This is a genomic window from Brevibacterium sp. BDJS002, assembly GCF_028201555.1.
Classification (GTDB): Bacteria; Actinomycetota; Actinomycetes; order Actinomycetales; family Brevibacteriaceae; genus Brevibacterium; species Brevibacterium aurantiacum.
On the sequence record NZ_CP116392.1, the window covers coordinates 4079955 to 4195297 of the forward strand.

Annotated in this window: 99 protein-coding genes, 1 tRNA gene and 1 pseudogene (2 of these 101 cut by a window edge); 53 read left to right on the forward strand and 48 right to left on the reverse strand. The window is 63.2% G+C overall.

Going from position 1 to position 115343, the window contains the following annotated elements; translation table 11 throughout:
• On the reverse strand, window positions 1-1816 hold the 5' portion of the coding sequence (locus tag PGC08_RS18800; RefSeq protein WP_271709157.1) for a SpaA isopeptide-forming pilin-related protein. 299 nt of this gene lie to the left of the window's left edge; 1816 of the gene's 2115 nt are visible here — the first part of the coding sequence; its start codon is at window positions 1814-1816; its stop codon lies beyond the left edge, outside the window.
• A 70-nt stretch (window positions 1817-1886) separates the two neighbouring features.
• Here PGC08_RS18800 and PGC08_RS18805 point away from each other — a divergent pair, with 70 nt between their 5' ends.
• From PGC08_RS18805 to PGC08_RS18845, 9 genes are all read left to right on the forward strand, one after another.
• Complete coding sequence (locus PGC08_RS18805) at window positions 1887-2261, forward strand: hypothetical protein (protein ID WP_271709158.1); 375 nt, start codon at window positions 1887-1889, stop codon at window positions 2259-2261.
• Between the two features lie 253 nt (window positions 2262-2514).
• Window positions 2515-3402 carry an ABC transporter ATP-binding protein gene (locus PGC08_RS18810; RefSeq protein WP_271709159.1) on the forward strand — a complete coding sequence of 296 codons (888 nt, stop codon included), beginning with the start codon at window positions 2515-2517 and terminating at the stop codon, window positions 3400-3402.
• Window positions 3399-4568 (forward strand): ABC transporter permease, encoded by a 1170-nt coding sequence (locus tag PGC08_RS18815; RefSeq protein ID WP_096178246.1) that lies wholly within the window; start codon window positions 3399-3401, stop codon window positions 4566-4568. Before PGC08_RS18810 ends, PGC08_RS18815 begins: the two co-directional genes overlap by 4 nt.
• Window positions 4569-4852: 284 nt before the next feature.
• Entirely contained in the window at window positions 4853-5497 is a 645-nt protein-coding gene (locus PGC08_RS18820) for a signal peptidase I (protein WP_180959231.1), read from the forward strand.
• A 146-nt stretch (window positions 5498-5643) separates the two neighbouring features.
• A complete protein-coding gene (locus PGC08_RS18825) occupies window positions 5644-6231 on the forward strand; it encodes an alternate-type signal peptide domain-containing protein (RefSeq protein WP_180959232.1) in 588 nt (195 codons plus the stop codon).
• 109 nt (window positions 6232-6340) lie between these two features.
• On the forward strand, window positions 6341-6973 hold the full coding sequence (locus PGC08_RS18830; protein ID WP_271709160.1) for a SipW-dependent-type signal peptide-containing protein: 633 nt from the start codon (window positions 6341-6343) through the stop codon (window positions 6971-6973).
• Window positions 6970-7947: a hypothetical protein gene (locus tag PGC08_RS18835; RefSeq protein WP_271709161.1), complete on the forward strand. Its 978-nt coding sequence runs from the start codon at window positions 6970-6972 to the stop codon at window positions 7945-7947. The genes PGC08_RS18830 and PGC08_RS18835 overlap by 4 nt, the downstream gene beginning before the upstream one ends.
• Window positions 7948-8339: 392 nt before the next feature.
• A complete protein-coding gene (locus PGC08_RS18840) occupies window positions 8340-8852 on the forward strand; it encodes a hypothetical protein (protein WP_271709162.1) in 513 nt (170 codons plus the stop codon).
• A 45-nt stretch (window positions 8853-8897) separates the two neighbouring features.
• Window positions 8898-9479: a GNAT family N-acetyltransferase gene (locus PGC08_RS18845; RefSeq protein WP_271709163.1), complete on the forward strand. Its 582-nt coding sequence runs from the start codon at window positions 8898-8900 to the stop codon at window positions 9477-9479.
• 3 nt (window positions 9480-9482) lie between these two features.
• Here the strand turns inward: PGC08_RS18845 and PGC08_RS18850 are convergent, their stop codons facing one another.
• Together PGC08_RS18850 and PGC08_RS18855 are read right to left on the reverse strand one after the other, a co-directional pair.
• Entirely contained in the window at window positions 9483-10217 is a 735-nt protein-coding gene (locus PGC08_RS18850) for an ABC transporter permease (protein ID WP_096146121.1), read from the reverse strand.
• On the reverse strand, window positions 10214-11011 hold the full coding sequence (locus PGC08_RS18855; RefSeq protein ID WP_096146122.1) for an ABC transporter ATP-binding protein: 798 nt from the start codon (window positions 11009-11011) through the stop codon (window positions 10214-10216). Before PGC08_RS18855 ends, PGC08_RS18850 begins: the two co-directional genes overlap by 4 nt.
• 174 nt (window positions 11012-11185) lie before the next feature.
• Between PGC08_RS18855 and PGC08_RS18860 the strand changes: the two genes are divergently transcribed.
• From PGC08_RS18860 to PGC08_RS18895, 8 genes are all read left to right on the forward strand, one after another.
• The gene (locus PGC08_RS18860; protein WP_096161147.1) at window positions 11186-12454 is read left to right on the forward strand and encodes a pyridoxal phosphate-dependent aminotransferase; all 1269 of its coding nucleotides are present in this window, start codon (window positions 11186-11188) and stop codon (window positions 12452-12454) included.
• Between the two features lie 23 nt (window positions 12455-12477).
• A complete protein-coding gene (locus tag PGC08_RS18865) occupies window positions 12478-14376 on the forward strand; it encodes a helix-turn-helix domain-containing protein (RefSeq protein WP_096161146.1) in 1899 nt (632 codons plus the stop codon).
• A gap of 216 nt (window positions 14377-14592) precedes the next feature.
• Window positions 14593-15867, forward strand: coding sequence for a hydroxymethylglutaryl-CoA reductase, degradative (locus PGC08_RS18870; protein ID WP_096157787.1), 1275 nt, complete (start codon window positions 14593-14595; stop codon window positions 15865-15867).
• A complete protein-coding gene (locus PGC08_RS18875) occupies window positions 15864-16799 on the forward strand; it encodes a hydroxymethylglutaryl-CoA lyase (protein WP_271709164.1) in 936 nt (311 codons plus the stop codon). The genes PGC08_RS18870 and PGC08_RS18875 overlap by 4 nt, the downstream gene beginning before the upstream one ends.
• A gap of 46 nt (window positions 16800-16845) precedes the next feature.
• Window positions 16846-17259 carry a hypothetical protein gene (locus PGC08_RS18880; protein WP_096157789.1) on the forward strand — a complete coding sequence of 138 codons (414 nt, stop codon included), beginning with the start codon at window positions 16846-16848 and terminating at the stop codon, window positions 17257-17259.
• Window positions 17256-18641: a tripartite tricarboxylate transporter permease gene (locus PGC08_RS18885; RefSeq protein WP_096157790.1), complete on the forward strand. Its 1386-nt coding sequence runs from the start codon at window positions 17256-17258 to the stop codon at window positions 18639-18641. The genes PGC08_RS18880 and PGC08_RS18885 overlap by 4 nt, the downstream gene beginning before the upstream one ends.
• Before the next feature lie 227 nt (window positions 18642-18868).
• On the forward strand, window positions 18869-19777 hold the full coding sequence (locus PGC08_RS18890; protein WP_069601129.1) for a sulfite exporter TauE/SafE family protein: 909 nt from the start codon (window positions 18869-18871) through the stop codon (window positions 19775-19777).
• Window positions 19778-19860: 83 nt separating this feature from the next.
• Complete coding sequence (locus tag PGC08_RS18895; protein ID WP_069601130.1) at window positions 19861-20319, forward strand: RrF2 family transcriptional regulator; 459 nt, start codon at window positions 19861-19863, stop codon at window positions 20317-20319.
• Window positions 20320-20360: 41 nt separating this feature from the next.
• On the opposite strand, the gene PGC08_RS18900 is transcribed toward PGC08_RS18895, so the two are convergent.
• A complete protein-coding gene (locus PGC08_RS18900; RefSeq protein ID WP_096146124.1) occupies window positions 20361-21380 on the reverse strand; it encodes a LysR family transcriptional regulator in 1020 nt (339 codons plus the stop codon).
• A 91-nt stretch (window positions 21381-21471) separates the two neighbouring features.
• On the opposite strand from PGC08_RS18900, the gene PGC08_RS18905 reads away from it, so the two are divergent.
• The 3 genes from PGC08_RS18905 to PGC08_RS18915 all read left to right on the forward strand — a co-directional run bounded on the left by PGC08_RS18905 (window position 21472) and on the right by PGC08_RS18915 (window position 26974).
• Window positions 21472-23019, forward strand: coding sequence for an aminotransferase class I/II-fold pyridoxal phosphate-dependent enzyme (locus PGC08_RS18905; protein WP_226829854.1), 1548 nt, complete (start codon window positions 21472-21474; stop codon window positions 23017-23019).
• A gap of 238 nt (window positions 23020-23257) precedes the next feature.
• Window positions 23258-25048: a sigma factor-like helix-turn-helix DNA-binding protein gene (locus tag PGC08_RS18910; RefSeq protein WP_271709165.1), complete on the forward strand. Its 1791-nt coding sequence runs from the start codon at window positions 23258-23260 to the stop codon at window positions 25046-25048.
• Window positions 25049-25453: 405 nt separating this feature from the next.
• Window positions 25454-26974 carry an MFS transporter gene (locus PGC08_RS18915; protein WP_271709166.1) on the forward strand — a complete coding sequence of 507 codons (1521 nt, stop codon included), beginning with the start codon at window positions 25454-25456 and terminating at the stop codon, window positions 26972-26974.
• A gap of 126 nt (window positions 26975-27100) precedes the next feature.
• Here the strand turns inward: PGC08_RS18915 and PGC08_RS18920 are convergent, their stop codons facing one another.
• Window positions 27101-27853 carry a GntR family transcriptional regulator gene (locus PGC08_RS18920; protein WP_226824089.1) on the reverse strand — a complete coding sequence of 251 codons (753 nt, stop codon included), beginning with the start codon at window positions 27851-27853 and terminating at the stop codon, window positions 27101-27103.
• 167 nt (window positions 27854-28020) lie between these two features.
• Here PGC08_RS18920 and PGC08_RS18925 point away from each other — a divergent pair, with 167 nt between their 5' ends.
• Window positions 28021-30087: an oxidoreductase gene (locus PGC08_RS18925; protein WP_271709167.1), complete on the forward strand. Its 2067-nt coding sequence runs from the start codon at window positions 28021-28023 to the stop codon at window positions 30085-30087.
• Window positions 30088-30105: 18 nt separating this feature from the next.
• On the opposite strand, the gene PGC08_RS18930 is transcribed toward PGC08_RS18925, so the two are convergent.
• On the reverse strand, window positions 30106-31065 hold the full coding sequence (locus PGC08_RS18930) for a quinone oxidoreductase family protein (protein WP_069601134.1): 960 nt from the start codon (window positions 31063-31065) through the stop codon (window positions 30106-30108).
• A gap of 72 nt (window positions 31066-31137) precedes the next feature.
• Here PGC08_RS18930 and PGC08_RS18935 point away from each other — a divergent pair, with 72 nt between their 5' ends.
• Window positions 31138-31767 carry a TetR/AcrR family transcriptional regulator gene (locus tag PGC08_RS18935; protein ID WP_271709168.1) on the forward strand — a complete coding sequence of 210 codons (630 nt, stop codon included), beginning with the start codon at window positions 31138-31140 and terminating at the stop codon, window positions 31765-31767.
• Here PGC08_RS18935 and PGC08_RS18940 read toward each other — a convergent pair whose 3' ends face one another.
• Both PGC08_RS18940 and PGC08_RS18945 read right to left on the reverse strand, forming a co-directional pair.
• Window positions 31768-32988, reverse strand: a complete 1221-nt coding sequence (locus tag PGC08_RS18940; RefSeq protein WP_271709169.1) for a hybrid-cluster NAD(P)-dependent oxidoreductase — start codon at window positions 32986-32988, stop codon at window positions 31768-31770. It abuts the gene before it with no gap.
• Complete coding sequence (locus tag PGC08_RS18945) at window positions 32988-34301, reverse strand: aromatic ring-hydroxylating oxygenase subunit alpha (protein ID WP_271709170.1); 1314 nt, start codon at window positions 34299-34301, stop codon at window positions 32988-32990. The genes PGC08_RS18940 and PGC08_RS18945 overlap by 1 nt, the downstream gene beginning before the upstream one ends.
• Before the next feature lie 136 nt (window positions 34302-34437).
• Here PGC08_RS18945 and PGC08_RS18950 point away from each other — a divergent pair, with 136 nt between their 5' ends.
• A complete protein-coding gene (locus PGC08_RS18950) occupies window positions 34438-35364 on the forward strand; it encodes a LysR family transcriptional regulator (protein ID WP_271709171.1) in 927 nt (308 codons plus the stop codon).
• Between the two features lie 3 nt (window positions 35365-35367).
• On the opposite strand, the gene PGC08_RS18955 is transcribed toward PGC08_RS18950, so the two are convergent.
• Entirely contained in the window at window positions 35368-35754 is a 387-nt protein-coding gene (locus PGC08_RS18955; RefSeq protein ID WP_096162673.1) for a hypothetical protein, read from the reverse strand.
• A 235-nt stretch (window positions 35755-35989) separates the two neighbouring features.
• On the opposite strand from PGC08_RS18955, the gene PGC08_RS18960 reads away from it, so the two are divergent.
• Both PGC08_RS18960 and PGC08_RS18965 read left to right on the forward strand, forming a co-directional pair.
• On the forward strand, window positions 35990-36922 hold the full coding sequence (locus PGC08_RS18960; RefSeq protein WP_101598072.1) for an ornithine cyclodeaminase family protein: 933 nt from the start codon (window positions 35990-35992) through the stop codon (window positions 36920-36922).
• Window positions 36919-38292 (forward strand): APC family permease, encoded by a 1374-nt coding sequence (locus PGC08_RS18965; protein ID WP_096157799.1) that lies wholly within the window; start codon window positions 36919-36921, stop codon window positions 38290-38292. The genes PGC08_RS18960 and PGC08_RS18965 overlap by 4 nt, the downstream gene beginning before the upstream one ends.
• 19 nt (window positions 38293-38311) lie before the next feature.
• Here PGC08_RS18965 and PGC08_RS18970 read toward each other — a convergent pair whose 3' ends face one another.
• A complete protein-coding gene (locus tag PGC08_RS18970) occupies window positions 38312-38974 on the reverse strand; it encodes a hypothetical protein (RefSeq protein ID WP_240513655.1) in 663 nt (220 codons plus the stop codon).
• A gap of 555 nt (window positions 38975-39529) precedes the next feature.
• Here PGC08_RS18970 and PGC08_RS18975 point away from each other — a divergent pair.
• Complete coding sequence (locus tag PGC08_RS18975; protein WP_271709172.1) at window positions 39530-42796, forward strand: hypothetical protein; 3267 nt, start codon at window positions 39530-39532, stop codon at window positions 42794-42796.
• Here PGC08_RS18975 and PGC08_RS18980 read toward each other — a convergent pair whose 3' ends face one another.
• The gene (locus PGC08_RS18980) at window positions 42797-44221 is read right to left on the reverse strand and encodes a D-serine ammonia-lyase (protein WP_096146133.1); all 1425 of its coding nucleotides are present in this window, start codon (window positions 44219-44221) and stop codon (window positions 42797-42799) included.
• 280 nt (window positions 44222-44501) lie between these two features.
• Between PGC08_RS18980 and PGC08_RS18985 the strand changes: the two genes are divergently transcribed.
• Window positions 44502-45506 carry a siderophore-interacting protein gene (locus tag PGC08_RS18985; protein ID WP_069601152.1) on the forward strand — a complete coding sequence of 335 codons (1005 nt, stop codon included), beginning with the start codon at window positions 44502-44504 and terminating at the stop codon, window positions 45504-45506.
• A 211-nt stretch (window positions 45507-45717) separates the two neighbouring features.
• Here PGC08_RS18985 and PGC08_RS18990 read toward each other — a convergent pair whose 3' ends face one another.
• From PGC08_RS18990 to PGC08_RS19000, 3 genes are all read right to left on the reverse strand, one after another.
• On the reverse strand, window positions 45718-47457 hold the full coding sequence (locus PGC08_RS18990) for an HNH endonuclease signature motif containing protein (protein WP_271709173.1): 1740 nt from the start codon (window positions 47455-47457) through the stop codon (window positions 45718-45720).
• Window positions 47458-47831: 374 nt separating this feature from the next.
• The gene (locus tag PGC08_RS18995) at window positions 47832-49253 is read right to left on the reverse strand and encodes an FAD-binding oxidoreductase (protein WP_096168425.1); all 1422 of its coding nucleotides are present in this window, start codon (window positions 49251-49253) and stop codon (window positions 47832-47834) included.
• Window positions 49254-49335: 82 nt separating this feature from the next.
• A complete protein-coding gene (locus PGC08_RS19000; protein WP_226823915.1) occupies window positions 49336-50703 on the reverse strand; it encodes an MFS transporter in 1368 nt (455 codons plus the stop codon).
• 237 nt (window positions 50704-50940) lie between these two features.
• On the opposite strand from PGC08_RS19000, the gene PGC08_RS19005 reads away from it, so the two are divergent.
• Window positions 50941-51927: a DUF2332 domain-containing protein gene (locus PGC08_RS19005; protein WP_096157804.1), complete on the forward strand. Its 987-nt coding sequence runs from the start codon at window positions 50941-50943 to the stop codon at window positions 51925-51927.
• On the opposite strand, the gene PGC08_RS19010 is transcribed toward PGC08_RS19005, so the two are convergent.
• Window positions 51912-53435 (reverse strand): SulP family inorganic anion transporter, encoded by a 1524-nt coding sequence (locus tag PGC08_RS19010; protein ID WP_371860676.1) that lies wholly within the window; start codon window positions 53433-53435, stop codon window positions 51912-51914. The two genes, PGC08_RS19005 and PGC08_RS19010, sit on opposite strands and share 16 nt — an antisense overlap.
• A 303-nt stretch (window positions 53436-53738) precedes the next feature.
• Here PGC08_RS19010 and PGC08_RS19015 point away from each other — a divergent pair, with 303 nt between their 5' ends.
• The gene (locus tag PGC08_RS19015; RefSeq protein ID WP_271709174.1) at window positions 53739-54107 is read left to right on the forward strand and encodes a MerR family transcriptional regulator; all 369 of its coding nucleotides are present in this window, start codon (window positions 53739-53741) and stop codon (window positions 54105-54107) included.
• Between the two features lie 73 nt (window positions 54108-54180).
• Here the strand turns inward: PGC08_RS19015 and PGC08_RS19020 are convergent, their stop codons facing one another.
• A complete protein-coding gene (locus PGC08_RS19020; protein ID WP_271709175.1) occupies window positions 54181-55350 on the reverse strand; it encodes a PucR family transcriptional regulator in 1170 nt (389 codons plus the stop codon).
• 130 nt (window positions 55351-55480) lie between these two features.
• Here PGC08_RS19020 and PGC08_RS19025 point away from each other — a divergent pair, with 130 nt between their 5' ends.
• The 3 genes from PGC08_RS19025 (at window position 55481) to PGC08_RS19035 (ending at window position 59969) form a co-directional block, all read left to right on the forward strand.
• Window positions 55481-56812 (forward strand): MFS transporter, encoded by a 1332-nt coding sequence (locus PGC08_RS19025; protein WP_009882825.1) that lies wholly within the window; start codon window positions 55481-55483, stop codon window positions 56810-56812.
• Window positions 56813-56939: 127 nt separating this feature from the next.
• On the forward strand, window positions 56940-58595 hold the full coding sequence (locus PGC08_RS19030) for a thiamine pyrophosphate-dependent enzyme (protein ID WP_271709176.1): 1656 nt from the start codon (window positions 56940-56942) through the stop codon (window positions 58593-58595).
• 51 nt (window positions 58596-58646) lie between these two features.
• Window positions 58647-59969: a M20 family metallo-hydrolase gene (locus tag PGC08_RS19035; RefSeq protein WP_271709177.1), complete on the forward strand. Its 1323-nt coding sequence runs from the start codon at window positions 58647-58649 to the stop codon at window positions 59967-59969.
• Window positions 59970-59976: 7 nt separating this feature from the next.
• Here PGC08_RS19035 and PGC08_RS19040 read toward each other — a convergent pair whose 3' ends face one another.
• Window positions 59977-60576, reverse strand: a complete 600-nt coding sequence (locus tag PGC08_RS19040) for a cell wall-associated hydrolase (RefSeq protein ID WP_096146141.1) — start codon at window positions 60574-60576, stop codon at window positions 59977-59979.
• Between the two features lie 80 nt (window positions 60577-60656).
• The gene (locus tag PGC08_RS19045; protein ID WP_009882821.1) at window positions 60657-61247 is read right to left on the reverse strand and encodes a hypothetical protein; all 591 of its coding nucleotides are present in this window, start codon (window positions 61245-61247) and stop codon (window positions 60657-60659) included.
• 171 nt (window positions 61248-61418) lie between these two features.
• On the opposite strand from PGC08_RS19045, the gene PGC08_RS19050 reads away from it, so the two are divergent.
• Window positions 61419-62246, forward strand: coding sequence for a hypothetical protein (locus tag PGC08_RS19050; RefSeq protein WP_271709178.1), 828 nt, complete (start codon window positions 61419-61421; stop codon window positions 62244-62246).
• On the opposite strand, the gene PGC08_RS19055 is transcribed toward PGC08_RS19050, so the two are convergent.
• The 4 genes from PGC08_RS19055 to PGC08_RS19070 form a co-directional block, all read right to left on the reverse strand.
• Complete coding sequence (locus tag PGC08_RS19055) at window positions 62239-62847, reverse strand: hypothetical protein (protein ID WP_009882819.1); 609 nt, start codon at window positions 62845-62847, stop codon at window positions 62239-62241. The two genes, PGC08_RS19050 and PGC08_RS19055, sit on opposite strands and share 8 nt — an antisense overlap.
• Window positions 62848-63181: 334 nt before the next feature.
• A complete protein-coding gene (gene selB / locus PGC08_RS19060) occupies window positions 63182-64996 on the reverse strand; it encodes a selenocysteine-specific translation elongation factor (protein WP_164513863.1) in 1815 nt (604 codons plus the stop codon).
• A gap of 1 nt (window position 64997) precedes the next feature.
• Entirely contained in the window at window positions 64998-66356 is a 1359-nt protein-coding gene (gene selA, locus PGC08_RS19065) for an L-seryl-tRNA(Sec) selenium transferase (protein ID WP_096146142.1), read from the reverse strand.
• A 51-nt stretch (window positions 66357-66407) separates the two neighbouring features.
• Window positions 66408-66502 (reverse strand) — tRNA-Sec (locus PGC08_RS19070).
• 165 nt (window positions 66503-66667) lie between these two features.
• Between PGC08_RS19070 and PGC08_RS19075 the strand changes: the two genes are divergently transcribed.
• The 4 genes from PGC08_RS19075 (at window position 66668) to selD (ending at window position 73560) form a co-directional block, all read left to right on the forward strand.
• Complete coding sequence (locus PGC08_RS19075; protein ID WP_164513864.1) at window positions 66668-67771, forward strand: alpha/beta hydrolase; 1104 nt, start codon at window positions 66668-66670, stop codon at window positions 67769-67771.
• Window positions 67772-67799: 28 nt separating this feature from the next.
• Window positions 67800-68390 (forward strand): class I SAM-dependent methyltransferase, encoded by a 591-nt coding sequence (locus PGC08_RS19080; RefSeq protein WP_096158910.1) that lies wholly within the window; start codon window positions 67800-67802, stop codon window positions 68388-68390.
• 124 nt (window positions 68391-68514) lie between these two features.
• The gene (locus tag PGC08_RS19085) at window positions 68515-72477 is read left to right on the forward strand and encodes a phosphodiester glycosidase family protein (protein WP_271709179.1); all 3963 of its coding nucleotides are present in this window, start codon (window positions 68515-68517) and stop codon (window positions 72475-72477) included.
• A gap of 96 nt (window positions 72478-72573) precedes the next feature.
• Window positions 72574-73560, forward strand: a complete 987-nt coding sequence (selD, locus tag PGC08_RS19090; protein ID WP_069601165.1) for a selenide, water dikinase SelD — start codon at window positions 72574-72576, stop codon at window positions 73558-73560.
• 59 nt (window positions 73561-73619) lie between these two features.
• Here selD and PGC08_RS19095 read toward each other — a convergent pair whose 3' ends face one another.
• The 8 genes and pseudogenes from PGC08_RS19095 to PGC08_RS19130 form a co-directional block, all read right to left on the reverse strand.
• On the reverse strand, window positions 73620-74279 hold the full coding sequence (locus PGC08_RS19095) for a hypothetical protein (RefSeq protein ID WP_193084442.1): 660 nt from the start codon (window positions 74277-74279) through the stop codon (window positions 73620-73622).
• A gap of 190 nt (window positions 74280-74469) precedes the next feature.
• Window positions 74470-74625: a hypothetical protein gene (locus tag PGC08_RS19100; RefSeq protein WP_271709180.1), complete on the reverse strand. Its 156-nt coding sequence runs from the start codon at window positions 74623-74625 to the stop codon at window positions 74470-74472.
• A gap of 160 nt (window positions 74626-74785) precedes the next feature.
• Window positions 74786-75964, reverse strand: a complete 1179-nt coding sequence (nrfD, locus tag PGC08_RS19105) for an NrfD/PsrC family molybdoenzyme membrane anchor subunit (protein ID WP_231443913.1) — start codon at window positions 75962-75964, stop codon at window positions 74786-74788.
• Window positions 75961-77109 carry a 4Fe-4S dicluster domain-containing protein gene (locus PGC08_RS19110; protein ID WP_069601168.1) on the reverse strand — a complete coding sequence of 383 codons (1149 nt, stop codon included), beginning with the start codon at window positions 77107-77109 and terminating at the stop codon, window positions 75961-75963. The genes nrfD and PGC08_RS19110 overlap by 4 nt, the downstream gene beginning before the upstream one ends.
• 392 nt (window positions 77110-77501) lie before the next feature.
• A pseudogene (fdnG, locus tag PGC08_RS19115) lies at window positions 77502-80669 on the reverse strand (formate dehydrogenase-N subunit alpha); the annotation flags it as partial.
• A 109-nt stretch (window positions 80670-80778) separates the two neighbouring features.
• On the reverse strand, window positions 80779-81489 hold the full coding sequence (locus tag PGC08_RS19120) for a class I SAM-dependent methyltransferase (protein ID WP_069601171.1): 711 nt from the start codon (window positions 81487-81489) through the stop codon (window positions 80779-80781).
• Complete coding sequence (locus PGC08_RS19125; RefSeq protein ID WP_096161526.1) at window positions 81486-81944, reverse strand: thioredoxin family protein; 459 nt, start codon at window positions 81942-81944, stop codon at window positions 81486-81488. Before PGC08_RS19125 ends, PGC08_RS19120 begins: the two co-directional genes overlap by 4 nt.
• 146 nt (window positions 81945-82090) lie before the next feature.
• Window positions 82091-83125: an LCP family protein gene (locus tag PGC08_RS19130; RefSeq protein WP_271709181.1), complete on the reverse strand. Its 1035-nt coding sequence runs from the start codon at window positions 83123-83125 to the stop codon at window positions 82091-82093.
• A 539-nt stretch (window positions 83126-83664) separates the two neighbouring features.
• On the opposite strand from PGC08_RS19130, the gene PGC08_RS19135 reads away from it, so the two are divergent.
• On the forward strand, window positions 83665-83868 hold the full coding sequence (locus tag PGC08_RS19135) for a cold-shock protein (RefSeq protein WP_069601174.1): 204 nt from the start codon (window positions 83665-83667) through the stop codon (window positions 83866-83868).
• 264 nt (window positions 83869-84132) lie between these two features.
• Here the strand turns inward: PGC08_RS19135 and PGC08_RS19140 are convergent, their stop codons facing one another.
• Window positions 84133-84480 (reverse strand): MarR family transcriptional regulator, encoded by a 348-nt coding sequence (locus tag PGC08_RS19140; RefSeq protein ID WP_162619361.1) that lies wholly within the window; start codon window positions 84478-84480, stop codon window positions 84133-84135.
• 253 nt (window positions 84481-84733) lie between these two features.
• Between PGC08_RS19140 and PGC08_RS19145 the strand changes: the two genes are divergently transcribed.
• From PGC08_RS19145 to PGC08_RS19160, 4 genes are all read left to right on the forward strand, one after another.
• Window positions 84734-85219 (forward strand): hypothetical protein, encoded by a 486-nt coding sequence (locus tag PGC08_RS19145; RefSeq protein ID WP_271709182.1) that lies wholly within the window; start codon window positions 84734-84736, stop codon window positions 85217-85219.
• Window positions 85220-85324: 105 nt separating this feature from the next.
• On the forward strand, window positions 85325-85966 hold the full coding sequence (locus PGC08_RS19150) for a TetR/AcrR family transcriptional regulator (RefSeq protein ID WP_069601177.1): 642 nt from the start codon (window positions 85325-85327) through the stop codon (window positions 85964-85966).
• Between the two features lie 7 nt (window positions 85967-85973).
• On the forward strand, window positions 85974-86618 hold the full coding sequence (locus PGC08_RS19155) for an HAD family hydrolase (protein WP_271709183.1): 645 nt from the start codon (window positions 85974-85976) through the stop codon (window positions 86616-86618).
• 43 nt (window positions 86619-86661) lie between these two features.
• On the forward strand, window positions 86662-87885 hold the full coding sequence (locus PGC08_RS19160) for an amidohydrolase (RefSeq protein WP_271709184.1): 1224 nt from the start codon (window positions 86662-86664) through the stop codon (window positions 87883-87885).
• Window positions 87886-87916: 31 nt separating this feature from the next.
• Here PGC08_RS19160 and PGC08_RS19165 read toward each other — a convergent pair whose 3' ends face one another.
• The gene (locus tag PGC08_RS19165; protein ID WP_069601180.1) at window positions 87917-88486 is read right to left on the reverse strand and encodes a DapH/DapD/GlmU-related protein; all 570 of its coding nucleotides are present in this window, start codon (window positions 88484-88486) and stop codon (window positions 87917-87919) included.
• A gap of 61 nt (window positions 88487-88547) precedes the next feature.
• Entirely contained in the window at window positions 88548-89066 is a 519-nt protein-coding gene (locus PGC08_RS19170) for an SRPBCC family protein (RefSeq protein ID WP_009882793.1), read from the reverse strand.
• Between the two features lie 61 nt (window positions 89067-89127).
• Here PGC08_RS19170 and PGC08_RS19175 point away from each other — a divergent pair, with 61 nt between their 5' ends.
• Together PGC08_RS19175 and PGC08_RS19180 are read left to right on the forward strand one after the other, a co-directional pair.
• A complete protein-coding gene (locus tag PGC08_RS19175; protein ID WP_069601182.1) occupies window positions 89128-89625 on the forward strand; it encodes a GNAT family N-acetyltransferase in 498 nt (165 codons plus the stop codon).
• A gap of 53 nt (window positions 89626-89678) precedes the next feature.
• Complete coding sequence (locus PGC08_RS19180; RefSeq protein ID WP_125188596.1) at window positions 89679-90869, forward strand: winged helix DNA-binding domain-containing protein; 1191 nt, start codon at window positions 89679-89681, stop codon at window positions 90867-90869.
• Between the two features lie 38 nt (window positions 90870-90907).
• Here the strand turns inward: PGC08_RS19180 and PGC08_RS19185 are convergent, their stop codons facing one another.
• The 6 genes from PGC08_RS19185 to PGC08_RS19210 form a co-directional block, all read right to left on the reverse strand.
• On the reverse strand, window positions 90908-91825 hold the full coding sequence (locus PGC08_RS19185) for a LysR family transcriptional regulator (protein WP_009882790.1): 918 nt from the start codon (window positions 91823-91825) through the stop codon (window positions 90908-90910).
• A gap of 125 nt (window positions 91826-91950) precedes the next feature.
• Complete coding sequence (locus PGC08_RS19190; RefSeq protein WP_271709185.1) at window positions 91951-92514, reverse strand: dihydrofolate reductase family protein; 564 nt, start codon at window positions 92512-92514, stop codon at window positions 91951-91953.
• A 44-nt stretch (window positions 92515-92558) separates the two neighbouring features.
• Entirely contained in the window at window positions 92559-93869 is a 1311-nt protein-coding gene (gene dnaB, locus PGC08_RS19195; protein WP_050773361.1) for a replicative DNA helicase, read from the reverse strand.
• Between the two features lie 115 nt (window positions 93870-93984).
• Complete coding sequence (locus tag PGC08_RS19200) at window positions 93985-95379, reverse strand: FtsX-like permease family protein (RefSeq protein WP_009882783.1); 1395 nt, start codon at window positions 95377-95379, stop codon at window positions 93985-93987.
• Between the two features lie 13 nt (window positions 95380-95392).
• Window positions 95393-96763, reverse strand: coding sequence for an FtsX-like permease family protein (locus PGC08_RS19205; protein WP_096157824.1), 1371 nt, complete (start codon window positions 96761-96763; stop codon window positions 95393-95395).
• Entirely contained in the window at window positions 96763-97509 is a 747-nt protein-coding gene (locus PGC08_RS19210; RefSeq protein ID WP_009882780.1) for an ABC transporter ATP-binding protein, read from the reverse strand. The genes PGC08_RS19205 and PGC08_RS19210 overlap by 1 nt, the downstream gene beginning before the upstream one ends.
• Before the next feature lie 282 nt (window positions 97510-97791).
• Between PGC08_RS19210 and PGC08_RS19215 the strand changes: the two genes are divergently transcribed.
• Window positions 97792-98205 carry a VOC family protein gene (locus PGC08_RS19215; protein WP_271709186.1) on the forward strand — a complete coding sequence of 138 codons (414 nt, stop codon included), beginning with the start codon at window positions 97792-97794 and terminating at the stop codon, window positions 98203-98205.
• Window positions 98206-98280: 75 nt separating this feature from the next.
• Here the strand turns inward: PGC08_RS19215 and PGC08_RS19220 are convergent, their stop codons facing one another.
• Window positions 98281-99579, reverse strand: a complete 1299-nt coding sequence (locus PGC08_RS19220; protein WP_009882778.1) for a DUF445 domain-containing protein — start codon at window positions 99577-99579, stop codon at window positions 98281-98283.
• 173 nt (window positions 99580-99752) lie between these two features.
• Here PGC08_RS19220 and PGC08_RS19225 point away from each other — a divergent pair, with 173 nt between their 5' ends.
• The 5 genes from PGC08_RS19225 to PGC08_RS19245 all read left to right on the forward strand — a co-directional run bounded on the left by PGC08_RS19225 (window position 99753) and on the right by PGC08_RS19245 (window position 103262).
• On the forward strand, window positions 99753-99971 hold the full coding sequence (locus tag PGC08_RS19225) for a DUF2945 domain-containing protein (protein WP_271709187.1): 219 nt from the start codon (window positions 99753-99755) through the stop codon (window positions 99969-99971).
• Complete coding sequence (locus tag PGC08_RS19230; RefSeq protein ID WP_271709188.1) at window positions 99968-100540, forward strand: DUF488 domain-containing protein; 573 nt, start codon at window positions 99968-99970, stop codon at window positions 100538-100540. Before PGC08_RS19225 ends, PGC08_RS19230 begins: the two co-directional genes overlap by 4 nt.
• Window positions 100541-100756: 216 nt before the next feature.
• Window positions 100757-101956: an acetylornithine deacetylase gene (gene argE / locus PGC08_RS19235; protein WP_271709189.1), complete on the forward strand. Its 1200-nt coding sequence runs from the start codon at window positions 100757-100759 to the stop codon at window positions 101954-101956.
• Between the two features lie 5 nt (window positions 101957-101961).
• The gene (locus tag PGC08_RS19240; RefSeq protein WP_271709190.1) at window positions 101962-102903 is read left to right on the forward strand and encodes an MFS transporter; all 942 of its coding nucleotides are present in this window, start codon (window positions 101962-101964) and stop codon (window positions 102901-102903) included.
• Window positions 102900-103262: a hypothetical protein gene (locus PGC08_RS19245; RefSeq protein ID WP_271709191.1), complete on the forward strand. Its 363-nt coding sequence runs from the start codon at window positions 102900-102902 to the stop codon at window positions 103260-103262. Before PGC08_RS19240 ends, PGC08_RS19245 begins: the two co-directional genes overlap by 4 nt.
• A gap of 239 nt (window positions 103263-103501) precedes the next feature.
• On the opposite strand, the gene rplI is transcribed toward PGC08_RS19245, so the two are convergent.
• From rplI to PGC08_RS19285, 8 genes are all read right to left on the reverse strand, one after another.
• On the reverse strand, window positions 103502-103960 hold the full coding sequence (rplI, locus tag PGC08_RS19250) for a 50S ribosomal protein L9 (protein WP_009882769.1): 459 nt from the start codon (window positions 103958-103960) through the stop codon (window positions 103502-103504).
• Window positions 103961-103975: 15 nt separating this feature from the next.
• Window positions 103976-104215, reverse strand: a complete 240-nt coding sequence (rpsR, locus tag PGC08_RS19255) for a 30S ribosomal protein S18 (protein WP_009882767.1) — start codon at window positions 104213-104215, stop codon at window positions 103976-103978.
• A gap of 36 nt (window positions 104216-104251) precedes the next feature.
• A complete protein-coding gene (locus tag PGC08_RS19260; protein WP_069601190.1) occupies window positions 104252-104893 on the reverse strand; it encodes a single-stranded DNA-binding protein in 642 nt (213 codons plus the stop codon).
• A gap of 33 nt (window positions 104894-104926) precedes the next feature.
• The gene (rpsF, locus tag PGC08_RS19265; RefSeq protein ID WP_009882765.1) at window positions 104927-105217 is read right to left on the reverse strand and encodes a 30S ribosomal protein S6; all 291 of its coding nucleotides are present in this window, start codon (window positions 105215-105217) and stop codon (window positions 104927-104929) included.
• A gap of 137 nt (window positions 105218-105354) precedes the next feature.
• Window positions 105355-106680 carry a hypothetical protein gene (locus tag PGC08_RS19270; protein ID WP_271709192.1) on the reverse strand — a complete coding sequence of 442 codons (1326 nt, stop codon included), beginning with the start codon at window positions 106678-106680 and terminating at the stop codon, window positions 105355-105357.
• Window positions 106681-106717: 37 nt separating this feature from the next.
• Complete coding sequence (locus PGC08_RS19275; RefSeq protein WP_271709193.1) at window positions 106718-109090, reverse strand: transglycosylase domain-containing protein; 2373 nt, start codon at window positions 109088-109090, stop codon at window positions 106718-106720.
• Window positions 109091-109451: 361 nt separating this feature from the next.
• A complete protein-coding gene (locus PGC08_RS19280) occupies window positions 109452-111158 on the reverse strand; it encodes an AMP-binding protein (protein WP_271709194.1) in 1707 nt (568 codons plus the stop codon).
• Between the two features lie 111 nt (window positions 111159-111269).
• The gene (locus tag PGC08_RS19285) at window positions 111270-112757 is read right to left on the reverse strand and encodes a CCA tRNA nucleotidyltransferase (RefSeq protein ID WP_069601193.1); all 1488 of its coding nucleotides are present in this window, start codon (window positions 112755-112757) and stop codon (window positions 111270-111272) included.
• Window positions 112758-112876: 119 nt separating this feature from the next.
• On the opposite strand from PGC08_RS19285, the gene PGC08_RS19290 reads away from it, so the two are divergent.
• The 3 genes in view from PGC08_RS19290 to PGC08_RS19300 are tightly spaced (each overlapping or abutting the next) and all read left to right on the forward strand, a layout consistent with a single transcriptional unit that may run on beyond the window.
• A complete protein-coding gene (locus PGC08_RS19290) occupies window positions 112877-113365 on the forward strand; it encodes an NUDIX domain-containing protein (RefSeq protein ID WP_009882759.1) in 489 nt (162 codons plus the stop codon).
• Window positions 113362-115044 carry a DUF6049 family protein gene (locus PGC08_RS19295; protein ID WP_271709195.1) on the forward strand — a complete coding sequence of 561 codons (1683 nt, stop codon included), beginning with the start codon at window positions 113362-113364 and terminating at the stop codon, window positions 115042-115044. The genes PGC08_RS19290 and PGC08_RS19295 overlap by 4 nt, the downstream gene beginning before the upstream one ends.
• Window positions 114984-115343 carry the 5' portion of a DUF6049 family protein gene (locus PGC08_RS19300; RefSeq protein WP_271709196.1) on the forward strand. It continues 348 nt past the right edge of the window, so only the first 360 of its 708 coding nucleotides appear in the window; it begins with the start codon at window positions 114984-114986; its stop codon lies beyond the right edge, outside the window. Before PGC08_RS19295 ends, PGC08_RS19300 begins: the two co-directional genes overlap by 61 nt.

The window sequence follows — 115343 nt, forward strand, 5'->3', positions numbered from 1 at the left end:
CCTTGTCAGGACCGGTGCATCCGTCCGCCGAGGTGGCCGTACAGTCCTCGACCTCGACCGCGGTTCTGTCGGGGCCGGTCATCGTCCACACGGATCCCTTGAGTGCGTTGCCGCCCTCGTCGGTCTTATTCCAGGTCACGGTTCCGGTCTTCGCGGTGTTCGTGATCGTGCACGTCACCGTCTCGCCGGCCTTGATGGTGACCTTGTCCGCCGTGACCGTGTTCTTCGGTCCGCAGTCCCAGGCAGAAGCCTCGTAACCCTCGGGTCCGTCGAGTTCGGAGAGTGCGTATTCGCCGGCCTTGACCTTGACGTCGGTGATGTCGTTCGTGCCGGTCTTGCCGGAGATGGTCTTGTCGCCTGTGGCTTTGTCACCGATGGCCTTGAGCGTCCAGTCGGTGGCCTTGGCCGTACCGGCTGCGTCCTTGTTGTCGACCTTCTTCACGAGGGTGAGCGAGGTGTCGCTGACCTTGTTGAGGTAGCCGCACTTCACATCGTCACCGGGCTTGATGCCCGTGAGGTTGGTGCTCTTCTCGTTGTCGAGCTTCTTCGTGCCCTTAGTTCCGTCGAGATGCGTGATCTCGCAGGAGCCGGAGGAGAATTCGAAGCCGTCCTGCTGAGTCTCGGAGATTGCCAGGGTGGCTCGGCCCGTCGTCTTGTTGAACTTCAGTGCCCATTTGGCGTCGCCGTTGGCGTTGGTCTTCTGCGTGGCTGCAGTGGGTGTCGAAGTGACGGTGTCGGTTGTGGCAGTCGTCTTCGCTCCGACGGTCCAGTCCTTGCCCGGCTTGACGTTCTTGCCGTCTTCATCGGCGACATCTTTGTGGATCGACACGTTGGCAGTCAGCGGCGAGTTCGTGATCGTGCAGACGACCGCTTTGCCGGTGTTGGGGATGGTCACAGTGCCCGAGGTGCCGGTTCCGGAGGCGCCGCTGATCGGCTTTTCATCTACTGTGCACGAATATGCGCTGGCGTAGTCATCGAGGTCAGCTCCGTTGGCTCCGGTTTCGGAGAACTTGATCGTCGCTCCACGCTTTACAGGCTGAGGCCCGACGATTTCCTTCTGCACACCGGTTGTGCTGCCGGTCGTGGTGGCGGTTCCCAGAACAGTGCTGCCCTGCTTAAGCGACAGCGTGAACTGATCATCCGCTTGCGCACGTCCACCGATGACGTCCTTCTTGAGCGTGATAGTGGCCGGCGAGGAGCATGAGGCCAGGTCTGTACTCGACCAATTGCCGGAGGCGAAATCGCCGGAGTTCGACCAATCAGGCATGTCGTAGGCCTTGACCGTCGAACCGGTTCCCAGATAGGCCCGCCCACTGGCGTCAAATGAAACACCGTTGACATTGGAGTTGGTCTCATATGTTCCGGAAGGGGAAGCTGCTATTCCCCCTCCAGTGCCTGCGGCCAAGTCTGCTTTCGTGACCGAGAAGACGGTGGTGGTATTGCCTGAACCGCGGACAATGAAGAGATTGCCCTGCGAGTCAAACGCTATGTCGCCGTTAGAAGTTCTGCTTGCGTTCGTGTTCGTGTCGACCGAACCTTTGAACGAGGTGGTGTTCGAGTCTTTGTTGTAGACGTAGACGTTGAACTTCGAACCGGAGTCGGTGAACCCGCCGAAGTAGTAGAGGCCGCTGTCGAGGTCGACGGCTCCACCGATGAATTGGATAGCGTTGTCTGTCTGTTCGGCACTCGTGGCGGACCATGCGCCGCTCGACGGGTTGAGCTGATAGATCTCGACGGTCTTTGAGCTGTTCGTCCGTTCGTAGGCATAGATCGGGGAACCTTCCTGACCGATGCCAAGCCCATTGAATGATGTCACTGGCACGTCGCGATACCGCCATCCGAGAAGCGTCAAATAGCGCTCTACTTTGGTTGCCGAATCGCCGACAATGTCTCCACCGCTGTTCGTCACTTTCCGCATCTGCCCCGAACTCGACACCGAGTACACATTCCCCGGTTCGCAGGTCAGCGAGACAGGACTCGCGGCTGCACGTGCTGCTGCGGGGGCCTTCGTTTCCGGAGCGTCCGTCGCAGGGGCCTTCGTTGCGGGTGCCGACGTAGCGGGAGCCGACATGCCAGCGTGCGCGGGCACAGCCGGCATCAGCACGATGCCCATACCGGAAAGAACCATGACCAATGCGGTCAACGCAGCCCATACAGAGCGCACACGCAAACGTGTCAGCGGCATACTTTCCTCATTCCGGTACCAAACGATCTCGCCCGTGGCACCTCACGATCCCGTCCGCGCACACGACAGCGTGTGAGCTGCGGACAGGCAGGGAAACAGAGGGGCAGAGCTTGACGAACTTCTTCAGATTAGGAAGTTGAATGCGCAAAGACATTGCTGGGACCGGCCACTTCAGCAATAGATCAGTAGTTGCTGTGTGACATCACGCCCGCAGCAGGAACTACTCAGTAGTTCCCAATTCAACTACCACCGGCCTCCCCCGTACCGGTGAGGCCGAAATAGCCCGAACGACGGATTCGCATCGCCGAGGCACCGCATAGGTTTGAGTCATGATCACCTTGGACTCAATTTCTCGCAGTTTCGGCGACAAACAGGTTCTTCACGACCTGTCCTTCTCCATCGGCTCGGGGCGGATGACCGGGTTCGTCGGTTCCAACGGCTCCGGCAAGACGACGACCATGCGCATCATCCTCGGCGTGCTCGCCGCGGACTCCGGGAGCATCACCGTCGACGGCGAGACCATCACTCCCGCGCACCGCAGCGCGATAGGCTACATGCCCGAGGAGCGCGGCCTCTACCCGAAGATGCCGATCATCGATCAGCTCATCTACCTCGCCCGCTTCCACGGCCTCAGCCGCCATTCCGCCCGTCGACGTGGCCTCGAACTCCTCGAGCAGCTCGACCTCAACGGCAAACCCAGCGACAACCTCGAGGCCGTGAGCCTCGGCAACCAGCAGAAGGTGCAGATCGCTGCCGCGCTCATCCACCGCCCCCGTGCCCTGGTCCTCGACGAGCCCTTCTCCGGACTCGATCCCGTCGCCGTCGAACGCACCCTCGAGGTGCTCAAGGACTTCGCCGACACCGGTGCACCCGTCCTCTTCTCCAGTCACCAGCTCGACCTGGTCGAGCGTCTCGTCGACGACCTCGTCATCATCGACGGCGGCCGGCTCGTCGCCAACGGCACCGCCGATGAGCTGCGCAGTCAGCGCAGCACCCCTGAGTGGATACTGCAGACCGATACGGACATGGGCTGGGTGCGCGAGATCCCCGACATCACCGTCGTCGAGTTCGACGGCAACTGGGTGCGCTTCGCCGCACCGAATCCGGACATCGCCGAGGTGGTCCTGCACCAGGCCATCACCGTCTCCTCCGTGAAGTCCTTCACCCCGCATACCGTCGCCCTCAACCGTCTCTTCCAGGAGGTCACGCAGGCATGAGCATCCAACAGGATTCGAACTCCCTCGACACGAACGCCCCCAAGAAGTCGGGGTTGGCGACGACGGCTCAGACACCGCGCGCCAGCTTCACCACCGCCATCGGCCTCGTCATCGAACGCGAGATCATGGTCCGCATCAAGTCGAAGGCGTTCATGGTCTCGACCTTGCTGAGCATCGTCCTCTTCGGCGCACTCGTCGCGGTATCCGGGTCGCTGCCCTCACTGTTCTCCTCCACGGACAAAGTGGCGGTCACCTCGGCGGGGGCACAGGCTGTCGAAGGAATCGACGGGATCGAACTCGTCTCCGTGGACAGCGTCGATGAGGCGAAGGAACTTGTGAAGTCGGAAGACGTCACGGCTGCTGTCGTCGATGACCCGGCGTCCCCGGTCGGTGTCACCGTCATCGCCGAACGCTCCGCACCCGAGTCGCTGACCGGCGAGCTCAGCCAGGTCCCGACTGTCGAACTCCTCGACCCCGACGCCCCGGATCCGGGCCTGACCTACATGATCGGACTGGGCCTCGGCCTTGTGTTCTTCATGTCGGCGGTGACCTTCGGAACGACCATCGCCTCCTCTGTGGTGGAGGAGAAGCAGTCCCGGATCGTCGAGATCCTGCTGGCCTCCACCTCGGCGAAGGTGCTGATGTTCGGCAAGGTTCTTGCGTGTTCCCTCCTCGCCTTCGCACAGATCGGACTGACCGCGCTCTCCGTCCTCATCGGCGCCGCCATCAGCGGAAACGATCTGGTCCTCGGCAAGGTCACGGAGCCGATCGCCTGGTTCATTCCACTCTTCATCGTCGGCTTCGTCATGATTGCTTCCCTCTATGCAGCGGCCGCATCGATGGTCTCTCGGACGGAAGATCTGGGCTCGACGTCCAGCCCGATCATGATGCTCATCTTCCTGCCCTATATGGCGGTCATCCTCTTCTCGTCCAACGAGGCCGTGATGGCTGTGATGTCCTACATACCGTTCTCCGCAGCGGTCGCGGTCCCGATGCGCGTCTTCCTCGGCACGATCGAATGGTGGGAGCCGTTGGTATCGCTGCTCATCCTGGCAGTCACCACGATTCTGGCTCTGCTGTTGGCGACCCGGATCTTCGAACGCTCCATCCTGCAGTCGGGTCCGAAGGTGTCGTGGAAGCAGGCGCTGAGCAGGTCGAAAGGCTGAGCTTCTCCAGCAGTTGTGCGTGACTGCAGCCAACCGAAGTCGCAGACGATGCAGGCAGCGCCGGGACCCCGCCTCAGGTAGTGGATAAATACCGTTGGAGGCATTGTCACCTGCGCTGATCCGCTATTTTGATTACTCAACTTTGAGTTCATGACGTCAGATTAAGAAGATACAGGCGCACCTGATGACGCCATTTGTCACTACATTCGCGAACGATTCCTTTCGACACCTGGCAGACTAGATGGCAACTGTGGTGAAACATTTAACGTGGAGGGCTGACAGCAGTGGCGGAAGCACCATCCGAGCGCAGTCGCAAAGAGCACCCCCATGCCGAAGCGAAGGCATCGCGCAGCACGTGGCGAAGATCTCTGAGCGTCGGATTGCAGTCTCTCGCATGGATCGTCGCTGGCATCTTCGCTCTGATCATCGTTCTTACGGTTCTCGTCCCCAGAATCATCGGCGCGGAACCTTACACGGTCGTCTCCGGGTCGATGGAGCCCACCATCCCCACTGGCTCGGTCGTCGTCTCCAAAAAGGTCAGTCCTGGCACAGTTGCATTCCGCGATGTCGTCACGTATCAGCTGAAATCCGGGGAACCGCTGACCGTCACTCACCGAGTCGTCGGTGTCGACAACATCGACGGGCAGACAAGGTTCAAGACGCAGGGAGACGCGAACACCTCCCCCGACCCTGAGCCGGTGCGACCGGAGCAGATCCGGGGAGTGGTGTCCTATCACGTGCCTCTGGTCGGATACCTGGGACAGCTCGTTCCGATGGGGGCACGCGAGGGAATTGCCACCGTCCTGGGAATTGGACTCATCGCATATGCGTTAATTGTGCTGATCAGCAGTGCTTTAGGTCGAAAGAAGAACTCTGCTGACACAAGGGATTCTGACGAAACGGTCCAGTCGAAGCGCGGTCGACATTAATTCCAATGTGTTCAAAACTACATTGCTGGCCCGCTTGATATTAGTTACCATTTTAGTAGTAGCTGTGGACAACGCCTGTCCTTAGAAGTGTGGGCCGCTCACAGCGACTATCACTCCTTTTCGCACTCTCACCCTCAGGACTGACATTGAAGAAATCCACAAAGGCACTCATCGCAGGCGGCATCGGCGTCGCACTCCTCGTCGGCGGTGCAGGCACCGTCGCATTCTGGACCGACGAAGCGGACGGAGGCGACGGAGTGATCACTGCAGGCACCCTCGACCTCGGCACGCCGGCCGGCGGTGGCTGGGAGATCAGCCACGCTGGTGACGGCTCCGGCACTGCCACTGCCCCTGTCGCATTCAACCCCGAGTCCGACCAGATCGTCCCCGGCGACATCCTCACCTATGCCCAGAACATCCCCGTCACCCTCGAAGGTGAAAACATCGCGGCCCAGTTCGACGGCGCCATCGATGTCACCGCCAACGGAGCAGACGCCGACACCGCTCTCGCGGCGGCACTCGAAAAAGAGGATCTCGCCGCTACCGACATCTCGGGAGCGACGGGCGACCTTTCCTTCGACAACGGCAAGTTGACCGGCGAAGGAACCGGAAACGTCGAGGTCACCACGACGGTCAAGTTCCCGTGGGGCACCGAGGGCCAGTACAACCCGGCGAAGCTCGGATCGCTCAATTTCGCGGTCGACTACAAGCTCACTCAGGTTCCAGGCAACTGATCCTGCCGTCACCGAGGTGGGCGCGAGTACCAATACGCCCCACCTCGGTGATTTGTACCTTTTCATCATTTAGCTTTCGAGGAGATTGCGCATGTCCGCACGCCGTGCCGTGTTTGCTGCCGCTGCAGCCGCGACTGCGGGCGCTCTGCTCCTCGGCGGCAATGCGACATATGCAGCATGGTCGGACTCCGCGAAGTCTGAAAAGACAACAATCACTGCTGGGACATTAGCAGCAGAAATCACGCAGTCCGACCCAGCGTCTGTGGCGATGGGCGAGGGCGCAAGTGCGGGCATCTTCCCGGGTGATAACAGCAAGGGAATCATCCCGGGCGCACAAGGACAACGCTGGACGTACACAGTGACAAACTCTTCCAAGTCAGCAGTCACTGCGAACGTCGCGCTCAAAATCAACGGGTCAGTATCCAATGCCACCGACTACGCGGCGATCCGGCCGTATCTCAAGGCGACAACCAAGGTGGGCGCCACAACGACTGAAATCCCGAGCAGCGCATTCACGGCATCCGGCTTCCAGCACACCGTCAAACTCGGTGACAAATTGGCTCCAGGTAAGAAAGCGACCATCGAACTCACACTCTCGATGCCTGCAACCGTCACGAATTCGCAGGGTCAAAAGGTTGATGTCGCTGTCGAGCTGATCAAGCATCGCAGCGCGACTACTGATGCTCAGAAGATCTTCACCATGGAGAATTCCGCAAGCCTTTCGCAGGTTGGCCAACCGTGAAACATCAGAACTCCGCCGGTCGCACAAAGCGCATCTGGATAGTCGTCGCTGTACTCTCTGCACTCGTATTGTTGTTCCCGATCGGTTTCACGACTGCGTATCTCACGGACAAAGTCACTGCGAGCAAGACCTCCGGCGGTACGGGGCGATGGTGCTCGGTGCCTAACCCGAAACAGCATCCAAACGTCTACCGCCTCAAGGAATTCCCTCGCTATTCAGACGCCAAGGAGGGCACCGAGAACCCCTTCTCCGCCAACCCTGGATTCATCATCGTGCCTGTCGTCAACACGAATGGAGAGTTTGCACCCACCGATGGAAGCGGTGCAGGTACAGCCGGATCTCGCGACCTCAGTGTGCGGCTATGGTCATGCGACGCGACGAGTCAGTCAACGAATTCATCCATCAAAGTGACCGGATGGCGAGCAACAGGTAGTGCAACTCCGTACTGGCTGTCAGAGAAAAGTGCTGGATTCGCCGGACAACGGCTCGACCCCACACGTGGATTTGGCCTGGAATTGGCAAAACTCCACGTTCGTGGAACATCTCGGCTCACCGGCGGGCTCCAACATCTGACCGGTAGCGACCGACAACTCTATACATGGATTTTGTCGTCCAATCGCACCAAAACCGACCTCTCTGCCGACCCTGACTGCCTTACGAACTTATGCGTTATCAATATCAAAGAGGTTCCGAGCTTTCAACAGGCGTTCAAGAACGACACCGGTGGAGCAGGTGCTCCTTCGAATTCTGTCGAATACTCGGGTCAGAGTTATTGGAATGACTCCGGCGACTTGTCTCCGAACAATCCTCGCAATGTCCGGATGACGAGCTACTCAGGAGCCCGGCGGCCCCCATTCGCCCAAGGCCAACGACCGACGTCGACCGATGGCAGGCAAATCCAGTGGGTAGTCATGGAGTGGTGGGGCTCGACTGCCCCGAGCGATGACATGGTCGCCGAGGTTGTACTCCGATGAGGCCTCTCCCGACACGACCGGGCATCACCTCAGTCTTCGCGCTGATACTCGCCTTATTCGTCCTGGTTGCCGCTTCCCCCGTCTCAGCTTCTCCACAAGGCCAGCTCACCGTCACCCTCCCCGACGGCACTGCCCCTAAGAGCATGTTTGCCGAGACCACTCTCGTTCCAGGTGGCACGACTGAGGAGAAGCTCATCGTCTCCCAGAACACGGGCGAGCCTGTCAGGACAGGTATCCGTTTAGAACAGCTGTCCACAAACGATCCGCTCGTGGACGAGTCTGAACTCGTCCTGCATGGATTGGGTGAATCGGTCACAGCTCCACTGGGTCAAGTTCTCAAGTCAGGGGCCCCGGTTTGGCTTGGCAATCTGCCCTCAGATGACAAAGCCACGGTGACAATCGGCGTTCATCTTCCGGAATCTGCGACCAACGACACCCAACGCGAACGATCGCGCTTTCGCATCATTGTGACTGCACAGGAGGAGCCGGGCGCTTCCCCGCCCCCTACGTCATCTCCCACTCCCACAGCTTCTCCCACAGATCCCAGCGATGCTTCCAGCGACGAAGATGCTGGGACCGACGACTCCTCCACGGCCGACGCCACTTCGGGCGCTGACGACTCGGCAAACGACAATGCTGACACCTCAGCCGGTTCCGAGCAATCTGCAGAATCAGACAGCACCGACCGAGCAGATGGCTCCGGAAGCTCCAAAAACTCTGAAGGTTCCGAACAGGCCGACGGCTCCGCAAGTGCAGGAGACTCGGACGATCCGAGCGGAGATCTGCCGCGCACTGGCGCGAGCGTATTTGCCGCACTTCTCGTGGCAGCAGCGCTTCTGCTTGCCGGAGTCTTTGCCGTCCAGGCCAGCCGGAGACGTACCCGTTCCAACCGCGAATTCGACTGAGGCCTTCCCCTTGTGCCCGGCATCCAGTCGTGATTGCGTTGTCACATGACCCTTCCAGAGCTGTCTCTGCCGCTGACCACCGATCGACTCATCCTGCGTGCCTATCGAGAGTCCGACGCCGAGGCGCTGCTTCCGATCTACTCCCGTGAGGATGTGGCGCGGTTCCTCCTCTGCGATCCTTGGACCGCCGAGGAGTCACGGACGGAAATTTCCAAGCGCATTCCGAAGACCGGTTTGGATACCGAGTCACGTGCGCTCTCGCTAGTCATTGAGACCAAGGATGGACTTGACGATATCGAAGGATCAGTCATCATCGGCGACCTCGGCATCTGGCTCAACGGCGAATCAGCAGACAAGGCCGAGATCGGCTGGGTCCTCAATCCGGCTGCCGGTGGTCATGGCTTCGCATCGGAAGCGGCCACGGCCATGCTCAACGTCGCATTCGATCACTACGGTCTCCATCGGGTCATCGCTCAGATGGATGCCCGGAACACCGCCTCGGCGAAGTTGGCCACACGCATCGGCATGCAACAGGAAGCTCACCTGCGCCAGGATTGGTGGTCGAAGGGCGAATGGTCAGACACCCTCATCTTCGGGATGCTCGGCAGCGACCGTCAGGAGGCGTGAGGCCTACGGCGTCCGACGGCGCAGAGTCAGGGAACCGACGATGACGGCACCGACGATCCAACAGCCGATGAAGAGTATGCGCAACCAGATGTAGGCTGCGTCCTCGCTGCCTGTTGACACCGCAGTCAGAGCGTCGATCGCGTGCGACAGTGGCAGCCAGTCACCGATCACCTCGAGCACGTCCGGCAGCTGATCGCGGGGAAGGAAGATGCCGCCCAGCAGAATCTGCGGGAACACGAGCAGCGGCATGAACTGCACAACCTGGAACTCGGTGCGCGCGAATGCGCTGGCAAGCAGCCCGAGCGCCGTACCGAGCAGCGCATCGGCAATGGCGACGACGAAGAGCAGCACGATCGACTCTTCGATCTCCAGTCCGCACACCACCGTGGCGAAACCCACCGCGATCGCCGTCTGCACCACCGCCAGCAGACCGAAGGCCACGGTATATCCGAGGATGAAGTCACCCCGGCCCAAGGGCATCGACAGCAGACGTTCAAGAGTGCCGCTGCGCCGCTCTCTCAGTGTGCTGATGCTCGTGACGAGGAACATCACGATGAAGGGAAACAGCGCGAGCATCGCCGGGCCGATCCTGTCGAAGACATCCGTCTCGTCGAAGATCCAGGCCACAAGGCCGATGAGCAGGCTGGGCACGACGAGCAGCAGTGCGATCGTGCGCGGGTCGTTGCGGATCTGGAGCAGCACACGCCCTGCCGTGGCCAAGGTGCGCGAAGGAGTCATCTCTTCGTCCCCTTCGCGCCTCGCCCGCCCTGCGACGATGGGCTCGTCGCCAACAGTCTCTTCGAGACAGAATCCCTCTTAGCCGTGTCAGCTTCGATGATGCGCAGAAAAGCTTCCTCCGCCGAGGCGGCCCGCGTGTTCTCGAGCAGCTCGCTCGGAGTCGTATCGGCGATCACCGCGCCCTCACGCATCAGCAGCAGCCGGTCACACCGAGTGGCCTCATCCATGACGTGACTCGAGACGAGCAGCGTCGCCCCATCGTCTGCGATGCGGCGAAAGATGGCCCAGAGCTCGGAACGCAGGACCGGATCGAGCCCGACCGTGGGCTCATCGAGGACCAACAGCTCCGGCGACCCGAGCATCGCCGCCGCCAGCGACACACGATTGGCCTGCCCGCCGGAGAGCGTGCGGGCAAGCTGATCGGCCTGGCCTCTCAGATCGGTGCGCTCGATGACGCGCTCGACATCGGACTTCGCCACGCCTTGCACCCGGGCGAAGTAGGCCAGGTTCGCGCGCACCGAGAGGTCATCGTAGATGCTGGCCAACTGCGTCATATATCCGACTTTGTGGCGCAGAGGTGCCGAGCCTGCGGGCTCGCCGAGCACTTTGACGGTTCCGCCGCTGACGATCTGGACACCGACGATGGCGCGCATGAGCGTCGTCTTGCCGCTGCCGCTGGGCCCGAGCAGACCGACGATGGCACCGCGCGGCAGGGTCAGGTCGAGACTGTCGATCACGGTCGTTCGCCCGCGTCGAATCGTCAGCCCTCGAGCCTCGATCGCGTTGCTCGTCATATGAAGAATAAGACTCCCGATATTGGCCCACGTCAAGTGACCCGTGATACCAAAGGTCTGGGAAACAATCCGAAAACCGAGGCAAAGGTTCACGAAACGGGCCTCTGTTTGGTCAGAACCACCTCGGCGAGGGTCATAGCGTGGGAATAGCAAACGTCTCAGCGAAAGGTACACATGTACAGGCAGTCGTCGAAATTGGCCAATGTCCTCTATGACATTCGGGGACCCGTCCTCGAAGAGGCCGAGGCGATGGAGGCCAAGGGCCACACCATCCTCAAGCTCAACATCGGCAACCCTGCACCTTTCGGATTCGAAGCCCCCGAGGCGATCGTCCACGACATGGTCAAACAGCTGCCCGTGGCTCAGGGGTACTCGGACTCGCGTGGAATCCTCTCCGGTCGCCGCGCCGTCGTCCAGTACTACGAGACCAGAGGCATCCACAATCTGGACACCCCCGAGGTGTTCCTGGGCAACGGAGTCAGCGAACTCATCACCCTGTCCCTGCAGGCCCTGTGCAATCCCGGCGACGAGATCCTCGTCCCCAGCCCCGACTATCCCCTGTGGACGGCATCGGTCGCCCTGGCCGGCGGCACCCCCAAGCACTACCTGTGCGACGAAGCCACCGCCTGGCAGCCCGACCTCGAGGATCTCGAATCGAAGATCACCGAGAACACCCGCGGCATCGTCGTCATCAATCCGAACAACCCGACGGGTGCGGTCTACTCACGCGAGACTCTGAAGAAGATCGTCGACATCGCACGCCGCCACGACCTCATCATCTTCGCCGACGAGATCTACGAGAAGATCACCTACGACGACGTCGAGATGGTCAATATGGCTACCCTGACCGGCGACGATGTCCTGTGCCTGACCTACTCGGGACTGTCCAAGGCCTACCGGATCGCCGGCTACCGCGCCGGCTGGCTGGCCATCACCGGACCGCTGTCCGAGGCCAAGAGCTACCTCGAAGGCATCAAACTCCTGGCCAATATGCGCATGTGCGCCAACGTTCCCGCCCAGCACGCAATTCAGGCAGCACTAGGCGGCAAGCAGTCGATCGAGGACCTGGTCCTGCCGCAGGGCCGCCTCGGCGCGCAGATGAACCTCGCGCACGAGGGGCTGAACTCCATCGACGGTGTCTCCGCGCACCGAGCCAGCGGTGCCCTCTACATGTTCGCGAAACTCGACGTCGACAAATTCAACATCACCGATGACGAACAGTTCGCCCTCGACCTGCTGCGCGAACAGAAGATCCTCGTCTCCCACGGCACCGCCTTCAACTGGTCGAGCCCCGACCACTTCCGACTCGTCACCCTGCCCTCCGTCGAGGTCCTGGACGAATCGATCAACCGCCTCGGCGAGTTCCTCTCCGGCTACAAGCAGAACGCACCCAGCACCTGCGAGCTGCCGACCGTTCAGGAGATGTCGCCGGCGGCGGGGTGAGCTGAGGCTGAGATAATGGCCCCATGACGGAGCGCTCGACAGGACCAGAGACCGTAGCAGTGGACTCCGTCGCACGGGCTATCAGTCTGATCGCGCGCGGCAACCCCGTCGATCGCGGCTCGTTGGAGGCAGAACTCGGGCCGCAGTCGACCCTCATCGACTCGCTTCTCGACCTGTCCACCACCATGGTTCGCTGGCGCCAGAAGGACCATGAACGCGCAGCCCTGCTCGAAAGCGCCTCAGAGCTCATCCAGGTCAGAGACACGAAGCGCCTGTTGCAGAAGCTCGTCGACAGAGCCAAGTCGTTGATCGGCTGCGACATCGCCTATCTCTCGGAATACAACCCGGAAACCGACGAGCTCAACGTCAGAGCCAGCCGCGGGGCCATTTCGCTCCAACTCCCGGCGCTGCGAGTACCACCCGGAGTTGGGCTCGCAGGCCGTGTCGTCCGCGATCGGGCTGCCCACTGGACCTCGGACTACGACCTGACTCAACTGCCGCATGAGCGGCGTGTCGACTCAGCTGTCAAGGCAGAAGGCATGGAGTCACTCCTCGGAGTGCCCATGGTCGTCGACGGTGAAGTGCTCGGTGCCCTGTTCGCGGCGAATCGCTACCCCCATGACTTCGGGGCAGATGAGATCACCTTGCTCTCTGCTCTGGCAGACCACGCTTCGGTGATTCTCAAGACCGCCCGACTCATGGGCGAACTCGCCGAAGCGGCCGCACTGTCTGCTGCCTCAGAAGAACTGGCCGCGGCCAAGGCGAGCACCTTGCAGCGCCTCGTCGAGGTCGAAGAGCAGCTGACCCAGTTGGTGCTGCAGGGCCACGGTGCAGCAGCCGTCACGAAAGTCATTGCCGAGACCCTCCGTGCCGAGGTGCTCATCGTGGACAGTTGGAGCCTTGACTCCCCCGATTTCCCAGCAGACGAGGGATTCCTCGCCGAGGCCGACGTGAGTCGAGATGACATTCTTGCGGCGTTGGACACCAGTCACCGCACCGGACGAAGCGTCCAGATCGCCCACGCCAAGCGACTCATCGCTGCCTCGGTGGCGTCGAACAGACGTCAGCACAGCGGGCTGTTCGTGCTCTTCCACAACGACCCCAAAGACGGCGACCACAGCATCGTCGCGCAGGCCGCACAGTCTTTGGCACTCATTCAGATGAACGAGCAGTCACGTGCCGACGCGGAGAACCGTGTGCGCGGCGAACTGGCCGTCGATCTGATCGCCGACACCAGAAGTCTCGACGAGTTGCGAGCGCGAGCGCGTTCCAGCAACTTCACCCTCCTCGGCCCCTGGCAGCTCATCGTGGTTCAAGCCGGCCCCAACGACTTCGACCGCATCGGTTCGTATCTGGCTCGGATCGAGCCGCGGATTCTCATGACTCAACGTTCCCCGGGCCTGACCGTGCTGCTGCCCCGTTCGGCACATCGAAGCCGAACGCAGCTGAATGAGCTGCTCACCGCCTCAGACGTCCTGCGCGAGTGCCTGGTCGTTGTCTCCGACACTGAATTTCAGCGTTCGCAGCTGCGCACCGCAGAAGACGAACTCTGGTCGTGCGTGCGTGTGCTCAACTCGCTCTCGATCACCACAGGCGTCCGCCCCACTGAGGACTTCGCTCCTTACACGGCGATGTTCGGCTCAGCCCCCGAACACGTCGGACAGTTCATGGAGCGCATGCTCGGCCCGCTGCGACAATGGGATCGGCGGCAATCGGCCGATCTGATCACCACACTGCGCACCTACTTCGAACACAGCAGCAGCGTCAGCCGCACCGCCGCTGCTCTCTCGGTTCACATCAATACCGTCAAACTGCGGCTGGAGCGCATCGATACGGTACTCGACAACGACTGGCGAGCGCCCGAATACGCGTTCCGTCTCCACGTCGCACTCCGCCTGGATCAGCTCCGGCAGAAGGACTGAACCTACCCGGGTATGAGCCAGCAGCCCTGGCCGATACGGCCATGAGCGGACAATATTACTGGCTGCAACGGCCATAGGTGTTCGAGTCCTGAAGTGTTTGACTGAACTCTGCGCGGAATTACTCTGCGCAGACGCTCTGACCGGCTCAGCTCGGCCGCTTTCGGCAGCCGCGGTCGGCAGACACAGATTCGAAGAAGACTCGACAGGAGACACACCATGGCAGAGAACAGTCGTATCGCCGACTTCCGCAATAAGTCGGTCAACGATCGTCGCACGGCAGTAGCCGAGGCAACCGGGCTCGACACCGAGGTGTTCACCCAGATCGATGCGACTGCGTTCGGCCCCGAGCAGGCCGCCAACCTGAGCGAGAACGTCTTCGGTGTCTTCTCCCTGCCGTTGGGAGTCGCCACCAACTTCACGATCAACGGCACCGATGTCCTCGTACCCATGGCCACCGAAGAGGCATCGGTCATCGCCGCAGCCAGCAACGCCGCACGGATGGCACGGCCCACAGGCGGGTTCTTCACCAGCTCGACCCAGCCGATCATGCAGGCACAGATCCAGCTCATCAATGTGGCAGACCCTCATGCCGCACGGTCCCGTATCTTCGAACGCCAGGATGAGATCATCGACCTGGCCAATGCGCAGGATCCGAAGCTCGTCGAGGTCGGCGGAGGAGTCAAGGGCCTCGATGTTCGCCTCGTCGAGGCGAAGTCGGCAACCTATGTCGTTGTCCATCTCCACGTCGACGTCCGCGATGCCATGGGAGCCAATGCGGTCAACACCATGGCAGAGGCGGTGTCGAGCAGCCTTGCGGCGATCGCCGAGGGCGACGCACTGCTGCGCATCCTGACGAACAAGGCAGATCTTCGCCTGAGCCGAGCGCGCGCCGTCTTCGACAAAGAACTCCTGGGTGGAGCCGAAGTCGTCGACAACATCCTCCACGCCTACGAGCTGGCGGCAGCCGACCCGTACCGGGCCGCCACTCACAACAAGGGCATCATGAACGGCATCTCCGCTGTCGTCCTGGCCACCGGAAATGACACTCGCGCGGTGGAAGCCGGCGCCCATTCGCATGCCCTGGTCGACGGTCGGTACACCTCACTGTCCACGTTCGAAAAGGACGCCGAAGGCAACCTCGTCGGCAACCTCGAGATGCCGATGCCCGTCGGTCTCGTGGGTGGTGCCACGAAGGTCCACCCTGCGGCCCGCACCTCCCTCCAGGTCGCCGAAGTGAGCACCGCGAAGGACCTGGCCGAAATCATCGTCGCAGCCGGTCTGGCGCAGAACCTGGCGGCGCTGCGGGTTCTGGCCACCGAAGGTGTGCAGCGCGGTCACATGTCGCTGCATGCGAAGAATCTTGCCGTGTCCGCAGGCGCCACCGCCGAAGAGGCCAAGATCATCGTGGAGAAGCTGATCGAAGAGAAGGCCTTCCGCTTCGATCGGGTTCAGGCCATCCTCGCCGATCTTCGCTCAGGTGCACAGAAATGATGGACTCACTCCCACAGGTCTTCACCCATGACGATTTTCCGACTCAGGTCAGGGTCTACGAGGTCAGTGCTCGGGACGGGCTACAGGCTGAATCTCTCACCCTGCCCGCCGAGGTTCGGGCCCAGCTCATCTCCCGACTGGCCGATTCCGGTCTGAAGTCCATCGAAGCAGGCAGCTTCGTGTCCCCTCAGGCCGTTCCGCAGATGGCTGACACCCGCTCAGTTCTCGACGAGCTCGACCTCGACTCGGACATCTCCTACCCAGTCCTCGTGCCCAACCAGCGCGGACTCGCCGATGCCATGTCCGCGGGCGCCAAGGACATCGCTGTGTTCGTCAGTGTCACGGAAGCCTTCTCTCGGGCCAACCTCGGCGACAGCCTCGAAGTGACCACGGCACGCAACCTTGACGTGGCGGCCGCGGCCACCTCGGCGGGAATGCGCGTGCGCGGTTATCTGTCCATGGTCTTCGGCGATCCCTGGGAAGGCCCGGTGGACCCACAGCGTGTGGTCACGGCATCTCATCGACTGCTGGAATCCGGCTGCTCGTCGCTTTCGCTCGGCGATACCATCGGCACCGCCACACCTGGTCACGTCACCGCGGTTCTGCAGGCCCTGATCGACGACGGCATCCCGGTCGAGTCGATCGCGCTGCACACCCACAACACCTACGGTCAGGCGCTGGCGAACGTCTACGCCGCCCTCCAGCTGGGAGTGACCGAGTTCGACGCCTCGGCCGGTGGGGTAGGTGGCTGCCCGTTCGCAGGCTCAGCGACGGGAAACCTGGCAACTGAGGATCTCCTGTGGATGCTTGACGGTCTGGGAATCTCGACCGGAGTCAACATCCGCGCAGTCGCGGAGACGAGCCAATGGCTGAGTCAGCAACTCGGCAAGCCACTGGCGTCGGCCACCTCGGCAGCCATCGTCAATCAGTAGCACCACAGTTCACAACAGACCGTTCATCAACAGAAGGTAGGCGAAGATGCCACAGCTGCTCGAAGTCTGGAATGACACTGTCGACTCAAAACACCTTGTCGGCAGCATTGCCATCGGAATTGGGGTGGCGGTTCCCGCTTTCCTCATCTCCGACCATCTCTTCACGACCACCGGCGATCCGGAACTGGGGCATTCCTACGCTCTTCTCATCGGGATCGTCGGCTGCATCATCGGTGCCGTGATCGCCGGGATCCTGTTCAAGCCCAAGCGGGTGATCACGCAGTCAGAGGCCGATACACGGAACCGACAGGAGGTCATTGACGAAGTCGTCGAAGAGTACGGCGACCTGGGTGACCCCCGCGATCTCAAACCGGGGGTGCAGGAGGAGATCCGAGCACTCGGGCTCTTCGACGCTCTGGTCGAGAACCATGAGAACCGGGCGAAGGGTGCACAGCTGTGAGCGCGGATCTCATTGAGCCGATCCTGTGGGCGATCGGCATGGCCCTGCTGGCCGCGGTGCTCTTCACCGGAATCGGCCTCATCTCAGGCACCGACGAGACAGCGATCGTCGCACCCCTGGCACTGCTCGTCATCCTCATCGGAGTACCGCCGGCCGGCGTCATCGCCTTCTTCTTGGCAGCGATCATCGCCAAGCACATCTCTCACGCCGTGCCCACAACACTGTTGGGGATACCCGGCGACACCACTGCCGTGCCGATGCTGCGCGAAGCACAGCTGCTGCGTTCTCTCGGAGTGCCTCATATCGCCCTGCAGAAGGCCATCTCCGGCGGCGTGATCGCGGTGATCATCGCGATTCCTCTGTCGATCCTCTTCGCACTGGTCCTCACTCCGTTCGCCGAGGCCATCGGTGCCGCAGCCCCGTGGATCTTCATCGCGGCGGCCGTGCTCGTCGCGTACACGTCGAAGGGAAAGCTGGCGGCAGTCGTCGCACTGATCCCCTTCGTCCTCATCATCGTCGGGCTGCAGGCATTCATCCTCGAACAGAAGGACGCGACGTTCACAACCTCCTTCTTCCTGGGCATCGCGACCGGTCCTCTCATCTACGATCTGTTCTCTGCCCTGTCCCCCGCGGGCCGTCGGTCGATGACTCAGGCAGGCAAGCGGGAGTTCGACCTCGCGCCCGACGTCCGGCCTGCGGGTGGGGCAAAGTTACCGAACCCCTTCAAGGTCCTGGACCGAAAGCAGTTGGCCTACACGAGCGGTTCGGCCGTCATCACCAGCGCAACCTTCGTGTTCTCACCAGTCGCCATGGCGGTGCTCATGGGTGAGATCGCCGGCAGCCGAATCAAGAACGGTTTCCATCGACTGACTACGGTCGTGTCCGTCAGGAACGGAACCACCGAGTCGACCTATATCGCCGAGACACTGATCCCGCTGATCGCCATCGGCCTCCCTCTCTCGCCGATGGCCGCGGGCCCGGCAGCGCCGCTGTTCAACGCGCCGCCGGTCTACACCCTCGATGCGGAGACGGGCGAGACGAACAATCTGCACGACCTGCTGTCGACCGGTGAGTTCGCGCTCTTCTCGGTCATCGCCGCGGTCATCGCAGTTGCAGTCGCCTACCCCTTCGTGATGAGGAACGCCCACAGGGCTGCTACTTGGGTGATGAAATCGGTCTCACACGAGGCGATCATCGCCGGATTCGCCGCGCTCATCTGCGTCATCTGCCTCTACGAAGGTGGTCTGCTCGCACTCGGCGTGACCATCACTGTGGGACTGGTCGGTGGTCTGTTCAACAGAATGATCGGCATGCACGCAGGCGTCCAATTTATGGGCTACTACGTCGCCGTCCTCACGGTTCCGGCAGTTCTGGCCCTGTAAAAGGTCCCGACGGTCCGACATTGCTGGTCGCCTGGGCCAGACTCGAAGCACCGGGGTACGTCTACCTCGGTGCTTCGTTATGTCTCAAAGACCGCCCTGTCCCTGTGACGCGCAAGGTCTCGAAACGTCACAGAAATTCATAGTCTAGTAATCGGATCGACTTAGTGGGTATTGTTGGCAGCGAACGAATTGCTCAACAATCTTCAGCTTGCTGAAAGGTCACCACTATGCGCCAGCTCATCGTCCTCGGATTCGTCGGGCTTCTTGCCCAGCTCATCGACGGCTCCCTCGGCATGGCCTATGGAGTGACGTCGACGACCCTGCTGCTCGCGGCCGGGATCGCGCCGGCCACAGCATCGGCGGCGGTGCACTTCTCTGAGATCGGCACGTCTTTGGTCTCCGGCATCTCCCACCACAAGTTCGGCAACGTCGACTGGAAGACGGTCTCGATCCTCGCGATCCCCGGCTTCGTCGGTGCCTTCGCCGGCGCCACCTTCCTCACCAGCCTCAACGGTGATGCGGCCACACCGTGGATCTCGGGCATCCTGCTGGCCCTCGGAATCTATGTGATCTGGCGCTTCCTCGCCCTCGGCGGTCGACGCCCCGAGTTCAAGGGCCGGCCCGGAGTGAAGCTGCTCGTTCCCATGGGACTTGTCGGCGGTGCCCTGGACTCCATCGGCGGAGGCGGTTGGGGCCCGGTCGGGACCACCACTCTCCTGTCATCGGGGCGACTGGAACCACGCAAGGTCGTCGGGTCGATCGACACCAGCGAATTCGTCGTCGCGGTCGGCGGCTCGCTCGGGTTCCTCTTCGCGCTGGGCTCTTCAGGAATCGAATGGTCGATCGCCGGGGCGCTTCTGGTCGGCGGTGTCATCGCCGCACCCATCGCCGCCTGGCTGGTCAAGATCCTGCCCGCCCGGGTGCTGGCGATCGCCGCCGGCGGCATCATCATCCTCACCAACGCACGCACGATCGCCCTGGCCCTCGGAGCATCGTCGACCACGGTCACCATCACCCTCATCGCCCTCGCAGCAGCCTGGATCGCACTCATCGTGCATGCGGTTCGCCTTGAGCGCCGCACCCGTCAGACCGAATCCCTCGCCGAGGTGGGCGCCGAAGTCACCACCGGAAGCTGAGCACCGCAGACGGCCGGTTCCCCGGCTCAAGCCGGGGTGCCGGTTCGCAGGGGTGCCGGTGAGCCCGCTGTTACTATGACGGCATGCGGGTCACCACGAAATCCGACTATGCCCTGCGGGCCCTGATCGAGATCGCCAACGTCAGCGACGGCGGCCCCATCAGCGCCGATGAGCTCGGAAAGCGACAGAACATCCCCAAGGGATTTCTCCAGGCCATCCTCGCCGACCTGCGCCGAGTCGAGATCGTGGCCTCGGTCCGCGGCAAGTCCGGCGGCTGGACACTGACGAAGCCCGCGAGCGCCACCACCATCGCCGATGTCATCCGCGCCGTCGACGGACCGCTGGTCTCCATCTACGGCCAGCGACCTGAGGCCGTCGAGTACGACGATGCCGCCGAATCCCTCCAACAGGTGTGGATCGCGGCCCGCTTCGCCCTCCGCGATGTCCTCGAGCAGGTGACCATCGAGGCTCTGGCCTCGAAGACATTGCCCGCCGAGGTGACCGAGAAGGTCGCAATCGAAGACGCTTGGAACCCGCACTGAGCAGTCACCACCAGCGCATCACCGTCGTTGCATCCGTTGCGTCACCGCCATTGCGCGGTGACGGTTCCCACGTCAGCGACCACCTCGGCGACGGCGGCATGATGGGCGGCGATGATCGGGTCGTGCCGTGTGACCTTCGCGGTCGACTCCCCCGACCGTGCGCGGGATACGAGGAGGACGTCGCGGCGGCAGGCGTCCATCGGCATCGGGATGACTTCGACCGTCGGGTCCTCGGGGACCGAGGAATCAGGGATCACTGCGACCGCCAACCCGGCCGCGATCATCCGGATGATCGCGGCGTAGTCATCCATCCGCATGCCCACCCGCGGCTCAAAGCCGGCGGCCACACAGAACGACCGAACTACCTCGTCGATGGCATCTCCGGGATCGATGCTGAACGCCCAGGTCTGGGACACCAAGGCCGTGAGATCGGGCATCCCGTGAGCATCGAAGGAGACCGGACCGACGGACTTCGGCACGCAGAGGAAGAGCTGCTCCGAATACAGGTGCTTGGCCTTCAGGGTCGACGGGATCCACGTCTTGTCGATGTCGGTGGAGACGAGCAGCGCCAGGTCGAGGTCTCCGGATTCCAGCCTGGCGACGAGCTTCGCATGCTCATCCATGGTCACATCGAGTGCCGCGGCCGTCATATCAGCAGGTGCGGGAAGAACAGTGGCCATCTCGTCAGGGGTCTGCCAGCGCGCACGCTTCTGCAGCTGGTTGTGCAGCTTTGGGATCACTCGGGCACCGACCGTGGGAACGGCCCCGATGCGAACCGGAACCGCCTGATCTTCACGCCACAGAGCCACCTCGGCGCCGAGGCGGTCGCACAGTCCCAGGATCTCCACAGCACGGGAGACGACAAGGCCGCCGACCACTGTCGGCTGCGATCCCCGCGGGCTCTTCTCGATCAAGGTCGAGCCCAGTGCCCTCTCCAGATTGCGCAGGTGATGGTTGACGGTGGGTTGGCTCCACCCCAGCGTGGTCGCCGCGGCGGCAACCGAACCGGACTCGGCGATCGCGCGCAGGGCTGAGAGTCCACGGGTATCCAGAGTTTCCATGATCCTCCAACCACAAGCTCAATAGTGTGTATTCATCAGTTTAGGAAACTTGGTATTCTCCCGGCAAGGGGTCACTCCCTAACCTGGATTCATGACCGTGCATCAAGACTCCCCCATGACCTCCGCCTCAGATCATTCGGCATTCCCGGGAACTGCGAAGACCTACGCGCCCTATGCCGATGCGCTGCAGGCGGCGGCCAAGCGTGACTCGCTGTTCCTGTCCACCCCCGGACACGGCGGCACCACCACGGGAATCTCCGCAGGTCAGGCCGAGTTCTTCGGCGAGCACACCCTCTCCCTGGACATCCCCCCGCTCTTCGACGGCATCGACCTCGGCGTCGACACCCCGAAGGACGAAGCCCTGCAGCTGGCCGCCGAGGCCTGGGGCGCGCGGCGCACCTGGTTCCTCACCAACGGCTCCTCGCAGGGCAACCGCATGGCAGCGCTGGCGATCGGCACCCTGGGCACGGGCGTCGTCACCCAGCGCAGCGCCCATTCGAGCTTCATCGACGGCATCGTGTTGGCTGGCCTCAACCCCGGCTTCGTCTCCCCCAACGTCGACGAGGTCAACGGCATCGCCCATGGAGTCACCCCGGATTCGCTGCGCCATGCCATCGCCGCTCACCCTGAGAAGGTCTCTGCCGTCTACCTGGTGACCCCCAGCTACTTCGGTGCAGTCGCCGACGTCAGCGCTCTGGCCGAGGTCGCCCACGAAGCCGGTGCCGCCCTCATCATCGATGCCGCATGGGGCGCCCACTTCGGCTTCCACCCCGACCTGCCGGAGTCCCCCGTGACCCTGGGCGCCGATATCGTCATCATGAGTACACACAAGCTCGCCGGCTCATTCACCCAGTCGGCCCTGCTCCACCTCGGCGACACCGAATTCGCGAACAGGCTCGAACCGGCCCTGGCCCGTGCCTTCATGATGACGGCCTCGACCAGCGAGAACGCCCACCTCATGGCATCGATCGACATTGCCCGCCGCGACCTTGTGAACTCCCAGGATGCGATTGCCGATTCGCTGGACAACATCCGCCAGATCCGTGCCCGGATCGAGGGCTCCGAGCACTATCATCTGCTGTCCGGAGACTTCATGAACCATGCCGACGTCGTCGACATCGACCCCTTCCGCCTGCCCATCGACATCACCTCGACGGGACTCGACGGCCATGCTGTGCGCAAGCGCCTGACCGAGGAGTTCGACATCTTCGCCGAGATGGCGACGGCCACGACGATCGTCGCCCTCATCGGCATCGGCAAGTCCCCCGACCTCGGCCGACTCTTCGACGCACTCGACCAGATCCGTGCCGAGAACTCCGGGACGCCCGGTGCAGGTACGGCCGAGTCTGCGACGAGAGCCTCGGGCATCCCCGCGCTGCCGAACGCCGGAGAGTTGGTTGCCCTGCCGCGCGATGCCTACTTCGCAGAATCCGAACTCGTCCCCGCCGCCGAGGCGATCGGACGGACCAGCGTCAGCTCGCTGGCCGCGTACCCACCCGGAATCCCGAATGTCCTCCCCGGTGAGAGGATCACTGCAGAGACCGTCGAGTTCCTACAGGCCGTCGCTGCCAGCCCATCGGGACACGTCCGCGGCGGCGTCGATGCGACCCTGAGCACGTTCCGCGTCCTCAAGGACTGACTGCTGCCGTCGGGCCTGACGGCTGTCGCCGTGCCCGACGGGCTTCGACCGGGCCTGGCAGACTGGTTGATTGTTCAAATAACGATACTGAATGCACAAAGCCTTCTTGTCGGCTACAGTCGCCGCTGAGGATAGATCTCTCACAGAATGCCCTTCCCCTGTCCTCACTGCTGTGTCTGAGGCAGTCTGCAATGACGAGCCGCAGACCGACTGACGCTGCCGATTGATTCAGGACCGGATGGACGTGGACGTACACCAGCCAGGGGAAGAACTCGCCGATTTCACGGAGAACGAGCTCCTCTCACTCATCGACCTCGGAACCGCCGGCGCCTATTCCGAGATCTACCGACGCTACCGCGATGACGCCGTGGCCAGAGCAACATCGTCCCTGCCTCCTGCGCAGGCTCGACAGGTCGCCGATGATGCATTCCTCAATGTGCTCAGGTCCCTGCTCAACGGATCCGCCGACACAGCCGAGGGACTCCAGCCCATGGTGGATGTCGAGATCGATTCAGCAGTGGGCTCCCCTGTCGATTCGGAGGTCGACTCCGCAAGCGACGAAAACCTCGCGAGCTCGACGCCACCGCGTGGTCAGGAGTCACACGACGATGCTCCAGCTGAGGCTGAGGCTGAGACTGAGGCTGAGGCTGAGGCTCCAGTGCCTGCATTGCTCTCGCAGGCACTGTCGAACCTGCCCGACAACTGGCAGCGGATCCTGTGGCTGCACGAGGTCGAACGGCTCTCACCCGAGGCTGTGGCCGAACAACTGAATATCAGCGCACCCGCCGTCGAGCGGCTGTCCGCTCGTGCACGCCGAAAACTGCAGGACGAGTGGCAGAAAGTCCGCCCTGTGGACAGCGAGACAATCGCCGACCACCGTGGCGCGCTCATCCCCGCACTGCTGACCTCGCCTATCGTCATCGAGCGCCTCTCCGACACCCTGGCACAGACAGTTCCCGAACCGGCTCCCGCTGTTGCCGAAGCTGCTGACCCTACAACCGCAGTCCTCGAAACGTCTGCTGCCGAAGGACCTGGAACCGAGACAGCCGCAGCTGCAGACGAATCAGTCGCAGAGCCGGCTCCGGCCCTATTGGGGGCCGAGGCTGCCGACGCCGAAGACGAAAGTGCAGACTCTCAAGGCGCGGACACAACCGCGGCTGCCGCGCCTCGCCTTTCCGTCGCAGCAGGTGCAGGTGCCGCAGGTGCGACATCGGTGCCCGAAGCCGACGCAACGGCAGGAACAGATTCAGTCACGAAGGATGATCCAGAGACCAGCTCCGTCTCCGAAACAGCCGATGAGTCCGCCTCTCTCACCGCCTTCGGTGCGCCACCCGCGGCCGCTCACACCTCGCGCCAAAAGCCTGCACCAGCTGGCTTCAGCATGCCGAAACCTGTCCTGATCCCGGTGGTCGCCGCGTGCATAGGCCTCCTGGGAACGCTTGTTGGTGTAGCCATCGTGCCGCAATACGACGAGCAGACGGGGCTGCGTCCCGGCAACGCGAGCACTGCCGTCTCACCTGCAGACTCCTCCTCGAAGGAAGACTCCTCCTCGACGAAGGAGGACAAGAACAGCAACTCCCAATCTCCAGATGACACGAACTCGGACAAGCACGACCAAAAGTCGGGATCCGAGAAATCACAGGCTTCTGACTCCGACAGGGATGAGGATGAAAAGTCATCCCGGAACCCTGGAGACGATGACGGCCAGACGGACGATAGCCCATCGACTGAGGACAACCCCGGGGATAAGGGCGACAGCAGCGATCGCCCGTCAGCAGACGAACCAGACAAGCCGAGCCCGTCGGATTCCAACGAGCCAGACCCTGAGTCGCCTTCGGAACCGACACCGCCACCATCCGACGGCTCTGAAACACCTTCAGAGTCGCCGTCGGATGAGCCGACTGAGGAGCCAAGCGAGGAGCCGTCAGAAGAGCCGTCAGAAGAGCCGTCAGAAGAGCCAACCGAGGAACCGTCTGATGAGTCGCCCGAGTCGCCTGAGGAGCCGAGCTCCGATAGCCCCACCCCCTGATTCGACACAGAGTGGCGCCTCGAACTGAGCACAGGCTCTTCATCGAAATGAGCGCTTGGCGCGGGGACACTCCTCAGACTGACTGCACCTCCAATTGGGCTGACTGCGCCCCAAATTGACGCGTCTGCCGACGCGCATCGACCATTCGCACACCCAAAGCCCCGCCGGCTGAGGCTGTTCCTAATAACCACAGGTTCGCCTGAGGTAAATACTCCGGTCGCTTTCAGCAGTCCCACAGAATTCTTACCCGAACGACAATTCATCGTGATCTGCCTCACTAAATTTGTTGACATGGGTGTTTAATCGAGTGAAGATGTTCAGCATTGTCGAAAAGCGATCACCCCGTAACTCTCGAGTTCTTTGGGTGTCAGAAAATCGAATTGCATCTGAAACGAGGAACCACTGATGTCAGAAGGCCAAGCAAACCCGATTCCAGATGGGACGAAGCTGCCCCGCAGGGAGCGGAAGGCACTCAAGAAGAAGCGCTTGGAGGCCGACCACTGCATCGTGATCGAGAAGAAATCCATTCGCACGGCAATCGGCGGCACCACAGTCGGCAACTTCATGGAATGGTTCGACTTCGGTGTCTACGGTTACCTGGCAGTCACCATGACCACGGTCTTCACCGAAGGTATGGACCGGCAGATGGGTCTCCTCGTCACTCTGTTCGGCTTCGCGGTCTCCTTCCTCGTCCGTCCTCTCGGCGGCATGGTCCTCGGGCCGCTGGGTGACAAGATCGGTCGCCAGAAGGTCCTCTTCTTCACCATGGCCACGATGGCCACCGCTACCGCGCTCATCGGCGTCTTGCCCACCGCGGCTCAGATCGGCTTGTGGGTGATCATTCCTCTCTACCTGCTCAAGATGATCCAGGGATTCTCAACCGGCGGCGAGTACGCCGGTGCGACCACCTACGTCTCCGAATTCGCTCCTGACAAGTCACGTGGGTTCTGGGCTTCCTGGCTCGACGTCGGCTCCTACCTCGGCTTCGCAGCCGGTGCAGGCACCGTCGCCATCACCACCGTCATTTCTACGAGCGTCGCCGGAGAGAACGCTATGGTCGACGGCGGTTGGAGGATCCCGTTCCTCATCGCGATCCCCCTCGGTGCCGTCGCCATCTGGTTCCGACTCAAGATCCCCGAGACACCCAGCTTCGAAGCCAACGTGGCCGAGGGCCTCGATGTGAAGGTCAAGGACGACAAGTACGCTCGCCACGGCCTCATCGGCGTCGTCCGTCACTTCTGGAAAGAGATCCTCATCGGCATCGCCATCGTCGCCGGTTCACAGACGGTGGGCTACGCCCTCACCAGCTTCATGCCGACCTATCTCGAGGAGACAGTCAAGGTCTCGAACGTCCAAGCGGCCGTGGCGACAATTCCGGTGCTCATCGTGATGTCCCTGTGCCTGCCTCTGATCGGGCGCCTTTCCGACAAGATCGGCCGCAAGAAAGTCTTCCTCATTGCTGCGGGACTGACGATCGTTCTCATGGTCCCTGCCTTCGCAGTCATGCAGATCGGCGAGATGTGGGCCGTCGTCATCGCACTGTTCATGGTCGCCCTGCCAGCCGGCTTCTACATCGCCTGCCTCGCATCGACGCTGCCGGCGCTGTTCCCGACGGCTTCACGCTATGGCGCTATGGGCCTGACCTTCAACATCGGAGTCTCCCTGTTCGGCGGCACCACGCCGCTGTTCAGCCAGGCGCTCATCGACCTCACCGGCAACTCGTACATGCCCGCGTTCTACATCATGTTTTTCTCGGTCATCGCTTTCGTGGCGGTGCTCCTGATGAAGGAATCAGCGCACAGGCCGCTGCTCGGATCGTTCCCGACAGTCGCTACACACGAGGAAGCGGTCGAGCTCGTTCGCACCCAAGATGACAATCCGGACCTCGACCCGGACACCATGCCGATCCCGGTGGTGAAGGTGTGATCCGCAGTCGCAACAGGACCGCCGAACAGTCCTGACCATCGCCGAGGCGGTCGCTCCCATCCGTGGGGGCGACCGCTTCGTCGTGCACCTCCCAGTCCAGTTCGCTTCCCCGACCTCAGTGGGTAGCTAGAGGTTCTCGGTCCGCCTGAAGTAGAAGAGATTGTCGATGACCAGGGCCTGCGCCTCGGCCGACCGGCCGGCTTCGATGAGCCCGACGAGGTCGACGATCTGCTGTGCCGATTCAGCGTCGACGATGGCGGCGATCGAGTGGGCCGCGAAGACTCGCGACTGGTCACGCAACCGCAGACTGATGTCGGCTGCCCGGCGGCCAAGACCGTGCTCGAGCAGATGCTCGTGGAAGAGTCGATCGGCAGTCATGAAGCCGATCGTGTCGTCCTCGTGCGCCGCTGCCAAAGCGGCCTCGGCGTGCGTGCGAAGATCGCCGAGGGCGGCCTCACTCGCCGCCGGATCCTCACTGGCCCGTGCACACAGCGCGTCGACCGCAGGTCCGGCGAGCAGGGCGCGGATGCGGATGATCTCCTCCAGGTCCTCTCGCGTGACCGGCACCAGGCGGAATCCGCGGTTGGGCACGGCCTCGACTGTCCCCTCGGCGACGAGAGACATCATGGCCTCTCTGACTGGGCTCAGGGACATGCCCAGCTGCTTGGCCAGTCCTGCCGCCGAATAGATCGTGTCCTCGTCGAGGTCACCGGTCGTGATCGCATGGCGAATGACGATGAGCGCGTGCTCCCGCAGCGTCGGGGCCGTCTCAGGTCGAGCTGGGAGCGACGCGCGACTGCCCGACGCGTGGCCTCCCAATGCACGACTGCCCGAGGCCGGGCCCTTCGCTTCAGGTGCTGCTGATTCGCTGGTGACCAAAATTCTCCTTCGATGACTATTGACAGCATAACCACGACGACTCACGATTGAGTGAAGTAATCGGTTATCGACTACTCTCATTTCGATCAAGTCGAATTGAGCTCGTCGACACCACAGCGTGGTCGCCGCGAAGCGGCCACTGTCGTTCCTGCGAAGAAGGAGGAACCTTGTCCCTCGACCCCCTGCTCCAGCCGTTCACTCTGGGTCCGGTTCAGCTCAAGAACCGCATCGTCTCCACCGCGCATGAGCCGGCCTACACCGAGCTCGGAATGCCCAAAGACCGCTACCGCCTCTATCACCGGGAGAAGGCACGCGGCGGAGTCGGACTGACGATGACGGCCGGATCGGCCATCGTGTCCAAGGACTCCCCCGCCGCCTTCGGCAATGTCGACCTCTCCACCGACGAGGTGATTCCCTGGTTGGCCGCCATCGCCGATGACTGCCATGCCGAGGGCACGGCAGTGATGATCCAACTCACCCATCTGGGCCCGCGCAACTCCAACTTCACCGCCGACTGGCTGCCGCTGATCTCCGCCAGCCGCCACCGCGAACCCACCCACCGGTCCTTTACGAAGGCCATGGAAGAGTTCGACATCGAGCGGGTGGTCGACGATTTCGCCGCAGCGACAGCTCGAGTCAAGGCCGCGGGCTTCGACGGCCTCGAATTCCTGCACACCGGCCACCTCGTCGACTACTTCTTCGCCTCGCGATTCAATGAGCGCGAGGACGAGTACAACGGGGACCTGGCAGCCCGGATGCGCTTCCCGCTCCAGATCATCGATGCCATGCGCGGAGCCTCGGACGGGCTCGCCCTCGGCGTTCGCATGTCCGTGCTCGAACAGCTCGAAGACGGGATCACCGAGGAGGCCTCCATCGAGGTGCTCAAGGAGTATGCCGCCCACGGCGTCGACTTCCTCAACCTCAACGTCGGAAGCATCAGCTCCGACAAGGAACTCGCCGAGGCGATCCCAGGCATGGGCACCCCCTCGGCACCCTGGCTCGAGACCTGCCGTCGCGTCCGGCAAGCCATCGACATCCCCGTCCTCCACGCCGCACGGATTGCCGATGCACCCACAGCCCGCTTCGCGATCGAGGACGGCTGCCTCGACCTCGTGGGCATGACCCGGGCGCAGCTGGCCGACCCCTACCTGGTAAAGAAGATCGAGGAAAAGCGGGAGGACGATATCCGCCCCTGCGTGGGCGCGAACATGTGCCTCGACAGCATCTACACCTCAGGCGCCGCGACCTGCATCCACAATCCCGCGAGCGGACGCGAAGCCGATCTGCCCCAGGAAGTCACTCGCGACGTCGAGTCAGGTCCCAAACACGTCGTCATCGTCGGCGCCGGTCCCGCAGGTCTCGAGGCCGCACGAGTGGCGGCCGTGCGAGGGCATCGGGTGACCGTGCTCGAAGCCGACGAAGCGGTGGGTGGTCAGGTGAGAATCGCCGCCCGCTCGCAGCGCCGCCGTGACCTCATCGGCATCATCGACTGGCGAGCGCAGCAGTGCAAGAAGCACGGCGTCGACATCAGACTCGACACCTTCGCCGAGGAGGACGACATCCTCGCGCTGTCCCCCGACGTCGTCATCATCGCCGCCGGAGGCGTCCCCGACTCCAGCTACCCCTTCCGCGAGCAGGGTCCGTCGTTCGACGTCTGGGACGTCATGAACGACTGCCTGCGCAATAAGTCCCGGGTCCTCGTCTTCGACGATCACGGCTTCTACCCGGCACTCGACGCCGTCGAACACCTGGCTCGCAATGGCCAAGAAGTCACCTACGTCAGCCCCGAACGCACCATCGGCGTCGACGTCGGATCAATGAACTCCCCTGCCTACCTGCAGGTGTTCTCCGAATTCGGCGTCAAGGTACACCTCGGCGAAAGGCTCGCAGCGAAGCCGAAGATCAACGGCAAACTGGTCACCGCACGCCTGCGCAATGACTACTCGGGCATCGAGACCGAGCTTGAGACCGACGCTGTGGTCGTCGATTTCGGGACGACACCCAACGACGACGTCTACTTCGCGCTCAAGCCGCACTCGAGCAATCACGGTGAGATCGACATCGATTCCTGGATTCATGGTCAACCCCAGCCCGCCCATCGAATCGGCTCAAACCCGTCCACCACCGCCGAGGCGAGCGCTCCCTTCGCGCTCTATCGGATCGGAGATTCCGTCGCCTCCCGCAATGTCCACGCCGCCGTCCTCGAAGGACTGCGTGTGGGGATGGGGCTCTGAGCGGCCACACGCGAGAGCTCAGTGCTCGAGCACGATCTTTCCGGTCGTCGCACGGGATTCGAGTGCGGTGAACGCATCGACCACCTCGGCGATGGGATAGCGGGCGCCAATGCTCACCTTGAGGTCTCCGTTGCGTATCCAGGCGAAGATCTCCTCTGTCCTGCCGCGGATCTCATCTGCGGTGCGGACGTGGTCGGCGACGGTGGGGCGGGTGAGGAAGAGCGAGCCCGAGGTGTTGAGCGTGTTGACGTCGACCGGGTCGACCGGACCGCTGGCGTTGCCGACGACGACGATCGTGCCGCGGGTGCGCACGGCTTTGAGATCATCGTCGAAGGTGGTCTTGCCGACGCCGTCGTAGATGACGGAGGCGCCGATACCGTCCGTGACTTCCAGGGTCTTCTCCGCGAAGTCTCCGTAGCCGAAGACATGGCTCGCGCCGTTCGCCCGGGCGATTTCGGCCTTCTCCGCAGAGGAGGTCGTGCCGATCACTGTGGCTCCCTTGAGCACCGCCACCTGCGTGAGCAGCTGGCCGAGCCCGCCCGCCGCCGCGTGGATGAGCACGACATCACCGGATGTGACCGGATGGGTGTCCGTGGTCAGGTAGTGAGCGGTGATGCCCTGCATGAGAGCGGCAACCGCGGTCTCATCGTCGATGTCGTCGGGCAATGGAACTGCCTTGGCCGCCTGTACGAGAGCGAACTGGGAGAAGCTTCCCTGCCCACCAGCCATCCAACCGACGCGCGAACCGACCTCGAAACCTGAGATACCGTCGCCGGTGGACACGACCGTGCCGACGCCTTCGACTCCGGCACGAAAAGGCGTGGGCAGGGCCTTGCGACGCTGGACCACGTCGAGGAAGTTCACTCCCGAGACGCTCAGCTCGACGAGAATCTGCCCCTCAGCGGGTACCAGTTCCTCGTTGTCCACCTGCACGTAAGCCTCTGGACCGCCGTGTTGTTCAACCTTGATGAATGTCATCGTTGCCTCCTCGAAATCGATGTCTGCCCGCGGAGCTTTCGTCCGGATACCTATCCGGACTATAGTCCGTATATGAGCGAGCATACCGGAACGCAGTCCGCTTTCGGAAGAGCCCTTCTTCCCATTGCGGCTCCAGAACAGCCGCTGCGCGCCGACGCTCAGCGGAATCGGCGTCGCATCCTCGACTCTGCGGCACAGCTGCTCGCCGACGAGGGCATGGCTGGACTGACCATGGACGAGTTGGCCAGGCGAGCACAGGTCGGCAAGGGCACTCTCTACCGGAACTTCACCGACAAAGCTGGAATCGCCTCGGCGCTGCTCGACGATCGGGTGCGGGATATGCACGCGCGGATGCTGCAGGGACCGCCGCCGCTGGGTCCGGGTGCGCCCGGCAGCGAGCGACTGGCGGCCTTCGCCGAGGCATATATCAGGCATGTCTCGAGCAACCTCGATCTCGTCCTCCTCACCGAGGACTCAAGTCCGCGCGGACGATTCGACCGAGTGGGCTATCCCTTCTGGCGCCGCCACGTCGAGATCCTCATCGAAGAAGTCCGAGCAGACGATGCGCAGCTGCGCGCCGAGGCGGTCATGTCCGTGCTTTCGGCCGCTCAGTTGGAGCAGTGGCTTCGCATCGAAGGACACGATCTCGAGGATCTCATCCCCCGCGTACAGGGGATCGTCATCAGCATCGCAGACAGCTGATCACCGCTCCACGACGAGGTCGCTCAAGGGGGTCGAGCAGCAGGGCAGGAACTTCCCGGCCGCGATCTCCTTGGGCCGGATCCCGCCGGCGTGGTTCATCTCGACCTCGCCGCTGACCAGGACCGACTTGCAGGTTCCACACATTCCCTCTTCACAGGAGGAGGGGAAGACCATTCCGGCTTCGACGGCTGCGTCGAGCACTGTGGTCTCAGGATCGCAGTCGACGTGTTTGCCGCTGGTAGTGAACTCGATGCCGAAACTCGCCAGCGCCGAGCCGCTGCAGACGCCCTCAGCTGCTTGCGAAGCCGAACTGGCCCCTGACACTGGTGCACCCACTGCTTCGGCTACGCGTTCCTTCCGCGCCAGCCGCTCGGCCGGGGTCGTCGCGAACACGAAGGACTCCTCGTGGACCCGAGAGCCGAGCACGCCGAGCTCGTCGAGCATGATCCGGACCGCGGCCATGTAGTCGGCGGGACCACAGACGAAGGTCTCGCGATCTGCCAACTCGGGAACCACCTCGGCGAGGGTATCTCTGGTGATGCGGCCCCGACGACCAGCCCACACCTGGGCCTCTCTCACTTCGGAATCGGACTCTCCCACCTCAGCAGCGGAATCCCGGGAGCACATCGTCACCACACTCACTCCGGGAACCTCGGCAAGCTGCTCGAGTTCAGGTCGGAAGATGATGTCGGACGGAGTGGCCGCATTGTGGATGAGCACGATGTCGGTCGGCGTCCCGGCCTGCCTGGCCAGCAGGGACCGGACCATCGACATGATCGGGGAGATGCCCGAGCCGCCCGAGACGAACAGGTGCTTTTCGGCCGGGTGGAAACTGGTGCTGAACAGGCCGTAGGGTCCGTCGACGTGGATGCGGTCGCCGACCTTGAGCACATCGTGTAAGTAGGTCGAGACCGCGCCGCCGTCCACGCGCTTGATGGTCAGCGTGAATGTGTTCGTCCCGAACGGCGCCGAGGCGATCGAATAGCAGCGTTCACGCTCGAGTTCGGGAATGCGCACCGTCACGTACTGCCCCGGCTCGAAGTCGATCCTGGCCATCCAGGGCGCGAAGAGTTCGAAGCTCTTCACGTTATGCGTGACCTCGGTGATGGACACGCATTCGACCATCCCGGTCAGTTCCGCGTCGGCATCGGGAGCTGTCGCAGCATAGCCGGGAGCTGCCGCGTCAAAGTCGGCGTTCAGTGTCTCCTGGTAGATCGTCATCAGCTCTGTCCTCCCTGGCCAGCCTGCCGCACGTCGGTCTGCGCCCTGTGAGCCTGCAGCCGTTCGATGTACCAGGTGCAGAACTCCTCGAGGTCGCTCTCCGTGGGCGCATAGGGTCCCGGAACGTAGGCCGGCGACGAGATCCCACGGTGGGCCTTCGCGCACAGGGCCGCATCCTGCTCGTTCGTCTTCACCCACACAGTCGTGAGGTTCTCAACGTCATAGTCGACGCCTTCGACCGCATCCTCATGGACCAGCCAGGTCGAGCGCACCCGCGTGGTGTCCGGCCCCAGGGGGATGAGGGAGAAGGTGACCGCGTGGTCTCCCATGAAGTGGAACCAGGCGTTGGGTTGGGTGTGCATCGATAGTCGCCCCAGTTCAGGGGTATCGAGTTCACCGAGGAGTTTCGCCGAGGCGGCCGATCCGTCCATCGTGTACGACTCACCTTTGCCGTCGAGGGCGGCCCGTTCGATCCGGAAGCCGGTAGCTCGGCCGCTGAGCTCTGCGATGAGCTGCGTGGGCAGGTTGTTGCGTTCGCTGTTGACCCGCAGTCTCTCCTCGGCGTCGAGGTAGCGCTGGTAGGCAGGCTTGAGTCGCTTCGGAATCTCCTCTGGGGCGTAGCCATAGGTCGGGAAGAACGTGCAGGTCAGCTCCGGGTGCCCGGCCTCGCAGTGATAGCACTCGCGGTTGTTCTCCATCACGAGCTTCCAGTTGGAATGCTCGATGAGGTCGACCTGGGCTGCGACCTTGGTCTTGTCCAGGGCGTGCGGTTCGATGTAGGGCGCGATCCGCTCGGCCACCTCGGCGAAGTCCTCGGGTGGATTCTGGGCAAGGCAGATGAAGACAAGTCCCGCAACGACGCGGACGTTGACCGAGCGCAGGGAGAAGCAGGTGCGATCGAATCCTGGTGCTTGGACACCTGCTGACATGAGGTCGCCCTCGGGCGAGTAGGTCCACTGGTGGTAGCTGCACACGATGTTGCCCACGGACCCATTGGCCTCGGACAGGAGGCGAGCGCCGCGGTGCCGGCAGACGTTGTGGTGGGCGCGGATGTTCTCATCGTCATCGCGGATGATGATGACCGAATAGTCGCCGATGTCGATGGTGACGAAATCGCCGGACTCTGGCACCTCGGCGGCTGCTGCTGCGAAGATCCACGTCGAGGCGAACACGGCGTCGATGTCGCGGCGGAAGAACTCCTCGGAGAGGTAGAACGGGGCATCCAAACAGTACCCGGGCCGACGCTCGTCGATGAGCCGGTCGGGGTTGTCAGGGTTGTCTGTCCGGGGATCGACTTCAGGTGCCAAAGTCATCGGTGTCACCGCCTCGCTGCGATTGCTGTAGCTGATGCTGCTGTTGTTGCTGCTGTTATTGCTTAAGGCCAGTGTCCGCCGGAAGACCTGCGAAGAAAAGCGAATCTTTTTCCATTCGATCGTGCAATAATATTACATGATCGATCAGCGTCTCCAGGTGCTTCGAGTCCTCGCCGAAGTTGGGACTCTCACCGAGGCCGCGCGCCGCCTCGGCTATACCCCTTCCGCCGTGTCTCATCAGCTGCGATCCCTGTCCAAGGACCTCGGTCTGTCTATCCTCGAACAGCGAGGAAGAGGCCTCATCCTCACTCCCGTGGGCCAGCTCCTGCTCGAACGGACGCAGGAGCTCTTCACCCGGTGGGAGGAGATTCGCGGCGAACTCGCCGAGGCCGATGCGGGCAGCCCCCTGCGGCAGAGGCGCCTGCGCCTGTGCGGCTTCTCAACGGCTGCGGCGGCGCTGCTGCCACCGACTGCGGAGAGGGTGAACGAGCTTTTCCCCGATTCGCAGGTCACCATCATCGAGGCCGAACCAGAGGAGTGCTTCGAACTCCTCGTCACCGAGCAGGCCGATATCGCCGTCGTCGTGGCCACAGACCCACTGCCGCCGCGCAGCGACATCCGATTCGAGCAGAATGCGCTTGTCAGCGACCGGCTCGATCTACTCGTCCGCAGCGATCATCGGCTCGCGACTCGCTCCGCGGTGTCATTGAGTGAAGCGGCTGAGGAGAGTTGGATCCTCGACCGCCCTGGTTCGCCCTACTACCGGCTGGTGCGAACAGCGTGCGCGGCAGCCGGGTTCTTCCCCGAGAACGCCCATCAGTCGCGGGAGTGGGAGACCGGGGCAGCCCTGGTCTCGGCCGGACTGGGTGTGGCACTCATCCCCCGCCTGGCCAGATTGCCCGAGGGCTACGATGTGGCTCGCGTACCCTTGCGCGGCGATCCGGTTCCTTCCCGGAAGATCCTCACCGGGGTGCGAAGCGGATCTGCAGGCCAGCCGATCATCGCCGCCGCGCTCGAGATCCTCCACGAGGTCGCAGCCTCGGTGGCTCAGCGCGACGTCTGAACTTCACCGGTACATCGGCCAGCCCATGGCCGCATGCCTGATGCGACGACGCTTCTTCGCGGTGCGGACCGTGAGGACGATTCCGGTGGCCAGCGCCGCCAGGGACACGACGCCCACGATGACTGCGGTGATGACGAAACCGGAGGCGAAGTCATTGAAGGCGTCGACGTTGCCACCGCCACCGAACAGGAACAGCACGCCGGGAATCATGATGATTCCGATCGCCAGCAGCACACCGAGGGCTCCCGCCACAATGAGCAGGATCCCCGGAACCACCGAGGGCAGCCGCGGCATGGGGTACTGCGGAGCAGCGTTCGGCGACATCGGGTGCTGTGGCATCGGTTGCTGCGGCACCGGTTGCTGCGGCATTCCGAAATTCTGCTGAGCCATCGTCACATTCGCCCTTCGCCCCAGGAGCTGGTCTCTTGCAATTGTCCTTTGACCACTATGGCTCTCCATCCTATCCGCGCCTCGGCGCTGGGCAGCTGTGCTCATGTGACCAGACGGTGACGCGCTCACCCGGACTTTCGCATTCCGAAGAGCATTCACACGCCGACCGGAGGTGGCATAAGGTCGAAGACAAGAGGCCAGCTCCCAGGCCGAATCACGAAGGATGTGCACACTGATGGACGAAGTGAAGAACCTCGATGCCGAAGCTGTCTTCGCCGCACTCACCCCCAGCGAGGCTGTTGCTTCCCTGCGAGAGGCACTCGCGGGCGATTTCGATCCCGCCGACGACATCCCCCGCACGATCAGCGACATCTCCGCCGGGAACATGATCTTCATGCCCTCGGAGATCGGCGACTGGGTCGGGGTCAAACTCGCCGGCGTCTCCGTCGGCAACCCCGAACGTGGCCTCCCACGGATCATGGCCCAGTACCTCATGTACAACAGCGCCACCCTCGAACTACGGACCGTCATCGATGGTGCCGCTCTGACGACTCTGCGCACGCCTGCTGTGTCCTTGGCCGCGATCGAGCCCGCACTGAACAGGTTCACACAGCCGGTCAATGTCGTGATCTTCGGCGCCGGACCGCAGGGGACCGGGCATGCCGACACGATCGCCGATGTCCTCACCGTCGAGCTCGCAGATGTCACCTTCGTCGTCCGCTCTCCCGACCAGGTCACGGCCGATGTCCGTGACCGCGGCACGGTGCTGCAGGCACAGACCGCCGAGGTGGAGGCAGCACTGCGCGCCGCCGACATCATCGTCACCGCCACCACCGCCAGCGAGCCCCTGTTCTCAGCGGATCTCGTCAAGCCCGGTGCCGTGGTCATGGCCTGTGGCTCCCACGATCCCCATTCACGTGAGCTGCCAGCCGAACTCTTCACCTCGGCGCTGGTGATCGTTGAAGACCTCAGCACCGTTCTGCGGGAGTGCGGCGACGTCATCCTCGCGATCTCCGACGGCGCACTGAACGCGGATTCGCTCGTGACGATGAAGCAGTTCAGCAATGGCGAGGTCAGCACCGATGCGGACCAGACGGTGATCTTCAAGGGATCCGGCATGTCATGGGAGGACCTGGCTGTGGCCACGAAGCTGGTCGGCAAAGCATGAGCTCCTCCACCGAAGGAGCCACAGGAGCCAAGGGAGCCACGGGGAAGTCAGGTGAGCTTCACCGCAGCATCGGATTGACCGAACTGGTGTTCATCGGTCTGGTATTCATCGGGCCGGCGGCTGCTGTCGGTGTCTTCGGCACGCTCGACGCCAACTCGGGCGGGGCAGTTGCGCTCGTCTATGTCGTGGCCACGATCGTCATGTCGTTCACCGCGGTCAGCTATATGCGGATGTCGCGAGAGATTCCGCGGGCAGGGACCGTCTTCGCCTACGCCTCGGCGGGCATCGGGCCGCGTGCGGGATTCACAGCCGGATGGATGATCCTCCTCGACTATCTGTTCATCCCGTCCGTGGCGTACCTGTTCACGGGCATCGCTCTGAACTCGATCTTCCCGAGCATTCCCGTGTGGCTGTTCACCGGCATCGCCGTCATCCTCACCACCGGGCTCAACCTCGCGGGCGTGAAGATCGCCTCACGGGTGATCACGCTCGTGGTCGTCATCGAAGTGCTCGTTCTCGGGCTGGTCCTCGTGCTCGGCATCATCTTCCTGGCCGCCAATGGACCCAGCCGTGATTGGCTGTCCCCACTGACCGGCGTGGGCGCGTTCTCGATCACTGCTGTACTGGCTGCGGTGTCTGTGGCCGTCCTGTCCTATCTCGGCTTCGACTCTCTGGCGACCTTCGCCGAGGAGGCCAAAGGCGGGCCGAAGATCGTCGGACGCGCCACCCTGGTGTGCCTGATTCTCGCCGGGGTCTTCTTCGTGGCGCAGACCTGGGTCGGCAGCCTGCTCTCGCCGGTCTCCCCTGCCGAGCTGCAGGCCAATCCCGAGTTGGAGGGTGCCGCCTACTACGATGCCGTCGATGCCACCCTCGGGACATGGGTCCACTGGCTGCTGGCCCTGGCCAAGGCCGTCGGTGCGGCATTCTCGGCCATGATCGGACAGGCCGCCGGCTCCCGCATCCTCATGGACATGGGGCGCAAAGGCCAGGTGCCGAAGTTCCTGAGCCAAGTCTCGCCGCGCACCGGTGTTCCGTGGAAGGGAATCCTCGTCGCCGCTGTCGGCAACGTCATCGTTGCCGGTTGGGCCACGACCCGTGCGGACGGACTCGACCAGCTCACGTCCATCGTCAATGTCGGCGCGCTGAGCGCCTTCATCTTCGTCCAGGCCTCAGTGGTCGGCTATTTCCTCGTCAAGCGCAAGGGTTCTGAGACCCCGAGCTGGTTCACACACGGGGCGATTCCGATCATCGGCGCCATCCTGCTCGCCATCGTCTTAGTCAGCGCGAATCCTCTGGCACTGATCATCGGTGCGGTGTGGTTGGCCATCGGCCTCGTCGTGTATCTGGTGCGCAACCGCCGACGAGTGTGACTGGGTCAGACTGCTGACCTCAGTCCTGGAGCCGGGTTGTGCCGTCGATCCCACCCGAGGTGTTGAGCTGCTTGGCATAGCAGTAGTCGGCTCCCAGTCCGTGTGACGAACACCAGGACAGCGCCTCCTCGGGGTCGTCGTATCCGATTCCCACAACGGTGACCCAGAAGTTGTCTTCTTTGAAGCTGGCGAAGTCGCCAGACCACACCAGCTGCACGCGGGGATACTCTTCCCGCAGCTCTTGGTGTTCGGCGAGAATGTCCTTTTCCTTCCAGACTTTCCCCTCGGCCTCCAGGTCCAGCTTCTTCGAGCTCAGCTGCGGCACCCACTTCCCGTTGAGGTCGGCTTTGACGCTGGGTCTGTCACCTTCGATCAGCTGATCGAGAGCCTTCGCGGGGTCATTCGACAGTGATGGTGACTCCGAGGGTTCGGGACTCTCTGAGGGACCCTGACTCGACGAGGCCTCACCTCCCGGGGTCTTCGCATCCGATGAGGCCGGTGCCGCAACCGTGTCACCGTCGGAGTCATTGCCGAACAGAGTCGCTGCGCCCCACCCGATTCCGAGGGCGACGACCACGATGAGAACTACGCCCAGCGCGATGAGCCCCTTCCGACTGCGCGGCTTCCCTGTCTGTGCGGCGGCATAGGGCCCCTGGCCATACTGGGCATTGGGGTTCTGCACCGGCGCCTGCGGTTGCTGCGGGTACTGCTGTTGCTGCGGGGGCTGTTGATATTGGTCTTGCGGGGCCTGCGCCGAAACGGATTCACTCTGTGGGCGCTTCGGCCTGGGGTATGGGGTCGCGGGAGGAGGCACGGGAGTCGCGGCAGGGCCATTACCCCAACCATTTCCGGCATGCTCGTTCGGCTGACCCCAGCCGTTGTCTGACGGCTGTTCTGGCTGCCCCCAGCCGGTATTAGCCTGTTGGTTCCACCCTGAATCCGACTGCTGATTCCACCCTGTATTTGGCTGCTGCTGCGGAGGATTCGAGCCGTGTCCTTGGTGCCCGTTGCCGTTCCACTCAGGTCGCGGCCACTCCCGGGCGGAGGGGGATTCTCACTCATCAGCGACTCTCGATCTTTCTTTGCGAAATAAGTCAATTTAGACAACTTCGATGGTGCCACAATCCTAATATAGGATTGCCACTACAAAATGAATATAAAGTCGCACATTGACTTATATCCATCTACAGACCCCTCGCCTGCACCGCTGCAGACCCACCCGGATGAAGGACCTGACATGAGCGACTCATCTCACGACGCCAAAGACAACGGAGCCGCGGAAGAGTCGAGCAGCCCTCCCGCTACGGAGCCGAAGAGCACGGAGAATTCGCCCGTCCCGAAGAAGCCCGAATCCTCTCCCGCGGCCGGGTCAGACGCGGACGCTTCTGCCACTGGCTCCGAACCTACTGTTGCCTCCGGATCTACGGCCGGTTCGAAAAGTGACGACCTTGATTCCACAGCGCGATTCGCACCCGGATGGAACCAGAACAACCAGCAGCAGTCCCACCTCTATGGCTCAGAACCGCAGGCCGGATCACCACAGCCGAGGACGGGTTCGCCCCACCCGAACTCGTACTACTCTCACTCGGGCAGTCAGCCGAATGGGTATCAGGGAAACCAGCCAGGTGGATACCCCGGCAGCCAGCCAGGTGGATACCCGGGAAACCAGCCAGGTGGGCACATGGGCAGTCAGCCCGGCGGCCACCTCGGCGGTCGCCCTCAGGGAGTTCCCTATCCGCAGCCTCCCCAGTACCCGCAGTCCCAGATGTCTCCGTCTGCGGCGAAGTACCTGTCGGCATTCGGACAGGGGGCCACATGGCGCAGCGCCCTGATCCCGCCGGGGCTGGCGCTGCTCGCCGGAATCATTGTCTCGATCATCGTCTCGGCGCTGCTCACCTCGATGAGCGATTTCACCGCTCTCGCTGAAGAGATCGGCTTCAACACCGACGGAATCAGCTATGCGCTGCCCTTCGTCCTGCTGGCAATGTCCCTATTCGGTTCGGCTGTCTTCCGCTTCAGCGTGCAGGCAGGAGACATGGGGCAGGCGTCGGGCAGCTTCTTCGCCTCGGGAGCACCGCTGCTCATCACCATCATCGTCATCGGTGTGCTGTGGTGGTTCACGAAGCGCAGCGAGTTGAAGTCACCGTCACCCAATCGCGGAGTCACCTGGATCCGCATCGGGATCACGACCTTGTCCATGGCTCTCGTCCTGCTTCTTCTCCAACTGATCTTTGCGGCGCGCTTCTCCATCACGGAAAGCGGCGGCATGATCGATCTCGAATTCTCCGCCGTGACCGTCCGTTCCTTCTTCCTGCCGCTGCTCGCCGTCTTCATCACCAGCATCTGTGCAAGGATCGCCGGGCACTTCAAGGGCAGCGAGGCCATCGGCGCCCCCTTCCTACGGTGGCTCGTCCCGCCGATTCTCGTGACGTGGACCCACCTCATCGTGGCCACACTCGCCCTGTCAGTCGTCGCAATCTTCATCATTCCGCTGTCCTTCGACATGCCCTGGCAGACGATCCCAGCGCTCTTCATCAACGTGGGCCTGATCCTCACCCTGCTTGTCCACCTCGGCGGAGTCAGCGCCTCGGCCCAGGGCGACATGATGGGTTACGACTCCGGCGGGTTCTCGGAATCACTGACTATCTTCAGCCGTGAGGCACCCGGGCAGCTGTGGATCGGACTGCTTGCGGTCGTCGCAGCCATTCTCGTCGCAACTCTTGTCGCCACCGTGACTCGCCGTCCCTATTGGACGATCCCCGGCGAGGACAAGCAGCAATGGGCCACCGCGTGGAAGATTCCCTTGGCGTTCTGTGCCATCTGGGGACTGCTTTCCGTCCTGGCGGTCCCCCTCCGCATCCACCTCGAGGGATCTGCCGCAGCTGCCTCGATGTTCGATGGGTTCGGCACCGCCCGCGCTGGCGTCGGCCCTCTGGCCTGGTCGTTCCTCCTCTTCGCCCTCTGGGGCGTTGTCATCGAGGTTCTGTCGAGGACCCTCGGCCCGCGGCTTGTCCTGACCATTCCAGCCATCGCGAAATTCTTCGCTGGACGGGCCGTCCACCCGCACTGGGGCCAGGCTCTGGGCATGAGCGAACCGCGCCATCCCCTCATCCATCCAGATGCCGTCGCTGGACGTGGCCCCGGAGTCGGTATGACAGCTGCCGGCGCTGGCGCTGCTGCTGGTGCAGCTGGTGCCGGTGCAGCAGGTGCGGCGTTTGGCGCTCAGCCAGGACCGTCTGCCCCAACCCCGGGTTCAGCCGCGACTCCCGGAACAGATTCTGCGGGCTATGCAAATGTCCCGCAATCTGGCGCCCCGACTCATGCAGATCCCGGCTCTTACCCGAGCTCAGGCGCCACCTATCCGATGCCTGCTCACCCAGGCGGCTCCCCGAACGGCGCCTATGCCGTGGCTGGCTCGCCCCCACCTCCCGGAACAGCACCGGCCCAACCCTTCAACAAGAAGAAGGCCACTCTGGTCGGCGTAATCAGCGGCTCGGCGGTTCTCGCGATCATCGCGGCACTCATCGTCGTCACGCAAGTCAACGGGAACACGTTCAGCCCCGAAGCCGCCGTTGAGAAGTACTTCTCCGAACTCTCCGATGGCGACGCCGAGGGAGCCTTGAAGATGGCCGACGTCGACGTACCCTCCGAGCAGAGGCAGCTGCTGACGAATGACGTCCTGAGTGCCGCAAAGGCCCTGCCGAAGGACGTCACCGTCGAAGATGCCGAAATCAACGGAAACTCGGCGACAGTGACCGCGACCTACGACGTAGGAGGAAGTAAGGGCACGACGAACTTCTCGCTGCACAAGGCGGGCAAGAAGGCTCTGTTCTTCGACGACTGGAGGCTGCAGGCGCCCGAGCTCTTCTACCTCTCCGTCGAGACTCCCGGACTGAACAAGGTCAAGATCAACGGCATCGATATCGAGACCAGCCAATCTGGCCTCGCGCTTCCGGCTTTCCCGGGAATGTACACCATCGGACTGTCGGAAGAGACCGACCTGGTTTCTGCAGACGAGATCGAGACACGAGCGTTCTTCGCCGAGGAAGGCGACTCGGAAGGGTACGAGCCGGCGCTGCTCGCGGCCCAGCCCACCGACGCATTCCGCACTGAAGTGAACAAGCAGGTCAAGACCCTCATCGACAGCTGTGCCAAGAAGACCGTCGCCCAACCCGACGGCTGCCCGTTCGGCTCCTACAGCGCCGAAAGCTACGACGCGACGAACCTCAAATGGTCAATCTCCTCGTATCCGACGGCCACCGTGGGCGATCCATCGGGCGAAGGCTATTTCGACCCTGAAGAATCCACTGGCCCCAACGGCGGCCCAGCCTGGCCGATCTCGACAGAGTCGACCGGCGAAGCGTTCCTCACCGGAAAATATGACTCGTACTTCGACGAATCGGAGACCTTCGATGACACCGTGACATTCTCGGTCGACGGCACCGCGGAGATCGTCGACGGCAAGGTCGTCATCAACATCGAAGGCGACCCGTACGGGTTCTGATCAGGCGCTGTGCCTGTGCAATAGGTCAAGGCCCTCTGCAACGTACCGTTCGCGATCAGCAGTGGGCACCATGGCACCGCCCGTCACCCACACCAGATGAGTGGCATTGTCCTGCCCATCAGCACTCCACCCTTCACCTTGACCATCACCGAGGTGGTCCATCGTTCGCCACGGAACGGTCAGTCCTGCGGTCGCCGAAGGCTCGACATCGAGTCCTTCGGACTGGTGGAGCACACCGACGCCGGCCTTGATGACCTCGTCGCTGACCGTGGCGAATCCGGTGATCAGGGGGCTGATCACCGGACCGATGAAGCGGGAAGGCCGCGCCACGGCTAGACCATCGGCTGCGGTGCTTCCGCTCAGCCCGATGTCCTGGACCGAGATCTCGCTGTGCAGGCCGGTCCTCACTCCGAGGAACATTGCGGGTGCTTGGCTGGGCTCCACGAAGATGCAGTGCACATCGTCGCCGAAGACCCGCTTCAGGCCATAGGTCACTCCGCCTGGTCCGCCGCCGATCCCGCAGGGCAGGTAGACGACGAGAGGGTGATCGGCGTCGACGATCACTTGCGCATTCTCAAGTTGGTCTTTGAGACGCAGAGCCGCCACCGCGTACCCGGCGAAGAGACTACGCGAGTCTTCGTCATCGACGAAGTGAGTGCGTGGAGCGCCGGCGGCGGATGCTCGACCGGCTGACACTGCTGCCACAAAGTCCCCGGCATGTTCGATAACGTCGACACCGTGGCTGCGCAGAAGTTCCTTCTTCCACTCGCGGGCGTCGGCCGACATGTGCACCGAGGCCGCGAAGCCGAAGGCGGCGCTGAGAATGCCGATGGACAGTCCCAGATTCCCGGTGGATCCGACGACGATCCGGTGAGTTGCGGCGTGCGCACGAAATTCTTCGGAGCTGTAGGTGGAGGGTTGGTTCGGGTCCAGTCCACGCTCGGCGGCGACCGCCTCGGCGTATTCGAGGACCTCGTGGAAACCTCCACGGGCCTTGATCGATCCGCTGATCGCAAGGGCATCATCGCGCTTGAGCCACAGCCTGCCGGGCAGCACGGCGCCGAGGCGGTTGTTGAGATCTCTTTGTACGACATCCGCTGGGACGAGGGGTGACTCAATGAGTCCGCCAGCAGCCGCGGTCTCTGGGAACGTGTCGGCGAACCACGGGGCGAAGCGGTCGAAACGCTGTGCGGCCCGGTCCATGAGGTCGGGGTCCACCCCGGCCTGGCGATCCACACCGGCTTCGAGGTCCCCACTGGCCGACCGATCCACATTGGCGTCGAAATTCGCGGCCATACTCTGAAGCACCTCGGCTGCGGGGTCGAGATCACTGCGCATCCAGGTAGTCGGTTCGCCGGATGCCAGGGACCGGACGACCGGATCGGCAGCATCGAATTCAATCTCAGGCTGTGATTGAGAGGTCATGGGAACAGACTCCGATTCTGCGCGGTGCCGAAGGACTCAACGAATTGATCCTATCTGTGGCCTCAACCCGGGGCTGACCACTCCCCTGGCGCGCACCAGAGCTTCAACGAGCAGCGCTCTGGCGACCCTCGGAATCTCCGTCGCACAATTTGGACAGGCTACCCTTACCAACTTAACGTAGACTTGTGCATGAACGTTGCACCACATCGCTTGCAGAGAGCTTCTCCCCGCAAGCGGCCGCCACGAGTTCCCCGGCACGACGAGGAACGAAGGAGCATCTGTGCCACAAGCACCCATCACCGCCTTCGAGGCCACCGTCATCGGCATCGAAGATCTCAGTCCCGTATTCCGCCGCGTCACCTTCGGCGGCGAGGGCCTCAAGGACTTCGGATGCAGCGGCCACCCGCGTGACCTGCGGTTCAAACTCATCATCCCCTCGGCCGGAGCGCCGAAGCCTGAGTTCGACCTCATCCGCTTCCTCGATGAGCAGGACCCCGATTCTGGTGTTTCTTGGTATCAGGCATGGTTGCAGCTCGATCCGGGTGTACGCGGTGAAATGCGCACCTACACGGTTCGTGAATGGCGCGAGGACGCCTGCGAGCTCGTCGTCGACATGGTCCTCCACACCGATGATCAGGGCCACTCGGGTCCCGCTGCCGCCTGGGCACAGAACGCCGAGGTCGGTCACAGTCTGCACATCATCGGCCCGTCTCGCCGTGCCGAAGGGCCTACTGCCGGGATCGAGTTCGCGCCGGCAGATGCCGACACCATCCTCCTCGCCGGCGATGAGACCGCGGTGCCCGCGATCGCCTCGATCCTTGAGTCGCTCAAGGGCGCCGAGGTGCAGGGAAAGGCAATTCTCGAGGTCCCCAGCGCCGAGGATGTTCTTGAGTTGGATGCTCCCGCAGGGTTTGAGATCCAGTGGCTGCCCCGTGATGACGCTGACCATGGTCAACTGCTCGAGCCGGCCGTCCGTGACGCTGTCCGAGTCGAGAGCCGAGTACTCGCCAAGGTGGGTGCGGGCACCGCGGGGACGACGCCCGTTGAGCTCGACGACGTCAACATCGACGAACAGATCCTGTGGGACGTCCCGACTGCACTGACGCAGGCTGCTCAGGGCAGCTCGAGTGGCACCGATAAACATACCCGCCCGTTCTATGCCTGGATCGCTGGCGAGGCCGGACCCGTCAAACGCCTGCGTCGCTATCTTGTCCAGGAGGTCGGAGTCGATCGTCATCAGATCGCCTTCATGGGCTACTGGCGTCAGGGCAAGGCCGAGGGCTGATCAGCTGCGCCCTGTTCACTTCGAGGACGATCCGCTATGTCCACGCCCTCAGCGATCCGGGGTATCCCCAACAGGATGTCATCGACGGTGCGATCTCTGCCCTTCGTGAACTTGCAAGCGACGACGCCGTCGCTCGGGACTGAAGCAAGGAACGGTGATGCAGGCGCATACAAATGCTGTTGCGCGATGATGTCGCCACGAGGCCGCACTCTCAATCGTCGAAGAGTGTGTCGATGACTTCTTGAGCCACGAACCTCGCATGCAATATCGGCCGCCTCGCCGGATCAATCGATGCCGGAGGTACCCACGCGGGTCTCCCGTCTTTGAGCATCACTGTCTCCCAGTCCGATCTGTCCAGAAGGTGGTGATGGGCAGAACAACTCAACGTCATATTATTGACATCCGTTCGACCTTCTTGTGCCCACTCAACAATATGGTGGGCATCGCACCATCCCGGCGGTGCATCACATCCCGGGAACGTACATCCTTGATCACGAGCAGTCAGGACCGCGATCTGTTTCGCATTCGCGAACCGATTCTCCGTGACCACCTGCATCGTCTTCGCCTTCTCCGAAATGAGTTCGAAGAACACCGCCCCGTTCAGGCCATTGCGAACCAGTTCACTGATCGGGACCGGATTCTCAGTACCCGTGGTCCCGGTACCGGTTCCGTTCGCCAGATCCTCGGCCTTCGCCGTGACGACTAACGCGTATTGGGCGCCTTGGCCGGTACGAGTCATGTCGATCCTGGAGATGAGAGTCGCGAAGCGTTCGTAAATCCACTCCTGAGCACTCAACCTCTGCCCGGTCATGTCGACGAGGGTTCCGTCTTCTAAGACACCCGACTCGCTCACATCCGATGCGCTGTTGTCGCTGCTGTTGCTGGTGTTGTTTGCGATTTTGGTTCGTGCTGTCAGCAGCCCGTTGAGTTGTCCGCCCGTGACAGGGTCGAGGAGACCCGTGAGTTCCCAGTCACCGTTGTCACGGGCATGCATGGTGACCTTGTACATGGACCGGTCTGTGGCATCGATGGGTTCTTGCCCATCGGGATCAATATGGGCCAGGATCCGAGCAAAGATCGCACGCAGGTCATGAACCCGCACACTTGGTGCCTTCTCCACGAGAGTTGTTTCGGCATAGTCACGATTGGCTTGGGTGGTCCAGGTGGGTAGTTTCTTCAAGCAGTCCTTGATGACCGTGGCCTGATCGGCGGAGAGTCGGCCTTCGTTGAAGGCATCAGCGACCGTGGGAAACAGTGGTGCTTGTGGCTGCCCTGTCAGAGTCACCCGTCCGCCGAGGTTTTTGGCCATGTCGGTGCGGCGGTTGGCTTCGCGGCTGGTGATGTTCAACCTGTCCTGGATGAGTGCCTTCGTTGTTTTAGCACCATAATCAGTCGGTGTTCCCACTCGTTCACACACAGCCAACGCCAGGGTCGACAGGGCTTCGTTGACTCGGTTCAGGGCTTCGAGTCCGTCGATGAGTGTGATCGCGTCATCGGGACCCATCAACCGATCAAAGGTCCGTAGCCCGTCCTTGAGCCCGCTGAGTGCGGTGAGGCTGGTCGTGACTTCGGGAGCAAAACGTGAGAGATCGGTCCATTCCTCGCTCGAGAGCAGCGGGTGAGGACTTGGAGTACTTTCATCGTCGGGCACCGCTTCATGAACGTCGTCGGTCTCGTCATCATCAGCGGATTCCGCACTGTCGACTGCTGCTTCTACGGCCTCGTTCGCCGTATCGGGTTCACCGGTGGGTACGGCGGCAAGTGCTTCGAAGGTTTTGGCGAGGGGGTGGCCGGTGAGGTCGAGGTTGGAGTCTTTGAGCTGGTCGAACAACGTCAGCTCATCATCAGAAGACACATCAGCTGCGTCTGGACCCGTGGCGGCATCACTGGAATCAGAGCGTGGGTCACGCTTTTCCGGGTTTCCTGGGGTGCGGTCGGGGGTGAGAGTCATGGTACTGAAGTCCATTCGCCAACATCGTCGTTGCTCTTCTTTCAATTATACATTTATTTTGATCATTTGCACCCTCTTTTTCGAATCTTGTTCGATCATGATTTGATTCTTGTACCTATTGATGGCTCATAAATCTTGGGATGTTCGCAACGCCCCAGGTCAGAGAGCAGCACGAACACGCTCGCAGACACCCCTTCCCCGACAGCCGGAGTTCCACAAAAATGTGCACACAAAAAAGCCGCGACATTGTGAAACCACAATGTCGCGGCTCTCGAAGCCACACGTCTACTGCCCCGGAGGTCTAACGCCTCAGACGCCGACTATCCCCGGCCACAGCCACCTCAACGCCAGCACGCCAGCCCTGACCCAACCCCTCAGAACGCGCTGAGCATCTTTCCGGGGTTGAGGATCCCCTGGGGGTCCAGGGCATTCTTCACAGCGATCTGGATCCGCTTCGAACCCTCGTCGAGTTCATTGTTCAACCAGTCGCGCTTGAGGAAGCCGACTCCATGCTCACCGGTGATCGTGCCGCCCAGCTCAAGGCCGATGCGCATGATCTCGCCGAAGATCTCCTGCGCCTGCGCGGTCTGCTCCGCATCGCTGGCATCGAAGAACACAGACGGGTGCGTATTGCCGTCGCCGGCATGAGCCACCAGTGCGATCATCAGCCCCGAGGATTCCTGCAGCTCTTTCAACCGGTCGCAGAACTCGGGCATCGCCGTGCGCGGCAGGCACACATCGTCGAGCAGCTGCCCTCCCCCATGACCATTGGCGAACTTCTCATACGCGGGCTGGATCATCCGTCGTGCAGCGATGAGCGCGGCCGAGTCGGTCGGATCGTCGGAGTACGCAACGTCGAGTGCACCGCAGGCTTCGGCTACCTCGGCGAATTGGGCCATGACTGCCTGCGAATCCGCAGGATTCTGGTCGACCTGCATGATGAGCATCGAGCCCGCGTCGCCGTCGAGGCCGAAGTCACCGAATTCGTTGAGCATCTTCAGGCTGGAGGAATCGAGGAATTCCATGAGGCTCGGCACGCCGCCTGCACCCATGAAGTCCGCAACCGTCTGCAGGCCGGAGCGCTCGTCGGGGAAGGTCGCGACCGCGGTGAATGGGTCGGGCAGCTTCGGAATCAGGCGCAGGGTCGCCTCGACGACGATGCCCAACGTGCCTTCGGAGCCGACGAACAGGTGGCGCATGTCGAGTCCGGCCACGCCCTTCGCTGTTTGCGGGCCCAGCTTCGTCAGCGTGCCATCGGCCAGAACAACGGTGAGGCTGCGAACATAATCCCTGGTCACGCCATACTTAACGCAGCACAGGCCGCCCGCATTGGTGGCGATGTTCCCACCGATCGATGACAGCGCGACCGACCCCGGATCGGGCGGGTAGGACAGTCCGAAGGGTGCGAGATGATCCTTGAGGTCCTGGTTGATGATTCCGGGCTGGACGGTGACGAGTCGTTCGGCCTCGTTGACGGACACGACGTCCTTCATCCGCGAGACGTTGAGCAGGATCGCCCCAGGTGAGCCGTTCGCTCCACCCGAGATCCCCGAGCGGGCACCCTGCGGGACGACGGGCACTCCATACTCACTGGCGAAGCGCATGACTTCCTGAACATCGGCCGCCGAGGTGGCCCTGACCAGAGCGATCGCCCCTTCGTGGGGGCAGAACAGCGCCTCGTCACGGGCGTGGGCCTCGATGACGTCGGGATCCGTCGTCAGCGCCCCTTCACCCAACCGCGCCGCCAGCGCTTCGAGTTCGGCCGGTCCCACACTGGTCTGGTTCTGTACTGTCATGACATCCTTCCGAACGGAACTGCCGGGGTGGTCACGACCGCCTCGGCGACTGTCTGCTTGTGACGATCGAGCCCATTCGGCCCTACTTCGTCATCTCCGGATTCACCTTATCCGGCGCGGGAGCGGACTTGAGGATGAGGGTGACGATTCCGGCGGCGACCATGGCGGCGCCGACGACCCACATGCCTGCGTTCTGGGTTCCGGTGAGCTCGGCGAGTCCGCCGGTGATGTAGGGAGCGAAGAATCCGGCGGAGTTGCCCAGCGAATTGATCAGCGCGAGACCTGCCGCGGCTCCGGCACCGGCGAGGAAGGTCTGCGGCAGGGGCCAGAAGGTCGGAAGGGCCGCGCAGATGGCCATGCAGGTGATGGTCACCGCGATCATCGTGGTGAACGGCGAGCTCAGGTACAAGGCAATCGGGATCGTGACGCCGCCGATGAAGAGCGGAATCGCGACGTGCCAGACGCGCTCATTGGTCCTGTCCCCATGCCGGGACCAGAAGTACATAGCGAAGGCACCGAAGACATAGGGAATGGCCGTGATGAAGCCGATCTCGACGATCGAGTATTCGACGCCGAAGGTCTCCTGGAAGCCGGAGATGATGGTCGGCAGGAAGAAGCTCATCGCGTAGAGGCCGTAGACCATGCCGAAGTAGACGAAGGACAGCGCCCACACACGAGGCTGGAGCAGGGAGCGGCGGACCGGGTAGTGGAAAGTCTCGGACTTGCCCTTCTCCTCGGCGTCCATCTTCGACTGCAGCCAGTTCCGCTCCTCAGCCGAGAGCCATTTGGCATCGCGGGGGTGATCGGTGAGGTAGAAGATGCACATGATGCCGAGCAGGACCGCGGGCACGCCCTCGACGATGAACATGAAGCGCCAGCCGGCGAAGTTCTCGAAGATCGAATTGCCGCTCGAGATCAGCCACGAGGACAGTGGGGAGCCGATGACGCTGGACATCGGGATCGCGAGCATGAACAGCGCGGTGGCCCGTGCACGCATTGATGAAGGGAACCAGTAGGTGAGGTAGAGGATGACACCCGGGAAGAATCCCGCCTCGGCGACACCGAGGAGGAACCGCAGGAAGTAGAGCCATCCGTGACTGGGCACGAACGCCATCGCCGCTGCCACAAGGCCCCAGCTGATGAGAATTCTCGCGAGCCAGATCCGAGCGCCGAACTTGTGCAGCGCGAGGTTCGAGGGCACCTCGAGGAGGAGGTAGCCGAAGAAGAAGATGCCGGCCGCGAACCCGAACTGGGTGGCGGTCATCGCGAGGTCTTCGTTCATGCCACCCGGGCCCGCGATGCCGAGATTGGTGCGGTCGAGGTAGTTGATGAAGTACATCGCGATGATGAACGGAATCAACCGCACCGTGACCTTTCTCAGGGTCCGTTTCTCCATCGCGGAGTCACTCGGCGGTTGTTGGCTCACAGGTGGGTTCACCTCGGATGACATGTGATCTCCCTCGATCAGGCTGAAGCCGGGATGACGGCTCTCGGCACACTACTGACACACAGTACGTCAGCTTTTGTTCAGGTTCCTAGAGATCGGCCCCAAAGTACCGAATACCGGGACGCAGACCCGTCAAAAGGCAATCCAAAGACCACCCTCGCCGAGGTGGGGCCGGGGTGAGTGCGCAGTCGTCACGACTGCGGGACCTAGGATTGATCCAGGGCCCACAAGGAGGACACCATGCAGCCGATGACCGAGCTCGACGCCGACCCCCTGCGCGACTATTACCGGAAGTTCGCCCAGTATGAGGCGACCGGTTCCTCTCCGATCTACGCCGCTTGGGCCACGGGTGTGGCCGAGGATGACGAGATCATCGCGCTGCTCCTCGACTTGCCCAAGCCGAAGCGTCAGGCCAACCTTCTCTTCGCAGCTGCCCGCCACCTCGGCGCCGGTGAGGGTGACTACCCAACCTTGCGGACCTGGCTGCTCGAGCATTGGGAGCTGACACGGGATCTCATGCTCGCTCGGTCGACGCAGACGAACGAGGCCGGCAGGTGTGCGGTGCTGCTGCCGGCATTGGCGCGGATCGAGGGGCCCATCTCTCTCATCGAGGCTGGGGCTTCGGCGGGCTTGTGCCTCTTCCCGGATCGCTACAGCTACGGCTTCCGCACCGATGCCGGGACTGTGACCCTTCACCCCGACACCGGCCCCAGCCAAGTCAAACTCGACTGCGCACTGGTCAACGCCGAGGCTCCAGACCGCCTCCCCAAGGTCGCATGGAGGGCCGGGATCGACCTCAATCCACTCGACATCACCGATGCTGACCAGCGGAGATGGCTGCAGTCACTGATCTGGCCCGAACATGATGCCCGACGAGACCGGCTGACCGCTGCGGCAGAGACCGCGGCCGCCGACCCGCCGAGGTTGGTCGCCGGGGATCTGCTCGAGACCATCGAATCCCTCATCGCCGAGGCCCCCGCCGACACTCAGGTCGTGGTCTTCCACAGCGCAGTCCTCGCCTATGTCCCAGCCGCCGAACGCGAGCAGTTCGCCGAGCTCATGGCCTCACGTTCCGACGTTGTGTGGATCAGCAACGAGGGTGCTGGGGTCCTCCCCGAGATCGGCAGCCAGGTGCCCGGTGAACCCGACGGACGATTCGTCCTCGCCGTCGACGGTGAGGCGATCGCTCTGACGGGGCCGCACGGTCAGAGCTACGAAGGACTCTGACCGCCGAGGCGGGCCCGCATTTTGGCGCTGGCCTCGTTGAGTCCGACGATCTCGACGTGCTTGCCGTAGTGCTCGTACTTATCGGTCACGGAGTCCAAGGCTGCGATCGTCGAGGCGTCCCAGAGGTGGGACTGGTGCATGTCGATGACGACGTGATCGGGATCCTCGGCGTAGTCGAACATCGTGTACAGGTCGTTGGAGGAGGCGAAGAACAGCTCGCCGTCGACGGTGTAGCGGGCGCTGGGCTTCCCCTCTGAGTCGACGATCTCGCGGTTGACGCTGACGAAGTGCGCCACCCGATTGGCGAATGCGACCATCGCTACGAGCACCCCGAGGATCACGCCGATCGCCAGGTTGTTCGTCCAGACGGTCGCGATGACGGTGACCAGCATGACCGTGGTCTCCGATTTCGGCATCCGCTTGAGAGTGCTGGGGCGAATGGAGTGCCAGTCGAAGGTTGCCCAGCAGACGAAGATCATGACGGCGACCAGTGCAGCCATGGGGATCAGTGCGACGATGTCGCCGAGGACGACGACGAGGATGAGCAGGAAGACTCCGGCGAAGAACGTCGAGATCCGCGTCCGAGCCCCCGAGGCCTTCACATTGATCATGGTCTGGCCGATCATCGCGCAGCCGCCCATGCCGCCGAAGAAACCGGTGACGATATTGGCCACACCCTGCGCCCAGGACTCACGGGTCTTGTTCGAACGGGTGTCGGTGACATCGTCGACGAGCTTGGCCGTCATCAGGGATTCAAGCAGGCCGACGAGGGCCATCGCCAGCGCGTACGGGGCGATGATCTGCAGCGTCTCGAAGGTCAGCGGCACGTGCGGAATGAAGAGGCTGGGCAGAGACTCGGGCAGCTCACCCTTGTCCCCGACATTCGGCACGTCCCAGGCGAAGGTCACGACGAGAACAGTCAGGACCACGATGGCGACCAGTGGTGCCGGCACGATTGAGGTGAAGCGCGGGAGGACGAAGACGATGATGAGGCCGAGCAGGCACAGGGGGTAGACCAGCCACGGGACGCCGATGAGTTCGGGCACCTGGGCTATGAAGATGAGAATGGCCAGGGCGTTGACGAATCCGACCATGACCTGGCGCGGAATGAAACGCATCAAGCGCGCCACTCCGACCAGCGCCAGAATCACCTGGATCACGCCGGCCAGGATGACTGTGGCGATGAAGTAGTCGGTGCCGTGCGAGGCCACCAGTGGTGCGATGACGAGTGCGACTGCGCCGGTCGCCGCGGAGATCATGGCAGGACGTCCGCCGAGGATCGCCACGGTCACTGCCATCGTGAATGATGCGAAGAGTCCGACCCGCGGATCCACCCCGGCGATGACGGAGAAGGCGATCGCCTCCGGAATGAGCGCCAATCCGACGACGAGGCCGCCGAGAATCTCGGTCTTGAGCCACCCGGGCCGCTTCAGCGTCCGGAGCACACTTTGGCGCTCTTCCGGCGTCGCGGAGTGCTGTGCACTGTCTGGGGGCAGGGTGGTGGACACAGGATTCTCCTACGAACAGGGAGGAATGGGAGACGATGCGGTGAGTGTGAGCCGTCGGCTGCTGGCCGTCGGTAGCGAACTATCGGCTGCGAACTGACGGTTGCCGACCGTCACGAACCTTCACGACACGTCAGAGTTCGAACTCAACCTTAACGTTGCGTTAAAGTTGGTGCAAACCGAATCGTGTGGTGGTTGCCGCGCGGTACGAGCCGCGCAGCTGGGCCGCACGGTGGAACCAGAGCGATACCGCAACTGGATGGCAGAAAGACGTGACGAATCACAGGCGACGAGAGGGCGCGAGGGATGCACATCGGCGAGATGACGGAGAAGTCGGGCCTGTCCTCACGGACGCTGCGCCATTATGAAGACATCGGCCTCATCCCCGCCACCGGCAGAACCGAGGGCGGCTTCCGGGTCTACACCGACAAGGACTTCCGGCGCCTGATGACGATCCGCCGCATGAAGGCCCTGAGCTACTCCACCGCAGAGATGGGCGAACTGCTGGCTCATCTCGACATCCTGGAAGGCGACTTCCCCGATGCGGAGCGGGAGGAGGCTCGGCGCAATCTGCTGGCGCTGCTCGACGACGCCGATGCCAGGCGGGAGAAACTCGCCCGCCAGGTCGAGCGTGCCGACGAATTCCTCGGCATCCTCCGCGACCGCCTCGGCTGAGGTGCGACGATCAGCCGGACACCTCGTCACCCGCTCGCGAAAAGTACAGAGGTAGAGCCCAGACCAGCAACCTTCACGCCCAGCCGACGACCAGCCGGGCCGCCTCGGCGGGGATCATCGGGTCCACCCCGGTCAGGTCGGCGAATCGGCGCAGACGGTTGGCCACGGTATTGCGGTGGCAGAACAGCTCGGCAGCGCTCTCCGCGATGCTGCCCGAGCGCAGATAGGTGTGCACCGCCTCGACGAGACGTTCGCGCTCGGCCGCACCGCAGACGGCGAGCGCCCGCTCGACGTCGGTGACGATGGAGTTCCCGGCGGCGTTCAGTGCCTGTGCGGCCAGTCTGGCCCACCCGCGCTCCCAGGTCATCGCCCCCACCTCATCAGCGGTGAGCAGCTGCGCCAGGTCCCGTGCGGTCAGCGCTGACCTACGCAGGGATCCGATTCCGGGTGCCTTGACCAAGCCCACCCGCGCCTCGTCGAGGCGATGTGCGATCGCCTGCAATCGTGAGCCTGAGAGCTCCGGAGAGCGAGTGAAGGCGATGAGCACATCGCCGAGGTGGTGGGTGAACATGGTCCCGCCCGCGCGCTCGTGTTCGGAGATGAGCACCCGCAGCGCCGAGGTGTCCTCACCGCGTGCGGCCACGACGAGCAGTGGTCCGTCTGGATCGAGGCCCAGCGCCGAGGCGATCGTGGACAGGCGTTCATCCGTGGGGTTGTGATCGTCGAACAGTCCCGCAATGAGTCCCTGCCTCACCGAGGACTCCTCTTCCCGCATCCGCTGCCGCTCTGCCGCGTAGGCCTGCTGGACCTGGGAGACGTATTCGTCGACGGTGGAGAGCACAATCCCGGTGTGGCGGATGACGAGTTCAGCATCATCCTGCGTTGCAACCCTGGTCAGAGCCTCCCACAGGACGTTGAAGTCGTGCCGGATCGCAGTCATCAGGGCCTCCAGAGGAATCCCGGCGCGGGCACGGGAGACCCCGACCTCCGTGGACACCGCCACCGGACCGTCGAAGCCGCCGGCGCGCAGCCCCTCGACGAGCGACTGGAATGAGATGAGTCCTGTCCGCTTCAGCTCCGAGACCGGAATCGGGGCGGGATCGTAGCCGGGCACCCTGACGACTCGGGACATGAAACGGTCGGTGAGCTCCTCGAGATCCAGGGCGTCGAGGAGCTCGATCCAGCGCCGCCGGTCACCCGGCAGGGGCTGATCCTTGAGCTGTCTCTCGTGATGTGGAGGCATCGTCCTAGACTATGTGCAGATGCACAATCAGCGACAGAGATCTCGGGGCAAAAATTGCTCGAAATCGTGCGATATCACTCTGTAGTGTTCTAAGTTACAAGACCCAGCCCTGCCCTCGATGGAGAGACACATGAGTCACAACGACCCCACAGCTGCAGCGGAGTACTCCGCAACGCATGAACTCAGCATCAAGGATGCCAATAAGGTCGCGCTCGGAGCCCTGTTGGGCACCGCGCTCGAATGGTATGACTTCTTCCTCTTCAGTGCCGCTGCGGCCCTTGTCTTCAACGTGCAGTACTTCACCAGCGAGAATGCCACCGCCGCTGCGCTGGCGTCCTTCGCGACCTTCGGCGTCGGGCTCGCCGCACGTCCCATCGGCGGTCTCATCTTCGGCCGCATCGGCGACAAGGTCGGCCGGCGCAAGGTTCTCATGGTCACGATCGTCGGAATCGGCATCGTCACCGGCCTCATCGGTGCCCTGCCGACCTACGCCGCCATCGGCTTCGCAGCGCCGGTGCTGCTCGTGCTCCTGCGCATCCTGCAGGGTCTGTTCGTCGGCGGCGAATGGTCGGGCGCTATGACCCTCGTCGTCGAGAACGCCCCACTTCACCTGCGTGCACGCTACGCCGCGATTCCGCAGATCGGCTCGCCCATCGGCACGATCCTGTCCTCCGGCGGCTTCTTCGTCATGACCCTGATCCTGTCGGCGGACAGCTTCAGCGCCTGGGGCTGGCGCATCCCGTTCCTCGTCGCAATCCCGCTCCTCCTCGTCGCCGTCTATATCCGCAGCCGTCTCGAGGAGTCACCGGTCTTCCGTCAGCTCGAGGAAGCCGACGAGCTCGAGAAGAGCCCCGTGCGCACCACCTTCCGCGACAGCTGGAAGCAGATCATCGTCGGAATGGCGGCGGCTCTCCTCGGCGTCGGCGGCTTCTACCTCGTGACCGCGTTCTGCGTCTGGTACGGCGTCAACGTCCTCGGCTACGACGATTCGCTTCTGCTGTTGGGCAGCATGGTCGCCGCCGCCGTCGAGATCTTCTGCCTCATCTGGGGCGGCGCGCTCGGAACGAAGTACGGGGCCAGCAAGGTCATCCTCTGGGGTGGAATCGCCTCGGCGGTGGTCTCTGTTCCTGCCTTCCTCATGTTCGCATCAGGCAATCCGGTCCTCGTCGTCATCGCGATGACCTTGGCCGTCGGCACGCTGTCGCTGCCCTACGCCGCATCGGGCACCGTGATGACCGGCCTGTTCCCCGCCAGCACCCGCTACACGGGTGTCGCCCTGGCGCAGAACGTCGCCGGCATGCTCTCGGGCTTCATTCCGCTGCTCGCCACCGGGTTCGTCGCTGCGGCGTCCGATCATTGGTGGCCGGCCGCGGCGATGCTGGCCTTCCTGTCGCTGTTCACGGCCTTCGCCGGAGCCATCGCCCCACGTCTGAGCGTCGACCTGCCCGGCTTCAAGCACTGAGCAATGCTCGCCGAGGTGGTCGACCGTGCGTACGGCCGACCACCCGCGCGACAGCGTCGCCTCACCACAAGCACGAACACCACCAGCACCTGCAACTGCACTCACCTTCGTGAAAGGACCCACGCGCATGTCCCGTTCGGCCGGTCACCACATCGTCAACACCCTGGAGAACGCCGGAATCGAGCGGGTCTACGCCGTTCCCGGTGAGTCCTATCTCGACGTCCTCGACGGACTCTACGACTCCTCGATCGAGACCGTCGTGTGCCGCCAGGAGGGCGGTGCCGGGTTCATGGCGCTGTCCGAATCGCGGCTGACCGGCCGCCCCGGAATCGCCATGGTCACCCGTGGTCCGGGTGCTGCGAACGCGATGATCTCCGTGCACACCGCCTACCAGGACGCCACCGCGCTCGTCCTCTTCGTCGGCCTCGTGCCCATCGCCGATCGTGCTCGGGAGTCCTTCCAAGAATTCAGCCTGGCCGAATGGTTCTCCTCGACGGCGAAGAAGGTCATCATCGTCGATGATGAGGATCGCGCCGGTGATCTCACCGCCGAGGCGATGCGCATCGCGGCCTCCGGTCGCGCCGGTCCCGTGGTCGTCGGCCTGCCCGAGGATGTCCTCGTGCGCATGACCGAGGCACCGGACACGAAACCTGCACCGATTGCCGAACCGCAGCCCTCGGACGCGGATCTTCAGTCGCTGACCACACGTATTGCCGCAGCCGCGAAGCCCGCCTTCGTCCTCGGTGGGGACGGCTGGCACGAGGGCCACGGGCACGACCTGCTCGACCTGGCCGCCTCGGCGGGAATTCCGGTCTTCTGCGATTGGCGCGCCTACGATGCCGTTCCCCACACCGGCCCCGCCTGGGCCGGCTGGTTGGGCTATGGCCGCGCCGAGGCGGTGGCGGCCGGTTACGGTGACGCCGACCTGCTCGTGTTCGTCGGTGCCACCCGATCCGATGTCGCCAGCGACGGCTACACGCGCGGCTTCGACGCGGAGACCGTCATCGTCGGCCTCGATCCCGAGGCAACGCAGCATGCCGGGCGCATCGACCAGCAGATCCTGGCCTCCCCACGCAGCTTCGTCACGGCGCTGACCTCGAGCGATGCCGCTGCTCTGCGCGGCGAGCGCACAGATTTGCGGATGACGTCGTGTTCCGATGTGCAGTCCAAGGTCGCCGCACACCGTCCCGACGCCGAGGTGGCCGGCGCCGTCCCTCGCACCGGCGTCGATCTCGGGGTGGCGTTCGGAATCCTCGACGACCGCCTCGGCGGGGAAGCCGTCCTGACGTACGGGGCGGGCAATGCCACGATCTGGGGCCACCGCTTCATCCAACACCGTCGGCCCGCGAGCCTCGTCGGCGCCCGCAACGGTGCGATGGGTCTGGCCGTTCCCGGTGCGGTCGCGGCTTCGCTCGTCTTCCCAGAGCGTCGCGCGGTCGCGGTCTGCGGTGACGGTGACTTCTTCATGAACGGCCAAGAGCTGGCCACGGCCTTCGCCCACGGGGCGAGTCCGCTGGTCATCGTCGTCGACAACGGTGTGTACGGCACGATCGTCCAGCACCAGGTCAACCACTATCCGGGCCGACCCTCGGGCACCCGCATGGTCAATCCCGACTTCGCGACCTGGATGTCCTCGTTCGGCGGGCACGGCGAACGCGTCGAGAAGACCGAGGACTTCGAGGCGGCCCTCGACAGGGCACTGGCCGCTGATGGCCCGGCACTCGTCCATGTCCTCATCGACTCCGAGCTCATGCCCCCGTCCGCTGACGAGATCTCGGCCTGACGATTCCTCGAACTCCCACGACCTTCCCCACGCCTTCGCAAAGGACGAACAATGACGCAGACTCCCCACCCGCCGACACCAGACTCTAAGACACCCAGCTCACTTAATCCAGCTCCCTCACCAGCGACGACGCGGGCTGACCTTGACGACGAATTCCTCGCCGACTGGTCCGTGCACTCTCGTTTCGGAGCCGTCGAGGGCACGAACGGCGTCGACCGGCAGGCGGCGAGCGCGGCCGATGGTGAGCAGCGGAAATGGTTCGCCGAGCTGTTGGAGAAGCACGGGTTCAGCGTTCACCGGGATGCGATCGGCAACCAGTTCGGGCTGCTCGAACTCGTCCCCGGCGCCCCGTATGTCCTCACCGGCTCGCACATGGACTCGCAGCCCACCGCCGGACGATTCGATGGTGCCTACGGGGTCATGTCCTCGGCCCACGCGTGCTTCGCGGTCGCCGATGAGCTGCGTGCGGATCCGTCGAAGGCGAAGTACAACCTCGCCGTCATCAACTGGTTCAACGAAGAGGGCTCACGCTTCAAACCGTCGATGATGGGCAGCAATGTCTTCACCGGCAAGGCCGAACTCGAGGCCGCACTGGCCACGACCGATCCGCATGGTGTCACTGTCGCCGAGGCACTCGATGCGATCGGTGAGCGTGGCGACTTCACCGCGCCGGAGATCGCGGCCTATGCCGAAATCCATGTCCAGCAGGGACGCAGCATGGAGGAGGACGGTGTCACGATCGGCCTCGTCAACGCCACGTGGGCCGCTCACAAGTATGAGTTCCGCGTCACCGGGGAGCAGGCCCACAGCGGTTCGACGCTGATGAGTGACCGCCGCGATGCGCTGCTCGGTGCCGCCCGCCTGGTCGTGGCCGCCCGTGACCTCGTCGACGATTTCGATGCGGGTGCGCTGCACACCGCGTGCGGTGAGCTCAACGTCTACCCGAACTCCCCCGTCGTCGTCGCGAGTGAGGTCGGGCTGCTCCTCGACCTGCGCTCCCCCAGCGCCGAGGTGATCGCCGCCGCCCATGACTCCCTCATGTCCACGGTCGCCCGGGTCCGCGAGGAGGTCGGGGTCGACATCGAGATCGTCGCCGAACACAGCTGGGATCAGAACCCGTACTCCGAGGACGGGGTCGAGCTGGCACGGTCAGCGGCCGAGGACCTGGGACTCACCTCGGCGCGGGTGATGACCGTGGCCGGACACGACTCGACGAACATGAAGGACACCGTGCCCGCGGTCATGCTCTTCGTGCCCAGCGTCGGCGGGGTCTCCCACAGCCTGCAGGAATTCACGAAGGACGAGGACCTCGTCTCCGGACTCCATCACCTCACCGAGGTGGTGCGACGGCTGGCGGCCGGCGCGCTGGGGTGAGCGCTCGTCACAGGCCTTTCAGGCGGTAGGGCACGAACGCGTCGTCCTGGTCGTAGGGGTAGGAGATCTCTCGAGCCACGGTTCCGGTCGAGCCGCCTTCTTCGATGCCGTAGTAGGCGGTGTGCTCGTCGTTGGCCCACCCGTTGAAGATGGCGACGTGCCCGTTGGCGCCCTCTGTGCCAGGGCCGCCCTTCATGAGGACGTCGCCTGGCTTGAGGTCTTCTTTGTCGATGGTCTCGGCGAAGTCGGGCAGGGTCACCGTGTTCTCGCTGGCGTCGAGTCCCCAGGCCATGGAGACGAAGCCGGAGCAGTCGGTACGGTATTCGTTGCCCTGTGGGTCGGGGTGATAGCCGGTCATGTCGTAGGGGACCTGCTGGTCGACCCAGGTCTGTGCACGATCGATGATCTCGTCGCGTGCTTCATCCTCGGTCTGCTGCGTCTGGCCCTGCTGGTTCTGACTCTGCTGGTTCTGACTCTGCTGATTGCGGACCTGGTTATGCGATCCGGCTTCCGGGGCTGCCTGCGCAGGGGCGCTGACCAGGGCGGTGCCGCCGGCAACGAGTCCGACGGTCAGTGCAGTGCTTGCGAGTGTGCGTGTCACCTTCATGAGATCTTCCCTTTCTCAACGTGGCTGAATCGCTGTGTCTGAATCGCTGCGTCGTTGTCGTTTCAGTGCGCGGGTGTGGCTCAGATGATCGCGTCGACATCCTGGTTATCGGCGACGAGCTGGGCAGCGAGCGTCTCCCACTTGTCGTATGCGTCCGGGTAGGCCGATCCTTGGACGGCCTGAGCGGCTTGTCCTGGGGTCATCGAGTCCCATCCCTGGATCTGGAGGAGTCCTGGATTCGGGCACAGAGGATTGACTCCGTAGAAGGCCTTCGATGCGTAGACAGGGTCCGTCACCTGGGCCAAAGTTCCCCAGCTCACCGAGGGGCGCTGCTGGAACAGGCCGGCAGAATCACGGTCGCCGCCGTCGAGGTTGAGCAGACTCGACTCCTGCAGTGCCGTCATGACGGCGATCTTCTGGGCCTCGGTCGAAAGGTCAGCACCCTTGCCGACGGCGATGATGATGCGTGCATTGTCGATCTGGACCTGGCTGAGTGCCGTGGAGTCCTGGGTGCTGGGGACCTTGCCGCCGTCGAGCGCCTTGCTGGTGAATGGAGCTGCCTCGGGTGCTGGGGAGTTCGGCTGCGCTGATGCGGCGGTCGCCATCGAGGCACCACCGGCGATGAGGATTGCTGAAAGAGTTGTCACTGCGAATGCACGCTTGAGTTTCATCTGTTCTGACTCTCCTATGATTGCGAGCGAGAGGTACGGGTCGGTCTGTGGTCTCGCTCACGCTCCACCCTTTCGGAGTCAGGTGGTGGGTTTCAACGAATGCGTTCTCAACGGCAGTTGAACACTCCTTGTCCCGAGATCAAACTCGGAATTCGGAAGTAGCCTTGCTCCATGGACCCAACGTTGCCCAAGGACGTCGCATACGCGGTCGGTGCTTATCTGCGAAGCGCCGACCAACTGTTGCCGGGTGCGGTCATCGCATGCGCAGTCGGTGGTTCCATCGCCCTTGATGCCTACCGACCGGGCCGCAGCGATATCGATGTCATCGCCGTCCTCAGCGATGAGTGGAAGGGTCACCGAAGCCTCATGGCACGCCTGCGGCTTCTGCACCTGTCGCAGGTGCCTCGTCTGACTGCCCGTGCTGCCCGCGGTATGGGGTTCAGCGCCTGCTGCAACACCGTCTTCATCTGGGAGTCCGAGGTCGCGCATCCAGTCACCCAGATCCGACCGATCGCGTCCCACGTCGGCGAGGTCTTCGACTCTCACGGTGCTTTCGACGTCAATCCGGTGATCTGGAAGGAACTCGTCGACGGAGGCATCTCCATCCGCGGCGGCCCTGTCTCGGACTGGGGTCTCGACCCGGAGCCCGGTGAACTCCGCAGCTGGGTGGCCCGCAACCTCCGCGAGTATTGGGCACCGCTGGCTGACAGCGCCCACAGTGGCCGACGCCGCCTATCAGCGGGAACTGTGGAGTGGTGCCTGGTCGGGCCGGCGCGAATGCACCACACCCTTCTGACCGGGGAGATCATCAGCAAGGAGGCCGCCGGAAGGCGTGCGCTCGAGGCTTTCCCCGACCACTCGGCGATCCTCGAGGTGGCCCTCGCCCGACTGCGAGGCGCCCCGCTACCGGCAAACCCACCTCGTGATCAGTGGCGCGGCCTGACTGCATCGGCGATGAGGTCGATCATCGCCGACTCCCCAGCCGACGACCTCACTTGATATCGTCGACGTCCTGGTTCTCGTCGACGAGCTGAGCTGCCAGCGGTTCCCACTTCGCGTACTCGTCAGGGTAGGCCGAGGACTGCACGTCCTGCGCGGCCTGGCCCGGGTCGATGGTCTCCCAGTTGTCGATCTGAGTGAGGCCCGGGTTGGGGCTGTCGGGATTGACTCCATAGAACGACTTCGACGCGAAGACGGGATCCTCCACCTGCTTGGCCGATCCCCAGTTCATCGAGGGGCGCTGCTGGAACGCTCCGACGGAGTCCCGGTCCCCGCCGTCGAGGCTCTGCAGGCTCGACTCCTGCAGTGCGGTCATCACGGCGATCGTCTGGGCCTTCTCCGACAGGTCCGCGCCCTTGCCGACGCCGATGATGGTGCGGGCATTGTCGATCTGCTCGGAGCTGAGTTCGTCCGGATCATCGATGCCCACGGCTGCGCCGGCAGCCTGGCCCTGACCGGCGTCCGAGGCGTTCGCGCTCGGCTGGTCGACGGCTCCTGAGATCGGATCGGCCGAGGCCGAGGTCGCCGCAGCCAGGGAGAGACCCCCTGCGATGACGGCAGCTGACAGTGCAGTCACCGCAAATGTGCGCACGCGTTTCATCTGTTCTCACTTTCCTGTTGGATCGGGCGAGCTGCCCTGACGGCGTCCTGGTTAGGTCCGGTCCACGTCTGTCTCCTGCTTTCGGCACAGGGATGCTCCGGTAAACGCCTCACACCACACTGTCGGACACAGGAAGTCGGTTCAATGCCGAGAGGCTCATAGGTGGCTTCGTCTCGCCGCAACGAATCGGGAGGGATTCGTGAGCATCAGCTCAGAATTCGCTGACCGCTCTGCGGCACCATGCGCCGCCCGAACTCGCCCGTGACCCGGGTCTCGGTCTGCCCATCGGGTCGCTCGCAGGTGCGAGTCAGACTCCATTCAGGACGCCGATCTCCTACCTCACAACCTCGCGTGAGGTGTTGTCGATACGGCGGGTCCAACCGCGACCGTCGAGGTATTCGAGCAGGGGTATGACGACGCGACGCGTGGTGCCCAGAGCCTTACGAGCAGCGCTCGTCGTGAACGGCTGGTCCAGTCCCGCAAGCAGCCGCATCGCCTGTGCGGGTGTCCGTGGTGACACGACCACACCATCGCCGAGGCGCAGGAGTCGTCCCGCGGACTCGGCGACAGCAAGCTCCCGCACACCCAAACGAAGTTCTCGCAGGTCATCAGCTTCGGGGGCGGCAAAGGGATTGGCCGCCAAGCGTCGTTCCACTTCGGCGACACCCGCCTCGGCAGGGCCCAGATCCGCGGAATGCCCGGGAGGGCGGACCATACCCTTGACTGTCTCCAGGCCGGCGCGGGAGGCGATCGCGGCGACGAGTTCGCGATTATGATCACCGGGCAGCGAAGGGTCGAGGCGGCGCAGCTCTTCAGCCAATGCCTTCTCGGGGACGCCAGCTGCCAAGGGCTCTGCCGCCAGCTTCGCCTTCACGATGGACGCGGCCGCTTCCACCCAGTTCTCGAGGGTCGGCCGGTGCACGAGCCATCCCCCGGACGCATTCACCACAGCGTCAGACAGGTCCTCGGGCACACTCAGACCGAAGCGCACCAATCTGGCCCGTTCGACGGCTCCCCGGCGGGCCACCTCGGCGAGGATATCCCCGGTCTCCGGACGACCTTCCAGCTCACGGGCTCGCCTGGTGCCGGCGCCTCGGCGGCTGAGTTCGGGTGGGTCGACGTCGAGGACGACGACTCCGGCGAAGACGTTGCGGCTGCCGGGGCTGCGCAGGACGATCCGGTCCGTGACCTGCAGCGGCAGCGGGCGTTCGAGCGTGAGGCGGGCGTGGTCGCCGTCGAAGGGCCGCATGTGCACCGGGACCGCGGCGGTGCCGATGTGGAGCATAAGCCCGTGCACGCCCTCATCGAGGAGTTGGCCCATGGTCCGGCGCACGTCGATGACCTCGACGATCGGCCACGCATCGTCACTGATGAGAGCGTCACCGCGGTGGATGTCATCGGCTGCGACGTCACGAAGATTCACGGCGACACGGGCACTGGGGACGACCACCTCGGCGGAGGAGTTCCGGCTCTGCAGACCGCGGACGGCCGTCGCCTCGTCCGAGGTCTCCCCGACGAGGCGCAGACGATCACCGGTGTGCAGGGTTCCGGCCGTGAGCGTGCCGGTGACCACGGTGCCGGCGCCCTTGATCGTGAAGGCGCGATCGACCCACAGCCGCAGTCGGGCCTCGGAGTCGGGGGCAGGAGCCTCGGCGGTGACAGCATCGAGCGTCGCGACGAGTTCGTCGAGACCGTCCCCGGTGGTCGCGGAGACGGTGAGCACCGGAGCATCAGCCAGCGGTGTGCCCCGCAGTTCGGCTCTGACCTGGGCCTCTGTCGCTGGGAGCGACTCGGGGGCGAGGTCCGCGCGGGTGATGACGACGAGGCCGCGGGTGATGCCCAGCGCGGTGATCGCGTCCCGGTGGTCACTCGACTGGGCCTGCCACCCCTTGTCCGCTGCGACGACGAGGCACACGATGGGGGCCGGGCCGACGCCTGCGAGCATGTTCGCGAGGAACTTCTCATGCCCAGGAACGTCGACGAAGGCGAGCTCCCGCCCGGACGGCAGAGTCGTCCAGGCGAAGCCGAGGTCGATCGTCAGACCCCGTTTCCTCTCCTCTGCCCAGCGGTCCGGTTCCATCCCGGTCAGGGCGTTGACCAGGGTGGACTTCCCGTGATCGACGTGGCCGGCGGTTGCGAGAACGTACATCTCAGGCATGGTTCCCACGAGCTCGGTTCACGGCCTCGCCGACTAGATCGTCATCGGCTTCGGGGACGCAGCGCAGGTCGATGAGGCATCGTCCCTGGTGAACTCGGGCGACGACTGCCGGGTTGCCGAGGCGCAGCGGGCGGGCGAGCTCCTCGGGCATTTCGACGGCCCAGCCGGGAAGGGGAACGCCGGGGGCTCCCCCGCCGCCGACGCGCCCGTCGTGGGCGACAACGGTCCCGGAGACGAGGCCAGCCAGGCGCTCAGAACGTTCCCTGAGCCGATCGACGTCGATGTGCAGAGCGTCCTGGACCGGGTTCTCGGTGTTCGCGACCGTGGCCTCGATTGCGGCCAGCGTGAGTTTGTCGGTGCGCATCGCCCTGGCCAGGGGGTGCTTCGCGATGCGCTGCACGGCATCGCTGCGGCCGAGGATGAGTCCGGCCTGCGGTCCGCCGAGGAGTTTGTCGCCGCTGACGATGACGACATCGGCTCCGGCGGCGAGCGCACTGGCGATGTCGGGCTCATCGGGCAGGTAGGGGTCGGGTTCGAACAGTCCGCTGCCTAGATCGGCGATGAGTGGGAGTTCATGGTCGTCGGCGAGTTCACGCAGCGCAGCGATCTCGACGGAGGCGGTGAAGCCTTCGACTCTGAAATTGCTCGTGTGGACCTTGAGCAGGCTTGCTGTTCGATCGGTGATTGCCTCGGCGTAGTCGTCGAGATGGGTGCGGTTCGTCATGCCGACTTCCCGAATCCGGGAACCGGTCGTCGCCATGAGATCGGGCAGGCGGAAGCCAGCACCGATCTCGATGAGTTCCCCGCGACTGACGATGATCTCGCCTGCCACCGACGCGTCGCTCGCACCGGCAGAACCGTCGTTTCCTGACATCTTGTCACCGCGCAGCGCAGTGACCGCGAGCAGCAGCGCAGCGCCACCATTGTTGACGATCAGTGCGTCGTCGGCTCCCGGGCAGGCTCGCAGAATCGCCTGCTTCGCACCGATCCCCCGCTTGCTGCGTCGACCGGTCTCCAAGTCCATCTCGACATCGACGTAGCCGGCCGCACTGGCCACGGCCCGTCGCGCCGGTTCGGACAGAGGAGCGCGGCCGAGGTTGGTGTGGACGATGATTCCGGTGGCGTTGAGCACCGGGGTCAGTGAGGAGGCCGAACGGGAACTCAGGTGTTCGATGACGGTGGGGACCACCTCGGCGACGGGGATCTCACCGGCGCGAGCGGCTTTCTGAGCTTCGACGATGATCGCCCTGATCGTCGACTGGCTCAGCCTCTCACCTGCGGTGATGACCTCCGGGAGGTCGAGGAGGTGATCGGTGCGCGGAATGCTGCGCCGCGGATCCGTATGGGCCAAGGCTGCATTCTCCTTCACTGCGGTCGAGCGCGACGACACCGACGATGCTGGTGGCGGAGGCGGACGGGAATCGAACCCGCCAGACCGAGATACTCGGTCTCACCGGTTTTGAAGACCGGGGAGCCCACCAGGACTCGGACGCCTCCGTGAAGAATCCTACCCCGGCGTGCAGGGCCCCGGCTCCCCGCCTGGACAGGGACAACGCTGATTGTGTCCACACTGACCTCCGGGAGAGGCTTCTCGCCTCGAACGCAGAATGCTAGCCTGAAAGTGGAGGGGCGGCGCGCTCTCCGATGTCGAAGGGGACATCCATGCCGATCGGCTACATCATCACAATTCTCATCATCGGGGTGTGCACATTCACCGCCCTGATCAGGGTCACGCGCTTCGGAATCCTCGCCTTCTACCTCACGATGGTCATCAACGAGATCCCGCATCTGGCAGCACTCCTCCTCGTTTTCTCCACTGTCCTGGCACTCAGCGAAGGCGATCTGCACGGTCTTCTCGGATCCGTGCTGCTCATCGTCGCGGGGCTCGAGTTCGTCGGTCTCCTCGAACTGACCAGGCGAGCAACCCGTGCCCGGTCAGTGGTCGCCTCGACCGCTGCCGACCACGGTGTGCAGATCAGCAACGATGCGGCTCAAAGCTGGATACGACCGCTCGTCTTCCCGGTGCCTCTGCGGCCAGGGGCGGTCAAACGAATCGGACGCTTGCCCTACGGCGATCATCCTCGCCAGCGCCTGGACGTCTACCGGCACAGGAACGGTGATCTGTTCGGCCCGATCCTCGTCTACTTCCACGGCGGCGGCTATTCCTCCGGAAGCAACCGGAATGAGGGCCGCGTCCTACTTCATCGTCTGGCCGTTCAGGGCTGGACGTGCATCAGCGCCACCTATCGCCTGCGGCCCGACGCGGGATTCACCGACCATCTCGACGATGCGCGCACTGTCCTGCGATGGGCCCGGGACAACTCCGAGATCCACGGCGGCGATGTCACGAGGATCGTCATGGCCGGCAGTTCGGCCGGCGCACATATGACCGCGACGACCGCGCTGGCTCCTCCGAGTTCCGCCGAGGCGGTGCCGCGGATCGCTGCCGCTGTGTGCTTGTACCCGTGGATCGGTCGATATTTCGGCCGAGGCGAGGACGAGTCACAGCCGTCAACGCCTCTGGCTCTTGACCCCTCAACGGCACCGCCGATATTCATCGCACACGGTGATCATGATTCCTGGGTTCCTGTCGAAGAAGCTCGAGCCCTGTACGACCACATTCGCACCGGGTCGCCGAACACGACCTGGTACGTCGAGCTGCCCGGCGCCCAACACGCCTTCGATGCTCTGTTCTCCTGGCGCAATGCCGCCATCGTGGACGGCATCGTCGCCTTCCTGGAACCATCGGCGATGCCAATGAACTGACCGATTCACGCCGATGAAAGGACACATCATGTCGGATTTCACTTGGGATCCGAACACCTACCTCGACGTCATGGCCGAGGAGATCCCCGACTACCGACGGCTCCAAAGTGAGCTTGCCGCAGCCGTCGCCGAGGCGGATCCGCGCACGATCCTCGACCTCGGGGTGGGCAGCGGGCTGACCGCCAGACGGGTCGCCGAGGCACTGCCGCAGGCACACATCCACGGCATCGACGAAAGTGAGGAGATGCTGGCCGGTGCCAGGAAGGTTCTCGATCATCACCGCAGCACGCTGAGCCTCGGGCGGCTGGAGGATTCGCTGCCGAACGGTCCCTTCGACCTCGTCATGTCGACGCTTGCGGTGCATCACCTCGGCGGGGAGGGGAAGGCCGATCTGTTCTCACGGATCGCACGGGTCCTTGTTCCTGGCGGCCGGTTCGTGCTCGCAGATCTCGTCGTTCCACCCGATCCGGCAGATGTGATCACGCCGATCGACGGGGTCATCGACACCCCCAGCCCGCTGGCCGAACAACTCGATTGGCTGAGCGAGGCAGGGCTGACACCTCGCGTGGCCTGGCAGCACCGGGATCTCGCGGTGGTGGCAGCAGACATGGTCGATTGACAGACGGTGCACCCTTCACCCCCGCTTTCACTCTTCTGACCGAGTTCACTCAGGGTTTGCTCAGGTGTTGTCATGGTCGCCTTAGGCTAGCCGGGTCTCCCCGCTGTCTTTCCAGAAAGACCCCATGTCTTCACGCATCCTGCCTTCGTCGAGTAATGCCGCGTTCACCAGGTCATTCGTTCTCGTTCTCGCAGTGATCGCTGCACTCCTCGCTCCGGGGACGATAGGCCCGGGCGGACTCCTGGCCACCTCGGTGCCGGCGAGCGCTGCCCCGCCCAGCGATGAGGATCTAGGCAAAGACCGGTCGGTCCTCCGCTCCTCCGAGACGAAGCGGGTCGCACCGGGCCTCGAGGTCACGGACTTCTCGCGTCTTGAGGACGGTGGCTGGAACAACGGAAACGTTCTCACCGCCGATCTCACCACGGATTCCCTGTCCCTCGACGTCCGCGACACCGGCACGGTCGCCAGCCACGACACCACGAGCGAGATCATGAAGGGAGGCAAGAACGGTGCGAAGGCAGTCGCAGCGGTCAACGGTACGTTCTTCGACATCAACCACTCCTATGCCCCCATCTACACCTCGGTGAGCAGAAACGGAATGCGGATCGGCTCTCAGACTCCCAAACCGGCATTCACCCTCGCCGACAAGAAGGCCGCTGTGACGATGCTCTCGGCGGCGGGCACACTGACCGCCGACGGAGAGGAGACAGACCTCGGTGGGCTGAACAATCCGAACCTGTCGAGCGATGCGATCGGCGTCTACAACGAGGCCTGGGGTGACTACTCCCTCAATCGGCCCGTCGGCGGACCCGATGCGATGGCAGAGGAGGTCGCGCGGGTCACCGTCGTCGACGGCGCCGTCACGAAGTCCTCCGGGATGATCGACGAGGCCGGGGATCCGGACGTTCCCGAGAACGGCCAGGTCCTCCTCGGACGTGACTCGGGAGCGAAGACTCTGTCTGAGCTCGAGGTCGGCGACGAGGTGGAGATCGAGATCGGTCCCAGCGAGGACGTCGACCTGGGCATCGGGGGAAGCCACCAGGTCCTCAAGGACGGCGAAGTCCCCGATATGGGCAAGGACAGCTTGGTGACCACCGCGCATCCGCGCACTGCCGTAGGCATCAGCAAGGATGGATCCGAACTGTTCGTGGCCACGATCGACGGTCGCAGCGAATCATCGGGTGGAATGAGCCTCGACGATATGGGCGAGTTCTTCTCCGACATCGGCGCTCACAACGCCATCAATCTCGATGGCGGCGGTTCGACGACGATGCTGGCACGCGAAGCCGGAGCAGATGCGCCCGCGCTGCAGAATGACCCCTCCGACGGAGAGGAACGCTCGGTCGGTAATGCCCTCGTGTTCTACTCCGATGCGCCGGCACAGACCATCAACGACGCACAGATCGAGCCCGTCATCGAAGACGAGGACTCCGTGTTCAAGGGGCTGCACCGCAGTCTCACAGGCACAGCTCTGGGCGCGAACCTCGAGCCGATCGCCGCCTCAGGTTCCTTCTCTGCCGAAGGTGGCGTCTCGCTCGCCGATGCGGATGAGGACACCGCTCGTGTAGCCGGCGACGCGACAGGGACCGGACGGGTCTCCTACCAAATCGGCGGTCACACTGCGCGACAGGAGCTGCGGGTGCTGGGTAAGGCCATCGGCCTGCAGCCGAGCACTCGCGCGATCAACCTCGAGAAGACGGGGGCGAGCGAGAAGGTGCGCGTCCAGGGCTTCGATTCTGAGGGCCGGCGCGCCCTCATCGAGCCACGGGACATCGATATCGAGTCCTCGGAGGGGCTCTCGACTGAGGACGACGGAACGGGCGGCCTCGTCGTCACCGCCGAAGGCGATTCGCCCACGGGATCGATCGGACTCACCGTGGGCGAGGCCACGACGACCATCCCTGTGACGGTCGGCACGGAATCGACCGAAGTGCTCGACTTCTCCGACCTCTCCGGATTCACCGACGCCTCGGACCGCGCGACAGGCTCCTTTACGGCAGGAGAACCCACCGATGACGGCAAGCCGAGCATCGACCTCTCCTATGACTTCACCACCTCCTCGGCGACCAGAGGTTACTACCTCGTTCCGAAGGAACCGGTGCCGATCGAGGGCAACACCCTTGCCTTCGAGATGATGATCCGCGGCGACGGAACAGGAGCCTGGCCCCGACTCCAGGTCAAGTCGGCTGACGGGACGACAACGAACATCGACGGGGACCATCTCACCTTCGACGGTTGGCAGAAGGTGCGCTTCACCGTGCCCGCCGGTCTCTCACAACCGCTGACCCTCGAGCGGATCCGCATGATGGAAACCCGATCGGCCGAGAAGTACACGGGCGAGATCTCGATCGCAGACCTACGCGCGGTCTCCACACCGCAGACCGATGACCCCAAGACGCAGGCGATTCACGATCCGGCCCTGCTGAGCACCGGCTCCGTCGCGGGCCGGCCCCAGCAGGTTGCCGTGATGAGCGATGCCCAGTTCGTCGCCACGGATCCCGACTCAGAATCGGTCGAGGGCGCACGGCGGACCTTGCGTGAGATCCGCAAGGCCGACCCGGATCTGCTCGTCATCAACGGAGATTTCGTCGACGAGGCCTCACCTGCTGACTTCGAGCTCGCCGAGTCGATCATCAAGGACGAGTGGACCGAGGACATCCCCTACATCTATGTCCCCGGCAACCACGAGATCATGGGCGGCGAGATCGAGAACTTCGAATCCGCGTTCGGATCACCGACGACTGCCAGGACCGTCGGTCGCACGAAGGTGCTCACCCTGAATTCCTCGGCCGGGTCCCTGCACGGCAGCGACAGCGAGCAGCTTCGTGCACTTGAGGATGCCCTCGCCGAGGTGGATGAGAGTGATCATCTCACCGGCATCACCGTGTTCTTCCACCATCCTCCGCAGGATCCGCTGCCGTCGAAGACGAGCCAGCTCGGCGACCGTCGTGAGGCCGCGGAGTTGGAGAAGAAGCTCGGCGAATTCCGGGAGAGCAGCGGAAAGTCTGCCGCGGTGATCAACGGCCACGTCGGAGTCTTCCACGGGGCTGCAGTCGAAGGAGTCTCGTACCTCATCAACGGCAATTCAGGGAAGAATCCGGCGGGCACGCCTGCCACCGGCGGATTCACCGGATGGACGATGCTCGGCATCGACCCCGGAGTGGGTGAGGTCGGAGATAATCCGAGCACCGCCGACCGCGTAGGTTGGCTGGCCGCAGAGACGAAGCCGCAGGTGGACTCCATCTCCGTCGATGCACCGACATCGATGGTGACCGAACAGTCAGCCGATATCTCCGCCGAGTTCACCCAGGGTGAGCGCACAGTGCCCGTCGGCTGGCCGGCAACGGCACAGTGGGGCGGAGACGGTGTCGTCATCGATGCCGGCGCCGAGGCTGATATGCAGAAGGCGACAGGAGCGAAGGTGCACGCCGAGGCGGCTGGATCCTCGGCACCCGAGGCAGCCTCCGAGGTGATCCGGATCAATCCGGCCACTGGAGAGATCACCGCCGAGAACCCCGGCACCGCAGTCGTGGAGGTGACTGTCAACAGCAAGACCGCGAAGACCACGGTCGAGGTCGCCGGAGACGGACCGCCTCCCGGACCAGGCGATGACGAGGGTGATGAGGACGCCGAAGGGTCTGACAACGGAGCCGATGAGGACGGAGCTTCTGCAACCTCGGATGACGGTTCGAACGACGACGGGGCTTCGGCAGGGTCAGAAGACGGCACATCTGCTGCATCGGACGCCTCGGATGACGGCGGTGACGAGGCGAACGGTTCGGGCAGTGCGGACGGCTCGGACTCTGAAGTGTCTGCTGGCGGCTCGGATGACAGCAACTCATCCGACGATGGCTCCGATCAGTCCGGTAACAGGGACGGTTCGGCGAATGACGGCTCCTCTGCGAGCGGCGGCGCCGATCCAGGGTCGAATTCGGACGGTTCGGGCGACGGAGGCGGAGATCTGCCGAGAACCGGCGGGCCGGTGCTGGTGACGGCCGCTGTGGGCGCTCTGCTGGTCATCGGCGGACTCGTCATTGCGAGGCTCGCCCGTGCCCGCCTCGGCGATCGGTCGGGGGTCCGACACTGATGCATCGGTGCCGCTGCCCCGGCGATCAGGCGGCGCCCGATCATGGTCAAATGAGCACCTGTAGCACTAGTCTCACCTCGGTGTTAGTCTCGCGGTATGACTGCCATCGATGATCGTCTGACTTCATTCGCCCACGGCGGAGGGTGTGCCTGCAAGATCCCGCCCGGCGAGCTCGAAGAGGCGGTCAAGGGCCTGACCGGCCAGCCCGGTGCCGATGTCCTCGTCGGCCTTGACGACGGTGACGATGCCTCTGCCGTCCGGGTCCGCGATGACCTCGCGGTGCTCTCGACCGCTGACTTCTTCACTCCTGTCGTCGACGATGCCTACGACTGGGGGCGGATAGCGGCGGCGAATGCCCTGTCCGACATCTACGCGATGGGCGGGACGCCGATCACGGCGATCAACCTCGTCGGCTGGCCGCGCGAGAAGCTGCCGATGGAGCTGCTCACCGAGGTTCTTCGCGGAGGCCTCGACGTCGCAGCCCAGGCGAAGTGCCCCGTCGCCGGTGGGCATTCGATCGACGATCCCGAGCCGAAATACGGCATGGCCGTGACCGGCATCGCTCATCCCGATGAGCTCATGCGCAATGACGCCGCCGAGGTGGGACTGCCGTTGACCCTGACCAAACCCATCGGAGTCGGCATCCTCAACAACCGGCACAAGCAGACCGGCGAATACTTCGACGAGGCCGTCGCGACGATGACCGCGCTCAACCGCGACGCTGCGCAGGCGGCAGTGGCTGCAGGTGTACGCGCGGCCACCGATGTCACCGGCTTCGGGTTGCTCGGCCACCTGTTCAAAATGTGCCGTGCATCAGGCGTCGGTGCGGTCATCGACGCGGCCGCAGTCCCCCGCCTCGGCGGAGTCGATCAGTCGATCGCCGACGGGTACGTCTCCGGCGGAACTCGTCGGAACCTCGACTGGGTGCGTCCCAGCCTCACCGCCGACGACTCAGTGAGCGAGGATGACCTGCTCCTCCTCGCCGATGCCCAGACCTCGGGCGGACTGCTGGTCGTCGGCGAGATCCCGGGACAGCCGATCATCGGTGAGATCGTCGTCGGCTCGGGTGTGCACGTGCGGTGAAGTTGGCACGTCACTTCGTCGTCGTGGTGGCGGTAGCAAGCAGGGCCGAGGGGTGGACCTCAGCGTGCAGGATCGGGCTTCGGCCTGAACCGTTCGTGAGCAGCTGTGAGTAGATCGACCAGCTCCCACCGGCCCACTTCCAGCGGCTGGTTGAGAACGATCCTCTCCCCCTGAATTTCACGCGTGAGGAATGAACGGCGCGTCGACCGCCTCCCTGATCCCGAAGCGAACGCAACATTGACAGCGGGGAAGGACGGGGATTCCGGGCGATTGCCGAAACTCGCTGTTGTCACGCTGTCGACTACCGACCACGTCGCATGGTGCACGGTCTCTTCCCCGCTCTGTCCGTCGCGAATGAGTTCGAGGCTCTCCGGTGTGAGCTCGAGACGGTAGTCCTGCTGATGACGTCTGACGATGAGCATCGGGGACACCAAACCGAAGAGGATCAAGTGCACGACTGCGCACAGTGCTACGAATCCGTCGGCGCCCAACACCAGAACGAGCAGTCCGAGCAGACCCAGCGCCACGCTGCCGATGAGACGTCCGGTGTATGCGCCGGAGGACGCGCGGCCGATGACAAGCCGACCGTTCTTCTCGATGGACTCCAGTCGTATCGCGACTCTCTCACCCTTCGAGGCCCCTGCGGGGAAAATCGGTGATGACTCGTCCGCGGACTGCCGATACCCCGGCGTCTCATCGCTGCCCGTCATGTCTTCCATAAGCGCCCCATGAGTCCAGACTACGACAGATGTGCGGGGCTTCACGCTGAAACAAGATCAATGACCTGGTCGACCGTGCGGGCGTGCACGTTCGTTCATGCAGGGCCCCGCATCCGCTCGGTCCGAACGACCGTCTAGGCGATTCGATCCACTCGTGTCATCCGCCCGCCGTCGGTGAGGAGCGGCAGATTCAGCGCGGCATGACGTCCTCATCCCGGAAGCGCCTGAATCCGCTCGCGAAGAGCCAGTAGACGAAACCCATGATGGGCGCCACGAGCAGTGTCTGCCACCACGAGAACATGCCGTTGCGCCGGTCGGCGAGCAACTCTTTGACGGCAACCTTCATAGGTTCCACACGTTACTGCACGTGCATTATTGTGCAACATGTGTTGTCGGAAATTCCGAGCATCCCTCACCGTTGACGCCACAACGCACCACTGCGGCACGTGGTAGTGCTGCTCCCAGTGAGGACTTCCACCCGCTGTCCGCGTCAGGGGGGGTGCCGCTTACACCCCGGTCGTGATCGAGTCGCCTGTGATGCCGCGGGCGCGACGTTCTTCGAGGCGAGCGCGCTGCGGTTCGACTACGTGGCGCGGATCCTTCGTGGATTCGATGCCGGCTTCGAGGACCCCGAATCGCGTGTACGCCGAGGCGGCTGCAAGTGCCGCACCGCTGACTGCTGAGACGGCACGTAGTGCGGCTCGAGTCTTCCAACCCGCACCCTTCCCCAGCTTCTTTGCGAACACCCTGGCCCCCACCTCGGCGGCGGCTGTTCCGATCGCACCGGCGATGAGCAGCTTCTCCGCCCGGTGTAGCTTGTGGCCGGGTTCGCCCTCTTCGAGAGGATCCACCTCGGCGGGGTGCATGCCCTTCTTCATCCGATCCATCGTGATCGCCTCTCCGGCGGCACCGACCAGAGCGAGCAGGCGTGCCGGTCCGGTCTCCCGCACGGGAGCCAGAGCCATCGCAGTGCCTCCGGCAGCCACTGCGGCCGAGGACACGAAGACGTAGGAGAGACCGTTGCGGCCAGCAGCGTTCCAAGTGGGGACCGCGGTGTCGCCGAGGAGCGCTCCGGTGTACGCGGCCAGAGGAGTGGCGAAGAGTGCCGACTCGAGCGCGGCAGGAGTCTCGAAAGCATGGAGGATTCGACGCAGCGGCCCCAGCGGAAGCCGCAGACCGGTCAGCCGGTCGACTTCGATCGCGGCAAGTACTCCCGAGCCGACGCCGAATCCGGAGAGGATCCAGGTGCCCAGGCTCATGGGCGAGCTGACTTTGAACACGCGCATCATGTTGAGGAAGCGTTCGGGACGGCCGAGGTCGGCCACGAGTGCCGCTCCCCCGACGCCGGTCGCGGTGATCGCCGTGAGCCTGGTGGCGATGCGCAGACCCGGGCGGTCGCTGAACTGGGCGCCGAGGCCCAAGAGGCTCGAGCCGCCGGCCAAGCCGCCGAGGAACAGGTAGAGCGCGATCTCATCGCCCCATGGCGGAGCCTTGACGATGGCACGTCCGTAGTAAGAGGAGAATTCGACATCCTCGACCATCGGCATCTCACGGTTGCCGTCGGCCCCGCGGTTCTTCCAACCCTGACCGCCGCCACGGCCACCGGGGCGACCACCTCGGCGACGTTTCTTCCGGCCCCGATCGAGCTCAGGTGGGCGGTAGGAATCGTATTCGGATGTGCTCAATGCCGGCTCCCGAGAAACGCGAGTCCGGCGGCAGCGACCATGCCGAGTGCGGCCATGCCCGCCTTGGCATACATCTGGGGCAGGTCCTTCGTCGGCACCCGCGGATCCGGCGGCAGTCCGTAGACCTCGGGTTCGTCGAGGATGAGGAAGACAGATCCGGTTCCGCCGACGCCGTCGTTCGGGTTGGCGCCGTAGAGTCGGGCCTCGGTCATGCCCTTCGAGTGGAGGTCGGCGACGCGGGTGTGGGCCTTGTCGACCATGTCGTCGTGGTCGCCGAACTTGATGGACTCTGTCGGGCAGGTCTGCGCACAGGCCGGAGTGTCACCTTCGACAAGGCGGTCGTAGCAGAGCGTGCACTTGTTGGCCGTGTTCTTGTTCGGCACGTCCATATCCGCGGCCTTGCGGTCATCGCGGTCGGTGGGCGTGTTGATCGTGCCGTCATCACGGCGTTCGATGACGCCGAAGGGGCAGCCGGCCACGCAGGTTCCGCAGCCGTTGCAGACATCGTTCTGCACGACGACCGTGTCGAATTCCGTGCGAAAGAGTGCACCCGTGGGGCACACGTCAAGACAGCCGGCGTGGGTGCAGTGCTTGCACACGTCTGAGGACATCAGCCAGCGGAAGTCCGCTGTGTCCGGAGGCGTCGTATCGAGTTTGGCGATGTCCTCCGGGTCGCTCGGGCTCAGGGCTCCGGGTGCCAGCAGGTCGATGCCCATCGGCGGTGTCGACGGCAGACCGCCACCCGAGGCACCAGCCCCATTGGACCCGGACTCTGCGGCACCGAGGGCTCCACCCAAAGGCTGATCACCTGCGGACTCGTTCGAACGGGGTCGGATCGTCGGCATGCCGAGGTTGACGAGTTTGCGTCCGGATTCGCGGGCGGCTTCGATCCGCTCGGAGTCCTGTTCGATGAAGGCGACGTGTCGCCAGGTGTTGGCGCCGAGGCTGCCCGTGTTGTCATACGAAGAGCCGAGGAGTTCGAAGGTGCCGTCCTGCGGATTGTTGTTCCACTCCTTGCAGGCGACCTCGCAGGCCTTACAGCCGATGCAGATCGACGTGTCGGTGAAGAACCCTTTGCGCTCGTGCGCGGAGCCGTGCCAGTGCCCGTCCGCAACGGCGTCGTTCTCGACAGTCGAAGTCGACATCAGTCCTCCTCCTCGTTTCCTCTATTGTCCACGGTAGTCGTGTCAGCAGCCTCGTCCTTTCGGCCGCTGATGTCACGTGCACCCTCGCCGAGGTTGCCCTTCTGAGCGCTGTCCGCATCCTTGCCGATGTAGCCACGGTCCGGATCCCCGTCGGTCGGGTCCCCGTCGTCCGCGCGGTTCGCGCCCACGGTCTCGGTCCTGTTCTCGTCGATGGAATCGGCGGGTCGGAGATCGACACGACCCGAGCGGTCGTCGGCACTGTCGGTCGCTTCTCTTCCGAAGGTGCGCCCGGGGGCGACACCGACGGCGGAGTCGCCACCGCGATGCGGATGCCCGCCCTTGCTGGCCGCAGAATCAGCGGCGAGCGACTCGGCGACCACCTCGTCGGAGACGGTGACGAGCTGGTTGCCCGATTCGGGACTCAATCCCGCCTCTCGCTGGTACTTCTCGACGAAGTCGACGAGTTCGGGTCCGCGCGGACGCCTGCCCGGCATGATCGTTCCGGCCACGTACTTGCTGTTCTGGATGAACACGTTCGGGTCCATCGTCACGCCCAGCAGATCGTTGGCGGAGTCGCCTTCGACCGTGGCATCCCCACCGACGCCCCAGTGGTAGGGCAGGCCGATCTGGTGGATGGTCTTCCCGCCGATTCTCAGCGGCGTCATCCTCTTCGTCACGAGCACGCGGGCCTCGATGGCGGCCCGCGGGGAGACCAAGGTCGCCCAACCGTAGGGCTCCAGGCCCACCTCGGCGGCAAGCTCCGGTGAGATCTCGCAGAACATCTCGGGCTGAAGTTCTGACAGGTAGGGCAGCCACCGAGACATGCCGCCGGCGGTGTGGTGCTCGGTCAGACGGTAGGTCGTGAACACGTAGGGGTAGACCTCGGAGCCGGGGTTGCCGGCACCTGGCGCGGACAGGTTGTCCTCACGGCGCATGACCAGGCGCGTCGGTGAGCTCTGCTGATCGTAGAGCGGGTTGGCCACCGTGGATTCCTGCGGTTCGTAGTGTGTGGGCATCGGTCCGTCGACCATGCCGCTGGGTGCGAACAGCCAGCCCTTGCCATCAGCCTGCATGATGAACGGGTCGTCCCCGTCAAGATTCGCAGGTCCGCCGTGGGCCTGATCCGAGCGCGCTGAGGGCGCTCGGTCGATCGGGAAGTCGGGCACATCCTTGCCCGTCCATTTGCCGGTCTCCTCGTCCCACCAGACGAATTTCTTCCGCTCCGACCAGGGCGTGCCATCCGGTGCCGCCGAGGCGCGGTTGTAGAGGATGCGGCGGTTCGCCGGCCACGCCCAGGCCCATTCGGCGGCGGTCTCGTCCTGCTCTGTGCGGGGCTTGCGCCGGGCGGCCATGTTCTGCCCGCCGGCGTAGATGCCCGCGTAGATCCAGCAGCCGCCTGCGGTGGTGCCGTCGTCGGTCATCTGGTTGAAGTTGTCGAGCGGCTGCCCGTCCTTCTCCCCGCCGACGTAGTAGCCGTTGATCTCGGCCAGCACGGATTCGGGGTCGACTTCGCCCTCCTCGTCGACCGGGTAGTCCCAGGTCATGTCGAGGAGCGGACGGTCGCGAGGGTCGGTCGAGTCCTTCAGCTTCTCTCGCACTCGCTGACCGAGTTCGAAGAAGAAGTCGAGTTCGCTCTGTGCGTCACCTGGCGGGTTGACGGCCTTGTGCCGCCACTGAACGAGGCGCTGCGTCTGCGTGAAGGTGCCGGCCTTCTCCGTGTGGTTGGCTGCGGGCATGAAGAACATCTCGGTCTCGATGTCCTCGGTTGTGAGCTCACCGCTGGCGATCTCCGGACCGTCCTTCCACCAGGTGGCGGACTCAATGAGCCGGAAGTCGCGGACGACCATCCACTTCAGGTGGCTCATCGCCATGCGCTGCATCCGACCGTTGGCTGATCCCACGGCCGGGTTCTGGCCCAGCAGGAAGTAACCGTCGACACCATCGTTGAGCATGCGGACCTGCGTCTGATAGGTGCCGTGGGCGCCGTTGATCTTCGGCAGATAGTCGTAGGCGAAGTTGTTCTCCTTCGTCGCCGCGTCGCCCCACCACGCCTTGAGCAGGTTGGTGGCGTAGCTGCGCCCGTTGGCCCAATAGCCCTTATGGGTCTCCGGGGTGCCCACAGCGGCGACGTAGTCGTCGAAGGTCTCGTGAACTCCTGCACTGGGCATCGGCAGGTAGCCGGGCAGCAGGTTGAACAGGGTCGGGATGTCGGTCGAGCCCTGGATCGTGGCGTGCCCGCGCAGAGCCATGATGCCGCCGCCAGGTCGGCCCATGTTGCCCAGCAGGAGCTGGAGGATCGAGGCGGTGCGGATGAACTGCGCGCCCAGGGAGTGCTGGGTCCAGCCCACGGCGTAGGCGAAGCAGGTGGTGCGTTCGCGTCCGGAGTTCTGGGTCACCGACTCGACCAGGTATTCGAAGTCGGCGGGTTTGATGCCGCAGTTCTCGGCCACCATCTCGGGTGTGTACCGGGAGTAGTGACGCTTGAGAATCTGGAACACCGACCTGGGGTCGCTCAGGCTCTCATCCCTGACCGCCCGGCCTGCTTCGTCGGTCTGATACGACCAGGTCGAGTTGTCGTAGGAGTTCGTGTCTGGGTCGAATCCGGAGAAGAGACCGTCCAGGTCCTCCGTGTCCTGATAGTTCTCGCTGATGAGGTTCGTGGCGTTCGTGTACGCACGCACGTACTCGTCGAAGTGCAGACCGTCGCTGAGGACACGGTTGATGAGCGCGCCCAGCAGCACGATGTCAGAGCCGGCCCGGATCGGGACGTGCTTATCGGCAACCGCTGTGGTGCGCGTGAATCGAGGATCGACGTGGATGACGCGGGCACCTCGGGCCTTGGCCTCGGTCACCCATTGGAAGCCCACTGGGTGGCACTCGGCCATATTGGATCCCTGGATGATGATGCAGTCGGCATTCGCCATATCCTGGACGGGTTGTGTGGCGCCGCCTCGCCCGAACGAGGTTCCCAAACTGGGAACCGTGGCGGAGTGTCAAATACGCGCCTGGTTCTCGATCTGTATCGCCCCGGCCGCGGTGTAGAGCTTCTTCGCGAGGTAGTTCTCCTCGTTGTCGATGGTCGCCCCGCCGAGGCTGGCGATCCCCATCGTGCGACGCAGCGGGTGGCCCTTGTCGTCGAAGTCCTCCCAATGCTTGCGGCGGGCTTCGATGAAGCGGTCGGCGACCATGTCGATCGCGGTGGGCAGATCGAGTTTCTGCCAGTCTTTGGCTCGTGGTGCTCGGTAGAGGACGTCGGTGATGCGTCCGTTGGCGTTGACGAGCTGTTCGCTGGCCGCGCCCTTGGGGCAGAGGCGTCCGCGAGAGATCGGTGAGTCCGGGTCGCCTTCGATCTGGATGACCTTGTCATCCTTGACGAAGACCTTCTGACCACAGCCGACGGCGCAGTACGGGCAGACCGACTGCACAACCTTGTCCGCGGTGGCATTGCGTGAGGTGGTCTCCCGCGTCTTCTGGGACACCACTGATTCGCCGCGCCCCGACGCATCGGAGGATCGCAGCTGCCGGATCACCGGCCACTCGAGAGGACTGAACCGAGCCATGGCTCAATCCTAGCCCTTCTCGGTGGCCGGTGGTGACCAAATCGATCACGATCATCCGTCGGTGTTTCACCAGGTGAGATGTGGTGATCTCACTCGCCGAGGTGGCTCCTCAGTCGGTGACCATGTGCGCCAGGAGGACGCTGTCGTCGATTTCCGATGGCTTCCCGTCCGGTCCTTCGACCTCGCGGGTGCGAAGCTCACCCAGTTCGATCTCCCAGCGAGCCGGGCTGCCGCCGATGAGCAGGGCGAAGTCTCCGTTCGGGGTGACCGGTTCATGATGATGGCCGAGTCCGTGGCCCAGTTCGTCATCATGGTTCTCGGCCCAGTCCGGCATCTCCGCATGGGAGATGAGCAGAATTCTGCCGCCCGGTGCAACGTACTCAGCCAAGCGGCCGACGAGTTCTTCCCGGGTGTCGGGCAACCGGGTGTGGAGGAAACAGCCGAGGACGAGGTCGAAGCCGCCTCGGCGAGGTTCGAGGTCACTCCACGTGGTGATGTCGGCGACCTCGAGCTTCACGCTCACACCTTTTGCCTCGGCAATCTCGCCGGCACGGTCGATTGCGGTCTGGGACAGGTCGATTCCGGTCGCGTCCCAGCCCTGCTCGGCCAGCCAGGTGACGTCGGCGCCCTCACCGCAGCCGACGTCGAGGACGCGGCCGGGGGTGAGGCCGCGGGCCACGGCGACGAGCGACTCGTTGGGGTTGCCCGACCAGATCGCCTCGCCGGTGCCGGCGTAGCGCTCCTCCCAGGCAGCGACGGTGTCAGGGACTCCCTCGTTCGAGGCGGAATCCTGAGAAACAGCCTGCTGGGGTTCGGTCACTGTGCCGATCCTGGTCCGGAGGCCTGCTGCCCGGCTTCGGGAGCTGACTGGCTTGCGTCTTCGGGAATGGCAGAGGGATCTGCCTGGTCGACTCCGGCTTCCTGCTTGGCCAGTTCCGCGCGGACCTCGTCCATGTCGAGGTCCTTGACTGCGGTGATGACCTGCTCGAGCTGAGGTGCGGCGAGAGCGCCCGGCTGGGCGAAGACGACGATGCCCTCACGGAAGGCGACGAGGGTCGGGATCGAGGAGATCGCGAAGAGTCCTGCGAGCTCCTGCTGTGCCTCGGTGTCGACCTTGCCGAAGACCACGTCCGAGTACTGTTCGGAGGCCTCTTCGTACACGGGGGCGAACTGCTTGCAGGGACCGCACCAGTCGGCCCAGAAGTCGAGAAGAAGGATCGAGCTGTCGGTGATGGTTGACTCGAAGTTGTCTTTGGTGATTTCGATCGTAGACATTCGGGCAGTCTAAACGCCGACTATGAATACTGTCTGGACGCATTCGCAGTCTGGACTGCTGTTCGGACAGCCGCTCAGCCTCTCCGGTCAGCGCCGATCGTCCGCAGTTCGGTCGATCGTCTGTAGCTCAGTCGACCGTGTGCAGTTCAGTCGACGAGGTCGCCGATCGGCTCATCTGCCGTGATGGCAGAGAAGACGGCGTCGGCTGCCGGAGACTTGACGACTCGGTTCTGATTGTCAGGTGCCGGCTGCCACGGCATGATGTTGAAGCTGATCGAATCCTTGGGCACCGATGACACTGTCGACGCCAGCGAGGCAAGGGCCGAGACCGAGTCGAGGTCATCATCGACGCGCAGAGACGAGGTGACCGCGTCGAGGAAGTTGTAGAGCCGGTCGGGCCGCGACAAGGTGTGGGAGCTCTTGGCTCTGTCAATGATCGAGTCCATAACCATCTGCTGGTTGTCCATGCGTGAGATGTCACTGCCGTCGCCGACTGCGTGACGGGTCCGTGCGAGCGCTAGGGCATCGGTGCCGCCCAGGGTCTGCTCTCCGGCCGGGAGATCGAGATTCGCCTTATCGTCGTACAGGGGTTCGTCGAGGTCGACGACGATTCCGTCCAGTGCGTCGACGATGGTGGCGAAGCCGTCGAAGTTGACTTCGATGAAGTGATCGACTCGAACTCCTGTGAGCTCTTCGGCTGCGGAGACTGAGCACGCCGGGCCCTGGTTGAGCGCCGAGTTGATCATGGCGCGTCGAGGTTCCGAAGCCCCCGAGCCGGTGTCCTGACAGGCAGGCATGTCCATCATCGTGTCGCGGGGAATCTGAATGGCGTCGATGCGTGAGGAGTCATCAGAGATGTGGGCCAGGATCATCGCGTCACTGCGGGCACCGTCGCCTGAGCCGTAGTCATCGGCATCCAGTTCCCGGGTATCTGAGCCGAGGATGAGGACGTTGAGTTCGTCTGTGATCTTCTCGGGCACCTCGCCGCCTCCCGCTCGCAGAGGAGAGGAGGTGATGTTCGACTTCAAGCCGTGCACAAGGGTGACGACCGTGACCGGTACCGCGATGACGAGGACCGCGAGGATGGCGACCATGGTGCGACGGCGACGGTATTTCATGGCCAGGCGGCGCTGACGGCGTGGGCCGATTTCGGAGGAAGGGCCGGTTTCGCGGTGCTGCATAGAACGTCAATTCGAAGTGGACGACGGATTGCATACAATCCTAATTATAATTTCTCCGAACTTTCTGGCACCGATCCCCGAAACACTCTGTTACAGTTAAATTGTTCCCGTACGAAACAGTGCGGAGCACATGGTGTCGCGAGCGTAGGTAGATTCGCTTGGCACCGTGCGGTTGCCAGTTGGCGCGTGTCTACCGTCCGCGCCTCATAAGATTTTTTATACTTTTCAGTCCGGCCGTTCTTCGGCTTCCATCCCGCACCTTCGAGTGCATTACCGATACCGAGCTTTCCCGCTTTCGCCTGAGACAAGGATTCTTCACATCAGCACGAATTCCGGAACGTCGGTTTCACCACAGTTTTCGTCGGACCTGCGTTCAATGCGCAGACCATCCAACGAGAAATCACACACTTAGACGATCAGCTTGTCGACTCTGTCGATCAGATCAGGTCTCTGAGAGTGTGAACAGCCGGGCCCGCAAAAGGGTCCGACCATCCAGATCGCTTCGGCGATCACCAGTTTAAAATAAGGATACAAAGATTATGGCTACAGGTACCGTGAAATGGTTCAACTCGGAAAAAGGTTTCGGATTCATCCAGCCTGACGATGGTTCAGCAGACGTTTTCACTCACTTCTCCGCGATCGAATCGACCGGCTACCGTGAGCTCACCGAAGGTCAGAACGTTGAGTTCGACTCGGAAATGGGTTCCAAGGGCCTCCAGGCCACCAGCGTTCGTCCCCTCTGAGAAAACCCGTAACTCTCCGGTCCCGGCCTGAGCGCTGCTGATTCGTCAGCAACGATCACCTCGCGGGAGCGAAGTTACCCTCAGTTTTACCAAAAGCGTGTGTTCGCGTTTGGAGCTTGTGTTCTCACTTGCTCCGAGCACGACCACACGCTTTTCGGCGTTCCGGGGCTGAGATTCAGCAACGCTGACATCCTGCAGTGCTGACATCCTGCGGTCATGCCGCGAGGATCCAGCGACAGTTCCGAGCAGGAGCGTCCGCGGACATCAGTCCTCTGCCGCAACGGGTCGCCGCGCGAAAGACGGAGCCAAGCGCCCCAGCAATTCGGTCAGCTGTTCCTGTTCTGCGGCGTCGAAGACGTCGCCCAGAAGGGTGGTGGCCTTCTCCTCGGCGACCTTGACGGCATCCTGGTAGAGCTCGGCACCGACATCGGTCACGCACACGAGTGAAATCCTCGCATCGTGCGGATCGGAGTCCCGCGCCAGGTATCCAAGTTTTTCAAGCGGTGCGACCAGGCGGGCAATCCCCGACGGGGTGATTCCCAGGCGATCAGCCAATTCGACGCGACGCAGTCGTCGATCCGGGGCAGCGCACAGACTCTGCAGCACGCTCATATCGTTCAGCGTCAGTCCCTGAACCTCCAGCTTCCTCCGGATTTCGGTGTCCGCCCGAACGAGTCGCATACACAGCTCCAACATGAAGCACAACCTTTCATTGTCAACTCATTGAGTACTCAACGATATGTCATGCAGATTGCAATTCAAAAATTGTCATGCGGAAACACTGAATGATGAACCTCTTGCGGGCAATGAGCTGAGGTTCGCCGAGCCATTGTCGACAGCTCGCTTGGCAACTACGGTTTCAATTATGGAATCACAGTCGTACTACCAAAACAAGCACAATACCCAAGCTCAACACCCGCCACCTGCACCGCGGGCGCTTCGCTGGCTGGTGGTCGGAGTCGTCGCCAGCATCATCCTGCTCATCGCCCTGCCCATCGTCATGATGATCGATCAGGCCGGCCTCAGAGCTGCCATCGAGGAAGACACTGGAGGCAGTCTGGATCCCGAGTGGAAGGACTGGGTCCTCGTCGCGACCATCGTCTACGCAGTGGTGCTCCACCTCGTCGACGTCGCCCTGCTGCTCTGGTTAGTTCCCAAAGTCCTGCGCGGGCGCAATTGGGCTCGCATCACGTTGACGGTCTATCTGATTGTCGCCACCTATTTCAGCCTCTACTCGGCCACCCAGGGAGCAATGTTCCTGTGGGCCGTGATCCCCACGGATATTCTCCACGTCCTCATGATCGGCCTGCTCTGGATACCTTCCTCCGTGCGCCGGTACTTCGGGCCTTAACAATCTATGACTCACCAGCTGTGACGCCGCCGACTCACCTCCATGCATGCAGCCCTTCCGGTTGCTACGGTGATACAGCTGTCCTGCCACCGGAAAGGATCTCTTGTGCCCAAGCTCATCGATCATGAGAGTCGGCGCGAGGAGATCGCCGCAGCAGCATGGCGGGTCATCGTTCGAGACGGGGTCGCCGGAGCATCTGTGCGCTCGGTCGCCGCAGAAGCCGGGCTGTCCGTCGGTTCGCTCCGGCACGTCTTCGCAAGCCAGTCCCAGCTCCTCGCCTTCGCCATGAAACTGGTCATCGACCGGGCCGGCGAGCGCGTACGGAGACTTCCGCGTGCACCGAGTCCGCTGGAGTCGGCCGAGGCCATCGCGGAAGAGCTGCTTCCTCTGGACGAGGATCGACGCCTCGAGATGGAGGTCTACCTCGCTCTCTTCTCCGCCTCGGGTGCCGATCCGAACCTGCAGGAGACGAAGCAGGACGCTTGGAGGCGAGTGCGCACGACCTGCCGCATCATCATCGACCAAGCGGTTGGAGCGGAGGCCAAGGACCGGCCCGAGCGCATCGAGACCGAGGTGATTCTGCTTCACGCCGTCATCGACGGTCTGGCATCCCATCTGGTGTGGCAGCCCACAGAACTGAAACCACACGATGCTCGGCGAGCCCTCGTCGAGCATCTTCAGCAGATGCAGGCGCGATTGTCCGAGAGTAGCGTTGGAACTCCTGAGGTCCCCACACAGAATAGGTGATTCCACGATGTCTCAGCCGACCGACCTGCACCCCACCACCGTCGTCTTCGACCTGGGCAACGTGCTCATAGGCTGGGATCAGACTGGCCCTCTGGCCGATCAGCTGACCCGCGACGAGTGGAATGCTTTTGCCGCCGAGGCTGACTTCGGCACGCTGAATACGCTGGCCGATCGCGGGGTTCCGATCACAGAGGTGGTCGCACGGGCGGCCGAATCAGATCCACGGCACGGTGAGATCGCCGCCGCCTACTATGACCGCTTCGATCGGTCCCTGACCGGTCCGATTCAGGGAATGGCCGAGGTCGTCGCCGAGCTCAAGGCCTCGGAGATCAGGTTGCTGGGTCTCTCGAACTGGTCGGCCGAAACCTTTCACCATGCCCCGAAGGTCGCACCGGCGATCAACGAGCTCGAAGACATCGTGGTCTCTGGGAGAGAGAAGCTGATCAAACCCGACGCTGAGATCTTCCACCTCCTCAGCCGACGCTTCGACCTCGTACCCGAGCAGACTGTCTTCGTCGATGACCTGCAGGCGAACATCGATGCCGCAAACCAGCTCGGATTCGTCGGCCAGCTCTTCACCGGTGCCCAGCAGCTTCGCAACGACCTGCACGCCCTCGGGCTCCTCGGCTCCCCTGCTAACGTGGAAAACTGAGAACGGGTCATCCCCGACCCACACTCTTTGACGAGGAGAAGTGATGACGAATACCGGTTTCCTGGACACCATCGACTCCCAGCTGGATTGGCAGCGCGACCTCTACAAAGACTTCCACCGGGAGCCCGAACTCGGCCTCGAGGAGCACAAGACCTCGGACCGGATCGAATCAGAACTCAAAGACATGGGACTCCGCGCTGAGCGCATCTCGGCCACCGGCCTTGTCGCCGTCATTGAGAACGGCAAGGGACCGACCGTTCTGGCGCGGGCCGACATCGACGCCCTCCCCGTTTCCGAGGACACCGGTCTCGACTACACCTCCACGATCGACGGTGTCATGCACGCCTGCGGCCACGACATTCACATCACCTCCCTGTTGGGCGCGGTCCGACTGCTGAATGAGAACCTCAACGCCTGGTCAGGCACGTACATCGCACTGTTCCAGCCCTCGGAAGAGAATGCGGCCGGCGCCAAAGCGATGATCGATGATGGGTTGACATCGAAGATCCCCAAGCCCGACATCGCCTACGCCCAACACGTCATGCCGATGCCCACCGGAACGGTCAACACCAAGGCTGGGCCCGTGCTCTCCGCCGGTGATTCCGTGAAGATCACCGTGCACGGACGCGGTGCCCACGGATCCATGCCGCATCTGTCCGTGGACCCGGTGGTCCTCGCCGCCACCATCGTTCTGCGCCTGCAGACCATCGTGTCTCGGGAGACCGATCCCGGCGAGTTCGCGGTGGTCACGATCGGTGCGTCAAACTCCGGTTCGAAGTCCAACATCATTCCCGATCGGGCCGAACTTCTGCTCAACCTGCGCACCTACGACATGACGGTTCGCGATCGGATCATCGCCTCGATCGAACGCATCGTCAAGGGTGAATGCGAGGCCGCCGGCTCACCGAAGGAACCGAGCTTCGAGTACTACGATCAGTTCCCCCTCACCGACAATGATGAGGACGCCAACGATGCGGTCACCAAGGCGTTTGAGGACTACTTCGACGACGGAGTGGTTCTGCCAGCGACTCCCGCCACCGCCTCGGAGGACTTCAGCGAGATCCCCGACGCCTTCGAGATTCCCTACGCCTACTGGATGATCGGCTGCGCCGATGCCGATGCGTACAAGAAGGCCGCCGAGGCGGGAACCGTGAACTCTGACATCCCCGCCAACCATTCGCCCCAGTTCGCCCCGGTCATCGATCCGACGCTTGAAATCGCCACCAAGGCTCAGGTGATTGGGGCACTGTCGCAGTTGGGGAGCTGAGGCAGCGCCCGACGACGGCTGGGCGAACTGCTCAGTCGTTGACCGAGCGCACCACGCGTGCCGGCGACCCGACCACGACGGTTCCTGCGCGCACGTCCTTGGTCACGACCGAGGCCGCCGCAACCACGGCGTTGTCGCCGATGGTCACTCCGGGCAGGACGGTCACATTCGCACCGATCCACACGTTGCGGCCGATGATGATGTGGCCAGGATGCATGTCTCCGCGGCGGTCCGGGGAGATGTCGTGGTTAAGGGTTGCCAGCACGACGTTGTGGCCGATGAGGCTGTCGTCTCCGATCCTGATGCCACCCTGGTCCTGGAAGCTGCACCCGGAATTGATGAAGACCCGTCGACCCAGTGTCGTGTTCTTCCCGAAGTCGGTGTGGAAGGGCGGGAACATGGTGACCGTCTTGTCCACGGGCTTGCCGATCAGCGATGCCAAGAGCTGCCGGACCTCGTCGGGTTCGTGATACGAACCGTTGAGCTCGGCTGTGATGCGCAGTGCTTCCTGGCTGCTGCGATGCATGACCTCGTGGAGGGGCGAGTCGCTGGCGATTGTTTGACCGTTGTTGAGTGCCTTGACCAGATCCTTGAGTTCCATACTGGCCATCCTTTCGCGTTTCTCATTTTTCTGCATTCTTCCTCGGAAACGCGCTCACAGTTCAGGACGACCCTGTCGTCCCCACATCCGCGAACTCGTCTTTCATCGACGTCAGCGTCCTGTGGATGTTCATTCGCTGGAAGTCGGCGAAGGAACTACCGCCGGTGAGCACTCGGTCCACGACTGCCGCGACCCAGTCCGGCCAGGTCGTGCGGTCATCGTTCCACGTTTCGGTGACCCGTGTGCGATCGCCGAGGTCCTCGAGTTCGTAGACCCAGGTGGCGATTCCGCTGCTGATCGCCGGCGCACTCGCACCGATCTTGCGGACTTCGAAGGCGAATCGGCGGCCCGGCTCCGAGGCGGTGACGACGCATTCGGTGACCCACCGTGCCCGATTGCGTCGGTTGCTGCCTTCGAAGACCTCGCCCACCTGCAGTGGTCTGGATTCGGCAGGCGTGTGCGCACCGGTGTTCTCGGGACTCCAGCGTGGCATCTGCGTCGGATCCGCCACCTGTTCCCACAAGGTGAGTGCATCGACGTCAATGATCATGCTGTCACTGACCTGCATTGTGCGCTTCATTCGCTTCCCTTCCTCGCTCACACCCACCCTAGTGGCGCTGACGCGGAGTACCCTGAAGCCCATGCCACCGAACGCGACGCCGCGCCTGAGATTCCGTGAGATGTCACCGGATGATCTCGACGAAATGGCGGACCTCCTCGGCGATCCACGGGTCATGGAGTACTACCCGCGCCCCAAGGACCGTGAGGAAGCGGCCGGGTGGATCAACTGGAATCAGCGCAACTATGCCGAGTACGGTCACGGACTCTGGGTCATCGAAACCCACGACGGCGAATTCATCGGAGACTGCGGTCTCACCTGGCAGAAGGTCAACGAGGCTGCCGCCCTGGAGGTCGGATTCCATGTGAAGGCTTCTGCCCAGAATCTCGGATTCGCCGCCGAGGCGGCCACCGCCTGCCGTGATTTCGCCAGTTCACATGCGCTGGCGTCCCGATTGGTCGCGATCATCCACCACGACAATCGACCCTCCCAACGCGTAGCGGCGAAGATCGGCATGCACCGTGATCGCACGCTCACCCATTCGTCGCCGATCCACCTCGTCTACGCAATGGACCTCTGAACTTGAGAAACTCCGTCGATGTGCCCGAGCAGCCGCCGCGATAGCCTGGAACTATGAGCGTGAAGGTCACCCGGGACGAGGTCATCGCGTACCGCCTTGAGGCGCAGAACCTGAATCGGCGCCTGGACAAGCGGTCCCTGGTCGCTGCCACTGGAGTCTGCGGGGTTCAGAACAGTCCGCCCGGATCGGCTCTGCTCGCGCTCAATGCCCGCGTCTCCGATGTCGCTCGGGAAGCGGTCAACACTGCGATCTCCGAGCACAAGAGCCTGTTGCAGAGCTGGTCCATGCGCGGCGCACCCTTCTTCTTTCCAACAAGCGATCTTCCCGTTTTCACCACTGGAGTTCTCCCACCCACAGAGGATGGACGCCGCCACTTGATCCTCGGTGTCGAGGCCTCGCTCGAGAAGCTGGAGATGTCCCTCGCCGAGGTTGTCGACCGGACCCGTGACACGATCGGATCCGTGTTGTCCGGTCGCAGGCTCACGGTCAATGACCTGGGAGCCGAGATGACCGAGCTGATCGCTCGCGAATTGCCGAAGAAGAAGCGTGCCGACTGGGAGCGTGAGGGGCCGTACGCCAAGGGACAGCCTCTGGGAGAGGGTGTCGTCCATTTCTGTCTGCGCATCCTCACCTTGCAGCAGGTCATCTGCTTCGCTCCGCGGGACGGGAAAAAGGCACCGTTCGTGCTGCTCGATGAATGGCTGGACACAGACGTTCCCGACGTGGCTCCGGAGGACGCTCGGGCTGAGCTCCTCCGGCGCTACCTGCATGCCTATGGGCCGTCCACGCGCGGAGACTTCGCCTCGTGGCTCGGTGTGCGTGCGCGAGAAGGCGAGGCGTGGTGGGACCTGCTCGAGAACGAGATGACCGAGGTCGACTACGGTCGCAAAGCCTGGGTTCTGACCGAGGATCTCGATGCCCTGCAGTCACCGCCCACTCCAGCCGGTGTGCGGCTCCTCCCGCCGCGCGACCCCTATATTCAGGGGCGCGATCGGGAGACCATCATCGACAAGCAGTTCCATCGCGACGTGTTCAAGACCGTCGGTGAGCCGGGGACAGTCCTAGTCGACGGCCGAATCGTCGGCACCTGGCGAGCGCGCAAGAAGGGGAAAAACCTGCACATGTCCGTCACATCATTCGACCGGCTGTCAGCCCGTTCGAAGAAGGTAGTGGAAGCCGAGGCCGAGAAGGTGGCGATCCTGCGTGGCGCCGCAGCGGTTGAGGTCGATGTCGACTCCGCTTGACCGGAAGGCTGGAATACGAAGTGACCGGAAACTGCAGTTCAGCCAGCGTCTCCTGGACGAGCGCCCCTCCCCAGCAGCACTTCACCACGGGCGACAGTCTGATCCCGGAGCGCCTGCACGACGGCGGCAACGGCGGGGCGACGCATCGAATCGGGGCGCAGCACCATCCAATAGGGCAGCCGTTCGGACAGGGTGTCGGGGAAGAGCCTGACGAGGTCATCGTGGAGATCGGCCATGAAGCAGGGCAGGAATCCAATGCCTGCACTGGCACGGGTGGCCTCGACGTGGACGAACACGTTGGTCGACGACAGTCCGTCCTTCATGGTGGGGACCAGGCGACGCGGGGCATCAAGGTCATCGACCTGGAGCATCGAATCCACGAAGTACACGAGGCGATGTTCGGTCAGCTCATCCTCGGTGGCCGGGGCACCGTGTTCGGCCAGATAGTCCCTGGATGCATACATGCCCAGTTCGTAGTCGCCGAGTTTGAACGCTTCGGCCCGGTGGACCTGGGGTTCGCCGACGACCACTTCGATATCCAGGCCCGAACGCTGCTGCAGGGCCTGTCGTGTCACGGTCACGATCTCCACGCTGAGGCCTGGATGCTGACGCCGCAGTTTAGCGACCGCGGGGGCCGCGACATAGGCGCTGAATCCGTCGGTGGCCGTCATCCGAACGACTCCGGTGATCGGATCGGGACCGCGACGGGGATCACCGAGACCATGCACCGCGCCTTCGATCTGCTCCGCGACTCGGACGGCTTCCTGACCAAGGTCGGTCAGCTCCCAGCCTCCGGAGGCACGGGACAGCACTCGACCGCCGAGGGCCTTCTCCAGTGCAGCGATGCGCCGGGAAATAGTCGTGTGGTTCAAGCCCAAAGTTTGTGCCGCGGTCGTGAACTTGGCCGATCGGGAAACCGTGAGCAGCACCAGCAGGTCGTTGGGCTTTGTGTCCATATCTGCAATATTAGGCAGAGAGGACTCCGAAATGAGCCTCACGGCCACAACTTCTGTGCACGAATGTAAAGAACCAGGCGGAAAGAGCCGGTCGAACCTCGTCAGTGAGTTCGACGTATGAGCGATCACACTCTGGTCTCATACCTCATCAGATTCACTCCGCCTGGAAACGACTGAGTCTCCACCAGGTTCAGATGCACCCAGTTGTCGAGTGCAGCGAAGAGGGGCGTGCCGCCGCCGATCAGGACCGGATAGGTGACGAGGATATATTCGTCGATGAGTCCGGCCCGCATGGCGGAGGAAGCGAGCGTGGCGCCGACGATGTCCATGGGGCCACCATCGTCTGACTTGAGCCGAGTGATCTCAGCAACGGCATCGCCGGAGAACAGACGCGCGTTCCAGTCGATCGCACTGATTGTCGAAGAGAACACCACCTTCGGCATGTCCAGCCACCTGCGCGCATACTCGTGTTCTGCTGGTGTGACCCCCGGCTGCTGGGCGGCCGTCGGCCAGTGAGAGCTCATCGCCTCCCACAGTCGCCGGCCGTACAGCGCCAGCGCAGTCGCACCCACCCGATCGGACCACCACTGGAACACCTCGTCATTCGGCGTGGTCCAGCCAAGATCATCTCCAGGAGCGGCGACGTAGCCGTCCAGGCTCACGTTCATCGCAAAGGTCAGTTTCCGCATGACATCGGCCCCTCTCAAGTCGGCAGCCGCTGGTGCAGAAGAGTCTACTGCGGCATATTGACGAACCGGGACTTCGCACCTTGGAAGGCTACGGAGATGTCTGCGGTCGGACCCGCACGGTGCTTGGCGACGATGATGTCGGCTTCGCCGGCGCGTTCGTGTTCCTTGTCGTACATGTCGTCACGGTGGATGAGCAGCACCATATCGGCGTCCTGCTCGATCGAACCGGACTCACGCAGATCCGAGATCATCGGCCGCTTGTCCGTCCTCTGCTCGCTGCCACGGTTGAGCTGCGACAGCGCGATGACCGGGATCTCGAGCTCCTTGGCCAAGAGCTTGAGCGAACGGGAGAACTCGGAGACCTCCTGCTGACGCGATTCGACCTTCTTGCCGGAGCTCATCAGCTGCAGGTAGTCCACGCAGACCATCTTGAGATCATGCTGCTGTTTCAGGCGACGGCACTTCGCACGGATCTCGGTCAGCGCCATGTTCGGCGAATCGTCGACGAACAGCGGAGCATCGTTGATGCGCGATTCCGTCGCGGCCAGAGTCGTCCAGTCGTGAGGGGAGAGCTCACCACGGCGAAGGTTCTGCAGGGGAATCTCCGACTCCGCGGACAGCAGACGCATGACGAGCTCGTTCTTGCCCATCTCCAAGGAGAAGAAGACCGCGGCCTGGCCGTGGTGGATCGCGGCCGAGCGCATGAAGTCCAACGCCAGCGTGGACTTGCCGACACCGGGTCGAGCCGCGATGACGATCATCGTGCCCGGGTGGAAACCGTTGGTCAACGCATCGAATTCGGTGAATCCGGTCGGCACGCCCGCGGTCTGGCCATCGGTGTCGCCGTTGCGTTCGATCTCCTGGGCAACATCGCTGAGAATGTCGGAGAGGATCACATAGTCCTCAGTGGTGTGACGCTCGGTGACCTGGTAGATCTCTGCCTGGGCCGAGTTCACGACCTCATCGGTGTCGCCTTCGGCGTCATAGCCCATCTGCACGATGCGGGTACCGGCCTCGACGAGTCGGCGCAGCACGGCCTGCTCGCGCACGATCGCGGCGTAGTAGCCGGCGTTCGCGGCCGTCGGAACGGAGGAGATGAGCGTGTGCAGGTACGCCGCACCGCCGACGCGTGAGAGGTCACCGGTCTTCGTGAGGTAGTTCGCCACTGTCACTGAGTCCGCGGGTTCACCACGCGAATACAGGTCGAGGACGGCCTCGTAGATAGTCTCGTGAGCAGGTTTGTAGAAGTCGTCGCCGGTCATGGATTCGACGCAGTCGGCGATCGCATCCTTGGACAGAAGCATCGCGCCGAGGACGCTCTGTTCCGCCTCGACGTCCTGCGGCGGGGTCCTCATCCCGTCAAACCCCTGATTGTTGCTCAATCGTCTTCCTCTTCCTCGAACCTCGTCGGCGGACACCCGCTTTCAACGCCCTCCAACTGTACCTGGATCGAGAAGCCGCAGAATGTCCTCAGTCGCGTGAACGACCAGCTGTCGCCACGGTCACGAGGATCGGCTTCGCCAGCTGCAGTCCCGATCTGATGATGAGAATACCGAGGACCACTGACGCGAGAATTGTGAGGAATGTGATCGGTTTGAGCACGAGGGCGGCCCCAGCCAAGGGCAGCACGAGGACCAGACCGAGCCCGCCGGCCAGCAGCGATACCCAGATGACCGGACCCAGCACTGCTCTCACCATGGCCTTGTGCATGGTCTCCGGGTCCATGCCCGCAGCATAGAGGTCCTGGAAGGTGTCGGCTCGGTCGTAGATGTCGGCAACCTGGTTGATCAGGGCCGATACGGCGATGAGCAGGATCGATATGCCCATCACGAGCATGACTCCGGTGAAGATGTCCTGCAGCAGGAACCTGTCGGCTTCCTGCATCTGCGCCCCGGGTTCGTCACCCGCATCGAGGCCGAGTTGCATGAGCGAGATGCCCGTTCCACCCACGGCAGCGACGAACGCGGTCATCGCCAGGCCTGAGACTCTGCGCCAGAACCGCTTTGGTTCGTCGGAGACTAGACGCGCGGCGATGAGTCGTTCCGGAGTCTGTGCCCTGTTCCCGCTCAGATGGGCAAACCACCTGATCAGGAGTCCGCCAAGGAGGTCGACGACGAGCAGACCGAGAACGAAGGTGGCGATGCCTGCCGAGAGGACGATCCCCATTCCCAACCCGCCGGACTTCGACAGCATCACGACCACCGGCAAGGTCAGGATCACCACGGCTGCCATGACCACCTGCACCACGGGGAACTTCCGTTCCAGGGCCTTGGTGCGCACGCCCAACGGTGAGATCGCGACCTTGCGCAGCCCCAGCAGGGCCGAGGCGATGCACACGAGGATGAGGAAGACGACCACCGACGCCACCAGCCACGCGGGCATGAGCATGTTCTCGTACCCGATGGGATGTCCCATGAAGTGGATCAGGCTCACTGGCCAGGCCAGACCCAGGTAACCGAGGACTCCGAGCACGATTCCGCAGATCGCAGGCACGAGTGGTTCGGCCACTGCGAGAGTGACGATGGACGAGCGTCTGGCGCCGAGCAGCGACATCGTGGAAAGGCGCTCATCCTGTCGCCTGGCGGACAGGGTCGCCGAGGCTGACGCCAGTGTGCTCGCGGGAATCACGAGCAGAATGGTCGCAAAGCTCGCGAGGAACTTGTACATGAAATCCATACCCGCCATGTCCGGGTCGGGGCTGGGTGGGACCTGGAAGAACATCCAAGCTCCGGCGGCGACGGTGAGGAACAGAGTGGCGCAGGCGAAGAAGGCACTCATCACCAGCAGCGAACTCGATGAGCTCAGTGTCTTGCGCCCCAGGACGAGGGGAACGATGCGGGTTGCTGTCGGCAGCGCGGTGGACATGTCGATCTCCTTCTCAGACCGCAGCGTTGACGGTGGTGACGCTGCGCACGAGCGGACGGGTGAACTGCAGTCCAAGCCACACCATCACCACGCCGCCGACGAGCACAGATGCGACGACCCCGATGGTCAGCGGATCGCCGAGGTCGCTCGCCGATGCCATGAGTCCGGCCAGGATTCCGCCCAGCAGCAGCGACACGAGGGTGACGAGGACGATGGGTGACATGACTGCGTTGACGGTGACTCGGTGCATCATCTTCTGCGTCATTCCCGCCGAGTGCAGTTCCCGGTAGGTCGATGCCCGGTCGAGGATGTCTGCTGCCTGGTTGATCGTCGCGGAGATGACGATGAAGACGAAGGCAATGGCCAGGGTGAGGATGAGTCCGGTGAAGATGTCATCGGCCATGTACTGGTAGGGGCCCATGATGGCCTTGTCCTCGGCTGTGAGATCTCCCTGGTTCGCCCGCATCATCGCCGTGCCGGCACCGCCGACGACCGCGATGAAGGTGATCATCGACAGACCCGCGACGCGACGCCAGTACTGTGCGGGGGCATCGGCGATCATCGACGCCGCGATCATCGACGTGGGTGTGCGGGCCATCCTGTGACTGAACCAGCCGTGGATGCGCATGACGAGGACGCCGATGACATTGATGAGCAGGAGGGCGATGCCGATCGTGATGATGCTGGCAACGACGAAGACCATCGTCGGTTGGTTGCGGTCCAGTGAGAAGACGAGCGCACCGATCATTCCGACCACGAGCACGACCACGGCGATGATGCGGGCCACGGGGAACTTCCTGGCCAAGGACCGGGTGCGCACGCCCAGTGGTGAGACCGTGATCTTGCGCAGGCCGAGCATCGCCGAGAGCAGGCACACGAAGAGCAGTCCGATGACGACTGCGGCGAGCAGCCACAGGGGCATCATCAGCGCAGAGTAGCCGAGCGCCTGGCCGTTGAAGACGAGGAGACTGAGCGGGTATGCCAGCAGGAAGTAACCGGCGATGCCCGCAACGATCCCGGCCGAGGCGGGAATGAAGGGTTCGGCAACTGCGAGGAGGCGGACGGTGCCGGGCTTCGCACCCAGCAGCGAGAGGGTGGACAGACGCTCATCCTGGCGCCGGGCACTCAACTTCGCCGAGGCGACCCCCAAGCTGATCGCGGGAACGATGAGGAAGACCGTGGCCAAGGTCGCAAGCATGCGATAGAGCCCGGCCACCTCGGCGTATCCGGAGACACCGGGTCGGTCGTTGAAGGCCCAGGCGCCACCGGCGACGGTGAGGAAGAGCGTAGAGCATGCGAAGAATGCGATGGCGACGAGCTTCGAGGTCGTCGAGGTGAAGGATTTCTTGGTCAGTACGACGGGAAGGATATTCATGGTCGGCATCACCGGTTGTTCTCAACGTACTGGTGGTTCTGCACAGGCTGGTTCGCAGAATCGGAGACGATTCGGCCGTCGGCGAGGCGGACGATGCGAGAGCACCGGGCGGCCACTGACTCATCGTGGGTGACCACGACCAAGGTGGATCCGCGGCCGGTCGTCGAGGCGAGAAGTTCGGAGAGCACCTCGGTGGAGGTGGAGGAGTCAAGGGCACCGGTGGGTTCGTCGGCGAAGGTGACCACGGGCTGGGTGACCTGAGCGCGGGCGATGGCCACGCGCTGTGCCTGACCGCCGGAGAGCTGTCCGATGCGTTTGTTCAGGTGTTCGGCCAGTCCCAGGCGCTGCAGCCATGCGCGGGCATGCTCGGTCGCATCGGAGCGTTTCATCCCCGAGAGCATGGCGGCGAGCGCGACATTGTCCAAGGCGGTGAGCTCGGGCAGGAGCAGGCCCTGTTGGAACACGAAGCCGAAGACCTCGCGGCGCAGTGCGGTGCGGCCCTTCTCCTTGAGCGAAGTGATCTCTGCGGCGGCGCTGCGGTCGGTGGGCAGGAGGCGAATGTTGCCCTCGTCTGGTCGGATGATGCCTGCCAGGCAGTGCAGGAGGGTCGTCTTGCCGGAACCGGAGGGTCCCATAATGGCCAGGGATTCGCCGAGGCCGATGCCCAGATCGACTCCGGCGAGTGCGTAGGTCTGGTTGTAGTGCTTGGTCACGTTCGAGGCGGCGATGATCGCGGGAAGCTGTGTGTTTGTCATGTCTCCATGTTTTCGCAATCGGACTTGCGCCACTATGAAGACGACCCACCACCTCGGCGAGGAAAACCCGACTCCTGGAATAGGGGTTACAGTTCCGGCGAATCACCTGGTGATTGACTTGGGATCAGACTTGCCGATAGACCTATCGGCAATCAGCCGCCTATTGTGAATGCGTAGCGGTTGCCCGACGGTTCCGCTGCACTTGAGCCACTCTGCGTGAACCACTCCGGGTGAACTCACGACGAGGACCAACCAAGACACGTCTACAACTGAGGAGTCATCATGAAGGCACAGTGGATCAGCATTCTCGTCGACGACCAGACTCGGGCCCTGAAGTTCTACACGGACAGGCTCGGCTTCATTCCGAAGGTCGATGTGCCGGTCGGAGACGACTTCCGCTGGCTCACCGTGGTCTCACCCGAGGCTCCAGACGGAGTCGAGATCGTCCTGGAGCCGAAGGGCCACCCCGCCGCGAACGACTTCACCTCTGCGCTGAAGGCCGACGGAATCCCTCTCAACCAGTTCGCCGTTGAGGATGTCCAGGCCGAATATGATCGCCTGTCAAAGCTCGGTGTCACGTTCACGCAGGAGCCGACGACGATGGGACCAGTCACCACCGCCGTCCTCGACGACACAGTGGGCAACCTCATTCAGCTCATTCATCAGGAAGAGGACACCGAGCCCGACCTGCCTTGAGGCTGAGTCGGCTGCGTCACGGCGGGTCTGCTCACCGAGCAGCGATGCTGCTCATTCTGGCGGCTCTACCGCGCATCACCCAGGCAGCAGCACGATGATCGTGTGGATGACGAGACCGACGAGGGCGCCGATGACTGTGCCGTTGATGCGGATGTACTGCAGATCCCGGCCGACGTAGAGCTCGATCCTCTCGGCGGCTTCCTTCGCATCCCATCGTTCGATCGTGTCGGAGATGACGCTGGCGATCTCGGGGCCGAAGCTCTCTGCCAGGTCACCGGCCGTCGTGGCGATCCGGTCATCGATCTTGGCGGAGAATTCCGAATCTTCCTGCAGCCTGCCGGCGAATTCTCCGATGAGTTCGGAGATGCGTCCGCGCACCTCGCCGTTGGGGTCGATGATGGCCTGGCGCAGGAGCTGCTTGAGCGAAGTCCAGATCTCAAGCACGGAGTCGACGACCCCGGATTGGCTGAGCAGGTCGTTGATGATGACCTCGGCCTTCTCCGACAGTGGAGTGTCAGAGTTCAGGTCGTCGGAGAGGTCGACGAGCCAGGCGTCGAGGGCCTGTCGTGCCTTGTGGTATTCGTTGTCGCGGACGTCGGCGACCCAGCCGAGCACCTCTCGCTGCAGTCGGTTGGAGAGCTGCTCGTTGACGAAGTCGGGAACCCAGGACGGGGCCCGGTTGTGGACGATCTCATCGATGACCTGCGGGTTGTCACCCAACCAGGAGTACGCCTCGGCGACGATGAGGTCGACAAGCTTGTGGTGCGCCCCGTCGAGGACGATCTGACGCAGCAGCTGCGCCAGCACCGGAGTCTTACGGGTCGCGACCAGGCGCGGAATGATGACATTCTTCGTCAGGGCCACGACGGAATCGTCGTCGATGCGGGCCAGCACATATTCGAGCCCACCGGCGGCACGGTCGACGACGAGGTCCCGGTTGGCAGACTTGCTCAGCCACTCACCGGCACGGTGGGAGACCTGAGCGGACCGGATCTTCGTCGACACCGCCTCGGCGTGGAGGAAGTTCGCGGCGACGAACGCGGACAGGCTCGCGCCCAGGGTGTCCTTCTTGCGGGGAATGATCGCGGTGTGCGGGATCGGCAGCCCGAGTGGGTGGCGGAAGAGTGCCGTGACGGCGAACCAGTCGGCGATCGCACCGATCATCGCAGCCTCCGAGGCACGGGAGACGAAGCCCCAAACCCCGGTATTGTCAGTGAAGATGTGGGTCGAAAGGAAGATGAGGGTGGCGAGGACGAGCAGCGACAGCGCCAGCGTCCGCATCTTGCGCAGACCCCGCGCCCGTTCCTGGTCCTCCGGCGTCAGCTCGCTCGGACCGCCGAAACGCGGCACGGATGGTGCTTTTTCGATCGACATCGTTCCCCCTTCTTCGCCTGCCATCGACTTTAGCGAAGTAGCGGCCCGTCATGGGCATCGGCAGGCTGTGCCGAGCCTGGGAACCTGCGTCGTGGAGTCTGCGCCCTGTCGCCGATTGCCGCATCGTGTTTGTATGGGAAGAGGCACCATTCGACGACTTTCGGGAGGATGACATGGCGGAGACGTTCAATGTGGGCGATCACGTGGGGTGGAACTCGGAGGCCGGCGAGGTCTCGGGCACGATTACGAAGGTCCACACCTCCGACTTCGAGTACAAGGGCCACAATCGTCGGGCGTCGAAGGACGAACCGCAGTACGAGATCAAGAGCGATAAGACCGATCACATCGCCGCCCATAAGGGCACGGCTCTCCATCGAATCGACAAGAAGTGAGCGCTCCTCAGTTCTTCACCATCGGTCACTCGAACCATTCCCTCGAGGAGTTCATCGACCTCCTGACCGAGAATTCCGCCGAGGTGGTCGTCGACGTCCGAAAGCTACCCGGATCGAATAAGAATCCCCAGTTCAACGCGGATACTCTCGTCGATGACCTCGCCGAGGTGGGAGTAGAGCTGCGTCGGCTCGAGGGCTTGACTGGCAGACGTCCGGTGAACCACGACATCGACTTCGCAGTCAATGGTTGGTGGAAGAACCGCAGCTTCCACAACTATGCCGATCACGCCCTGACCGAGGAGTTCCGGACCGACTTCGATCAGCTGCTCGAGTGGGGCGCGACGAAACGCTGCGTGCTCCTGTGTTCAGAGGCGGTGTGGTGGCGCTGCCACCGGCGCATCATCGCCGACAACCTGCTCGCACACGACCTTCCCGTCACCCACATCATGGGCAAGAACCAGACCACCGCAGCCGAACTCAGCTCGGGAGCCGTCGTCGACAAGGATGGAAGCGTCACCTACCCGGGAATAGCCTTGGACGGCTCGTCGGGTGCGTCAGCGGATTCCTAGGAACCAGAATGATAGTCGCGCCCTGTGTCCCCACCCGGCCGCGCCCTTTCCTCACACCAATGACGGGTCTCAATTGACGAGACCGAGCAGTCTCACCAACATTTCGGGCGTAGTGTGTCGGGGTCTGGTCACCGCTGTCCCGCACGGGAGGGGACCTGACCAGGTTTCCGCTTCAGGCTGACCGGACGGTTCACCCCCGTACAGTCAGGAGCAGCCGTGCCAGCACAACCGGCCGAGGCCACCATTTCCGAGATCACCGATCTCATCACCTTCGACACCACGAGCCGGGATTCCAATCTCCCACTCATCGACCACGTCGTCGACCGTCTCAAGGCCGCAGGCATCGAATCTCAGCGTGTGCCCAACACCGAGGGAACCAAAGCAAACCTGCTGGCCACACTGCCCGCCGCCGATGGTTCCACCACAGGCGGAATCGTCCTGTCCGGGCACACCGATGTCGTGCCCGTCGACGGACAAGATTGGTCGAGTGAGCCCTTCACTCCGCAGATCAGGGACGGCAAGCTCTATGCGCGCGGCAGCGCGGACATGAAGTCCTTCATCGGCGTCATCCTCGCCAAACTCCCTGAGCTCACCACCGCGAAGCTCAAAGAGCCCATCCACCTCGCCTTCTCCTATGACGAAGAGGTCGGCTGCGTGGGTGCGATCGACCTCGTCGACACGATCACCGAGGCGGGCGTGGCCCCACGCGGCTGCATCGTCGGTGAGCCTTCGAGCATGCGGGTCGTGCGCGGACACAAGTCGATGAACGTCTTCCGTGTCGACTTCCACGGCGTCGCGGCACATTCCTCGCTGACCCCTGAGGGTGTGAACTCGATTGCCTACGCGGCCGAGTTCGTCACCTTCGTCCATGCGGTCGCCGCCGAGTTCCGCACCGAGGGTCCCTTCGATGAGAACTATGTCGTGCCCTTCACCACGGTGACGGCGAATACGATCAGCGGCGGCATCGCCGTCAACACGATCCCCGCCGAGGCGAGCGTGCAGTTCGAGTTCCGTTCCCTGGGATCTGTGGATCGTGAGGCGCTCGTCGAGCGATTCCGCGCCGAGGCGGCTCGCCTTGAGCGCATGATGCGCGCGGAGAACGACAGCGCCCGCGTCGAGTTCACCGTTGAGGCTGCCGCTCCCGGCTGTGAGACTCCTGCCGACGCCGACATCGTCTCCCAGGCCGGCCAGTGGGGCGGAGTGGTCAGTGATGACAAGGTCACCTACGGCACCGAGGCGGGACTGTTCTCGAATGCGGGCATCCCCACTGTTGTCTGCGGCCCCGGGGACATCGCGCAGGCACACGCTCCCGATGAGTTCATCGAGCTCGAACAGATCGCCGCCTGCGAAGCGTTCATCGGCAACCTCATCACCGACCTCAGCGCAGGCACCAAGCACAGCACGGAAGGAGAGTGAGCACCATGAGTTCCTCCACCGCGAATCCGCAGCAAGAGCCCGTGCTCGAGGCGACTCCGGAGCGTCTCCTGGCCGCCCGCAAGGCCGTCATCTCGAGTTCGATCGGTGCCGCCCTCGAATGGTTCGACATCATCGTCTTCGCGTCGTTCGCCGTTGTGATCTCGGAGATCTTCTACCCTGAGGGCGATCCGGTCTTCTCCCTCATCCTCACCTTCGCCACCTTTGCCATCTCCTACCTGGTTCGCCCCATCGGCGGCCTGGTCCTGGGCCGGTTCGCCGATCGACGTGGCCGCAAACCGGCGCTGACTCTGACCCTGTTCCTCATGATGCTGGGCACGCTGCTCATGGCGATTGCCCCGACCTATTCGCAGATCGGGGTCTGGGGAGCGCTCATCATCCTGGCCTCCAGGCTCCTGCAGGGGTTCTCTGCCGGCGGCGAGTTCGGCACGGCGACGACCTTCCTGGTGGAGACCGCTCCGCACCGGAAGATGTACTACGCCTCCTGGCAGATCGCGAGCCAGGGAGCATCGATGGCCTTGGCCTCGGCCTTCGGCTTCGCCCTCAACACGTATCTCTCCGAAGAGGCACTCCACTCCTGGGGCTGGAGGGTGCCGTTCCTCATCGGTCTCCTCGTCGGACCTGTCGGACTCTACATCCGCTCCAAACTCGACGAAACCGAGGAGTTCACGTCGAGGCCTCCGGCGAAGTCGCCCCTGCGCACGCTCTTCGCCAACCACTGGGGTCGCATCCTGGCCGCCTCCGCGTCGGTCGGCGTCGCCACGATCTCCGTGTACATGATCCTCTTCATGCCCACCTTCGCCATGTCCAACCTGGGCATCTCACCGACGGCGGCCTACCTCGGCGGTATTCTGGCCGGTCTGATCTGCCTGATCGGGTCACCGCTGGTGGGCCGCCTTGCCGATCGGGTCGGTCCGCGCGGATCATGACCTATGCCGCGATCGCGGCCCTGGTGCTCGCGTGGCCGCTGTTCCAGCTCATCGTCACCCAACGCAGCGTGCCCGCGTTCATCTTCGTCATCGCCGTGCTCGGCGTGATCATGGCGTTCTACTTCGCGCCTCTGCCGGGCATGCTCTCTGTGCTCTTCCCGGCAGAAATCAGAGGCACCGGACTGTCCACGGCCTACAACATCGGTGTGACGCTCCTCGGTGGCATCGCTCCGCTGGTGCTCACGTGGCTGCTCGACATCACCGGCTCGCTGAACTCGCCGAGCGTGTACTACATGGGAGTCGCCGTGCTCTCCCTCATCGGTCTGTTCTTCGTCCGCAGACACTACGGCCAGCGCTGATCACACTCGTGCCCCTTGCGCAGTCCCAGCTGCACGAGACTTCATGGCGGCGATGCCGTGACACGAGTTCAGATTTGCAGGTGAGGGAACGTCGACAGAGCACGCTCGAATCAACGTTTCCTCACCTGCGAACCGGTTCCCACAGGGACGAGAGACCAAGCAGGCACACAAAAGCGCCGAGGTGACACTTCGAAAAGTGTCGCCTCGGCGCTTTGTCGCACAAGCGCTGATCGAGTGGATCAGGCCTTGCCGATGACCTCGAACTTGGCGTTCGCGGTAATCTCGTCGTTGACGCGCACGGTAGCTGTGTAGCTGCCGGAGGTCTTGACGTGAGCAGGCAGTGCAACCTGACGACGATCGAAGTCGTGTCCGGTTGCGGTGTGCAGTGCTTCGGCCACAAGAGCCGGAGTCACGGCGCCGAAGAGGCGGCCGTTCTTACCGGACTTGAGCTCGATGCGGGCGCTGGAGGATTCCAGCTGAGCCTTCACCTTGACTGCTTCATCGTGGTCAGCGATCTGCTTGGCCTGACGAGCCTTGCGAAGAGCATTGACATGCTTCTCCGCGCCCGCGGTCCATGCAGATGCCCAGCCACGAGGCAGGAGCAGGTTACGTGCGTATCCGGCGCGAACCTCGACGATGTCGCCGGCGGCTCCCAGACCATCAACTTCCTGGTTCAGAATAACTTTGCGATTAGGCATGTTCTCTCCCTCCGATCAGCGAGCAGTGCTCGAGTAGGGCAGAAGTGCCATCTCGCGGGCGTTCTTGACGGCCTTTGCGATGACGCGCTGTTCCTGCACGGTCACGCCGGTGACGCGACGAGCACGGATCTTGCCGCGGTCGGAAATGAACTTACGGAGCGTAGCGGTGTCCTTGTAGTGGATCTTCGCCGCTTCGCCCTTCTTGAGCGGATTAGCCTTCTTCTTGATAGGCTTCCGGATCTCTGGCTTTGCCATGAGTATCTCCTGATTTACGAAATGTCTTGAACGTGTTTAGAACGGCGGTTCATCGGCGCCCGGGTTGCCCCAGCCGCCGTTGCCGCCCTGTGGACTCGATGATGCCCACGGGTCATTCGCCGGTGCGTTGTTCCCCTGGCTGTAACCACCCTGGCGCTGACCACCCTGCTGCGAGCCGCCCTGATTCGGGTTGCCCTGCTGCGGGTTGTTGCCCCAGCCGGAAGACTGCTGCTGACCGAAGCCACCCTGCTGGGCGCCTCCGCCCTGCTGCTGTCCGCCGAAGTTACCGCCGCCGGAGAATCCGCCTCCGCTGCGTTCGTTCTTCGTCACCTGAGCGGTGGCGCGTCGCAGGCTGGGGCCGACTTCGTCGACGTCCAGTTCCATGACTGTGCGCTTCTCGCCCTCTTTGGTTTCGAAAGACCGCGACTTGAGGCGGCCCTGAACGACGACCCGAGTACCACGCTGCAAGGATTCGGCTACGTTTTCGCCCATCTCACGCCACACCGAGCAACGAAGGAACAGGGTTTCCCCGTCCTTGAACTCGTTGGACTGACGGTCGAACATACGCGGCGTCGAAGCCACGGTGAAGTTAGCGACCGCAGCACCGTTAGGTGTGAATCGCAGTTCGGGATCACTTGTCAGGTTCCCGACGACCGTGATGACTGTTTCGCCTGCCATTGACTGCTCCTTGAAACGAGGTGCTTGACGCTATTACTTGGCGTCTGGGCGGAGGATCTTGGTGCGCAGAACGGACTCGTTGAGTCCGAGCTGGCGATCGAGTTCCTTGGTCGTTGCAGGCTCTGCGTGGAAATCAACCACGACATAGAAGCCTTCGGACTTCTTCTGGATGTCGTAGGCGAAGCGCCTGCGTCCCCAGATGTCCACGTTGTCGACGGTTCCGTTTTCAGCCGGGACAACCTTCATCAGCTTGTCCACGGTGTCAGCCAACGTCCGCTCGTCGGTTTCGTTGTCAAGAATGAGCATGAGCTCGTAATGACGCATCTGTCACCCACCTCCTCTGGTCTTTACGGCCATGGTCGTTCCATGGCAGGAGGGTATATGCATGTCCGTTCCGTCCCTCACGCTTGTCGTGAAATGAGAACAGACCTACACAGTCTAGTGGACGGGCACCTGTGGTGTCATGTCGGATCTCCGTGCCCTTGCACACGGATGACCGGACGATCGGCTTCACCTCGCCGAGGTGATTGTGCCGAGCGCAGTCGACCGCGGATGCGCCGTCGGTACAGATTCTCACCCGCGCAGATGACAACGACGACGAGTGCGAGCAGTCGCAGGAGTGTCAGGAGCGCGACGAAGGTCGGTTCGAGTCCTTTGTCGGGCTCGATGGCAGCGACATCTCCGAGGTGGATGGCAATGGCGAAGGCCGTTTCCGCCACAGCCCAGATGATGAGCACCCACCAGCGACGCACGGCGAGGACGAGGAACGGCAGGATCCACAGGCTGTCCCAGGGCATCATCCCTGGGGCCAGCAGCAGGCAGGCGCCGATGAGGAGGCAGGCGGCGACGGCCGGGTCGAGTCCGGTTCGCCGCACCATGAACAGCGAGAGCGCGACAGCGGCGATGACACCCGCGCTGGCAATGATCCACACCGGTGCCCAGGTTTCGGCGGACCCCAGACGTGCCATGACCAGGATCGAGGCGAAGGAGCCGCCGTCGACGGCGTCGCCCATCCAATGCAGGACCCGGTCGATGGCGGTGCCGTCGATGACCAGGAGGAGCGCCGAGGTGATGGTGACCGTCGCGAGCATCATCCGCGGATCCCGCGGGCGCAGTCGTCCGGCCGGAGAAGGGCCGGTCAGGGTGAGGCCGAGGAGAACCAACAGGGCCAGCGGGTTGATGAACGCGGCTATCCCGAGGAGGACCCCGGACAGCCAGGGACGTGATCTGACCGGGGAGGACCCGACGAAGACGACCATGGCCCAGACGCTCAGCGCCACTGCCACGGGGTCCAGGGTCGAACCCAGGGTGAAGAGGATGACCGGCGAGGCGAAGGCTGCGACCAGCCAGGCCCGCTGCCTGGCGAGAACCAGGAGTGCGACGCCGAGCGCGGCGAAGGCGATGACGTTGATGATCAGGACGATCGCCATGAAGACCGAGACGTCGTCGGTCATGAGCTTGCTCAGTTGGACGAAGCGGGCCTCGAGCGCGGACAGTCCCGGCATGCCTCCGTGGGAGCGTCCTAGGGCATCCTCGGGATTGAACTCTCCGAGGTATGCCATGGACAGAGGTCCGGAGCACATCCTCGCCGAGGCGGACGGCTGTTCGTAGCCCGAACTCAGGCACGGACCCTGCAGTGCGAGGGCGAGGAAGGTGGTGAAACCGAGGAGCCCAGCGAAAATGTATGCCTGACCGCGGCGGAACCGCGCACCCGCTGATGCGAGGTGAATGCCGTCCGGACCGCCGAGCAGAGGCTCGGCGATCCGGGTGCTGGACTGTTGAGGCATGACTAGAGGTTACCGGCCAGCGGGCCGATGACTGCCATCAGCCTCCGGGTGACGCCGGTGGCTTAACGGGCAGTCCTCCTGACGAATCGCCACCGTCCTCAGAACTGTCGTCGTTGCCCTTCGGCGGGTCGTCCTTTGGCGGGTCGTCCTTAGGTGGATCGTCCTTAGGTGGATCGTCCTTTGGCGGGTCGTCCTTAGGCGGTTCGGTCGGCTTCGGCTCGTCTGCACCCTCGTCGCCGTCCTTGCTGTCGGCGTCCTTGTCCTTGTCTTTGTCATCCTTCGGCTTCTCGCTCGGTTCGTCGACTGGGGCCTTCTTATCGGACCCGTCGCCGCCGTCGCTGCCGTCGCCGTCGCTGCCGCTGGGTGCCTTGGGCTCTTCCTTCGGGGCGGGCGCTACCGGTTCATTCGTGTTCTTGGGCTTCGGCTTGTCCGGCAGCTCTCCGCGCTCGGGGAACTGCTCAACCTTTGTACCCTCGAGAGCTGACTTCATGTACTCGGTCCACACCTGAACCGGGAACGAGCCACCGGTCACTTGGCCACGGCCGCCGTAGGGCCCAATCGGAATCGGTTTGTTATCAACCTCACGGTAGAGGACCACCGAGGTCGCCAGGTTAGGCGTATAGCCAGTGAACCAAGCAGCTAGGTTCTTGTTAGTAGTGCCTGTTTTTCCAGCGGCTGGACGACCGAGGTTGGCAGCGTAGGCACCTGAACCGCTGTTGACCACCTGTTGCAGCGCATATGACGTTTCGGCCATTACGGCATCGTCGAAGACTCGTTCGCCCTTGGTCTCGGGCTTATACACCTCTTCATCATCGGAGCCCTGGGTGACCTTCTTGATCGCATGGGTCTCGTGATGAACGCCATTGGAGGCGAAGGTCGCATAAGCGTTGGCCATATCGATGGGCTTCACGCTGGGCGTGCCCAGAACGTTCGATTTATCCGGAGTCAGATCAATCGAACATTGGCCGGTGTCGCCCGAATCCAACTGTTCCTTCGTGCAATTACCACTCAAGCCAGCTCGCTGAGCGACATCGACAGTCTTGTCAGGACCGACCTGCACATTGAGTGCTGCATATGCCGTATTGATCGATGACTGCGTCGCTTTGAGCAGGGTCACCGGCCCATAGTTCGCACCACCGAAATTTGTCACCGGCCACGGAGACCCGCCATTTGGGAATGTCGTCGCGCTCCCCGGGTACCGGTCCGTCAATCGCACACCGTTCTCCAGTCCTGCGACGAGGGCGAAGGGTTTGAAGGTCGATCCGGCCTGTACATGACTCTGTGTTGAGGCGTTGAATGCCTGGTCCAGGTAGTTCTCACCGCCGTAGAAGGCTTCGATGCCACCGGAGTCCGGATCGATCGAGATCAGGCCGGCCTGCATCCCCTCCGGCTGATCGGGCGGCAGGTTCTTGATAGCCTTTTCGGCCTCCTTCATCCGATCCTTGTCGAAGGTGGTGGTGATGTTGTAGCCACCGCGGTCCAGCTGGGCTTCATCGATGTCGAGTTTATTCAGGGCTTCACGCCGGACAAAGTCCCACATGTAGCCGGTCTGGCCTTTGAGGGATGCCTCTTTGTTGGCCTTCTTCACCTCGGGCATCTCGACCTTGGCGGCCTGCTCGTCGGTGATGAAGCCCTCATCGGCCATCGACTTCACAACATAGTCGAAGCGATCCTGGTAGGCCTCGGGATTGTCTGCAGGGTCAGCTGCACCCGGACGCTGGATCATCGCGGCCAGCAGAGCCGACTCACTGACATCGAGGTCCTTCGCCGACTTGTCGAAGTAGTTCTGACTGGCGACCTCGATGCCGTAGGACCGGCGTCCCAGATAGATCGTGTTCAGGTAGTTGGCGAGGATCTCATCCTTGCTCTGCTGCTGGTCGATCTTGAGGGAGATGAACATCTCCTTGACCTTGCGATCCAGAGAATGCTCATTCGTCAGGTAGAAGTTCTTCACGTACTGCTGTGTGATCGTCGAACCGCCGCCGGCGTACTGGTTCGTGACGACGCCGACAACGGCGCGGGAGAGTCCCTTGATCGAGATTCCGCGATTCTCATAGAACGAGGTGTCCTCGGCGGCGATGGCGGCCTTGCGCATCGGCTCGGAGATCTCATCGATCTTCACGGACTTGCGGTCTTGGACCTTGTACTGACCGATGGGGGTCTTGCCGTCGTTGTAGTAGATAGTCGACGTCTGACCGGTGGCCTCGATATTGGGCTCAGGGACGTCCGTGGCTGCGTAGCCGATGGAGAACAGCACGCACAGAAGGATGATGATGCTGAGTCCGCCGACGACGAGCAGCCGGATGCTGGGCAGAAAACGCGTCCATCCGTGCACACCTGAGCGCGGATAGTTGAGAATATTCTTTGTTTTCTTGCCTCTGGTTTTGGCTTGTTCTTGTCCCTTAGCCACCCAAGGTCCTCCAGGTCAGTTTGCCTGCCGCATTGCGTGGCGACGAGGTTCGATAAGGTCACACTTGGGCTTCAGTGTGGCACGCCTTCTTTGGAACAGAGTGAAAATCTCCTGAATCCGACGCCCACCTGACCCATTAGTTACCTGTCAGTACTTACGAGTAGCGTCCGTTATGCGCTCTCACCAGGGATTTTACCGTCACTCGAGTTTATCGACCACATCCAGTGCGGAATTGCTCACATTTAGCCGATTTTTCAACTATCAGCCGCCTGTCGGCCCACCCCTGTGCACAAAACTGTGCACTCCCATCCCTCAGCACTCGGCGAGGGATGGGAGTGTCCTCAGCTCCCGACGAGAGTGATCAGCTCTTGAGGTCGAAGTCCGTGTCGGCGTACTCCTGGCCCTCAACAACTGGCTCACCGCTGAACGGGTGCAGCTGGTCCTCACGGGCACGGAGCTCTACGCGGCGGATCTTGCCGGAGATCGTCTTCGGCAGCTCAGAGAACTCGAGCCGGCGGATGCGCTTATAAGGGGCGAGATGCTCACGGCAGTAGGCGAGAATGGCTCGCGCGGTCTCCGCGTTGGGCTCGAATCCGCCCGCAGGGACGACGTAGGCCTTGGGAACAGCGAGACGCACGGGATCCGGCGATGGGACCACAGCCGCCTCGGCGACGGCCTCGTGCTCGATGAGCACACTCTCGAGCTCGAACGGGGACAGACGGTAGTCGCTGGCCTTGAACACGTCATCGGCTCGACCGACGTAGGTGATGTACCCGTTCTCATCTCGTTCGGCCACGTCACCGGTGTGATAGACGCCGCCTTCGAACGCCTCGGCGGTCTTCTCCTCGTTCGACCAGTACCCGCTGGTCAGACCCAGGGGGCGGGGATCCAGGCGCAGGCAGATCTCGCCCTCGTTGCCTTCTTCACCGGTCGACGGGTCGATGAGGACCACGTCGTAGCCGGGCAGAACCTTGCCCATGGAACCGTATTTGAGCTCCTGGTCGGGAGAGTTGCCGACCTGCAGCGTCGTCTCCGTCTGGCCGTAGCCGTCGCGGATGAGCACATCCCATTCCTGCTTGACCCGGTCGATGACCTCCGGGTTGAGGGGCTCACCGGCGCCCAGGGCGATCTTCGGCGGGTTCTTGAGGTGGCTGAGATCTGCCTGGATGAGCATGCGCCACACGGTCGGCGGGGCACAGAAGCTGGTGACTCCGACCCGGTCCATGGTCTCCATCAGGGCATTCGCGTCAAAGCGCGTGTAGTTGTAGAGGAAGACGCAGGATTCGGCGATCCAGGGGGTGAAGATGTTCGACCAGGCGTGCTTGGCCCAGCCTGGAGAGGCGACATTAAGGTGGACGTCTCCGGGAGTCAGGCCCATCCAGTACATCGTCGACAGGTGGCCGACAGGGTAGGACACGTGTGAGTGGGCGACCATCTTCGCCTTCGAGGTCGTGCCCGAGGTGAAGTAGAGGAGGAGCAGGTCATCGGCGCGCGAGGTGCCCTGCGGGTCGAAGCTGATGTCTTCGTCGTCGGCGTCGGCGTAGCTGTAGTCCTGCTGACGAGCGGCGTCGGCACCGACGACGATGCGGACCACCTCGGCGTTGACGTCGTCGAACTTCGCTGCATCCTCAGCACCTGCGATGACGAACTCGGCCTTGCCGCGATCGACGCGATCGTTGAGATCGATGGGACCCAGCTGAGTCGTCGTGGGCAGGAGGACCGCGCCGAGTTTGATTCCGGCGAGCATGGTCTCCCACAGCTCGACCTGGTTGTTGAGCATGATCATGACGTGGTCACCGCGCTTCACCCCGGAGCGGCGGAGGAAATTGGCCACCTGGTTCGAGCGGCAGGAGAGTTCGGCATAGCTCCACTTGCCCTCTGAACCGTCCTGCTCGACGATCCACAGCGCGGGGTTGTCGTTGCCCTCGGCGACTTTGTCGAACCAGTCGATGCCGAAGTTGAAGTGGTCGAAGCGCGGCCATTCGAAGCCGTCGCCCGCCGCGGCAGCATCGCTGCGCAGTTCGATCAGCTTGTCTCTGGCTGCACGGAACTCATCGGTCACAGTCATCCGGATCTCCTCACATCGTCGCCTGCGCCACATCATGTGACGACAAGCACCAACATACGCGATTTACGAAGCTATCAGTTGCTGTGAGGAGGACAACAGGCGGGGTGGTGCCTAAGGCTGTTCCGCAGGCCCGTTCTCGGCCCACCACTGCCGCAGAACCTCTTCGGCGCGCTCTTGCCCCAGCGGGCCGTGCTCCATCCGCTCCTCGAGCAGGTGCTTGTAGGCCTTGCCCACCAGCGGCGAGGGCTTGATGTCGAGGATGGCCATGATCTGGCGACCGTCGAGGTCGGGACGGATCGCTGCCAGCTCCTCCTGTTCGCTGAGCTTCTCGATCCGGTGCTCCAGATCGTCGTAGGCGAAGGCGAGCCGATCGGCCTTCTTCTTGTTCCGGGTGGTCACGTCTGCCCGGGTGAGGATGTGCAGGCGGGAGAGCAGTGGACCGGCATCGGTGACGTAGCGGCGCACCGCAGAATCGGTCCAGCCGGCGTCGCCGTAGCCGTAGAAGCGCAGATGCAGTTCGACGAGGCGGCCGACAGCCTTGGTCGTGTCCTTGTCGAAGCGCAGCGCCTTCATCCGCTTCGCCGTCAGCTTCGCACCGACGGCATCGTGGTGATAGAAGGTGACGGCCCCACCGGGCAGGAACCTGCGGGTCGCGGGTTTGCCGACATCGTGCATGAGAGCAGCGAACCTGACGACGAAGTCCGGCACGACGAGGCGGTTGGGATCATCGGCGCTCAACCCGGCTTCGCGCTGTTTGGCCGCGTACTGCTCTTCGAGCTCGACGGCCTGGCGCAGCACGGTCAGTGAGTGCTGATAGACGTCCTTGTGGCGATGATGCTCATCGGTCTCCAGCCGCAGGCCGGCGACTTCGGGCAGAACATGATCAGCGACATCGGTGCGTACCAGCAGATCGATGCCCGCGGCCGGGTCGATGCCGGTCATCAGCTTGAACAGCTCCACCTGGATGCGTTCGGCGGAGATGATCGCGATCCGATCGGCCATGTCACGCATCGCCGCTTCCACCTCGGCGACGGGATCGAGACCCAGCTGAGCGGTGAATCGTGCGGCGCGCATCATGCGCAGGGGATCATCGGAGAACGAATCCGCGGCGGTGCCCGGGGTGCGGATGACACCCTCGACGAGGTCGGTGAAGCCGTCGAACGGGTCGACGAAGGTCATCGCCGGGAGTCGAATCGCCATTGCGCCGATCGTGAAGTCGCGTCGGACCAGATCAGCGTCGAGGTCTGTGCCGAACTGCACCGTCGGCTTCCGCGATTCCGGATCATAGGCCTCGGCGCGGTAGGTGGTGATCTCGATCTGCGCACCGGATTTGATCGCGCCGATGGTGCCGAACTCCCGGCCGATGTCCCAATGAGTGTCCACCCAGTCGGAGATGAGAGCGAGGATGTCGTCGGGGCGTGCGTCGGTGGTGAAGTCGAGATCGGGCATGGGACGACCCAGCAGTGCGTCGCGGACGGAGCCTCCGACGAGTGCGAGTTCGAATCCGGCCGCTGCGAAGCGCTTGCCCAGGGGCCCGAGAATGTTCTCGAGCTCATCGAGCTTGTCGTACAGACGGGCGTGCGCGGTCTTCGGGTCCACCGAGCTCCTTCGTGTTCTCCTGTGCCGCTCCGATCGGAGACGACTCATCTTCAGCAGAGTCCAGCCTACCGGGAGCGCGCCCAACGAAACTTCCAAGAATCGCCTACTAAGGTAGGAGAATGACCACACCGATGCCCAAGCCGGGACCCAGGACGTCTCGTCGCACCACGGTAGAGGAGATCTCCGCCGGGGGCATCGTCGTCGACTTCACACGCCCGGAGCTGTCCGTGGCCGTGATTGCGCGGATCAATCGGGCTGGGCGGATCGAATGGTGCCTTCCCAAGGGCCACCTCGAAGGCAATGAGACCCCCGCCGAGGCGGCTCGACGTGAGGTGGAGGAGGAGACAGGGATCCTCGGGCAGATAGTGTGCCCCCTTGGCACCGTCGACTACTGGTTCACGGTGACCGGAATCCGCGTCCACAAACTTGTCCATCACTTCCTGTTGCGTGCACGGTCGGGGACGTTGACCGTGGATAATGATCCTGACCAGGAAGCGATCGACGCTGCGTGGATTCCCTTCAACGATCTGCGCTCCCGGCTCTCATTCGCCAATGAGCGTCGCATCGTAGCCGCCGCACGCCCGATGGTCGCCCGATTGGAGCAGTGAAACCCATCAGTCACACGCGTTTCCTCCTCGCCCTGCTGAGCACAGTCCTGCTGATCGCAGGGTCAGTTTTCGCTGTCCCGCTCATGAGTGGAGCAGACCCCGCACGTGCGGCGACGAACACCGATTCGAGCGACGCCGAGGTCTCGATCACCCTCGACGAGGTCACACCATGGGTGGATGAGAAGGGCACGCTCACGGTGCGCGGCACGATCACAAATCCCACAGATCAGGCGATCTCCGATCCCAATCTGGCTCTGGCGATGTCCACACAGAAGCTCAACTCCGGACGCAAGATCCAGAGTTGGAAGACCGATCAGTCCCGGAACCGTCTGGTCGCTGACATCGAGAACGACGGCCCCGATGCTCGCGAGAAGTCAGAGGACGCCGGGCAGGACTCGGCCGAGGACGCAGATCCGATGACTGAGGTGGACACCGCCTTCGACAAAGAGATCGCGGCCGGGTCCTCCTCGGAATTCACGTTCTCCGTCCCAGCCGATGAGTTGGGGCTGCAGAAGTCCTCTCCGGTCTCGGCCTGGGGTCCACGCGGCCTGAGTGTGCAGCTCGGTGATGACACCGGACGTCTGGCTTCAGAAGTCGGATTCTCCACCTGGTATCCGAGCCCGAAGTTCGACAAGACCAAGGTCAGCATGCTCGCCCCGGTGACGCTTCCGGCTCACACCACCGACGGGATCATCGATCCCGACGAACTCGACAAGGCGATCGGCAAGGGCGGTTCCCTGACCGCGATCAGGAACGTGCTCGACAATCCTGGAGTGGGCATCGCAGTCGACCCCAGGGTCATCGCCTCCTTCGAGGCCGCGATTGCCGACCCAGCTTCCGAGGATGAAGGGTCGGATCCCGAGGAGACCGACGAACCCACTCCGCAGGACACCGAAACGGCGACCGCAGGACCCGATGCCCAGGACACCGACCCTGGTGCGAACTCCGATGATCAGGGCAGTGCCGACGGGCTCACCGCCGATGAGTTGAAGGCCCAGGAAGAGCAGCGCAAGCGCCTCGACACCTGGTATCAGGATTTCCTTGACGAGGCACAGTCGCACACCGTCATCGCTCTGCCCTTCGGAGATCCCGATCAGACGACTCTGCGCAAGGGCGATCTGAAGAGCCTGGGGACCTTCGCACGGAAGCAGCGGATGATCGTCAAGGATGTCCTGCCGAAGGCCAAGACCGACATCGCTTGGCCCATCGCCGGCTCCGCTCAGCGTTCTGACCTGGCCGCCTTCGCCAAAGCCGGGGACAAGGCAGTGATCCTCGACAACACCCAGCAGCCCTCTCTGGGTGGCGTCCACGACAACGCCCATTCGAAGACCCGACTCACCTCCGATGCTCAGTCGTCGATCGACACTCTGATCAGCGATTCGGCTCTGGCGAAGCAGAGCGCTCAGGTAGCCGACTCGGACCATCCGGCCTCCGGGATCTCGGAATTGGTCGCAACGACCGCTGCGATCCAGGCCGAGGCCCCCTACCGGACACGGCACCTGCTGCTGCCCATGCCACGCACAGCCGCCTCGGCGAACTGGGAGCAGACGGTCGGGGCCGTCGCAGACGCCCCGTGGGTCGACCCTCGGGCATCGATGAGCTCCTCGATACCGACGTCGTGCCCCGTGGCGTGCTGCAGACGGGAACGGATGCGAAGACCATCGGCTCGAAGACCGTGAAGAGCCTGGCCGAGACTCGGACCACGCAGAGGAAGTTCAACAGTGTGTTCTCCGATCCGGCGGGAGCGAATGTTCGGCTGGACCGCGAACTGCTCAGCTGCACCTCGGTGGCATGGACGCTCGGTGGAAATGCGACTCGCTGCGCTGACGAGGCTCAGGCGTCGAGTGAGAAGGTGAGGAACAGCATCCATCTCGAGAAGGGCTCCTCGGTGCTGCTGGTCACCGGTGAGGAGACGACCATTCCGGTGACGATCGTCAACGATTCCTCCGCCGAGGCGAAGATGAGCATCCAGATGAAG

Coding starts and splice junctions, on each gene's coding strand:
- PGC08_RS18845 (WP_271709163.1), top strand. CDS start 8,898: ATGACCCTTCCAGAGCTGTCTCTGCCGCTGACCACCGATCGACTCATC.
- PGC08_RS19280 (WP_271709194.1), bottom strand. CDS start 111,158: ATGACTGTGACCGATGAGTTCCGTGCAGCCAGAGACAAGCTGATCGAA.
- PGC08_RS18990 (WP_271709173.1), bottom strand. CDS start 47,457: ATGACTCTCACCCCCGACCGCACCCCAGGAAACCCGGAAAAGCGTGAC.
- PGC08_RS19160 (WP_271709184.1), top strand. CDS start 86,662: ATGACGAATACCGGTTTCCTGGACACCATCGACTCCCAGCTGGATTGG.
- rplI (WP_009882769.1), bottom strand. CDS start 103,960: ATGCCTAATCGCAAAGTTATTCTGAACCAGGAAGTTGATGGTCTGGGA.
- PGC08_RS19100 (WP_271709180.1), bottom strand. CDS start 74,625: ATGAAGGTTGCCGTCAAAGAGTTGCTCGCCGACCGGCGCAACGGCATG.
- PGC08_RS19050 (WP_271709178.1), top strand. CDS start 61,419: ATGGACCCAACGTTGCCCAAGGACGTCGCATACGCGGTCGGTGCTTAT.
- PGC08_RS19135 (WP_069601174.1), top strand. CDS start 83,665: ATGGCTACAGGTACCGTGAAATGGTTCAACTCGGAAAAAGGTTTCGGA.
- PGC08_RS19165 (WP_069601180.1), bottom strand. CDS start 88,486: ATGGAACTCAAGGATCTGGTCAAGGCACTCAACAACGGTCAAACAATC.
- PGC08_RS19225 (WP_271709187.1), top strand. CDS start 99,753: ATGGCGGAGACGTTCAATGTGGGCGATCACGTGGGGTGGAACTCGGAG.
- PGC08_RS18870 (WP_096157787.1), top strand. CDS start 14,593: ATGGCAGAGAACAGTCGTATCGCCGACTTCCGCAATAAGTCGGTCAAC.
- PGC08_RS18875 (WP_271709164.1), top strand. CDS start 15,864: ATGATGGACTCACTCCCACAGGTCTTCACCCATGACGATTTTCCGACT.
- PGC08_RS19030 (WP_271709176.1), top strand. CDS start 56,940: ATGTCCCGTTCGGCCGGTCACCACATCGTCAACACCCTGGAGAACGCC.
- PGC08_RS19080 (WP_096158910.1), top strand. CDS start 67,800: ATGTCGGATTTCACTTGGGATCCGAACACCTACCTCGACGTCATGGCC.
- PGC08_RS19095 (WP_193084442.1), bottom strand. CDS start 74,279: ATGGAAGACATGACGGGCAGCGATGAGACGCCGGGGTATCGGCAGTCC.
- PGC08_RS18945 (WP_271709170.1), bottom strand. CDS start 34,301: ATGACTTTGGCACCTGAAGTCGATCCCCGGACAGACAACCCTGACAAC.
- PGC08_RS18965 (WP_096157799.1), top strand. CDS start 36,919: ATGAGCTCCTCCACCGAAGGAGCCACAGGAGCCAAGGGAGCCACGGGG.
- PGC08_RS19220 (WP_009882778.1), bottom strand. CDS start 99,579: ATGTCGATCGAAAAAGCACCATCCGTGCCGCGTTTCGGCGGTCCGAGC.
- PGC08_RS19005 (WP_096157804.1), top strand. CDS start 50,941: ATGCAGCCGATGACCGAGCTCGACGCCGACCCCCTGCGCGACTATTAC.
- PGC08_RS18900 (WP_096146124.1), bottom strand. CDS start 21,380: ATGGAAACTCTGGATACCCGTGGACTCTCAGCCCTGCGCGCGATCGCC.
- PGC08_RS18910 (WP_271709165.1), top strand. CDS start 23,258: ATGGACGTGGACGTACACCAGCCAGGGGAAGAACTCGCCGATTTCACG.
- PGC08_RS18905 (WP_226829854.1), top strand. CDS start 21,472: ATGACCGTGCATCAAGACTCCCCCATGACCTCCGCCTCAGATCATTCG.
- PGC08_RS19175 (WP_069601182.1), top strand. CDS start 89,128: ATGCCACCGAACGCGACGCCGCGCCTGAGATTCCGTGAGATGTCACCG.
- PGC08_RS19180 (WP_125188596.1), top strand. CDS start 89,679: ATGAGCGTGAAGGTCACCCGGGACGAGGTCATCGCGTACCGCCTTGAG.
- PGC08_RS18935 (WP_271709168.1), top strand. CDS start 31,138: ATGAGCGAGCATACCGGAACGCAGTCCGCTTTCGGAAGAGCCCTTCTT.
- PGC08_RS19015 (WP_271709174.1), top strand. CDS start 53,739: ATGCACATCGGCGAGATGACGGAGAAGTCGGGCCTGTCCTCACGGACG.
- PGC08_RS19020 (WP_271709175.1), bottom strand. CDS start 55,350: ATGCCTCCACATCACGAGAGACAGCTCAAGGATCAGCCCCTGCCGGGT.
- PGC08_RS18975 (WP_271709172.1), top strand. CDS start 39,530: ATGAGCGACTCATCTCACGACGCCAAAGACAACGGAGCCGCGGAAGAG.
- PGC08_RS18980 (WP_096146133.1), bottom strand. CDS start 44,221: ATGACCTCTCAATCACAGCCTGAGATTGAATTCGATGCTGCCGATCCG.
- PGC08_RS19025 (WP_009882825.1), top strand. CDS start 55,481: ATGAGTCACAACGACCCCACAGCTGCAGCGGAGTACTCCGCAACGCAT.
- PGC08_RS18855 (WP_096146122.1), bottom strand. CDS start 11,011: ATGACGAGCAACGCGATCGAGGCTCGAGGGCTGACGATTCGACGCGGG.
- PGC08_RS18940 (WP_271709169.1), bottom strand. CDS start 32,988: ATGACGATCTACCAGGAGACACTGAACGCCGACTTTGACGCGGCAGCT.
- PGC08_RS19075 (WP_164513864.1), top strand. CDS start 66,668: ATGCCGATCGGCTACATCATCACAATTCTCATCATCGGGGTGTGCACA.
- PGC08_RS19110 (WP_069601168.1), bottom strand. CDS start 77,109: ATGTCGACTTCGACTGTCGAGAACGACGCCGTTGCGGACGGGCACTGG.
- PGC08_RS18810 (WP_271709159.1), top strand. CDS start 2,515: ATGATCACCTTGGACTCAATTTCTCGCAGTTTCGGCGACAAACAGGTT.
- PGC08_RS18860 (WP_096161147.1), top strand. CDS start 11,186: ATGTACAGGCAGTCGTCGAAATTGGCCAATGTCCTCTATGACATTCGG.
- PGC08_RS18950 (WP_271709171.1), top strand. CDS start 34,438: ATGATCGATCAGCGTCTCCAGGTGCTTCGAGTCCTCGCCGAAGTTGGG.
- PGC08_RS19145 (WP_271709182.1), top strand. CDS start 84,734: ATGGAATCACAGTCGTACTACCAAAACAAGCACAATACCCAAGCTCAA.
- PGC08_RS18955 (WP_096162673.1), bottom strand. CDS start 35,754: ATGGCTCAGCAGAATTTCGGAATGCCGCAGCAACCGGTGCCGCAGCAA.
- PGC08_RS19210 (WP_009882780.1), bottom strand. CDS start 97,509: ATGACAAACACACAGCTTCCCGCGATCATCGCCGCCTCGAACGTGACC.
- PGC08_RS18890 (WP_069601129.1), top strand. CDS start 18,869: ATGCGCCAGCTCATCGTCCTCGGATTCGTCGGGCTTCTTGCCCAGCTC.
- PGC08_RS19290 (WP_009882759.1), top strand. CDS start 112,877: ATGACCACACCGATGCCCAAGCCGGGACCCAGGACGTCTCGTCGCACC.
- PGC08_RS19185 (WP_009882790.1), bottom strand. CDS start 91,825: ATGGACACAAAGCCCAACGACCTGCTGGTGCTGCTCACGGTTTCCCGA.
- PGC08_RS18850 (WP_096146121.1), bottom strand. CDS start 10,217: ATGACTCCTTCGCGCACCTTGGCCACGGCAGGGCGTGTGCTGCTCCAG.
- selD (WP_069601165.1), top strand. CDS start 72,574: ATGACTGCCATCGATGATCGTCTGACTTCATTCGCCCACGGCGGAGGG.
- PGC08_RS19040 (WP_096146141.1), bottom strand. CDS start 60,576: ATGAAGGTGACACGCACACTCGCAAGCACTGCACTGACCGTCGGACTC.
- PGC08_RS19045 (WP_009882821.1), bottom strand. CDS start 61,247: ATGAAACTCAAGCGTGCATTCGCAGTGACAACTCTTTCAGCAATCCTC.
- PGC08_RS19215 (WP_271709186.1), top strand. CDS start 97,792: ATGAAGGCACAGTGGATCAGCATTCTCGTCGACGACCAGACTCGGGCC.
- PGC08_RS19200 (WP_009882783.1), bottom strand. CDS start 95,379: ATGTCCACCGCGCTGCCGACAGCAACCCGCATCGTTCCCCTCGTCCTG.
- PGC08_RS19035 (WP_271709177.1), top strand. CDS start 58,647: ATGACGCAGACTCCCCACCCGCCGACACCAGACTCTAAGACACCCAGC.
- PGC08_RS19260 (WP_069601190.1), bottom strand. CDS start 104,893: ATGGCAGGCGAAACAGTCATCACGGTCGTCGGGAACCTGACAAGTGAT.
- PGC08_RS19000 (WP_226823915.1), bottom strand. CDS start 50,703: ATGTCATCCGAGGTGAACCCACCTGTGAGCCAACAACCGCCGAGTGAC.
- PGC08_RS18915 (WP_271709166.1), top strand. CDS start 25,454: ATGTCAGAAGGCCAAGCAAACCCGATTCCAGATGGGACGAAGCTGCCC.
- PGC08_RS18865 (WP_096161146.1), top strand. CDS start 12,478: ATGACGGAGCGCTCGACAGGACCAGAGACCGTAGCAGTGGACTCCGTC.
- rpsF (WP_009882765.1), bottom strand. CDS start 105,217: ATGCGTCATTACGAGCTCATGCTCATTCTTGACAACGAAACCGACGAG.
- PGC08_RS19085 (WP_271709179.1), top strand. CDS start 68,515: ATGTCTTCACGCATCCTGCCTTCGTCGAGTAATGCCGCGTTCACCAGG.
- PGC08_RS19240 (WP_271709190.1), top strand. CDS start 101,962: ATGAGTTCCTCCACCGCGAATCCGCAGCAAGAGCCCGTGCTCGAGGCG.
- selB (WP_164513863.1), bottom strand. CDS start 64,996: ATGTACGTTCTCGCAACCGCCGGCCACGTCGATCACGGGAAGTCCACC.
- PGC08_RS18930 (WP_069601134.1), bottom strand. CDS start 31,065: ATGACATTCATCAAGGTTGAACAACACGGCGGTCCAGAGGCTTACGTG.
- PGC08_RS19140 (WP_162619361.1), bottom strand. CDS start 84,480: ATGAGCGTGCTGCAGAGTCTGTGCGCTGCCCCGGATCGACGACTGCGT.
- PGC08_RS19125 (WP_096161526.1), bottom strand. CDS start 81,944: ATGTCTACGATCGAAATCACCAAAGACAACTTCGAGTCAACCATCACC.
- PGC08_RS19270 (WP_271709192.1), bottom strand. CDS start 106,680: ATGCCTCAACAGTCCAGCACCCGGATCGCCGAGCCTCTGCTCGGCGGT.
- PGC08_RS19130 (WP_271709181.1), bottom strand. CDS start 83,125: ATGCAGCACCGCGAAACCGGCCCTTCCTCCGAAATCGGCCCACGCCGT.
- PGC08_RS19205 (WP_096157824.1), bottom strand. CDS start 96,763: ATGCCGACCATGAATATCCTTCCCGTCGTACTGACCAAGAAATCCTTC.
- PGC08_RS18805 (WP_271709158.1), top strand. CDS start 1,887: ATGTCTCCACCGCTGTTCGTCACTTTCCGCATCTGCCCCGAACTCGAC.
- PGC08_RS18995 (WP_096168425.1), bottom strand. CDS start 49,253: ATGACAGTACAGAACCAGACCAGTGTGGGACCGGCCGAACTCGAAGCG.
- PGC08_RS18880 (WP_096157789.1), top strand. CDS start 16,846: ATGCCACAGCTGCTCGAAGTCTGGAATGACACTGTCGACTCAAAACAC.
- PGC08_RS19190 (WP_271709185.1), bottom strand. CDS start 92,514: ATGCGGAAACTGACCTTTGCGATGAACGTGAGCCTGGACGGCTACGTC.
- PGC08_RS19245 (WP_271709191.1), top strand. CDS start 102,900: ATGACCTATGCCGCGATCGCGGCCCTGGTGCTCGCGTGGCCGCTGTTC.
- PGC08_RS19055 (WP_009882819.1), bottom strand. CDS start 62,847: ATGAAACGCGTGCGCACATTTGCGGTGACTGCACTGTCAGCTGCCGTC.
- PGC08_RS19155 (WP_271709183.1), top strand. CDS start 85,974: ATGTCTCAGCCGACCGACCTGCACCCCACCACCGTCGTCTTCGACCTG.
- dnaB (WP_050773361.1), bottom strand. CDS start 93,869: ATGAGGACCCCGCCGCAGGACGTCGAGGCGGAACAGAGCGTCCTCGGC.
- PGC08_RS19170 (WP_009882793.1), bottom strand. CDS start 89,066: ATGAAGCGCACAATGCAGGTCAGTGACAGCATGATCATTGACGTCGAT.
- PGC08_RS18960 (WP_101598072.1), top strand. CDS start 35,990: ATGGACGAAGTGAAGAACCTCGATGCCGAAGCTGTCTTCGCCGCACTC.
- PGC08_RS18815 (WP_096178246.1), top strand. CDS start 3,399: ATGAGCATCCAACAGGATTCGAACTCCCTCGACACGAACGCCCCCAAG.
- PGC08_RS18895 (WP_069601130.1), top strand. CDS start 19,861: ATGCGGGTCACCACGAAATCCGACTATGCCCTGCGGGCCCTGATCGAG.
- rpsR (WP_009882767.1), bottom strand. CDS start 104,215: ATGGCAAAGCCAGAGATCCGGAAGCCTATCAAGAAGAAGGCTAATCCG.